The organism is Devosia sp. XGJD_8 (assembly GCF_046614475.1).
Classification (GTDB): Bacteria; Pseudomonadota; Alphaproteobacteria; order Rhizobiales; family Devosiaceae; genus Devosia.
The window spans coordinates 2,416,655-2,524,286 of the sequence record NZ_JBKJHF010000001.1 but is presented as its reverse complement, the minus strand read 5'-3'; the positions used below and the strand labels follow the sequence as shown (position 1 = coordinate 2,524,286).

Genomic DNA, 107,632 nt, shown 5'->3' with positions numbered 1-107,632 from the left:
AGGCCCTGACCAGTTGATTTCCAATGTGGCAAGCTGTTCGCCCGGCTGCTCTTCCTCCACCCTGCTGGATACGATCCTGGCCTTGAACGTACCAAAGTCGGAGAAAGGACTGATCTTTCCGGCCATATGAGCGGCGGTCGTCGGCGGGGTTGGTGATGAGGGCTCTCCAGCACTCTTGGTTCTCGGCTTACGCTCCTTAGCCTTGTAAGCGTTCGGCGGCTCGCACTCATATTCCTCCCGCTCAATCCACTTCTTCAGACTGAAGCGCGGGGCGTCCGGCTTGTTCTGCGCTGACCAGGCCACAAACCACGCTCCGGCCGATACGACCATCTGCTCAAGTAGTTCGGGACTTGGGGCGAGCTTGTCGAATGCGGCCCGCGCATCAGCCTTTCGCTGGCGATGGCTATAGGCTTTCCATAGTCGATCGAATCCGTCTCCTTGCGCCGTCCGCGCTGCTGTGGGCCCAAGGCCATCAGCAAGCGGCGCCGAAGGCGTGGCGCATTCAAGTCCATCTATCCCCGTCTCCGGGTCTTGTACCCGGATCGGGGTAGATGGGTCTTCGTTACCTACGGGGGTAACAGCAAGGGCCGTAGTGTTCACACCGGGGGTAACATCAGTGTTCACACCGGGGGTAACGCTAGGATCATTGTCGTTGGCGTTACCTACGGGGGTAACACTAGATTTGAGACGGGACCAATTCGGCACATAGCGGCTGGCTCGCTTACCGGATCCCAAGGTCTGCTCAAGATAGCCCCACGCCACCAAATCGGACAGAGCGCTATGCACGTGTGGCAGGCTCATGCCTTTGCCGGCAGGGTCGCGCTCCTTGATGGTGTCGACCACGTGACGAACGCTGGCCAGGGCGTCACCATACGTGGAGTGATACCAATCAAGGATAAAACCAAAGACCAGGCTGTGCTTGCGGCGCGCGCGCTCGTCGTAGGGAAGGAGGGCAAGTAGTTTGAATTTCTGCTCGAGCCCGTCGGGCTTAGGCTGCGACGTTGGTTTGTTCATGGGGGACATCGCCCTCCTTGTAAGTGGCTGCGGCGAGACGGCCGATTTCAGAAAAGGTGCGGGCCTCAACTTGCGCGCTCGACCGTCCGCTCCTCGGTGACGGAGGGAACACTCGCAAACCCTTCGGGGTGCTGCGTAGCTGCCAATCGAGCAGGGTAATTTCGGGCGTCGCCTCGAGGTCAAATATTGCGACAAGGCTGCCCGCGCCGCTGGTGCGGCGCAGGTTTAGAATGCGCATGGGCGCCTCCGGTGTTTAGCGATGTGGGGCAGGTGCCTAACGGGCGCTGGGGACGCGGGCCAACAAAATCAATGGCTTGTCAGTGAATGCGGAACTGTTCGATGGATTCATAGGCCATCTGGCTGCGGCAATAGTCGATGAGCTGGCTCCAGGAGCTGAGGATCGGCTTGTCGCTGTCGATGCGGTCGCGCCCGAAGCGGGCCGCTACGGCCTGGATCACCTTGATATGGGCCACCGAGGTGGCGCCCAGGCCATCGACCTTTTCCAGCCGTGCCTGGCTGGCATTGAACACGCCGGAAAACGAGCCGAATTCGCGCAGCAGTGTCTTGGCCAGGGCCTTGGTGTCGCGGCGGGGAATGGCCAGCTGCAGCGCCAGCTCCAGCAGTTCGTAATCCTCCAGCGCATCGCCGCCCACCTTGAGGAAGCGTTCGCGCACGCGCTGGCGGTGGCCGGCATGGTCATCGGCTTCCGAACGCATGGCCGGAATGGCGGCCTCGGCGAGTTCGTCGGGCCGCTCCGCCATCACGCCGCTTTCGCTGCCATGGGGTTGAACAGGCCTGCGGGGGAGAGCGTGAAGATCTCGCAGCCCGTCTCGGTGATGCCGATCGAGTGCTCGCACTGGCTCGACAGCGTGCGGTCCCGCGTCACCGCGGTCCAGCCATCGGAGAGGATCTTCACATGCGGGCGGCCCAGATTGATCATCGGCTCGATGGTGAAGATCATGCCCGGCTTGAGCGGTACGCCCATGCCCGGGGTGCCGAAATGCATGATATTGGGCTCGTCGTGGAACAGACGCCCCAGGCCATGGCCGACGAAATCGCGCACCACGCTCATGCGCTCGCCCTCGGCCACCGCCTGGATGGCGGCGCCGATATCGCCCGTGGTCTGGCCGGGCCTGGCCATGGCTATGCCGGCCTCGAGCCCGGCATAGGTGACCTCGATCAGCCGCTCCGCCTTGCGGGAGATTTCGCCCACCGAATACATGCGGCTGGAATCGCCATGCCAGCCATCGACGACCAGCGTCAGGTCGATATTGACGATATCGCCCTCGCGCAGCGGCCGCTCGTCGGGAATGCCGTGGCAGACCACATGGTTGATCGAGGTGCAGAGCGAGTGGCGGTAGCCCTTGTAGAAGATGGTGGCCGGCACCGCGCCATTGTCGCGGGCAAATTCATAGGCGATCTGGTCGATCTTGGCGGTCGGTACGCCCGGCTCGACGAAGTCGGTCAGGATATCCAGCGCCTGCGCCGTCAAGGCCCCGGCCTTGCGCATGCCGGCAAAGCCCTCTGGGCCATGCAGCGGAATGACGCCCGGCGTGCGGCGGGCTTTGGCTGGGGCGTCAACGAAGGTGATCATGCAGGACTCCGGGGAAGTACGGTTAAATTAGTCGCTTGCCCGCCCGATTGGAAGGGCAGCACGCTCGCTTGACGCCGATATCGCGCAGGGGCATTGCTGGCACACAGCACGCCCAAGGAATTCTCTCATGTCCGCAGATTCTATTACGGCCGGTCTCCTGGTGATCGGCGACGAAATCCTTTCGGGCCGCACCAAGGACGTCAATATCGGCGCCACCGCCGATTTCTGCACCGATCTGGGCATCGAGCTCAAGGAAGTGCGGGTGGTGAGCGACGAGACCGACGAGATCGTCGATGCCGTCAACGCCCTGCGCGCCCGCTACACCTATGTCTTCACCACCGGCGGCATCGGCCCGACGCATGACGACATCACCGCCGATGCGGTGGCCAAGGCCTTTGGCGTCGCCCTGCCGATCAATGCGCAGGCCCGCGAAATGCTCGAAAGCCGCTGGAAGCAGACCGGCACCGAGGTCAACGAGGCCCGGCTGCGCATGGCGCGCATTCCCGAAGGCGCCGATCTCATCGTCAATTCGGTCAGCGCCGCGCCCGGCTTCCGCATCGGCAATGTTCATGTCATGGCCGGCGTGCCGGTCATCATGCGCGCCATGCTCGAAGCCCTGGCCCCCACGCTCAAGGGCGGCAAGAAGGTCATGTCGGTCACCGTCAAGGCGGAGGTGGGCGAGGGCACTGTCGGCGGGCCGCTCGGCGCGCTGCAGGAGCAGTATCCCGACGTCAAGATGGGCAGCTATCCGCAGATGGGGCAGGACCGGGTGATGACCGAACTGGTCCTGCGCTCCTCCGACGCCGCCCGCCTCGAGGAAGCCGCCGCCAAGGTGCGCGCCATGGTCGCCGAGGCGCATGCCAAGGCGGGCATCGAAGCGCCTGAGGCCTATTGAGGCGCCGAAGATTTTCAGTCGACACCCTCCCCCTTGCGGGGAGGGATCAAGGGAGGGGGATGTTTAGCCCAAATATCCGGGCCAACCGCCACCCCCTCCCAGCCTCCCCCGTCAAGGGGGAGGTGCCGCCCGGTGCGTGGTCGACGCGCCGTCCCACCCTCCACACGTCACCCTCGGGCTTGACCCGAGGGCCCTGTACTGAGCCAACACTCCGCCAGCGCAGAGCCCTCGGCCCAAGCCCGCGGGTGACGATCCGTGCGAGAAGCGAGAACCGAACCTATCTCGGCCGCATGGCCGCAGACGCAACTGCTGGGCATAATTGCGCTTGGCGATTGGCGCAGCCGCCCGGTTTTGCTAAGCACACTGCCTTATTCACCCGGACGGTGCCGCGCCGGTGCAGGAGAAATGATTTGAGCAACCCCAACCAGAAGTCGTTTCCCGTCACCTGGGACCAGTTCCACCGCGACAGCCGCGCGCTGGCCTGGCGGCTGGCCGGCATGGGCACGTTCGACGCGGTGGTCGCCATTGCCCGCGGCGGCCTCGTCCCCGCCGCCATCGTGGCGCGCGAGCTCAATATCCGCACCGTCGAGACTGTGGCCGTCAAGAGCTACGATCACCAGAACCAGGGCGGCATCCAGGTGCTCAAGCCCATCAGCCAGCCCATCCTCGACATCGCCAGGAATGGCGGCAAGGTGCTGATCGTCGACGACCTCGTCGATACCGGCTCCACCGCCCGCGTCGTCCGCGAAATGCTCCCCGGCGCCCATTTTGCCACCGTCTACGCCAAGCCCAAGGGCCGCGACCTGGTCGATACCTTCATCACCGAAGTCAGCCAGGACACGTGGATTTTCTTCCCGTGGGATCTGGACGTGGCGTATGTGGCGCCGATCAGTGGCGGGACGGACTGAGGGGAGACGGAGAGAGGCTTGGTTGGGGGCCCTGATGCCTGCAAAGGCAGTCTTGGGCTGGAAGAGGAGACGGCGGGCTTCAAAGAGATTTCTTGCAGACGTTGTGGACGCGACAATGCCCGCAATGCTTCATCCCCATATGTTAGTTTTAGACATCATTTTGCGCCTGAATGAGATTCCGCCCCTGGTGGCAGCTTTCAGTTGTAATATTCCGTCGGGAAAACTAGCTTCTCGGCAGAAGCTGGGAGGCAAAAATGACCGTTGTGCTGTCGTGTGTGAACTTGAAAGGAGGCGTGGGGAAAACAGCCATAGCTGTCAATTTTGCTGCCTACTGTGGTGAGAACGGTTACAAGACGCTCTTGGTGGACTTGGACCCTCAGACAAACGCCACCTTTTCTTGCATATCGCCTGAGGCCTGGAGCAAGCACCGAAAGAAGCATGGCACAGTTGCGGACCTTTTTGGCGTTCGAAACAGCGAGAGCGCCGAGGGAAAATCTACCTCCGCATCAGACGTTATCTTGCGTAGCGTTTTCGCGAACGTTGATTTGGTGCCATCTGATTTAAGCCTTTTCACGATCGATCTCGACATCGGTGGGCGAAGCGCCAGAGAGACTCTTCTAAAAAAGGCGCTCAAAGACGTTATGGACGACTACGACATCATAGTCTGCGACTGTCCTCCAAACCTCACCTTGCCGACCCAGAATGCACTGGCTATCAGCACCCACTATGTTGTGCCGGTGTCGCCGGATTTTCTTTCAAGCCTCGGCATTGCTCTGCTGATGACTCGCGTTGAGAAATTCGGCGACGATATGGAGCATGCCATCGAGAACGCTGGTATCGTCCTGTCCAGGGTGGGGCGCCCGTCCGCCTTCCGAGATCAGACAACCGCCGACTTAAGGAAACAATTCGCGGGTCAAATGCTGAAAGCAGAGATCAAGGAGCGATCTGTAGTAACGGAGTCTACAGCGAAGAATAAGTCGGTGTTCCAAATGGGCGACCAACAGGCGAAACAGGAGTTTACCGCCTTTTCGAAAGAGCTCTTGAAGAAGTTAGGTGTCTAAAATGAAAACCCACGACCTAGGCCGGGCCCTAACCCAACTGGGAAAAGTTCTTCGGTCATTGCCCAACCAAGATGTGGATAGCTTAGGCGCCGAAACTTTTTCTTCGCAAAAGCCAGACGCAAACATTGGCATTAGTTTGTCTGCGCTTGCTGCGCTTTCGAAGTTCAGCAAGACTGACTGGGAGAAGGTCGTTAAAGACTTCGCTCTCCCGATTGAACTGCGTCAGCGGGATGCCGCTCGCGACATTATGGGGAAAATCCTTACCTACCTCGCAGACAATGAAGCTGAACGCCAGCGGATTGCCATGAGTTCACGGTCGACGAGCGATCGACCCTCTGAGCTTACCAGTGCGTTGGAGTTCCTGCTGAAAAATGGCTAAACTTGGTGAGGACCTGCAGCACAACTATTCTCAGTTCTCCAAGAATTTGCCATCTGCCATCGAAAAAAACGTCAAAGCGTTTCGTGGCAATGACAAGCTGCTTGATAGCTATGCCCGGATTGCCGCAATTAACGCGATGAAGCGAGATTTGGTGGAACACCATCTTCCCCAAGGAGCTGCCCATTTTTTCTATGAGGCCCACAACGACGCGTTGCTTTCACACGTGAATGCAAGTTTTGGAAGCTGGCGCCCTGCGCTTCAGTCGCTGCGTAGTTTCATGGAAAATACTATGTCGGCAATCTTTTACATGGATCATCCGGTGGAGTTGCAGAAGTGGGCAGAGGGACAATACTACATTGCGCCCCGAGATCTTCGCGAGTATGTAGCAGATCATCCCCAACTGAGAGGCTTGTCTCAAGAATTGGACTTGAAGGCGGGCCTGGATAATGAGTACGCAACGCTGTCTAAGGCAGTGCATGCGTCAAACAGCTTATTTCGGATGACATCCGAGGACGCAAAAACGAAATTCGCCGACGTAGACGTTGCCGAGCTGGGCAAGTGGGCGGCCCGCGAGAGGGCAGCCGTGAACATCTGCATGGTTGCTCTGACGGGGTTAATGAAGGAGCATCTTGACGGAGCAAAACAAGCAGCGCTCCGCTCCGCACTCTCTCATGCGCTTCTTGGAAGTAGTGTAAGTGCGCTGAAGAAGCACTGCGACGTTTCAATACCGACATGAAGTCATCTGAGCGCCCTATTTCCGATCGCTAACGTCCAGTTGCTGCCTTGTGGGTGATGCGTCCGATCAATACGAGATCGGTTTCTAAACAAGGACGAGGCTTTGCAAAATTTCCGCAGGCCCGATGACCTCTTTTGACACTTTGAGGCTTACGCTACACAGGGCCGGTGGTTGGGAAACGGACATTTACGCTTCTCATCAAAAACTTATCCCCGGCCCCCAAAACCTCCCGCATACTCTGCCCATCCCCGCCATTCACGCGGTGCCGACGAAGCATCGGGCGGGGGGACTGGCTGCATGGGGTCGCCCAGGCCGATGCGTGTATGCTGACCACCGGCCGGGCGGCGGGTGAGGGGGCTGGAGCCGACGACCGATGGCTCAGCCGCCGGAATCTGCACCGCCCAACCCGAAAGGGCGGCCGCTCGATGCGTGCGCAGGAATACCAGCTCGTGTGAAGCGGCTTTCGCCTCTTCAAACTAAACAAATTGGCGGCGCAAGCCGTCGGGGCGAAAGCCGCTTCATACCGTGAAACCGCGACGCCTCCGGGCCGGGCGGCGCGTTCTGCTGTCCGGAGCGGCAGCACCAGGCTTGCCAATCGCCGCCCATGGGACCAAGCTCGGCTCCAGCCGCGCCGCCCCGGGCGCAGTCGGCACGAGGAGGCAGGCGAGAATGGAGCATGCGATGAGCGCTACCGATGAGCAGGACAATGCGACCCCGTCGGGTCTGATCGGCCGCCGGTCTTTCCTTGCCGGCTCACTCGGCCTTGGCGCCATGGCGCTGGCCGGCTGCAGCTCCCTGGGGCCCGGCATGAGCATGGCCGAAGCCGAACGCGTCTATGGCCCGCTCCCCGACGAGCGCTTCCCGGTGCCCGCCGTCAATGTCAACAAGCTCAATCCCAAATATATGCGCCGCACCGTGCGCTATGACAGCAAGGAAGCGGCCGGCACGATCATCGTCGACCCGCGCAACTACTATGTCTATCGCATCGAGGGCGACGGCATGGCCACGCGCTATGGCGCCAATGTCGGCCGGGCCGGGTTCTTGTGGAATGGCGACGCCTATATCGGCCGCAAGGCCGAATGGCCGGTCTGGACCCCACCCCGCGAGATGATCCAGCGCCAGCCGGAAGTGGCCCAATATGCCGGCGGCATGCCCCCCGGCCTCGGCAATCCCCTCGGCGCCCGCACGCTCTACCTCTACCAGGACGGCAAATACACGCTTTACACGCTCTACAGCACGATCATGCCCGAGACGATCGGCAAGGGCGTCACGAGCGGCTGCGTGGGCCTGCTCACCCAGGATATGATGGACCTCTATGACAAGACGCCGGTGAATACCAAAGTGGTGGTGTTGAAGGCGTAGTCACCAGGGCAGGGGTACGCCGCTGTGATCGAGCAGCAGGCCCGTATCGGCCGGCCCAAGCCCGTCGATGACCCGGAGCAGACGCTCTGCGGCAAAGCCCGGCGCGACAGGCTCGTGACCGGAGGAGCGGAACGGCGCCGACAGCCCGGTTGCCACCGTGCCGGGATGCAGCGTGACGCAGATCGCCTCGGGCCGCGTCCGGCGCAGCTCGATGGCGGCCGTATGCATGAGCTGGTTGAGCGCGGCCTTGGCGGCGCGATAGCCATACCAGCCGCCCAGCTGGTTATCGCCGATGCTGCCGACCTTGGCCGAAACCGCGGCAAACACCGCCTTGCCCTCGCGCGGCAGCAAAGGCAGGAAGTGCTTGGCCACCAGCATCGGCCCCGTCGCATTGATGGCGAAGCTGCGGGCCAGATGCTGCGGATCAAGCTGGCGCCAGCTCTTTTCGGGCTGCATCGCCCCGTCATGCAGAAGACCCGTCGCCACCATGACGAGCCTGAGCGGCAGCCCCAGGGCCGCGACCGAACCCGCAGCCCGCATGATGGAGGCTTCGTCGGTCAAATCGAAGCCATCCGCACTGCGCGACAATCCGACAACCGTGTCGAAGCCGGCGGACTGGGACAGCGCCTGTTGCAGCGCAGCGCCAATGCCCCCGCTGGCGCCAATGACGACGGCAAGGCCAGCCGGGGGAAATGTACCGAGATCGTATGCCATGAGAGCCTCCGCAGAGGATACGCGGGGCGTCGGACGGCGGTTCACAAATCCGGCTTTACCGGTTGCAGCCTACAGCGCAGGCGCAACAAGCTCGACGGCGTGGAGGAATCCGGCGCCACCAATCATGGCGCTGTGCTGGGTGGCCTGGATTTTACGCCGCCAATCGCGTGCGACGATGGAGATCTCGCGAACCTTGCTGTCGCCGATCAGGCCCTTGGTCGCCTTCTTCACTGCTGCGCAGCTCTGCTGGACGCAGGCAGACAGGCGGGTCTGCCAACCCCGCGGTCCCACCAGGACTGTTCCCATGGCTATCTCGTCATTCCACAGGCCCTGGATGACATGTCCGTCAACCGTGGTCGCGGAATCCATCTCGCTGCATTCGCCGCCGCGGTAGAAAGCCTCGATGACGAAATACTCCAGCACCAGTCCGGGCGTGTATTTGCGGTAGCCCTCGTCATAGGCGCATTTGGGTGTGAACATGGTGTCGCCAGCCTGCAGATTGATGGAAATGGCGATGGGCTTGCCATTGAGCACCAGGCTGTCGACGGACGTCCGCGCGGCTCCGTCGCCGCAGAAGGCCCGCCGGGCGAACTCGGCATGGGCGGCATCGGCCAGGAATGACGTGCCGGCCTGGCCCTTCCAGCCGCCATGCTCTATCGCCAGGAAATCCTCGATACGCTGCGCAACGGCTTCCGGCGTTCCCTGCCGCTCGAACCGCAATTCCCCCAGTTCCCCCAGTCTGCGGATATTCCTGCGAATATCCTTGGTTCGGCTCCTCGACATCACAGACTCGAGGTGCGTTTCGAACCCTCCGGTCAGCCGGGTCAGGCGCGCGCGTGCATAGGGGTCGAACGGGATCAGCTCAGCGGCGCTCGATCCGTCAAGACTTTCGACATGGCGCAGGAAGCTACTGGACAGACCGATATTGCGGAACGTCCATCGGCGCGGAATTGCCCCCGTCTCGATGGCGTCGAGCCAGGCCGCGACAACGCCCCTGGCATGGTCGCGATGCACCAATGGCTGGCTGCTGAACTGATAGAGATTGCCGGCAGCCGTTGCCAGTTGCAGCGGCCAGCGCTTCAGCCGGAACGGAAATAACCCGACCAGCTGGCCACTCTCGCGGACCGCCACTGCGCTGATATTGGCATTGGTGTCGATGGTGCCCAGCCCGGCCAGCATATAGGTGCGGGCATAGAAGGGATTGTCGTCGAGCGCCTGGGCCGACAGGTCATCCCACTGCCTGGCTTCAAGATTGCGCAGTCCGTTCGTGTCCAGCAGCTCGATGGCGTATGAACGGGTCATGTCGGCAATTCCTTTGCTTTAAAAAGGTGCGTGCCCATTGCCGGCAGAATAATGCCGAGGCTGCGGTAGGCGAAAAAGGCAAGAAGCAATCCGCGGGCGGACAGGCCCAGAACGGTCGCTATGGCTGCGCCCATCGGTCCGAACAGGGGCACCATGACGATGGCCGCGCAGACATTCACAGCAAGCGCGAGTGCAAAACTTATCGAGCAGAGGCGTTCCTGGCCCAGCATGTTCAATACGTCCTCGCCCGGGCCAAGAAGGCACGCAACAACAATGCCGAGGCAGAGCACGGGAACAAGTTGGCGGGCCTGGTCGAAGTCGCTGCCGAACAGCGCAAGGAGCGGTCCGGCAAGCAGGGACAAAGCCAGGGCAGCCAGGCTGGTCAGGATGGTCGCCAGGAGAGCGGATCTGCCGATCATCGCCTGCAACTCGGCACGGCGACCGGACGCCCCGAGAGCCGCATATTTCTGCGCCGTTGCGGCGCTGACGCCATAGGGTACATAGGCCAATACTTGTGCAAGACGAGACGCTGCGAAGTAGAGTGCTACCTGTTCGGGAGGTACCATCAGCCCAAGGATGATCACGTCGACATTAAAAAACAGTACTTCGGCCAGATCTACAGCGGCCAGTGGCACGGCGGTGCGGAACCATTCGCCGAGCTTGAAGCAAGGCACAGTATTGCCAATGGCCGCTTTGAGGTGAGGGCGCAGGAGAATGTATTGTATGACGATGCTGGCGATCAGCCCGGCAATCGCCAGGGCCATAACCGTAAGGGCAGTCGCTGGCTGCCCCGCCAGGAGCAAGGCAAGCAGCCCCAGCATAATTGCCAGATGTCGAAGCAGGTAAGCCGGCGCAATCCCCGAGACGGGGCGATCGAGACCCCGGGCAACGGCCTCAAGAAAGTCCTGGAACGCGAGCAACGGGACTGCAAGCAGGGTCACGATGGCAAGCGGGACGAGCTCGGCATGCCATGCGAGAAACCCGAGCTGAATAACGCCGAACCCGATGAGGGCAATCAAGCCAGAGACGACAAGGGTTACGCCCATCGCGACCCGGACAAGGCCGGCAGCCAGTGCCCGCTGCCCGGTCTCGATGTAGACCGAAAGCAACCTGTACAGGAGCTGGGACGTGCCCGCTGTACCCAGGTGACCCAGCAGGAGCAACCATACAAAGACGAGTGCGAAGCGCCCGAATTCCTCCGTGCCGATGAACCGGGACGCGAAAACCTGAGCCAGCAGGCCAAGGCCGGCGCCGGCAATCCGAATTGCAATGATGCGAAACGTCTGGCTGGCGAACACGGACGATCCTGGAGTTGAATCGTCAGGTGTAATTGCGCCACTCACGGCGTCGTGCCCAATTCGGCTGTCACAGTCCCCTCCTGCTGAGAGGCACACTTACCGGCCCGATGCTGAATATTCACGGGCTTGTGGGCGATATAGTTACCAGTTGGTCTGAAGCAACGGCATGCCTGGCTGTTGGTTCAAAGGCGCTGATGCCGGCCGCGCGACCGCCGAGATAATGTTCGCCACCAATGCGCCTTCAGCCCACAAAAAAGCCGCCCGGTTGCCCGGGCGGCTTGATGGGGTAGATCAGCTACCGGAGATCAGTCGTTCCAGTCGCGGTGGCGCGGGCGGTTGCGGTCCCAGCCGCCGTTCCAGTTGCCGTCACGGTCGTTCCAGCCGCCACCGCTATGGCCATCCCAGCCGCCCTGGCTGGGGCGATGCGGGCGAGGCGGGGCAGGGGGCGTGCCGAAGCTGAACGAGAAGTTGATCGAGGGCTTGGCCGACTGGTGGTGGCGCCCGGCGGCTTGCAGGTACTGGGCCGAGACCCAGCCATCGGGGCCGCGCTTTTCGACATAGCACCAGCCGCCGCGGCAGCCGGTGACTTCCACTACCTCGTTGCGCCGCAGAGTATCGACCCGCTGATAGCTGGCCGACGGACCCGAGCGCACGTTGACATTGCCGGTGGCGACGGCCTGGGCGGCGAAGGCGGCTCCTGCTGTACCCAGCAGCACGGTGCTGGCGAGGGCGAGAGAGATAATCTTGTTATGAAGGCGCATAGCCATCTCCTGATGGTTTGAAGGTCTGAGGACCCTGAACTGTGCAGAAGGCGCCCCCGGCGGTGAACCGGACATGAACCGGGCGTTCATGCCGCTGCGGCGATCGAAAAGCCTCCGAGAAGAAGCATATCCCCCTACCTGCGGAGCCCACTATCAGGACCTCATCCCGCCATTCACGCGGCGCCGACGAACTTCGAACCGGCCCGTAGGGCAAAATCGCGCTAGTGAGCGACTCTAGAAGAGAAGACCATGAGGGCTATGCCCCAATGGCAGGCGCGGGGGGACTGGTTGGATGGGGTCGCCCCCGGGGCGAAAGCCGCTTCATACCGTGTTGCCGCGACTCCTCCGGGCCGGGCGGCGCTTTCTGTTGTCCAGCGGCCAACAGCGTTGGCAGAGGCCGGGTGGCATGCTACCTGCGAACCGACGCGGGCGTGGTGGAATGGTAGACACACCGGACTTAAAATTCGGAGGGGGTAGCCCCGTGCGGGTTCGAGTCCCGCCGCCCGCACCAGGAAAGTGACCAGCGATGATCGAGAAAATCGAGACCGGAATTGCGCCATCGTCGGCGCCGATCAGTGACGCGGTGCGGGCCGGCAAGCATGTCTGGCTGGTGGCCATTGCCGAAGATCCGGTGACGGGCGCCATCGTCGAGGGCGGCATCGAGGCGCAGGCGCGGCGCTGCCTGCAGAATCTCGAGATCGCGCTCAAGGCGGCCGGCGGCACGCTGGCCAATCTGGTCACGGTGCAGATATTCCTCATCGACAGCGCCGACGCGGCGGGGATGAACGCGGTCTATCGCGAATTCATCACGGTGCAGCCCTATCCGGTGCGCGCCACAGTGGTGGTCAAGGAATTGCTGGCCAGGGGCCTCAGGATCGAGATCACGGCACAGGCGGTGCTCGACTGATGCTGCTCAAGCTCGAACTGCTCGAAAAGATCAAGGCCGGTGAGGTCGACCTGGTGTTCCGCCGCTGGAGCCGGCCGTCGGTCAAAGCCGGCGGCACCCTCAAGACCAAGCTGGGCCTGCTGTCGATCGGGGCGATCACAGACATGGATCCGGCCGATGTCACCGAGGCGGAAGCTCGGCGCGCCGGCTTCAAGGACGTCGCCGATTTCCGCAAATGGCTGGACACGATGAAGCCGGGACATCTGTTCCAGCGCATCGACGTCGGATCTGCCGGCGAGGCCTAGAAGGGCGTGGGCGCCACGAAGGTGGTGAATTCGCCCGTCGTGGGATGGGTCAGGCCCAGTTCAGCAGCATGCAGCTGCAGCCGGTCGGCGGCGGCCAGCGTATCGGCGTCGCCATAAAACACATCACCCAGAATCACATGGCCGATAGCCTTCATGTGAACCCTGAGCTGATGGGTGCGGCCGGTTAGGGGGTGGAGCCGGACGCGCGTGGCGTTGGCCTCGCGCTCGATGACTGTCCATTCAGTCTGCGCCGGGCGGCCGTTTTCGTGGTCGACGCGCTGGCGGGGCTTGTTGTCCCAGTCGGTCATCAGCGGCAGGTCGATGAGACCGCTATCGGCCTCGATGATGCCGGCGACGCGGGCAATATAGGCCTTGGTGGTCTTGCGATGCTCGAACTGGCTGCCGATGCGGCCATGCGCCCGCTTGTTGAGCGCCAGCACCAGGACGCCTGATGTGTCCTTGTCGAGCCGGTGGCACATGCCGGCCGTGGGCCAGGTCTGGCGGGCGCGATGCTCGACGCAGTCCCATAGCGACGGGTCCTTCCCCGGCACGCTCAGCAACCCGCTCTGCTTGTCGACCACCAGGATGTCATCATCGACATGGAGGACATTGAGATAGGGGTCGAGCGGGGGGAAGTAATTGATCAGTGTGGGCATGGGACCGGGCATGGCCGCCGTTTAGCAGAGGATGACCGGTTTGACCAATGGTCACCCACTTGTGAGCGGACCAGGCCCGAATTACGCCGCCGTAACAGGGTTTTAACGGAACGTCCTGCGCCGCGGCCCGTTGTGCTTGCAACACAACATAGGAGGCTTTCATGCACAAAGATGAAATCGAAGGCGCTGGCAAGCAGGCCAAGGGTGCGGTCAAGGACGCTGTCGGCGGCCTCACCGGCAACGAGAAGCTGCAGGCTCAAGGCAAGCTCGACAAGGCCGCTGGCAAGGTCCAGCAGAAAGTCGGCGAAGCCAAGGACGCCACCCGCGACGCGCTCAAGAAATAGCGCCGACGCAGGATTGTGAAGAGCCGCCCGAAAGGGCGGCTTTTTTGCTGTTCAGGTGAAGCGATAGTGCAGGCGGGCGCAGACCGGATGCAGCATCTGCGCCGAGATCAGCTTGGGCGACGCGCGCAGGCCCGTGGCCGGAAACAGCGGAATGCCGCTGCCGATGATTTCGGACATGACATAGATCTCGATTTCGTCGAGTGCGCCACGTTCCATGAAAGCCATCTGCAGCCTGCCGCCGCCGAGCATCCAGACATCGCCATCCTCCAGCCGGCGCAGTTCGGCGATCAGCGCGCCGACATCGGCACGGATTTCGAGTGGTCCCTTGGGATTGTCGATGGGACGGGATGTCACCACGATCACCCGCTTGCCGTCATATTCCCAGGCGCCGGGATAGCGCTCGATCCAGTCATAGGTCGTGCGGCCCATGACTACGGTGCGAATGGATTTGATGAACTGGTGATAATCATGCTCACCCAAGTTCAGGTCGGGCTGCTGGGTGAGCCAGTCGAGATTTTCGTCGGGCGTGGCGATGAAGCCGTCGAGGCTGGTTGCGATGTATCCGACGATTTTGGCCATCCCGGCTCTCCTGCAATCTGGGGCACTCCCCAATAGGATCCGATAGTGACAGCAATTGTCAGCAGCCTTGGCCGGCGCACTGGCATCCAACCGGTTTCTGGGTCTAGGATCGCTGCATGGAAACGACGGTCTTCGACACAGCCCTGGGGACGTTCGGCATCGGCTGGACTGCCGATGGCGTTGCGCGACTGCAATTGCCGGGCCTCGATGCCGACGACATGGTCGAATGGATCAACAGCAAGGATGCCGTGCCGGGCGAGCCGACGCGTGCGGTAGAGGCGGTGATCAATCTGATCGAGGACTATGCCGAGGGCAATGTCGTGGAGTTCCGCGATGTCCGGCTTGATCTGCAGGGCGTGCCGGAGTTTCACCGGCGGGCATATGAACTGTTGCTCGACTATGGCTGGGGCCAGACCACGACCTATGGCGAACTGGCACGGGCGCTGGGCGACGTGACGCTGTCGCGTGCGGTGGGGCAGGCGATGGGCTCCAATCCGATCCCACTGATCATTCCATGCCATCGCGTTCTGGCCAGTAATGGCAAGACCGGCGGCTTATCGGCACCGGGTGGTGCGGAGTCCAAGCTGCGTATGCTGGCGCTTGAGGGCGTGGCGGTCGGCGCGCCGGCTGGCCAGATGACGTTTGGCTTCTGAGCATGGGCGTAGAGATTGAACGCAAGTTCCTGGTTGTGTCTGACGACTGGCGCGCTGCCGCGATCGGCAGCACCCTGCTGCGGCAGGGTTATCTCTCCTCCAATGCCAAGGCGACCGTCCGGGTGCGCAGCCGGGATGATGCGGAGGCGGTCCTGACACTGAAGGGGCAGGTCGAGGGCCTCACGCGGGCGGAATACGAATATGACATCCCGATCGAAGACGCCCGGGAGTTGCTCGCCATGGCCGAGCCGCATGTGATCGACAAGCGTCGCTACCTGGTGCCGTTCGGTGGCCTGATGTGGGAAATCGATGTGTTCGCCGGGCGCCATAAGGGGCTGGTGCTGGCCGAGGTCGAGTTGGACAGCGAAAGCCAGGGCGTGGCGCTGCCCGACTGGGTCGGCGAAGAGGTGAGCCGGGACGATCGCTACAACAATGCGAGCCTGTCGCGCGATGTCTCGTTTGCTCTCGAGCGCGATTGAACTCTGTGTTCGGCCGGCAAATTGATTCAGGTCATGGCGAAGGGGCGGCATTTCGCCCAGATGGGAGGGACAAACAAGGAGACCGAACATGGCCAAGGATTTTGACGGCAAGGTTGCTTTCGTTACCGGGGGTGCTTCCGGCATCGGCGAGGCGGTGGCCAGGCAGCTTGCCGAGCGGGGCGCCAAGGTTGTCGTTGCCGACCTCAAGCTCGACGCCGCGCAGAAGGCGGTCGACGCGATCAAGGCCGCCGGCGGCGAGGCCGCAGCGGTGGCCGTTGACGTGGGCAAGATGGACCAGGTGGAGAAGGCGGTAAAGTTCACCGTCGACACCTATGGTGCGCTGAACGTGGCCGTAAACAATGCCGGCATCGGTGGCACAGCGGCGCCGCTGGGCGACTACACATTCGAGGATTGGCACAAGGTCATCGACGTCAATCTCAATAGCGTCTTCTATTCCATGAAGTACGAAATTGCCGAGATGCTGAAGGCCGGCGGCGGGGCCATCGTCAACATGGCGTCCATCCTTGGCTCCGTCGCCTTCCCGAATGCGCCGGCCTATGTCACGGCCAAGCACGGCGTGGTGGGCATGACCAAGTCGGCCGCGCTCGACTATGCCAAGAAGGGTATTCGCGTCACCGCGGTCGGGCCCGGTTTCATTGACACGCCGCTGCTTGCCGCGCTGCCCAAGGACGCCCTTGAAGGGCTCAAGACCGTCCACCCGATCGGGCGCCTGGGCACGTCCGACGAGGTCGCAGCCCTGACGCTGTTCCTGCTCTCGGATGCAGCGTCCAACATAACAGGCAGCTACCATCTCGTGGATGGTGGCTACGTCTCGCAGTAGCTTACGGGCGGCGGCCTTCGGGCCGCCCTTTTCTTTCCGGGCCCGCGTGACAGGCCGTTTTGACCCGGCTAGAAGCGGGGCATGACCACTTCCCACCTGTCGACGCGCAGCGTCAATCCGACCGCCGCGCTCTGGCTGGCGACCGCCGCCCTCGTCATCATGGCGGCGATGAATGCCGCGATCCATGAAGCCGCCAAAGTGGCGCCGGTGGGACAACTGGTCTTCTGGCGAAGCATCGTCGCCCTGGGGCCGATCCTGCTCTACCTATGGGCCCGAGGCGAGCTGCGGACTGCGGTCCGGACCCGCTATCCGCACAAGCACCTCATTCGCGGTGTCCTGGGGGCCGCGGTGATGATGTTCAACTTCATCGCGCTGGCCTACCTTTCGGTCGGCCTGGCAACAGCGATCAGCTATCTCACACCGATTCTGTCGATCTGCGCCGCCATGGCCTTCCTGCGCGAACGGCCAGGGGCGGTAGTCATCGCCGGCGTTGCGCTGGGCCTTCTGGGCATTGTGCTGATGCTTTATCCCGCCCTGCTGGGCACAGAGATGCGACAGGGCACGCTGATCGGCGTGGCGGCGGGCATTGCCATGGCGGCTACCAATGCGCTGTCCCGCGTGCAGGTAAAGGACCTGACCCGAACCGATCCACCGGCGAGCATCGCGCTGTCCTTCGCCGTGGTGAGCAGCATTGTGGGGCTGGTGACGGCGCTGTTTGGGTGGGCCGAACTCGACAGCCAGACATTCGGGTTGCTCGTCGCCGCGGGGTTGCTGGGCGGGATGGGACATGTGCTGATGACCGAAGCGGTGGCGCGCGCCCCGGTGTCGCTGCTGGCCGGCTACGAATATACCGGCATCATCTGGGCCTTCCTGTTCGACTTTGCCCTGCTCGGCATCGTGCTCGATGCGTGGGCGATCTCGGGTGCGGTCGTGGTCGTATTGGCGGCGATCACCGTTGCGTATGGGCAGGGGCGCTTCGCGACAAGACCGGCCTGGACCGCGCCTGACCCGTCGACAAAGGGCTGACCCGGATCAGAACCCGTCATCATGCGTTGCCCTGCGAGGGAGGAGGCAACGCGAATGGAAGACCTGACGCCGGAGCTGTTGCATTGGATAACCTGCGCCATCGAGTGGTGCGGCATTGCCATCATCGTGGGCGGGCTGCTGTTCGGCACGGCACGTTTCGTGCCGACAGTGCTATCGCGGCAAACGACCGAACATGCCTTCCGCCGCTATCGGGCCGATGTGGGCCGCGGAATCCTGCTTGGCCTGGAATTTCTTGTCGCGGCGGACATCATCGCCACCGTCGCTATCGAGCCCAGCCTCGAGAGCCTGGCTATTCTGGCGGGCATAGTCGCCATCAGGACATTCCTCAGTCTCTCGCTCGAAGTCGAGGTGTCCGGACGATGGCCTTGGCAGCAGCCCAGTGCCGAAGTGCGAGAACGGCAGAGTAACAAGTGACGGCTATTGCCAGCGCTTGAATGTCTTGAGGTGATCGAGTGCCTTGACGACCGTTTGGGTGATCTTTTCGACGCTGTCGGTCACGGGAACAACGAGGACGTTTTCGGTCTTCGGATCAGGCACTTCCAGGGTCGCGAACTGGCTGTCGAGCAGGCTGGTCGGCATATATTCATGCTGGCGCCTGGCCATGCGTTCGGCGATGACCTCGCGGCTGCCTTCGAGATAGACGAACAGGACGGGTTCGCCCGCCTTGTCGGTCAGGTATTGTCGATAGGCCCGCTTGAGCGCCGAGCAGGCGCCCATGGCCGCCCCCTTTTTGTCGGCTGCTTCATGCAGCGCCCCGGCCAGGCGCTCGAGCCAGGGCCAGCGGTCGTCATCGGTCAGGGGAATGCCGGCGCGCATTTTCTCGACATTGGCTTCGGGATGATAGCCGTCGCCATCGAGGAATGGGACGTGCAGGCGGCGGGCGATGGACTGGCCGACGGTCGATTTGCCCGAGGAGCTGACGCCCATGACGATGATGATGCGGGACGGAATGAGTGACATTGCTAGACCGTGGCCGTGAAGGCGCCGTCGACATAGAGAATGTGCCCGTTGACGAAACGGGCGGCCTCGGAAGCGAGGAACACCACCGCACCGCCCAATTCCTCAGGCTGGCCCCAGCGACCCATGGGCGTTCGAGTCTCGATCCAGGCGTTGAACTTGTCGTCCTTGAGCAGGGCTTCATTGAGTTCGGTGGCGAAATAGCCCGGCGCGATGCCGTTGACGTTGAGGCCATGCCGGGCCCAGTCCACGGCCATGCCGCGCGTGATGTTGGCGACCGCCGCCTTGGTGGCTGCATAGGGCGCCACGGAGGGGCGGGACATTTCGGACAGCAGCGAGCAGATATTGATGATCTTGCCGGCGCCGCGCGCAATCATGTGGCGGGCCACGGGCTGGCTGACGTTGAAGACGGAGGTCAGGTTGGTGGCGATGACCTGATCGAACTTCTCGGGCGGAAAGGCCTCAAGGCTCGAACGGAACTGCATGCCGGCATTGTTGACCAGGATATCGATAGGGCCGATCTCGTCCTCGATATGGTTCACCGCCTCATTGATGCTGTCACGACTGGTGACGTCGAAGGCAACCGCGTTCACCGTGGCACCAGTGGCCGCCAGATCATGCGCCGCCGCGCCCAGGGCCACGCTGTCACGGGCATTGAGGATCACGGCAGCGCCCGCATCGGCAAGGGCGCGTGCCATGGCAAAGCCGAGGCCGCGGCTGGAGCCGGTGATCAGCGCGCGCTGGCCGGACAGGTCGAACGGATTGGGGGAAGCCAAGGGTATCTCCACTTTTGTGGAACCCTATGCAGGTGGGCTTGTCCCGGCAAGCCATTCTACCATACAAGACGCCATATTCGGCCAAAATTCCCCAAATACGACTTCCGTATCGGGCGGGTTTGTGGTCAGTTCCCGCCGCGAGCCATGCGCTGCAGGCATGGGCAAGACGAAGAGTTCTCGGAAGGACGTTTGTATGTCGACAGCGGATATCGGCCTGATTGGCCTGGCGGTGATGGGTTCCAACCTGGCGCTGAACATTGCTGAAAAAGGTTACACCATCGCTGTCCACAACAGGTCTGTGAGCAAGATCGACGACTTCGTCGTGACGGCGAAGGACCAGGGTCTGGACGGCAAGGTGATCCCCAAGGCGGATCTGGCCGACTTCGTGCAATCGGTTAAGCGCCCGCGCTCGATCATCATCATGGTCAAGGCCGGCAAGCCTGTCGACGAGATGATCGAACAGCTGCTTCCCCTTCTGGAGCAGGGCGATGCCATCATCGAATGCGGCAATTCGCTGTTCACCGACACGCAGCGCCGTTTCGACTATCTCAAGCCCAAGGGCATCGGCTATCTGGGCGTAGGCGTTTCCGGCGGTGAAGAAGGCGCGCGCCATGGTCCCTCGATCATGGTTGGTGGCTCCAAGGAGCAGTGGCACAATGCCGAGGCGGTGCTGACCGCCATCGCCGCCAAGTTCAATGGCGAGAGCTGCTGCGCCTATCTCGGCGAGGGCGGCGCGGGCCATTTCGTCAAGACGATCCACAACGGCATCGAATATGGCGACATGCAGATGATCGCCGAAGTCTATGGCGTGATGCGCGACGGCCTGGGGATGAATCCAGCCCAGTGTGCCGACGTCTTCAAGGAGTGGAACAAGGGTCCGCTCAATTCCTATCTCATCGAGATCACCGGCCATGTGCTGGCCGCGGTCGATGACCAAACCGGCAAACCGCTGGTCGAACTGATCCTCGACAAGGCCGGCCAGAAGGGCACCGGTGTCTGGTCCGCCATCGTCGCCCAGCAGATGGGCGTGCCGGCAACGGCGATCGAAGGCGCCGTCGCGGCCCGTTCGATCTCTTCGCGCAAGGAAGAGCGCGTGGCGGCCGAGGCCATCTATGGCAAGCCGAACCGTGGCAAGACCGACGTGACGCTGGCAGACCTCGAAAAGGCGCTGCTTGCGGGCAAGATCGTGTCCTATGCGCAGGGATTTGCGGTCATCGCCAAGGCATCGGAAGAAAACGGCTGGAGCCTGCCGTTGGCGACCATCGCCAAGATCTGGCGTGCCGGCTGCATTATCCGCTCGCGCTTCCTGGACCAGATGTCGGCGGCCTATGAAAAGGGTGGCAATGCCAACCTGCTCGTGGTGCCTGATTTCGTGTCGCTGATGAAGGATAGCCATCCCTCGCTGCGCAAGGTGGTGGCTGCTGCCGCCGTCGGCGAATTCCCGATGATCTGCCTCTCGGCTGCGCTCAGCTACTTCGACAGCTACCGCCAGGCACAGGGCACGGCAAACCTGACGCAGGGCCAGCGCGACTTCTTCGGTGCGCATGGTTTCGAGATTGTGGGCCGCGGCACAGACCTGCACGGCACCTGGCCGAGCACGCTGGGCAAGTAGTTCCGGCTAAACGAAAAAGGGGACTCCGCGTGAGCGGGGTCCCTTTGTATTTCGCAGAAGCCGAATAGGCTAGACGCTGGGGGGAGCCTCGGGCTCCGCTTCAGCCTCAGTGACCGAATAGGGCACGCGCGCCACGAGGACACGCCCTTCATCCTCGATCTCGAACACGCCCTCGGTGGGCTCTTCCGCCAAGGCAACGGCGCCCTGCGCGGCGAAGGTTGCTTCTTCCATGGCGGTGTTCAGCGAGGGCAGCTTGAGCCCATCAATGTCCACCTCGCGCTGGCCGTCCTTCGTGCGGTGATTGAAGAAATATCGTGGCATGGTCGACTCCATTATCGCCATGCAAACGGGGCGCCGAGGCATTCGGTTCCTGATGCCGCGATCACGCTTTTGGAGCAAGCCTCGCCTATAGCGCGCGGAACATGACGTAGCTGTCCACATAGCCGTGCACGGGGTGGTTGAACGCCAGGGGCAGGGTGCCGACGATCTGGAAACCGAGCGTCTGCCAGAGGGAGACGGCGCGCGTATTGGTGGACACCACATGATTGAACTGCATGGCGCGGAAGCCGCGTTCCCTGGCGCGGGCCAGCGAATGTTCGCACATGGCGCGGGCCACACCCTTGCCCTGGGCGGTCGAGGCAGTCATGTAGCCGCAATTGGCGACGTGGACGCCGCCACCGGCCTGGTTGGCCATCAGATAGTATGTGCCGACAGGCACGCCATCGATCTCGGCGATGAAGACTTCGTGGGAGGGAGCGAACCAATAGGCCTCGACCCCCGCCGAGTCCAAGTCGCGGGCAATGGCATATGTTTCACCCGCCGCCAAGACCGGGGCGACGATGGCAAGAACGGCCGGTCGATCGGCGTCAGTTGCGGCGCGGATGGTGATCGTCATCGTCATCATCGATGGGTGCGATCCTGACCTGGCCCGGCGCCGGCGTTTCCGGCACATGAGGGTGGTCGGCAAGGCTGGGGCGATGGCTGAGTTCGAAGCGCCATGCGGCCAGGCCGAACAGCACAAGGGAAATCACCACGGCAATGCCGCAAGCAATGAAGGGCGCACCAGGGAAATAGTGTCCCGATTCTGGTGCACTCGTGTAATAGGAAAAAATCTGCGTCGCGCCCAGCGGGCCGACAATCGTTGCCAGTGAGCTGGCAGCATTGACCGCTCCCTGCAACTCACCCTGGCTGTTGTCAGGGACCTGGCGTGACAGAACACCGTTAATGGCGGGTGGGGCGAGCCCGCTGACCGTGCCGACGGCGATGAACAAATAAAGCTGATAGACATCGCCCGAAAAGGCGATGCCGGCAAAGGCGATGGTGGCGGCAAGCAGTCCGACGATGCCGACGGCAGGCTCACCGATCCCCCGAGAGAGGGGTGCTGCCAATACGGCCTGGCTAAAGGCAAAACCGATGCCGAAGGCACCCAGCGTGCGCCCGATGGATGAGGAGCTGAAATTGAACACTTCCACCGTGAAGTAGCTGAATATGGTGGGCAGGGCCTGTGTTGCGAGCTGCAGAAAGAGCAGTACGGCCAGGAGCCATATTACCGCTGGATACTTGCGCAGGGCCACCACGGCGCCGAAGGGATTGGCGCGGCGAATGTCGAACTTGCGGCGGGACGCCTTTGGCAGGCTTTCCGGCAGCACAAACAGCCCGAAGAGGAAATTGGCGAACGCCAGGCCGGCCGCCGCATAAAAGGGCACGCGCGGCCCGAGCTCACCGAGCTCTCCGCCGATCACCGGGCCGATAATGAAGCCGAGTCCGAAGGCAGCGCCGATGAGACCGAAGCGATGGGTGCGCTTATGGGGTGGCGTGATGTCGGCCATATAGGCGGTGGCGGTGGCGAGGGCGGCGCCTGCGATACCGGCGATGATCCGGCCGATGAACAAATACCAGACCACCGGCGCAATCGACATCATCAAGTAGTCGAAGGTCAGGCCGAGAAGGGAGGCCAGCAGCACCGGACGGCGGCCGAATCGATCGGAGAGGTTTCCCAGCACCGGCGAAAACACAAACTGCATGAAGGCGTAGGTGAAGACCAGGTAGCCGCCGAGAACGGCCGCATTGGCGACGCTGCCGCCAGTCAGGTCTTCGAGCAGCTCCGGTAGCACGGGCACAATGATGCCAACGCCAATCATATCAAGCAGGATCGTCACCAGAATGCAGGTGAGAGCCAGGCGTGAGCGGGTCGCTGCTTGCATGCTGGGAGTGCTAACCTTTTGAAGTGCGGCCGGTTTGACTGTGTCGCGCAGTTGACACAGCAGAGCCTTTCAACGCAAGGCCGAAGGACCGTGCAAGGTTCCATGACGAGCGCTCACTTCGACGCTTTTCGTGCGGAAATAGGCGCCGCTTCGATTTGGCCTTCATAGCCGTAAAGCCACGCAAGGCGGCGCAGATGGCCGCGGCGGCCTTGCGCCGCAATGGCCAGATTGCGTGCGACGCTGAGCGGCCATCGCATGTGGAAGATGCGACCATTGGTGGCGGAGAGGGCGGCGACCCGGGCGACACGGGCGTGGCGCTGGCCGTAGTACTTTTGGAAGGCGGTCTCGGCGCTGGCCTCGGCAATGAGCAGTGGCGCGAGAGCCGCGGCATCCTCGATGCCCATGGCCGCGCCCTGGGCCTGAAACGGCACCATGGCATGTGCCGCATCGCCTATGAGGCCGATATTGCCGGAGTGCCACGTGTCGGTGCGGACCGTGTAGAGGGGCCACGGGGTCCATGTATCAGCGGCCGCCGACAACAGGACTTCAATGCGTGAACCCTGCGAGTCGGACCAGGGCGCCTGCGGCCGGGTACCGAGCTCGCCGGTGGTCTCGGCGCCCTTGGCAAAAAGCGCCAGATTGACCTGGCGGCGGTGCGGCAGGGGATAGCAGACCAGGTGAGAACCGGGCGCAAAGAGCACCGAGACGCGGTCGAGGGCGAGTTGCCCGGCCACCGAATCGAAGGGCAGGAGGGTGCGCCAGGCGACGCGCTGCCAATAGCGGGCCCTGGGTCCGCCGATGACCTCGATGCGCGTGCGGGAATGCACGCCGTCGGCACCGATAAAGGCGAGGCCCCGGCCGGTGCGGGTTTGGCCGTTAGCTTCATCGATCGAGACGGTTACGCCGCGCTCGTGCGACTCTACGCGCCAGGAGCGGACGCCGAAGAGGATGTCGATATTGGCGAAGCGCCGGCAGGCCCGGTAGAGCAGATCGGCAAGATCAGCCCGGTGCATGACCGCATAGGGGGCGCCGAACCGCTCGCGCATGATGGCGCCGAGTTCGAGCGTGACCAGCGGATCGGGTCGGAGATAGGGGTAGATATCGATGCCATCGGGTTCGAGGCTGTGGGAGCCGAGGACCTCGTCCAGACCGAGATTGTTGAGGATTTTCCGTGCGTTAGGGCTGATCTGCAGGCCGGCACCGAATTCGGAAATGGTGGGGCCGCGTTCGAGCACGACGACCTTGGCGCCGAATTTTGCCAAGGCAAGGGCCAGCGTCAGGCCGGATATGCCCGCGCCCGCGATATAGTATGTGCGGCCCGTGCCGGGCATGGCAGGGCTCAGGCGGCGTCGGCGTGGAAAATCGCGGAGAGCGGGTTGGACGTGCCGGCGGCCAGGCGTGAACTGAACACGTAATGTGTTGAACAATAAGGACAAACCGCTTCGTTGTCCTTGCCCATGTCGATGTAGATATGGGGGTGGTCAAACGGGGGCAGGGCGCCGACGCACTGGAATTCCTTGGAGCCGACCTCGATCTGGCGGAGCCCTTCGGTGTTATGGAAATGGGGCGTTGTGCCGTGTGCCATGACGATAAACCTGTTTGATTTGGCCGGACCATATGCCAAGGACGGGATGAAGGAAAGGGTGCACAACCCATTCAGGCAGACGGCAGATACGGCCAATTTGCTGGCATCATGCTGGCGGTTTGCTTGCCGTTTTCTCGATTTTTGCAGCAGGATTTCAGCCCGTGCCCAAATTCCAGTCCGATGGTTTGACGCTTGCCTACGAATCCGCGGGCGAGGGGCCGGCGGTGCTGTGCATTCATGGCTTCGCATCGAGCGGCAAGGTCAACTGGATTGACACCGGGTGGGTCGAGACACTGACCGGCGCCGGGTATCGGGCGATCACGCTGGACAATCGCGGGCATGGCGAGTCCGACAAGCCCTATGACCCCGAGCGCTATTATCCGAGCGACATGGCCCGGGATGCCGTGGCGCTGCTCGACCATCTCGGGATCGGCCGGGCAGCCGTGCTGGGCTACTCCATGGGGGCCAGGATTTCGGCCTTCATGGCCTTCGAGCATGAGGAACGGGTGGCCTGCGCGATCTTTGGCGGCATGGGGCTCAACCTCATCAATGGACTCAGCGACGGCAATGACATCATAGCCGGGCTGCGGGCGCCGGCGCTGGACGGGCTGACCCATCCGACTGCGCGGCAATTCCGCATCTTCGCCGACCATACCGGGGCCGACCGGGAAGCCCTGGCGGCCTGCATGGAGACGTCGCGCCAGCCGATGGCCCGGGCGGACGTGCGGCGGATCGCGGTGCCGGTGCTGGTGGCGGTGGGCGAGGCCGACGAGATGGCCGGCGCGCCGGGCCCGCTGGCCGAATTGATGCCGCATGCCGAAGCCTTCATCATTCCCAAGCGCGACCATATGCGGGCGACCGGAGACAAGGCATTCAAGGCGGCGGCCATCGATTTTCTGAGCAGGACATTTGCCCCGCACAGGCAATCGTGAACCAAATTGTGCGCGCGGGCTTTGTTTCGGAGCACCAGATAGCTTATATCGGTGTTTATCGATGAAGCGGAGACCCGCCATGTCAATCAGTGCCAAGAAGTCCGCCCAGATCAAAACTGTCGACCCGGTCTGGGAAGCGGTCATGGCCGGTGCGCGCCAGATCGTGGCGGCGGAACCCTCGCTGGCCAACATGGCCATCTCGTCGATTCTCAACCACGATACGTTCGAGCAGGCGCTGGCCCATCGCCTGGCGGCCCGGCTCGACCATGACGATGTCTCGGCTGATCTGATCCGGCAGGCCTTTGCCGAAACGCTGATCGATGCGCCGGAAATCGGCGAAAATGCACGGGTCGATCTCGCGGCGACGCTTGAGCGCGATCCGGCATGCCACAGGGCCATCGAGCCCCTGCTGTTCTTCAAGGGCTATCAGGCCATCCAGACGCATCGCTTTGCCCATGCCATGTTCAAGGCGGGGCGTCGCGACTTCGCGCTCTATCTGCAGAGCCGGTCCAGTCAGGTGTTCCAGGTGGACATCAACCCGGCAGCGCCGATCGGCAAGGGCATCATGCTCGACCACGGCACGGGATTTGTCGTCGGGGAGACGGCGGTTATCGGCGACAATGTCTCGCTGATGCAGAATGTGACGCTGGGCGGTACGGGCAAATCGGACCAGGATCGTCACCCCAAGATCGGCAATGGCGTGCTGATCGGGGCGGGCGCCAAGGTGCTTGGCAATATCAAGGTCGGCGACTGCTCCCGCGTCGGTGCCGGCTCGGTGGTTCTCAAGGAAGTGCCGCCGCGCGTCACCGTTGCCGGGGTGCCGGCCAAGGTGATCGGGGAGGCCGGCTGCGCGCAGCCAGCGCTGGTCATGGATCAGATGGTTTTGGTACACGACCTCAACGCCTGAGGCGGAACGACCAGCCTCAAGTCAACAGCGTTGCGGGCATTATGCTCCTTCTCAGGGGTTGTCTCCGGCATTTCAGCCACTAGATTGCCGCCTCAACGCAAATCAGCAGGACACCACCAGTGAACCATCCCGAGATCATCAAGCTGCAGAAGTTCCTGCAGCTGAAGTTCAACAACAAGAACATCGACGTGCGTCCGCGCCCCAAGCTCAACGATTCCGTCGAGGTGTTCATCGGCGATGAATCGATCGGGCTCATTCACGTGGACGACGAGGACGGCGACAAGTCCTACATCTTCAACATGTCGATCCTCGACATCGATCTGGACGAAGTCAGCTAGGCGCTACCGCCAGGCACCGATGGGAGCGAGCCAGCGCTCCATTTCGGCATCAAACTGGCGCCACGATTGCAGAATCGTGGCGTCGAAGGTGTAGACGGCGGCGATGCCGCTGGGCAGGTAGACGGTGCGCACACATTGCGCCGTGCCTTCCACCGAAACTGGCTCCAGACATTTGGCCACGAATGGATCTGGCGAGAGCGCGTCATACCAGACCGTCTCCCCGCCATAGCCGCTGCTGTCGCGCATCGGCTTGCCCACGAGGCCCGGCACGCCGCCTATGGCGGCATCTTCAAACTGATGCAGGTAGACGCGATCGAGCAGGCTGCTGCTTGCCCGTGCGCGGCTGCGTGGCAGCAGCGTCACGTCGACCGATTGCGACGGCTGGACCGCGTCCGGGGCAAAGCGGATGCGCAGGTCGATCTGGTCGGTGAAGCCATCGCGGATCTGCTCGCCGTAGCGAAACCAGGCCGAGGGGATCTTCAGCTCACGGCCTGAAATCGTCTGCACGATGGGGTCGGGATCGGCGAGGGTCGGCGCCGGCGTCTGCCGGGCGCGGCCCAGTTCGTCAATCAGGTAGGCCGCCCCGACGGCCAGAAGCAGCACGAGAACCGCGATGCCCGCCAGATTGTAGGCGAGCGAAGATTGCCCGGAATGGCGCTCGGCAGGGGCCGGTTGCGAACTTGTTTCCAGCATTAACCAGATTCGCCGAGGAGAGGTGACAGGTCATCAGGGGGTGAATATGCTTAATGAAGGGTTAACATTGTGCGGCGGGGATGGATTGGCATGGCGAAGGAACTGTTGCTTGCAGCCTTCCTGATTGGCGTGGGGCTCTGCATTGCAGGGGCAGGGACGCATCTCTACCAGTGGCTCGCCCGCCAGCAGGCCATGTTGCGCTATGACGGCAGCACCTTCATCCGCTCGCTGGGCAACCTGGCGATGAGCTTTGTCTGCGGTCCCTACATCATGTTGCAGATGGGCTGGCAGCACGAAGAGGACGGCACGATCTCAATGACTTCGGCGCTGGTTTCGGCCGTGGTTGCCTTCGGCTGGGCCTTCGTGACGGGCCTGCTGTTCATGGGCATCTACGTGGCCATACGGTTCTAGGCCGTTCGTCCATTCACAGACTGAAATACAATGAGGCCAGCCTTGCGGCTGGCCTCATTCTTCAGACCCCTATCAGGGATAGGTTTGGGGCGGGGTCCGGAACTCCGGAGCTCGGTATCCAGGGAATGCCGGTCTGCAAATACCGGCCTTCTGCGCTTCCGGTGCTCACGTACTGGTGTACGCTCCGCTCCGGTTCTCGAAGGCCGACTTTCGACTCGGCCTGCCCTGGATTCCTTCGTTCCTCTATAGGCGCTAGTTGATAGCAGCGGTGGCGACGACGATCTCGCGGGTGTCGATCATGTCGACCCACTTGCCGGCGTCGGCCTGGGACTGGCGCTTGATGAACTTGTAGGGCGTTGCGCTCCACAGATCGACCGAGCCGACCTGGTTGTCGAGCACGAGGTCGCCGCGATCGGTGCGCACCATGAGCACGGCATGGCCTTCGCCATTGGCCTGCTTGACCACCGCCATGAGCAGCGTGCTGGCCGGCCAGCCGGCATTGATCAGGTCACGGCGCTTGGCCAGGGCATAGTCTTCGCAATCGCCGTAGCCGTTGGGATAAGTCCAGAACTCGGCGACCTGGTAGAGCTGGTCATCGGTGACCGGAACAATGCTCTGGTTGACGCTGGCATTGACGCTCAGCAGCTGCTGCCAGAGATTTTCGGTGAGGGAAACGGCGCCGACGGGATTGGCATGGGGGCGGCATTCGTCAGGGCGGCTCTGGCAGAATTCGAGGTGACCGACCGGAATGCTGGTGGTCGCGCTGACGGTCTGCACGAAGGCAATGTTGGTGGTGTCGAGCGCCTGGGCCGGAATAACGGCAGCCGCGAAGGCGAAAATGGCTGCAAATAGTTGGGCTGGCAGGCCTTTTTTGTTCGATGCCATGGTGTGATCTCCCTGATGGAGACCACGTTAGGGGGGGCGGATTAGGCCGGTCCGAAAAGTGCCATGCAGTTTTTATGCATGTTTTATCGATGTCGTTCCGGCAAAATTAACCATGCGGGCCAGGGACTTGGGCGAAAGGGCTCAGGGCTGGATTCCGGCGAGGACCCGGGCATAGAGCGCGTCGTCCTGTCCGGCGCCGTCGCGGCACTGCTTGGAGCCGATATGGATCGTGTCCACTTTTCGCCGCAAGTCTGACCGGTGAATGAACGTCTGTTCGATCACCTGTCCGGGGGCGATCTGCCAGTTCTGGTGGTGGGCGATGACATTGTTGCCGTCGGCATCGACGGCCAGCGCAGTGACGCAGACATAGTCATAGTCATGCGGATCGTTGTCGGTGAGCCGCTGGGTCAGCCGCATTTCGCCCCGCGCCGTATCGAGCGTGATGGCGATGTCGACCCACTGGTTGCGCTTCCAATCCCATTTCTGGTGATAGGCCGGACATTGCAGCGTGGCGCCATCGGCCACGCATTCGGCGATCCTGATCTGTTGCCAGGCATAGTCGGACCAGTCGGCCCGCCCATCGGCAAAGGCGCCGCCGGGTGAAGCGAAGGACAGGAAGGTGGCGGCAAGGGTGGCGAGGGAGGAGGCGCGCAGCGTCGGTGTCATGAAAGCATCATAAATGCGCCGCCGGGCCGGCGCCATTCACAGAAGCGCGGGGCGCGACTGCCGTCAGTTCATGCGCAGATTCTGCTGGATGACGGTCAGCATTTCCTGGGCGGAGGCGAATTCGACCGCGACGCCATTCTGGAAGTGGCGGACGACGCGGGCGCGCATGCGACCCAGGGTGACCGGCGTGCCCATGGCGGGACGCACATCGAGCTCGATGGCGGCGCCGGAGAGGGAGATGTCGATGATCTTGCAATTGTAGCGGCGGCCATCGTCGAGCACGACGGTGGAATGGCGGATATCGGGGACGACGCGTTCGTGGCGGCGATCCTCGGGCAGGTTAAGGACATCCTTGTTGGCCAGCCAGGTCAGCTGCGCCGCCATCTTGTCACGCTTGCGCGGCGAGGCGGCGATATCCATGGTGAAGCCGCCCTCGGCGGGAGCCAGGATCGTGCCCTCGATGCGGCCGATATGATCGACATAGGCGATGACCTTTTCGCCGGGCATGCCGGGGACCGGCGCGATGACGACGGCATCGCCGGGGGACATTTCCAGGATCTGGCAGGGGAATTCGCGACGGTCAGCCAGCATGTAGCGACCCAGCACGGAAACGCGCACGCGCTGGAACCGGTTTGATTCCGCGCGGGTCCGATTTGGGGCGATAAACTGCGGGGAGGGAAGGTCGTCGCTCAGCATTCGCCGGACCGCTCAAGCTATGAATGGCGGTAACACTATCCGGTCTTAGTTAACGCAATATGTTTTCGAAGTTTGATTTGCGCAGCCAAAAACCGCGCAAACTGTTGCTTGGAAAGCGATAAATGCCTATTGGCGGCCGCCGTCGATAACGGCGAGATGGGCATAGCGGCGGGCGGTGCGGCCATAGACGACTGCGGGCATTGCCGCCGGGCCGACGGAGTTGCTGAAGCCGCCATTGTTGGCGACGTTGGTCGCCACATCGCGAACCGTATCCTCGAGGGCTACGTCGTCAGGCCAGATCAGCCGCAGGCCGGTGATGCGCTGCTCAAGGATCGGCTGCACGCCGAGCCAGTAGGGCTCATCGAGCGCCGTCATGGCGCCGAGCAGGCGGGTATGGGTCGAGCCATTGTGCCGGAGCGGCATCAGGATGGTCTCGAAGCTGACCTTGGTGTGCAGGGCGGTGGTGCCCTGGAAGGTGACCAAGGCGACGGCGTGATCTTCCGTCACGGCGCGCATCAGCGTTTCCATGGCGTCGTGATCGCGCTCATGCCAGAGGGTGGAGAAGGAGCGGCCCTTGAGCTCGCGGCAATAGCTGGTGCAGAGGTGCGAACCGGCAAGGCGGAAGGAGAACTTGTCGCTCTCGTCGAGCTCGAGAATGAAGGTATTGGCCAGCGCTTCGCGGATGCGCGTCGGGTCAATGTCCTTCCGGTCGGGCGCACTGCGTGCACCGCGAATGGAATTCCAGTAATCGTAGAGCGTCCTGGTGCTCGTCTTCTGCATATCGTGACCCGCCAAGTATCGGCGAGCGCTCTCCCGTGGACCGCATTCGCCGCCTCGCGACATTGGCAAAAGTGGGGGGCAAAATCGCTCTTAAAGAAGAGTTAAGGTTAACGCGGGCGGGCCTATGTGGAAAAGAATGGCGTAAGGCAGAGTGGGCCAGCGAGTCGGAGTGAAGTGATGAGTGAACAAGGCCAATTGCCGCCGGATGCCCAGCCAGCGGGGCGGGAGCCGGTCTTCCTGCTGCCCGGCTCGGTCACGGCGCTGATCGGCGTGCTGGTGGCCATTCACCTTGCATCAACCGTCGTTCTTAACCAGGACGGGCTTTTGCAGATGGTGTTCTGGTTTGCGTTCCAGCCGCTGCGCATCGTGGCTGCGGGGGCCGATCCGGCGCTGGCGGTGCCGTTGATCTGGACGCCGTTCAGCCACGCCTTGCTGCATGGCGGCTGGGAGCACCTGCTGGTCAATGTCGCCTGGTTCGCGATTTTCGCCACGCCGGTGGCCCGCCGCTATGGGGCAGGGCCGATGCTGGCCATCTTCTTCATTTCGGCCGCAGCGGGGGCGGCGCTATTTGCAGCGACGACGCTCTATTCAGGGTCGTATCTGATCGGCGCGTCTGGCGGCGTCGCCGGCCTCACCGGGGCGGCCGTACGGTTCATCTTCCAGCCCATCATCGTGACTCGGCATCCCGAGACGGGCGAGCAGGTGGTGATCGGGCGGCGGCTGGCCGGGCTGGGCGAGCTGTGGCGCGATAACCGGGCGCGGTTCTTCATCCTGATCTGGGTGGTGCTCAATGCGGCGGTGCCGCTTTTGCCGCTGGTGACGGGCATGCAGATGTCGGTGGCCTGGCAGGCCCATCTCGGCGGCTTCTTTGCCGGCCTGCTGATGGTAGGGCTGTTCGAGCGCCGGAGCTAGACGGCAGGCCGGGCGCGGCTGAGTTCGGCCGTCCGCGTCAGGACCCAGGCGAGGGCGAGGAGGGCGAGGATGCCACCGCCCAGGATCAGGCCATCGAAGAGCGGATCGGGCTGGCGCGGGGTCTTGACCACCTGCAGCAGCAGGCTCAGCACGGTGCCGACCGAAAACACCGCCAGGCCCTGACGGCCGAGCAGGCGGAAGGGGGCAGCGATGGCGGAACCGGCCAGGCTGCGCATGATGGGCAAGTGGCCGAAAAAGTAGAACAGCGCCAGGGCATGCAGCAGGCGCGGCAGGGCCAGGAAGGTCTTGTCGAAATTGGTGATGTAGAAGGGCGCGCCCGCGTTGGCGAGGCCGGCGAGCATGGCGCGGCCGGCTTCGCCGAGCTGGGGAATGCGCAGCCAGAGCAGGGACAGAACCAGGAAGGCGGCCGCCGCGGCGAAGATGGCCGGCCGATAGGGAATGAAGCGCTGGCCCACCTTCATGGCGGCGCCTGACAGCAGGCCGATGACGAAGAGCAGCTGCCAGGAGAATGGATTGAAGAACCAGCCGCCCGGATTGGGGAAGTTGGGCAGATTGAAGCGGAACTGGGCGGCCGCGGCCCAGAGGGCGATGGAGAGGCCCAGCATGAGCCAGGGCTTGCGCAGGCCGACGAGCAGGAAGAGCGGCGTGGCAAGCAGCAGCGTCATGTAGAGCGGCAGGATGTTGAGGTAGCCCAGCTGATGAGTCAGCAGGGGGATGCCGACCAGCGTGCTCAGCGGCTGCTGGAACAGCGCGGAAATGTTGTTCTTGGTCAACAATTCGGGCAGGCCGAACCACTTGGCCGCGGCGGCGAAGATGGCCAGGCACAGCATGGTGATGGCGATGTGCACGAAATAGAGCTGGCGGGCGCGGGCCCAGACCTTGGCAATTGCGGCCCAGAGGCTGCCGGTGCGGAAGCGGTTGGAATAGGCCAGGCCGGCCGCCATGCCGGACATGAAAACGAAGGCCTCGGCGGCATCGGAGAAGCCGAAATTGCGGCTGGTGACGCTCTCGTAGATGGTGCCGGGCACGTGGTTGATGAAAATCATCACCAGGGCAATGCCGCGGAACATGTCGAGCCGCGCGTCGCGCCCGCCGGGCGTGACGATGGCGCCACTGGTGGCGGGCGACCACAGGGTGCGGATCCAGCTTGGACCCAGCAGGCCGGCGGCGCGATAGGTCGCGGTCTCAGGCTGTGACATGGCGCGGGGCCCTGATGGAAACCGGAGCGGCGTCGATCGTGGTTTCACTGGTGGACCATTCCGCCATGACGGCGCGCTGCTCAAGGATCACCGCGCCGGGCGCCAGTTCGGACTCGGTGGCGAACAGCACGGGCACGGTCTGCCGACGGGTCGGGCGGGAGGTCAGCGAGATGAGCAGCGGCGCGAAGATGGCCGGCAGCATGGCCGGGGCCACCCAGACGGCATTGGCCGGGGCATAGACGAGGGTGCCGCCCAGGGTGACGGCCGCGATGGCGACGATCCACCAGCTGGACTGGAAGGCATCCCCCACCGAAACCCAGTTCTGGCCGCGGCGCGTGGCGGGCCAGCCGCCATCGATGCCGAGCACGACCTGGGCGACGGCCCGGCTCTGCAACAGCAGCAGCGTGGGCGCGAGCAGGGTGGACAGCACGATCTCGCCCAAGACCGAGGCCAGGGCGCGCAGGTTGCCGCCAAACTGGCGGTTGTGACCGTCGAAGGCGCCACGCAGCAGGATCAGTACCTTGGGCAGGATCAGCACCGCGCTGACCGCAATGACCAGCGTCCAGCCGCTGATGAAGGGGTCCGCGTCGCCGGCGAACATGGCCGGCTGATCGGGGAACATGGCAGCGGCGAGGCTGGCAGCCAGCAAAGCCAGCCAGAGCGGGGAGGCCAGATAGGCCATGATGCCCTGAATGAAGGTGAAGCGGCTCCAGAGCTTGAGCCCCGGCGCGCCGAGCAGGCGGATATGCTGCAGGTTGCCCTGGCACCAGCGCCGGTCGCGCTTGGCATATTCGATGAGATTTTCCGGCCCCTCCTCGTAGGAACCGGGCAGGGTGGGGTCCATCCTGACCTTCCAGCCGGCGCGGGACAGGAGCGCGGCCTCGACATAGTCGTGGCTCAGGATGTGGCCACCAAAGGGCGGCTTGCCGGAGAGTTCGGGCAGGCCGCAGCTGGCGGCGAAGGCGCGGACGCGGACAATGGCATTGTGGCCCCAATAGGGTCCTTCATGCCCCTGCATCAGTGCCGCGCCGCGGGCAAAGGTGGGGGAGAGATAGGCGGCAGCAAACTGTAATGCCCGCCCGAAGGGGGTGCGGGCATGGATGATGCGGGGAACGGTCTGGAACAGGCCCAGATCCGGATCGTCATCCATCCGGCGGGCCATTTCGCCAATCGTCGCGCCTTCCATGAGGCTGTCGGCATCAAGGGTCAGCGCATAGTCGTAGGCGGCGCCGGAGCTGGCGATGAAATCTTCGATATTGCCAGCCTTGCGGCCGACATTGCGCTCGCGACGCCGGTAGAAGATGCGGCCGTTGCTCATCGGTTCGTCGAGCAGGCGCCTGAACCACACCGCTTCCTGCGCGGCATTATGCATTTCCTGGGTGTCGGACAGGATGACGAAGTGGAAGCGCTCGGCAATGCCCAAGGCCACGAGGCTGCGGTTCATGGCCGCGATGCGCGCAAAGGTGGCGAGCGGATCCTCGTTGTAGATCGGGACGAGGATGGCCGTCATGCCGCGTGGCAGGGCATGGGGATCGGTCATGTCGAGGCGGCGGGGCGTGAAGACACCCAGGGCGGCCGGAATGCTGCCCCAGATGAGCCAGAAGCCGCTGATGACGACCAGCAGGGTGCGCAGCAGATCGAGGGCCGTGAGTCCGCCTACGCCGGTCAGGCGCACGAAGAGGTAACCGCCGACGACAGTCAGCAGTGCCGCGGTAGTCAGGGCGGCAAGACGAAAGAACATTGACCGGCGCATGAGGATCCCAGGGTGCGTTAGCGCCCGGTAATTGCCGAAAGAGTAAGGCGCAAGGTTGTCAGGAAGCTGCCGCGACGCTCCAATTGCTGCTTGGGCATATAGAGCGGTGCATCGGGCAGGGCCTTGTCGAAGGGAAATTCTCCGCTGTGCTTCATGCTGTGGGCCTCCACTGATAGAGCCAGGTTTCGGTGAGCTTCCTGCCCAGGCCAACCAGATAGGCCTTCAATTCGAGGGGGGCAGTGCCGGTGGTCTCGATGTCGAGCACAAGGCGCCAGGCGCCGTTGGCCTCGACTCGCGACAGCACGGAATTGACGACGGCGCCCCCAGCGGCCGTGGCCAGCACGTCGATCGGCGTCTCCGGGGGCAGGCTGTCGAGCTCGCCACCCTTGAAGTCGACAACGAATTTGCGAAGATTTGCAGCATTCTCGACGCCCGATACGCCACCGGCGCCGGCGCGCGTTTCCGCGACATAGGCCATGGCGGGATTGGTCTCGGGATCGAGATTGCCCCAGATCATGCGGTAGCTGAATTCGCGCGCCGTGCCGGCCAGAGCGGGCTCGGCGGGAATCCAGAAGGCGACGATATTGTCGTCAGCCTCAAGACGGGCGGGAATCTCGATCAGCCGGACCATGCCCTGACCCCACTCGCCCTGCGGCTCGATACGGAGGGACGGGCGGCGTTCGTAATGGGCGCCGGCATCCTGGTAGCTGTCGAAGTCGCGGCCGCGCTGATAGAGGCCGAAGGCCCTGGGATTGTTCTCCCAGAGATAGGAATTGCCCAGGCTGTCGGTGTTGTTGAGGGCACGCCACATGATCTCGCCGCTCTCGCGCTCGAGCAGCAGGCCGTTGCTGTCATGCACCTGGGGGCGGTAATCGTCAAAGCCGCCGCGATTGGCCTCGGCATAGAGGAACATGGAGGTGAGCGGGGCGACGCCCAGTTCCTTGACGTCGGTGCGGAAATAGAGCCGCGCCGTGACGTCAATCGTGGTTTCCTGCGCGGCATCGCCGGCCGGCGTGATGACGAAACGATAGGCGCCGGTAACGCTCTGGCTGTCGAGGGCGGCGTAGATGGTCAGCGGGCCCTGGCCCTGCGGCTTTTCGAGGTAGAATTCGGAAAAGCGCGGGAATTCCTCGGGCAGGTCGACCCAGGAATTGAGCACGAGGCCGCGGGCGCTGAGGCCATAGATATTGTCGCGACCCAAGGCCCGGAAATAGCTGGCGCCCAGGAATGATATCAGTTCGTCATATGAATCTGGTTTGTTCAGCGGGTAGTTGAGGCGGAAGCCGGCAACGCCCGGAAATTCCTGGGCACGCGCCGATTCGGCCACTGCCGTGTCGTGGTAGGTGAAGTCGTCCGGCGTGAAGGCCAGGGGACGCGCCGTGCCGGCATCGAGTTCGAAGACCTTGACCGGCTCGGTATAGAGCCAGCCGAGGTGGAAGGCCTGGACCCGGTAGCCGGACGGTGAATCGATCCACTTTGCGGCCTCGGGGCGGAACTGGATCAGCCGATAGGCGTCATAGTCGAAGTTCTGGAAGCTTTCCGGGACCGAGACGGCCAGCGGCTCAAACGGTGCGGCGGCCATGGCCTGCATCCGGGCGCTGAAGGACTCGAAGTCGAAGGCGAACTCGCTGCGCTCCTCCACCTGGGCAAAGGCCGGCAGGGTGAGGGCAGTGGTGGCGAGGAGGGAAAGGGTGGCGATGCCCTGGAGCACCTGACGCCGATTATGCAGGGATTTGGTGTGACGCTTCAACTGGCTGCCCTATGCGGTCATGGTGAGCCGTGTTCTTTGGCAAACCTCGAACGCCGCCTAGAGCAAATAGTTGTCGCATAGTTCCCATTCCGAAAAAGCATGGCTCGGACAGGGCCGCTGGTCAGCTCCCATAGACGTCGTCCGGTTTGAACAGGCGCGGCAGGCCGAGGTCCTCCAGCACGGTGCCCTCGGGGCCGCGGATGGCGCGGCGGTAGAAGCAGCTCTTGCGGCCGGTGTGGCAGGCGGCGCCGCGGCCGGTCTGGCGGACGGTGAGCACGATGGCGTCCTGGTCGCAATCGGTGCGCAGTTCGACTACTTCCTGCAGTTCGCCCGAGGTCTCGCCCTTTTTCCAGAGCTTGCCGCGTGAGCGGGACCAGTAATGGGCGATGCCGGTCTCCAAGGTGAGCGACAGCGCCTCGGCATTCATGTGGGCCAGCATCAGCACGTCATTGGTGCCGGCCTCGATGGTGACGACGGTGAGCAGGCCATGGGCATCGAAACGCGGGGCGAAGGTGGTGCCTTCTTCCAGCTCAGCGTGTGACAGGGTCCTGGGGTCCGGGAAGGTGTGTGTCATGATGCGCCCTGATTAGCGCGCATCATTACGGGATGCCAGTGGATCAGTGCTTGAGGCCGAACCAGATCTCGATATCGCCGCTGCCGCTGCGGGCGTCGAAGGCGGGGCCGTAATATTCGAGGAAGCTGTAGGCGGCCTCGCTGGGCTCATGGCCGTGCTCGCTCAGCCAGCGCTCGGCGGCGCCGATGGTCTGGCGGATGGTGGAGAGGTCTCCGCCATGGGTGAAGCGGGCCCATTTGAGCGGCGGGACCGCGACGCGCTCGAGATCGGCGGGTGGCTCGGCGCCGGGGCGCATCTGCATGGCGACGACATATTCAAAGCGGTTGTCGGCGATCTCGCCGACAATGCCGTAGGCGGTGCCGGCAATGGCGCCGTCGATATGGCCGATATGGGGCTGGAAGCGCTGCCACTGGGCGGGCAGGCCGGCCGGATTGCTCATCTGGTGCTGCTCGGCAAGGCCGGCAAAGACCATGGCGGGACGGTTCTCGAACCGGGGTGGTTCGATGGAAACGGGGGCTGAAATATCCATTCTGAGAGGCTCCACAAGGGTAATCCCATTGAGATGGCGCCGCCGGCGGATCATTTGCGGCGTGACGCCGAACTGATCGCGGAAAGCGCGGGTGAATGCCTCATGCGAGCCGTAGCCGGCTTCGAGCGCGACCGACAGGATATCGGGCGCGCCGTCGGCAAGCTGGCGGGCCGCATCGCTCAGTCGCCGTGCCCGGAGATAGGCGGTGACCGAATAGCCGGTCACCAGGGGAAAGACGCGCGAGAGATAGCTTCTGGACCGCCCTGTCACCGCCGCGAGTTCGTCCAGGCCGAGCGGTTCACGCGACCGGCTTTCCAGAACCCACAACATCTTGGCGACAACTGACATGGCACAGACCCGTTTGAGACGGACAGTCTATGCCATGATTGGCGCAAGCGCATTTGATCGCGCTTGCCCTTTTGCGGGCGCGGCGTTCAGCGCCGGGTGACCATGGCGAAGAAGCGGTCCTGCTCGACGCGATCCTCGGCGAAGACGCCGGTGAAGCGATGGGTAATGGTGGCGGCACCATGGGCGCGGACGCCGCGCATCGACATGCACATGTGTTCCGCCTCGAGCATGACGGCGACGCCGCGCGGACCAAGATGCTCGTTGATGGCATCGACGATCTGCGCGGTGAGATTTTCCTGGGTCTGCAGGCGGCGGGAGAAGACGTCGACCAGCCGCGCCAGCTTGGACAGGCCCACCACGCCCTCCTGGGGGAGATAGGCGATGTGGGCCTTGCCGACGAAGGGCACCATGTGGTGCTCGCAATGGGAGCTGAAGGGAATATCGCGCACCAGCACGATGTCGTCGTAACCGCCGACTTCCTTGAAGGTCTTGTTCAGGATCTCGCCGGCATCCTGCTCGTAGCCGGCAAAGAATTCGCCAAAGGCGCGGGTCACGCGGGCCGGGGTTTCCAGCAGCCCTTCGCGCAGCGGATTGTCGCCGGCCCAGGCGATCAGCGTGCGCACGGCAGCTTCCGCTTCTTCTGAGGTAGGGCGTGGAAAGGGTGCGGTTGCAGTCAGCGGGGTGGCGCCGACAGGCTTGGTGCGGGCATCCATCGTGGTCAGCTCCTTGCGCTTGGCCATTCTACGAGACCAGAGCGATTTTGGACCAGTGGGGTACGACAGCCCTGACAGTCCGCTTGCCAGACCCTATATAGAAGCCAGTGACGACAGTCACAAGAAACAGAATTGTGCGTTTTATGGAACTCAGCGATCTCTATTCCCAAAAGATACTCGACCTTGCGGGAAATGCGCGCCAGCCCGGCAGACTGGCCCAGCCGGGCGCCAGTTCGCGCAAGGTGAGCCGGGTCTGCGGATCGGTGATCGAGGTCGACCTGATCGTGCGCGACGGGGTGATCGTGGACTATGGCCACGAGATTTCGGCCTGCGCGCTGGGGCAGACTTCTGCAGCGGTCGTGGCGCGCGAGATTGTGGGGACACCGGTCGGCGAATTCCGCCAGGTGCGCGAGCAGATGCACGCCATGCTCAAGAGTGACGGCACGCCGCCTGAAGGCAAGTGGAGCGACCTGGGCTATCTCGAACCGGTGCGTGAGTACCGGGCGCGGCACATGTCGACGCTGCTGGTGTTCGATGCGGTGGTGGATGCGATCGAAAAGATCGAGTCCGCAGAATCGGTTGCGGCTGCCGGCTGATGGAAAGAGTCATGGGCTTCATCTGGCGGGTGATCGACCTGCCGTTCAAGTTCGCCGCCGTGCTGCTGATCACCATCTATCGCTATACGCTCTCGGCCTTTGTGGGGCGGAGCTGCCGGCATCTGCCGACCTGCTCGGAATATACCAGCGACGCGATCTGGAAATTCGGCTTCTGGCCGGGCGGCTGGATGGGTCTGGCGCGGTTCACGCGGTGCCGGCCGGGGGGCACGCATGGCTATGATCCGGTGCCAGAGACGGTGCCGGATGGGGCGCGGTGGTATCTGCCGTGGCGCTACGGGACCTGGAGGGGAGCGGGGCATGAGCACAAGCATTAGCGGGTCGTGTCTGTGCGGCGCGGTCAGATATTCCGTGCCGGACGAATTTCACGCAGCCTTCAACTGCCATTGCTCGCTGTGCCGGCGCGCCACGGGCGCGGCATTCAAGCCGATGGCGGCAATCCGCTTCGACAAGATCACCCTGACGCATGGGCAGGCCGATGTTCTGATCTATGGCGACCGGGACGGCACGCATGATGTTCATTGCCGGCATTGCGGCTCGTTTCTCTATTCGCACATCGCCGCAAACGGCAACGGCCATGTGGCGATGGGTACGCTGATCGACACGCCCAGCATCAAGCCGCAATTCCACATGTTCGTGGGGTCCAAGGCGCCGTGGCATGAGATCACCGACGACCTGCCGCAGTTCGAGGGTCTGCCGGTATAGGGCGGGGCGCCTGGGGCATACGCCGGCCTCCCGGATCGGGGGTTGGGCGGGATCCCTGGCGGTTGGACTATCTCGGGATGGATCCCGGCCTTCGCCGGGATGACATCGCGTTTTTGGTACGCTCTGCGGCTGGCATAGGCGGAAAACCGTGCTAGACAGGCGCCCTTGCAGCGATTTCCGCTGCATCCAATCCATTTCTGGAGACCTAAAATGACGATCAAGGTGACGTTCCCCGACGGTGCAGCTCGCGACTATGCGCGTGGCACCACCGGGACCACCGTGGTCGAAGGCATCTCCAAGAGCCTGGCCAAGAAGACGGTCGCCATGCGCTGGAACGGCGTGCTCAGCGATCTCAGCGATCCGCTGGAGGCTGATGGCAAGATCGAGTTCGTGACGCGCGACAGCGGGTCCAAGGATGTGCTGGAGCTGATCCGGCACGATGCGGCGCATGTGCTGGCGGAAGCCGTGCAGGAGCTGTGGCCCGGCACGCAGGTGACGATCGGTCCGGTGATCGAGAACGGCTTCTATTACGACTTCAAGCGAGACGAGCCCTTCTCGGAAGAGGATTTTCCGGCCATCGAGAAGAAGATGGCCGAGATCATCGATCGGGGCGCGGCCTTCTCCAAGGAAATCTGGACGCGCGACCAGGCCAAGGACTTCTTCCGCACCAAGGGCGAGGAGTTCAAGGTGGAACTGGTCGATGCCATTCCGGCCGACCAGTCGCTGAAGATGTACAAGCAGGGCCAGTGGATCGACCTGTGCCGCGGGCCGCATATGCGGACCGTGAAGGATGTCGGCATGGCGTTCAAGCTGACCAAGGTGGCCGGCGCCTATTGGCGTGGCGACAGCAACAATCCGGTGCTGAGCCGCATCTATGGGACCGCCTTCGCCACCAAGGAAGAGCTCGAGGCCTATCTCCACATGGTGGAAGAGGCCGAGAAGCGCGACCACCGCAAGATCGGCCAGGAAATGGACCTCTACCACTTCCAGCCGGAAGCGCAGGGGTCGGTGTTCTGGCACCCGAAAGGCTATGTGCTCTACAACCAGATGGAGGCCTATATCCGCCGCCGTCTGAACTCGTCGGGCTATGTCGAGGTCAAGACGCCGCAACTGATGAGCTCCAAATTCTGGGAGCAGTCGGGCCATTGGGGCAAGTACCGCGAAAACATGTTCGTGGTGCCCGACGAAGTGCCCGGCACGGAAGAAGAGGGGCCAGTCCTCAGCGGCAAGGGCGACCTGATGGCGCTCAAGCCGATGAACTGCCCGGCACACGTTCAGATCTTCAACCAGGGCATCAAGAGCTACCGCGATCTGCCTCTGCGCATGGCGGAATTTGGCTGCTGCCACCGCAACGAGGCACATGGTGCGCTGCACGGGCTGATGCGCGTGCGGCAGATGACGCAGGACGATGCGCACATCTTCTGCCGCGAGGACCAGATCCAGAGCGAGACCGAGCATTTCGTGCATCTGCTCTATTCGGTCTATGGCCATATGGGCTTCGACAACGTCGTCATCAAACTGGCGACGCGGCCGGAAAAGTTCGGCGGCACCATCGAGCGCTGGGATGCGGCCGAGAGGGCGCTGGGCGATGCCCTGCGCGCGACCGGCTATGATTTCGAGATCGCCGAGGGCGAGGGCGCCTTCTATGCGCCCAAGCTCGAATTCCACCTCAAGGACGCCATCGGGCGGAGCTGGCAGGTGGGCACGCTGCAGCTCGACTATGTGCTGCCCGAACGGCTGGACGCGACCTATGTCGCCGAAGACGGTTCGCGCCAGTATGCGGTGATGCTGCACCGGGCGATCCTGGGCTCGCTGGAGCGCTTCATCGGCATGATGATCGAGAACTATGCCGGCAGGATGCCGATGTGGCTGGCGCCGACCCAGGTTGTCGTCGCGACCATCGTGTCGGAAGCCGACGGCTATGCCGAAGGGCTGGTGCGCCAGCTCAAGGCGGCCGGCATTCGTGCCGAGCTCGACACCCGCAACGAGAAGATCAACTACAAGGTGCGCGAGCATTCGGTCGGCAAGGTGCCGCTGATGTTCGTGGTGGGCAAGCGCGAGGCCGAGGAGGGGACCGTTTCGGTCCGCCGCCTGGGCACCGAGGGCCAGAAGGTGGAGCCGTTCATGGACGCGCTGGTCGCGCTCATGGCGGAAGCGACCGCACCTGATCTCAAGGCAGCAAAGGCCGCCTGATGCCGCAGCGTCCGTCCAACCGCGAGATCAAGGCCCTGACGCATCTCGGTGAAGAGAATGCGTTGGGGCCGGGCGACTTCAAGGATATCGGCGAAAAGGTTTTCGCCGGTATGCTCAAGAAGGGCTGGGTGGTCGAGGCCGAGGGCATGCCGGGCAAGTACCGGGCGACCATCAAGGGGCTGACCATCCACGAGGGTGAGATCATCTTCGCGGGGCGGTACAGGAACTAGTTCGGCTAGAGCTATGGCTCTAGCCCTCACCTAACCTCCCCCTGAAGGGGGAGGGACCGTCTTGTGGATTTGGCTCGATCGCGCCAAAAACTCGATCTGTTCCTCCCCTTTCAGGGGGAGGTTAGGAGGGGACTATTTCATGCCAGACCTGATCCCCATCACCCGCTCCATTTCCATCGATCCGTCGGAGATCGAGGAGACATTCGTGCGGGCGTCGGGGCCGGGCGGTCAGAATGTCAACAAGGTGTCGAGCGCGGTGCAGCTGCGCTTTGACCTGGCCAATTCGCCCTCCATTCCCGAGCCGATGAAGCGGCGCGTGGCTGTACTGGCGGGCAAGCGGCTGACCAAGCAGGGCGTCATCGTCATCACCGCCAATTCGCATCGCGACCAGCCGATGAACCGGGCTGACGCGCTGGAGCGGCTGGTGGGGCTGCTGGTGGCGGGCGCGCATGTGCCCAAGGCCCGCATTGCCACGCGGCCGACCCTTGGATCCAAGCAAAGGCGGCTGGAGGCGAAATCGGTGCGCTCCGAGGTCAAGCGGATGCGCAGCAATCCATCGGACGGACAGTGATTGCCATTGCCGCGCGGCAAGTTGGCTAGCGACAGCGGAAGACGGGCCAACTATTCTTGCGGTCGTGGTCCAGAGGGGTGCTCGCCATGAAGATTGCCATTGCCGGCGCCGGTTATGTTGGATTGGTCACCGGCGTATGCCTGGCCGATTTTGGCCATGACGTGGTCTGCATCGACAAGGACCAGAGCAGGATAGACGCGCTGGAGCGCGGCGAAATTCCGATCTACGAGCCGGGGCTGGCCGAACTCGTCGCCAGCAATGTTGGCGCGGGGCGCCTGTCCTTCACCACGGACCTGGCGAGCGCAGTGGGCGCGGCCGAGGTGGTGTTCATCGCGGTTGGGACGCCATCGCGGCGCGGCGATGGGCACGCGGACCTCAGCTATGTGCACGAGGCGGCGCGGGAGATCGCCGCCAGTGTCGCGGGCTTCACGGTGGTGGTGACCAAATCAACCGTGCCGGTGGGAACAGGCGACGCGGTCGCGGGAATCATTGCAGCTGCCCGGCCGGATGCCGACGTGGCGGTGGTCTCCAACCCCGAATTCCTGCGTGAAGGCGCGGCCATCGACGATTTCAAGCGGCCTGACCGGATCGTGGTCGGGCTGGAGGATGAGCGGGCCAGGGCAGTGATGGCGGAGGTCTATCGGCCGCTTTACCTCAACCAGGCGCCGCTGATGTTCACCAACCGGCGCACGGCCGAGCTGATCAAATATGCGGCCAATGCCTTCCTGGCGATGAAGATCACCTTCATCAACGAGATGGCCGATCTCTGTGAGGCGGCGGGCGCCGATGTGCAGCAGGTGGCGCGGGGCATGGGGCTCGACAATCGCATCGGGGGGAAATTCCTGCATGCGGGGCCGGGCTATGGCGGGTCGTGCTTTCCCAAGGATACGCAGGCGCTGATCCGGATCGGTCAGGATTTCGACAGCCCGATGCGGCTGGTCGAGACCACGGTCGCTGTCAACAGTGCGCGCCGGCAGGCCATGGCGGGTCGGGTGATTGCCGCCTGCGGCGGCGATGTGCGCGGCAAGACCATTGGCGTCCTGGGCCTGACGTTCAAGCCCAATACCGACGACATGCGCGAGGCGGCGTCGATCGACATCATCGAGGGGCTGCTGGCGGCCGGCGCGCGCGTTGCCGCCTATGACCCGCAGGGCATGCGGGCGGCGCGGAAGCTGCTCGCGGGCGTGGACTTCGGCAGCAGCGCCTATGATGTGGCCGAGGGGGCCGATGCGCTGGTGCTCGTCACCGAATGGAACGAGTTCCGCTCGCTGGACCTGGCGCGGCTGCATGGGCTGATGCGCACGCCCGTGCTGGTCGACCTGCGCAATGTCTATCGCCACGACGAGGTGGCGCGGCACGGCTTTGACTATAGCAGCATCGGCCGTCCGGCCGGGCTGAGCGCGCAAGGCGGCGCGGCGGAGGCGGCGGAGTGAGGATTTTCATCACCGGGGCGGCCGGCTTCATCGGCTTTCACCTGGCGCAGCGGCTGCTGGCCGACGGACACACCGTGACGGGCTATGACGGGATGACCAACTATTACGACCCGGCGCTCAAGCGCGCGCGGCTGGCCATGCTCGCCGGGCATGCGCGGTTCGTGCTGATCGAGGGCATGCTGGAGGATGCGGCGCGGCTGCGCGAGGGGCTGGCGCAGAGTGGGGCCGAGGTGGTGCTGCACCTGGCCGCGCAGGCGGGGGTGCGCTACAGCCTCGAGCAACCGCAGAGCTATATCCAGTCCAATGTGGTGGGCACGGCCAACCTGCTCGAAGCGCTGCGGGCGCTGCCGCCCAAGCACCTGATCTTTGCCTCGACCAGCTCGATCTATGGCGGCAATTCCAAGGTGCCCTTTGCCGAGACGGACCGGGCGGACGGGCCGGTGTCGCTTTATGCGGCGACCAAGAAATCGGGCGAGGCGATGGTGCATGCCTATGCGCATCTGTTCGGTATCCCCGCGACCTGCGTGCGGTTCTTCACGGTCTATGGGCCGTGGAGCCGGCCGGACATGGCGCCGCTCAAATTTGCCACGGCGATGATGGAGGGGCGGCCGATCGACGTCTATGGCTTTGGCCGGATGCGGCGGGATTTCACCTTTGTCGACGATCTGGTGGATGCCATTGCCCGGCTGATGGAGCGGGCGCCGGAAACGGGCAAGGGCGTCGCGCATGACAGCCTGTCGGAGGTTGCGCCATTTCGCATCGTCAATATCGGCGGTGGGCGGCCGACCGAGCTCATGGACTTCATAAGCGCGCTGGAGCGGGCGCTGGGCGTCAAGGCGCAGCTCAACCTGCTGCCGATGCAGCCGGGCGATGTGGTGGCGACGGAGGCCGACACGGACCTGCTGCAGGCGCTCATAGGTGCAATGCCGCAAACCCCGGTGGACGTCGGGGTGGCCCGCTTCGTAGCATGGTTCAAGAGCTATAACGGCTACGCGTGAGAGCAGGAGAGACGGGATTGGCAACGAGCAGCCTCAAATTCGGCACCAGCGGTCTGCGCGGCCTGGCATTGGACCTCGAGGGGCAGGCGGCGCGGCGCTATACTGCGGCGTTCTTGCGGCATGTCGCAGCGCTGGGCGAGAGCGGCGGCGGGCGGGTATTCCTTGGGCGCGATTTTCGTCCGTCGAGCCCTGCGATCGCGGCTGACTGCGCGGCTGCCATTGCCGAGGCCGGGATGGAGCCAGTGGATTGCGGGGCCATTCCGACGCCGGCGCTGGCCTGCCATGCGATGGCGGCGGGGTGCGCTGCAATCATGATCACGGGCAGCCATATTCCAGCGGACAGGAACGGGCTGAAGTTCTACCTGCCGAGCGGAGAAATCAGCAAGGCGGACGAGGCTGGCATTCTGTCGGCGCTGAGCGATGCGTCAGTGGGCGATTTGGGCGTTGCGATTGCCGACGAGTCAGCGTTGGCCAGCGCGCGGTATTTCGAGCGTTTTGCCGGGCTGCTGGCGGCCGGGGCATTGACGGGCTGGAGGATCGGGGTCTTCGAGCATTCCAGCGTTGCGCGCGATGTGCTGACGGCAATCCTTCGGCATTTCGGCGCCGAGACCGTCAGTTTGGGGCGGACAGAGCAATTTGTCGCGGTGGATACGGAGGCCTTCGGCGACACGGTTTTCGCACCCCTGCCGGGCTGGGTGTCCGAGCATCGGCTGGATGCGATCGTGTCGGCCGACGGCGATGGCGACCGGCCACTGCTGATGGATGGCATGGGGCAATTCGTGCGCGGCGATGTGCTGGGGCTCATTTCGGCGCGCTATCTCGGTGCGCAGACGGTGGTCACCCCCGTCACCTCGAACTCCGGCATCGAGCGGACGGGCGCCTTTTCGCGCGTGGTCCGGACGCGCGTGGGATCACCCTATGTGATTGAGGCCATGACAGGTGCGCAAGGCTCGGTGATCGGGTTCGAGGCCAATGGCGGGACCTTCGTGGGCGACGGCGTGCATGCGGCCGGCGTGGCCCTGCCAGCGCTGCCGACGCGCGACGCGGTTTTACCCCTGTTGTGCGTGCTGGGCCTCGCGGCAGGGAAGGGGCGGCCGGTTGCTGAGATCGTGGCGGACTTGCCGCTCCAGCATGCGCTGGCGGATCGGCTGCAGGAGGTGCCCAGCGAGCGCAGCGGGGCTTTCCTGTCGCGTCTGGCCGGCGACGACGCCTATGCCCGGGCGCTGTTCGCGCCGCATGGCATTACGGGCCTGTCCCAGATCGATGGATTGCAGTTTCGGACCGCGGCGGGGGACATGGTGCATTTCCGAGCGTCGGGCAATGCGCCCGAACTGCGCTGCTATGTCGAGGGCAGTACGCCCGAGGTTGCAGAAGCCCTGCTGGCCTGGGGCATGGGTGTCGCAGCGCGCGAAGTCGCCTGAAAGAAGAAGGGCCGCTGTTGGCGGCCCTTTTTGTTTTATTTCGCGGTGGCGTCGATGGTGACTTTGCCGATGAGGGTGGTGGGGTCGGTTTCGGCGGCGATGAAGTCCAGCATGCCGAGGCCGGGGGCTTCCTTGGCGGTCATCTCGATGGTGAGATACTTGGCCTTGCCGCTGACGAAGGCGTTGAGCGCTGCCCCGACCTTCTGGGCTTCGGCGGCGCCGGCCAGGAGGCCCACGACGGTGCCTTCGGCGAGCCCGGCGAAGACCGGGCGCATGGTGGCCGGGTCGGAGCCCTGATCGGCTGCTACGCGGGCGAGGATGATATCGGCGAGACCGGCATCGGTGACGTCGAGCTTGAGGTGGCTGATGGCCACGGCCATAGCCGCGGCAAGCGCCTGATCCTCGTCGACGCTGAACAGCGCGTCGGTGGCATTGGTGATGGTGCCGGCCAGGGCAACGGTGGCGAGGTTGGCGCCGGTGATCGAGACTTCGTCGACCGCGATGGTGTTGTCCGCCTCGTTCCACGATGCATCGATGGCAAAGCCGGCGTCGATATTGGTGACGCCGAGGTCGATCAGCTGCTTGACCTGCTCATCGCCGGAATTCTCCGGCAGGTCGATGACGATATTGCTGGCCGTGGTCAGAAGGTCGGTGGGGATGCCGTTGTAATAGGCGCCCAGCGTCAGATCAAAGGCGCCGATGCTGGCGGAGATGCGTTCGCCATCGCTTTCCGGATCGGGGACGTCGACCAGCACATCGCTGAAGGAGAAGCCGGTAAAGGCGGGGATCAGCGAGCGGGCATTGTCGGTGAACCAGGCTTCGTCGATCGCCTCGGGCGCAGCCTCTATGGCGGCGATTGGGCCGCTGAAATCCATTTCCTTGATCGTGATATTGCCGACCTGAACCGTGCCGTCGCCTTCCACGGTGACATCGAGGCCATCCATGGCGATGGAGGGGTAGATGCCGGGGCTCATGGCGCCCATCGACATGCCCGCGACGGTGAAGCTGAGGGGACGATCCTCGTCATCGACGCCGGAGCACTCGAAACCCTCGAACTCGGCTGGCGAGGTCTCGAAGGCGGTGAAGAGGTCCACATACATGCGCAAAGCTGCACCCACCGTCTCGGGCGACGGGTCATCTTCCTGCGCCTCGAGGCTCTCGGCCAGCGCCATGATCTCGGCGAAGGAGTAGTTGAGCGGGCGAGCCTTGAACTCGGCGGCGGTCATGGCACCCATGGTGCAGCTGACATCGGGCGCCTCAAAGGTGCCGCCATCGAAGCGGAAGTCGGTGTAGATGGTTTCAAGCTCGGTCTGGCCGCCGCCATCAACCAGGCCATAGAGGCCCAGAACGCCACCGATGTTGAAGTTGGCGGCCGACAGCACGCCAAAATCAGCCGAGCCGTCATCGCCGGCATCGACGGTCATGCCCGACAGGGTCACCGAAGCGGCAATGCCGTCGGTGATGTCGGTAAGTTCGAGATCGGCGAAGATGATGGTGGCTTCACTCGTTTTGCCATCAACCGTCGTGGTGGTCTCCAGCATGATTTCCGGAATGGTGATGCTGGTGGCGGTCAGGCCGGCAAGGGCGTCGGCATTTTCGGCCAGGGCGCCGCTGAAGATGGCGCGGAGCGTCTCGTCATCGACATTGGAGTCGAGGGCGTCGATGCTGGGAATTTCGACATTGAAGCTGGACGCCACCGCCGTGGTTTCCGCAGCAGGCTGGGACTTGGTCTTGGTCTTTTGCGCCCATGCCGCGCCCGCCGGCAGGGCGACGCTCAAGAGGGCTGCAGTGGCAAGAATGCCCAGACGCTGCCGGACCGTGGTGCTGAACAGCATGATAATTCTCTCCCGCTTTGGTTGGCGGCAATTTGGGCCATTGGCCGCGCCGCTTCAATAGGCAAACCGCCGGTGGCCGATCAGTAGACCTGGGTCAGCACTTCGATTTCGCGGACCGAACCGGCCTGAACCTGGAACTCGCGGTTGAAGACCTGCTCGCCCTGCTTGGCGAGAACGAGATAATCCCCCTCAGCCAGCACGGTGGAAGGGAAGGCGCCCAGTTCGGAGAACACGGTGGCGCCATCGGCGGTCTTGACGGTCCAATCCACATCCGCGATGGCCTCGCCACCTTCCTCTGAGACCAGCTTGAAGGAGACTTCGCTGGCGTGATGATAGAGCGTCGCATCGGTCAACTGGCCAGGCTCAACCCGCAGATCGGCGCGGACCACGGCGTTCACCGTGCCGAAATAGGAGACGATGTGATAGGTGCCGGCATTGAGGGTGACGATGTCGTTGGGCAGCAGGCCCTCGGCGACGAGCGTGCGATCGCCCTCATCGCCGGCAGTGAAGATATCGAATTTCAGCAGGCCCGAGGGAATGGCGATATCGCCGGTGACCGCCGAATTGAGGCGGAGGGCGCCGGCTTCCAGAATGAAGTCCTTGGCATTGGTGCCGGTCGTGACCGACAGCGGCTCGCTGGTCTGGGCCCGGCCATAGGCGACATGCACGACATATTCGCCAGGCGGCAGCTCGACCGTGGGCGCGCCCAGGTCGGACTTGGCGACGAGGGCCAGTTCGCCGCTGGCGTCGGGCTGGGTATCGAAGATGCGCCAGACCAGGCCGTCGGGGATGGGCGTGCCATCCTGGGTGATGCGGGCGCTGAGCGTCACCGGCTGCGGCACCGAGGTGAGAGCCTCGATGGCTTGCGTGGCAGGCGTTGCCGGTTCGCCCGGGCGTGGCGCGGGGCGTGGGGGCAGGCTGTCGGGATCAGGCCGGGGGCGCGGCATGGGGGGCATTTCCGCCGCGTCTTCCTGCGCGCTCGCGACGGTGGCGATCAATGGGATGACGGGCGCCGCGACAGCCAGCATGAGCAGCAGGGCTAATATGGGTCGCAGGCGCATCGGGTCTCCCTGGCCGGGCTGGATGAATCGGTTTGGCCGTCTTAGGCGGCGATTGGGGAAAAGCTGTGTCACAGACCTGCCAGGATGAAAACACCGCAATGCGGTCGCGCGCCGAATTTGCCCCAGCTTCTGGCATCGCGGCGAGGATGGGGCTATTGCTCGCGCAGAATGGAGCCTGACAATGCCTGCCAATCCCATGCTGCGTGACTATCTGCTGACCCGCCGTTCGGTGGGCATGGCCTTTCTCAAGGAGCCGGGCCCGAATGCCGAGGAGCTCGAGCAAATCCTGACCATCGGGACGCGGGTGCCCGACCATGGCAAGATCACGCCCTGGCGGCTGGTGGTGATCGCGGGGGATGCGCGCGCACAGGCGGGTGAGAAGCTGGCCGAAATCTTCGCGCGCAACAATCCGGGCATGGATGAAGCCAGCATCGAGATCGAGCGGCAGCGCTTTCTGCCGGCGCCGCTGACGATTGGTGTCATCTCGTCGCCCAAGCCGCATCCCAAGGTGCCGGAATTCGAGCAGCTGCTGTCGGCGGGCAATGTGGCGTTCAACCTGCTGCATGCCGCCTTTGCGCTGGGTTTTGCTGCCTCGTGGATAACGCGCTGGTACACGTTCGACGCGGAAGCCGCTTCCATGCTGGGGGCCGGGGAGGGGGAGCGCTTCGTGGGCTTTGTGCATATCGGTACGCCGACCGCGGTGATCGAGGACCGGCCGCGGCCGGCCCTGGCCGATATCGTCAGCCACTGGAGTGCCGATCAAGACTAGCGCGACAGGCAATGGTTAACAGGCAGTTAACCATTGCCGTGCCCTTATGGGGCGATCAGCGATTCTGCGGGACGAGCCTTGCGATGGGCGTACAGCCAATATCCGTGCCACAAAGCCTGGCCTATGTGCTGACGGCCGCCGGCGACCGGAATGGCGTGGATTTCGATTATCTGCTGCAGACCGCCATGCGCGAAAGCAGCCTCAACCCGCAAGCCAAGGCGCAGACCTCCTCCGCCGTCGGGCTGTTTCAGTTCCTTGAGGGCACCTGGCTGCAGGTGATGAAGGAAGAGGGCCCGCGCCTGGGCTATGGCGAGATAGCCAGCAATATCACGCGCACCAGCGGCGGCGACTATACGGTCAGCGACCCGGCGCTCAAGGCGGAGATCCTCAAACTCCGCGAGGACCCGCAGATCGCGTCGGACCTGGCTGCGGCCTTCACCAAATCCAATGGGGACTATCTGCGCGGCCGGTTCGGGCGGATGCCCAGCGCTGGCGAGCTCTATATCGCCCATTTCCTGGGGGCGCAGGGGGCGGAGCGAATGTTCACGGCAGGACTGCAGGACCCCGACCAGATTGCCGCGAACCTGTTTCCCCGGCAGGCGGCCGCCAACAAGACGATCTTTTATTCCGAGGGGCAGCCGCGCACCATTCGCGATGTCTATCGCGTCCTGGTCTCCAAGCACGAGGCGGGCGGCACCAATGCGCCCTTTGCGGCCCAGCAGATGGCGAGCGAGCCCGCCGTGCCCGAAGTGCCGGTCATCCCTTCACGGTTTTCTCCGGCCAATATGTCGTTTACCGGCCTGTTCAAGACCGAGGCGGAGGACCTGCCGGCCACCGGAACAGAAGACGGCGGCGGGTTCTTTACCCAGCTTTACGCGCGCTAGCGGGCGCCGCGCGGCTTCGAGCGCGTTTACGCACTGGTAGGCATGGCGGGAACTAGAGGGGTTTCGGGCGATTTAGTTCAAATGCCACGAGGCCTCGTAGACAGAGCGTTAAGAGAGACATCGTGTAATCGGGGACGTTGAGCGGGCTCTGCCTGCCGATCGCCAGGAGGCCGAATATGCGCCGGACAAGTGTTGCACATGCTGGATCTGCCCTGCACCTCTCGCGGGGATGGCTGGTACTGGGTGCCATGCTGGCGAGCTGGATGTTCGTAGCCGGTCTGTGGACGGGCGGCAGCCAGCTGTTTTCCTTCGTCGCCACAGCGATCTAGCTTCTTCCGCGCGCGCGGCAAGCAGCAGCGCATTATGGTGAACCGTTCCTTAAATCTTCCCGCCTAGGGTAGCTCTGCCGATGTGCGGAGAGTGGAATGGTTGCGTATCAAGAGTTCGTCTCGCTGTCTCGTTCACCCGACAGCGAAGAGCGCGGCAGCGCAGCGCATCTCTCGGCCCTCGCCTATCTCAATCATGTCGGACCCGCTGACGAGCAGGCGGCGCTCTATGCCGCGCTGATCGGCTTTCTCGACGATCCGTCCGTCAAGGTGCGCGCTGCGCTGGCCTATGGCCTGCTGCATTCGAGCGAAGCGCCGCGCCCGATCATGCTGGCGCTGCTGCATGACAGCGCCATCATTTCTCGGGCGGTGATGCAATATTCGCCCGTGCTGATCGACGCCGATCTGATCGGCCTGATCAAGACACTCGATCTGTCCATGCTGATCGCCATCAGCCAGAGGACCAGGCTCAGCCCCCGGCTGGCAGCGGCTATCGTGGCGCGCGGGCATAACAGCGTGACGCTGCGACTGCTGCGCCGCATGGATGTCGCGCTGGGCGATGCGCTGCTGTCCGAACTGGCGGTGTCCCTGGCAGACCAGGCGGAGATGCGTGGCGCGCTGCTGGCGCGGCGGGACCTGCCGGCCGCCGCAAGGCTGCTGCTGGTGCAGAAGGTGACCGAGGCGCTGCGCGGCGCCCGTATCGTCAAGGGTGCGCTGCCGGCCGACCGGCTGGCGCGCGTCCTGCGCGACAGCAGCGACACGGCGCTCACCGCCATAGGCGAACGCGAGGCGGGGCGCGAGGGCGGCTATGTCGCCGCGCTGATCGGGACCGACAAGGTCAATACCAGGATATTGCTGCATGCCGTGGTGACCGGGCATGTGATGTTCTTTGCCGAATGCCTGGCCGAACTGGCGCAGACGCCGCGGTCCAAGGTGTTTACCCTGCTCGAGAGTGGCAGCCGCGTGGCGCTCAATGCGCTGTTCTCGCGCTGCGGGCTGGGGGAAGGGGTGCGCAACCTGATGGTGCGGCTGGTGCTGCATGCGCGTGCCACCGACCTGGCGGACGATGCGGGCGCGCGCCACTATGTGGTGACGGCGCTGACCGAGGAACTGATCGCCGAGCATGGCGGCGCCATTCCCGAGGAGCTGGAAGAGGCATTTGCCTATCTCAGCGAGCAGAATATCCTTCTGGCGCGCAAGGCGGCGCGCGGCGTGATGGCGGCCTTTGCGCAGGATGCCGCGGGGCCCATGGCGCTGCCAGCCGGGATGGCCGAGCAGCAGCTGGCACTACCCGCCGCCTAATAACGGAACTGTTCGCTCAGCACGCGTTCTTCGAGGCTCGTGCCCGGATCGAACAGGAGGGTCACGCCATGGGTGCGATCTTCCCGCACCGTGACTTCCAGGACATTCTGAAACTCGACATTGTCGGCCACGGCACTGACCGGCCGCTTTGCCGCTTCGCGCGTGATGAAGCGGACTTCGGCACGATTGGACAGGATGGCGCCCCGCCAGCGGCGCGGGCGGAAGGGCGAGATCGGGGTCAGCGCCAGAAGCTCGGCCTCGATCGGCAGGATGGGGCCATGCGCGGAGAGATTGTAGGCAGTGGAGCCGGCGGGGGTGGCCAGCAGCACGCCATCGCAGATCAGCTCTTCGAGCCGGGTCTCGCCATCGACGATGATCTGGATCTTGGCGGCCTGATAGGTGGAGCGGAAGAGGGAGACCTCATTGAGCGCCAGGGCGGACTGGGTCTGGCCCGAAGTATCGAGGACCTGCATGGAGAGGGGGAAGATGCGCGTGCGCTGGACGGCCGCGAGGCGCTGCTCGAGGCTATCTTCGGAAAAGGTATTCATCATGAAGCCGACCGAGCCGAAATTCATGCCATAGACCGGCACGCCCATGCGCATGACCCGGTGCAGGGTCTGCAGCATGAGGCCATCGCCGCCCAGGGCGACGACGACATCGGCTACGTCCATGGCATAGTCGCCATAGCGGGCCTTGAGCCGCGCGGCGGCGGCATCGGCTTCCGGCGTGCCATTGGTGACGAATCAGGTGCTCTACCAACTGAGCTATACCGGCGACGGGACGCATCTAGCATCACGCGCGTTTGCCTGCAACCGCTCCATCTCATCACCAGGCCACGGCCTTTGTCGCGCCCCGCGGCCATGCCCGCCAGTGGCCGGATCCAGTGCGCCGGTTGCAGAGCGATGCAGGCCAATGCCATGCTGGACCCAGCACGTCGAACCGCAGGTGTAGTGCATGGACTTCATGAAGCTGCTCAAGTCGATAGAGGAACTGCTCTACGAGTTGATCACCTGGTTCGTGTTTTACGCGCTGACCTTCTGGCGGATCGTCACCCGGCCCATCACGATGCTGGCCTATGCGCAGAAGGAGCTGACCGAGAAGGACGAGCAGCAGTTTGACGATGCGGTCAGCCCACCCATCCTGCTCCTGCTGACGCTGGTTCTGCTGCATGTGCTCGAAGGTGCATTGGCCAGTGGCACAGCCTCCGTCCTGCCTCGCCTGCTCCAGGACGACCGGAACCTGCTGGTGTTTCGGGCTCTCGCCTTCAGCCTGTTCCCGCTGCTCTATGCGACGATCAGGCTTCGATCCAGCGGCGCCCGCGTGACCCGGACGACCCTCAGGCCGGCCTTCTACAGCCAGAGCTACGCCACTGTTCCCTTTGTCATGTCGATCAGCCTTGGCATGCAGTTGGCGTCACACCACCAGGCGTTGCCGGGCGGGAACGTTTGGGGTGTCGGGCTCATGCTTATCGGCACGGTGTGGTACATCGCGGTAGAGACCGTTTGGTTATCCAGGGACGGTCAGTCGTCCCGCCTGCGCGCATTCATCGTCACGCTGGGCATCTTCCTGATCGCCGTAGTCGCGCTGGTCATCATTGCCGTCCTGGTCGCTCTGGTCGGACACCAGATGGATCAGCAGGTGCTGCCGGCGGCTTAGCCACCGATTCCGATCGGCCCATGTCCAAGTCCAAAGGCGATGAAGAACAGCGTCCAGTCATTGATGATGTGGGCGATGGAGGACACCCACACATTGCGTGTCAGCAGGTAGGCCATGGTCAGGACGATGCGCGCCGTGCCGATGGTGAGAAGGCACTGCAGGATGTTCCAGTTGTAGGTGGGCAGGTGCAGGGCGGCGAACCAGACTGTCGATACAGCGACGGCGACGATGATGGCCGCCCGCCGGCTCATTCCGAAGCGGTTCACACAGAGCCACAGCACCGCCAGGAGGGGGAGGATGGTGACCAGCTCTTCGCCCACCAGTTGCACCAGTGTGGGCGAGAGGAACATCACCAGCTCAAGCGGCGTCGCGCTGGCCATGCTGACGGCGACTTCATTTTGCGTCATCTGGATGAAGCGCGACAAGGTCAGGCCCACGCCGAAGGAGCAGACCAGCGTCAGCAATCCGAAGCCGACCGCGAGGCCTAAATCCCGCAAGCCCAAACGCCGAAAGATGGCTGGCGGATGCCATCCGCTGGCGACCATCAGTGCAAGCAGAGGGATGAGGGTGAACAGGCCGGCGGAAACCAGACTGAGCGGAAAGGTGGGAAACGGCCAGAAGGTGAGGACCAGAAAGCCCAGGGCGCAGCCTGCAACGACCAGGCCCCAGCCGCCGGGGCTGATCGCTACCGGCATGCCATTATAGTAGGGATAATCTGGCCTTGCCGCTGCTTTGTCGCTCAACGTCTGCCCCCACAGTACAGCCACCCGGCCCGAGCGCCGGATCGCCAAAGGCATTAAGTCACATACTGAAAACTGCCGTCCAGAGCGAAGTAACACCTGAAGAATTGCGTGCGTCCGTCGTCCTTGGCGTGGCGGCCTTGCACGTGGCGCGACGGGCCGCAATGCCGAACGACAGGAACTTTTTTTCCGCGCTCGCTCCCCGTCCCGCATGATTTGACCGCCATGGGGCAGGGGGTCTGGTGTGCTGTATCCGCGCGGGCGGCAATGGCAGACAAATATACCCAAAGCCTTTTGCCAGAAGGGTTTCCGGCGTTTTTGGACTTGATGGAGGGCGTGTTCCGGCCGTACCAACGGGCTTGGATTGCGCTCCTCTTGGCAGGGGCGGTTTGGAGTATGGACCAGAGTGACCAGCGGTTCCCTGACGCATCTGCAAAGCCTTGAAGCCGAGAGCATCGAGATCCTGCGCGAGGTGGCGGCCAGTTTCGAGCGGCCGGTGATGATGTATTCCATCGGCAAGGATTCCAGCGTCCTGCTGCATCTGGCGCGCAAGGCCTTCTTTCCCAGCAAGATCCCGTTTCCGCTGCTGCATGTGGATACGACCTGGAAGTTCCGCGAGATGATCGCCTTCCGCGACCGGATGGCGGAGCAGTTCGGGTTCGATCTCATCACCCACACCAATGCCGATGGCGTGCGCGACAATATCAATCCATTCGACCATGGCTCGTCGCGCTATACCGACATCATGAAGACCGCCGCCCTGCGCCAGGCGCTCAATGCCGGTCGCTATGACGCGGCGATTGGCGGGGCGCGGCGCGACGAAGAGAAGTCGCGCGCCAAGGAGCGCATCTTCTCGCATCGCAATGAGAGCCACGCCTGGGACCCAAAGAACCAGCGCCCTGAACTGTGGCGGGTGTTCAATACCCGGCTCAATCCCGGCGAGAGCATGCGGGTGTTCCCGATCTCGAACTGGACCGAGCTGGATGTGTGGACCTATATCTACGCCGAAGGCATCGAGCTGCCTTCGCTCTACTATGCCAAGAAGCGCCCGGTGGTGGAGCGCTCGGGCACGCTGATCATGGTCGACGATGACCGCATGCCGCTGGCCAAGGGCGAGGTGCCGCGCGAGGAGCTGGTGCGGTTCCGCACGCTGGGCTGCTATCCGCTGACCGGGGCGATGCGCTCCAGCGCCGCCAGCCTGCCCGAAATCATCATGGAAATGCAGGCCAGCCGCACCTCGGAACGCGAGGGGCGCCTGATCGACAGCGACTCCGTGGGGTCGATGGAAAAGAAGAAGCAGGAAGGGTATTTCTGATGAGCCTTTCCCTGGCCACCCCTGACACCGACATCGCGCTCTGGCTCAACCAGCAGACCGAAAAGTCGCTGCTGCGCTTTCTCACCTGCGGCAGTGTTGATGACGGCAAATCCACCCTGATCGGCCGGCTGCTTTATGACAGCCAGCTCATTCTCGATGACCAGCTGGCGAGCCTGCGCAATGAAAGCCGCAACCGCACGACGGGCGACGAGGGGATCGACTTCTCGCTGCTGGTGGATGGCCTCGCCGCCGAGCGCGAGCAGGGCATCACCATCGACGTCGCCTATCGGTTCTTTTCCACCGACAAGCGCAAGTTCATCGTCGCCGATACGCCGGGCCACGAGCAGTATACCCGCAACATGGCGACCGGTGCTTCCAATGCCGACTTGGCACTGGTGCTGATCGACGCGCGCAAGGGCGTTCTCACCCAGACGCGGCGGCACAGTTTCATCCTGTCGCTGATCGGGGTGAAGCATGTCGTGCTGGTGGTCAACAAGATCGACCTCGTCGACTATGACGAGGCGGTGTTCGACCGCATCGTCGCCGAGTATCGCGCCTTTGCCGAACCGCTGGGGTTCAAGACGCTTGCCGCCGTCCCCGTTTCGGCGCTGCGCGGCGACAATATCCTGGCGAAAAGTGAGCGGACGCCTTGGTTCGATGGCACACCGCTGGTGCCCTATCTCGAAGCCGTGGACGTGGCCGAGGACCGCAGCGCAGGCAAGCTGCGCTTTCCGGTGCAATGGGTGAACCGGCCCAATCTGGACTTCCGCGGCTTTTCGGGCACGGTTGCCTCGGGCGCGGTGGCGGTCGGCGACGATGTGCTGATCGCCTCCTCGCGCAAGCCGGCGGTGGTCAGCCGCATTGTCACCATGGATGGTGACCTGCAGCGCGCCGTGGCCGGGCAGGCGGTGACGCTGGTGCTGGACCGCGAGGTGGATATCTCGCGTGGCGACATGCTGAGCCATCCCGGCGAGACACCGGAATTCTCCAACCAGTTCCAGGCGCGCCTGGTCTGGATGAGCGAAGAGCCGGCCTATCCGGGGCGCTCCTATCTGCTCAAGCTCGGCACCCAGCTGGTGCCGGCGACGATCACCGACCTCAAGTTCCGCACCAATGTGAACACGCTGGAGCATACGGCGGCGACCAGGGTCGACCTCAACGAGGTCGCCACGGTCACCATCGCCACCGACAAGCCGATCGCCTTCGATGCCTATGCCAGCAATGCGCTGACCGGCGGCTTCATCCTGGTCGACCGCATTTCCAATGCGACGCTGGGGGCGGGCACGATCGAATTCGGCCTGCGCCGGGCGCAGAACCTGACCTACCAGTCCTTCGACGTGAACCGCGACGTGCGCGCCCAGATGAAGGGGCAGACGCCGCGGATCATCTGGTTCACGGGCCTATCGGGCTCAGGCAAGTCCTCCATTGCCAACCTCCTGGAAAAGCGGCTGACCGCCGAGGGCCGCCACGCCTATATCCTCGATGGCGACAATGTGCGGCATGGCCTCAACCGCGATCTCGGCTTCACCGAGGCGGCGCGCGTGGAAAACATCCGCCGCGTGGCCGAAGTGGCCAAGCTGATGGCCGATGCGGGGCTGATCGTGCTGGTCTCGTTCATCTCGCCCTTCGAGAACGAACGCCGCCTGGCGCGCGAGATTGCCGGCGATATCGACTTCGTCGAAGTCTATGTCGATACGCCGATCGAGGTTTGCGAGGCCCGCGACCCCAAGGGCCTCTACAAGCGGGCCCGCGCCGGCGAGATCAAGAACTTCACCGGCATCGACAGCCCGTTCGAGGCACCGAGCAATGCTGAACTGGTGCTGCATGGCGCCGAGGCCGAGCCGCTCGTCCTGGCCGACCAGCTGCACGCCTGGCTGGAGCGGTAAAAGAAAGGGCGCCCTGAGGCGCCCTTTTTACTTTCCAGGCACCTCGAGGGCGCCATCGAGGTCCAGCTTGCGCAGCTCCTGGAGGAAGCCGTCGCGGATGTCGTCGCGGTCGAGCGCATAGACGACATTGGCGGTGAGAAAGCCGATCTTGGAGCCGCAGTCGAAGCTCTGGCCGCGATATTTGACGCCAGTGAAGGACTGGGACTTCATCAGCGTCTGCATGGCATCGGTCAGCTGGATTTCCCCGCCCGCGCCCTTGGGCTGGTCGGCCAGGAGATTGAAGATTTCCGGCTGCAGGATATAGCGACCCGAAATGATCAGGTTGGACGGCGCATCCTCGCGCTTGGGCTTTTCGACCATACCGGTTACCTGGAAGCCGCCGTCCGGGCCGTCGCCGCGTGCGATCACGCCATAGGACGAGACTTCCTTTTCCGGCACTTCCTCGACGGCGATGACATTACCGCCGGTCTCTTCATAGGCGTCCATCATCTGCTTGAGCACGCCCGGCTCGCCCTTGAACAGCATGTCGGGCAGCAGCAGCGCAAAGGGCTCGCTGCCCACGATATGGCGGGCGCACCAAACGGCATGGCCCAGGCCAAGCGGCTCCTGCTGGCGGGTGAAGCTGGTGCGGCCTGCCGAAGGCAGGTCCTTGCGCAGCTCGTCCAGCGCGGCGGTCTTGCCTCGGCTCTCGAGCGTGGTTTCGAGCTCGAACTGGCGGTCGAAATGGTCTTCGATCACGCCCTTGTTGCGGCCGGTGACGAAGACGAAGTGCTCGATACCGGCTTCGCGCGCTTCATCGACCGCGTACTGGATCAGCGGCCGATCGACCACGGTCAGCATCTCCTTGGGCAGGGCCTTGGTTGCCGGCAGAAACCGGGTGCCCAGACCCGCCACGGGAAATACCGCGGTCCTGACGCGTTTGCTCGAAGCCATGACTTTCCTCTCACTACTTAACTGGTGGGCGGGATGGTCGAAGCGCCTATGCGCGTCCGAACTCGTCCTCGATACGAATGATGTCGTCCTCGCCCAGATAGGAACCGGTCTGCACTTCAATCAGTTCCAGATCGATTTTGCCAGGGTTTGCCAAGCGGTGGGTACACCCCAGCGGCAGATAGATCGACTGGTTTTCGCTCAGCACGGTTATCGTTCCGTCGACAGTCACCTCCGCCGTGCCACGCACCACCACCCAGTGTTCGGCGCGGTGATGGTGCTTTTGCAGGCTGAGTTTCTTGCCTGGTTTGACAAACAGGCGTTTGACCTGGAAGCGCTCACCATTGAGCACAGACGAGTAGCCGCCCCAAGGCCGATAGGCCGTGCGATGGATTTCCGTCAGCCCGACAGTGCTCTTGTCAGCGCGCAGAGTCTTGACCATGGCGCCGACCTTCTGAGCCTCGGACAGGCGGCCGACATAGACGGCGTCGTTGGTGGCAATGACGGCGATATCGTCAAGGCTGTCCACGGCTACATGGGCGTGGTCGGTGACCACCAATGAATTGCTGACCCCCGAGAGCGTTACTGAACCCTGAGTGAGGTTCTGCGCCGAGTCGCGCGTGGCGTTTTTCCACACGGCATCCCAGCTGCCCAGATCGCTCCAGCCGAAATTGACGGCCACCACTGCCGCCTTGTCCGTCTTTTCGAAGATGGCATAGTCCACGGAGATATTGGGCGCGGTGGCAAAGGTCGCCTCGTCGAGGCGGATGAAGTCGAGGTCGGCCTTTGCCTTGCCTACGGCACCACGTGCAGCCGTGAGCGTGTCTCGTGAGAGGGTGGCGCATTCGCGCAGGAAGGCGTCTGATCCGATCATGAACATGCCGGAATTCCAGAAATAGCCACCTTCCGCCAGCATTTGGGCGGCTCGTTCAGCGTTCGGCTTTTCGATGAAGCGCTCGACCGGGCGAATGCCTGCGCCGATCTTGGCGTCTGCCTTTATATAGCCAAATCCAGTCTCGGGATGGGTGGGCATAATGCCGAAGGTCACCAGCTGACCTGTCCCGGCGGCCTTTACTGCCTGATGCACCGCCAGATTATAACCATCGTCGACCGCGATGTCGTGGTCGGAAGGCAGTACATGCAGCATCACGCCGATGCCAAAATGCTCCTCTGCATAGGCGGCCGCAGCTGCGATCGCGACTGCAGTGTTCCGGGCGACGGGTTCCAGCAGTATTGCGGTTAGCGTTGCGCCTGACTCAAGGGCCTGCTCAGCCACGATGAAACGATAGTCAGAATTAGTGATGACGATCGCCGGAGCATAGAGGGACCTGTCACCGACGCGTTCCAACGTCTTCTGGAACAGGCTCTGCGGTCCCAGCAGGGGGAGGAACTGCTTTGGTCGAGCAGCCCGCGACAGCGGCCATAGCCGCGTTCCTTGTCCACCAGCCAGGATGACAGGCACGATCAGTTTGGTCATGGTGGAAAGCCCTACTTTGCTGGGGAAATACACATTGATGCCGGCGCTCTGGATACTATGTCTGGCAAATTTTGGCAGTAGTTATCTCTGCGTGCTCAGCAACGCCAAGCCTGATTCAATACGCGAATACAATCGATTGGCTATGGCGGCCAGCGTCTGGCTGCCATGCAGTCAGGCGAGCGTTGCGAAATCGGTCTGATCTATTTCGTTGAGTGTCTTCATGAGGAGGCCCTTGAAGACTGGCTCCCGCTCATCGCGGTAGGCAACGACCTGCGGCAGGCCGTTGACCCGGCAGATCAGCGCGCTGGCCAGAGCCGCGTTGATCTCGGCCTGCATGAGGCCGAAGGCGCGCGCGCCGGGGCCGACAATCAGGATATGCGAGGGATCGAATACAGCCATCATGCGGCTGAGGCCGAAGCCGACGGCGCGGCCAGCGACATTGAAGGCGTGGGTGGCATTGCGGTCGCCGGCTTCGGCCCGGGCGATCAGGCCTTCATATTGCTGTGCCGGCACGGCCGGGGCAGGGGGCGCCGTTTCGGGGACTGAATAGGCGGTGCGCAGCACGCCGTAGTCCGAGGCATAGGCTTCGATACAGCCGCGCATGCCGCAGCGGCACAGGGCGCCGTTCGGCAGGTGGTTCATGTGCCCGAACTCGGTGGCGCCTTCATCGCCGCGCCCCAGGATCTGGCCGCGGAACGTCATTCCCATGGCCACCGTCGAGCCGACGAATACCGTCGCGACACTGGCATCGTGCAGCGCCGGGTCCAGCCAGCGCGCGCCTTCGGCAAGCAGTCGGCCACGCTTGTGCAGCGCCACGGGCAGGGCGAATGCCTCTGCCAGCTCGGTGGCAAAGGGCTTGTTGGCCAGGTGGGCGATGGGCGACCACCGAAGGCTCTGGCCTTCCCGGTCGAGGATGCCCTGTACCGAGATGGCCACGCGCCGCAGGACGGAAGCTTCGACCGGGTTGCGCGACTGGAGTTGCCGCAGACGGTCGGCCAGAAACGCCGTGGGGGTCGATTCAGCGAAGGTCGTCGGTGTGATGGGGGTCTCGATGCGGTCCACCAGGATGCCGCCATAGTCCACCAGTGACAGACGGGCGCGGTTGACGTCGAGTTCGAACAGAGCCGCCGCGCTCACGTGGCGGTTAAAGCCAACCAGCGTCGCCGGACGGCCCCGGCCGCGGGCGTCCTGCCGCTCGGCCGGCTCCAGTTCGGCAATGACATGCTGCTCGATCAGATCATGGGTGATTGCGGTGATGCTGGCATGGCTGAGGCCCGTGCCTGCAGCCAGCGCGGTGCGCGATAGCGGACCCTGCACGCGCAGGGCGCCAAGCACCAGGCCCCGGTTCTGTCGCCGGACGCTGTCGCTATCGCTGACGTTCCGCGCCAAGCAGCTTACTCCTCACCCAGACGCAACACACCATTCCTCCGCGCTTACCGCAATCGTATTTATTTCGAGTTTCGAAATTGAAGTTGACTCGTTTGCGGCAGGTATGCGAATTCTTTTTTCGAGCAGTGAAATTAATGCTCAGGGCGCCGGTGGAGCGGGCCCGCTGGGGTAACACCACCGGCACATATGTGGGCAGGAGGACTGGCCCACACGGGAGGACAAACATGAACAAGTTTCTAGCGGTCTTGCTTTGCACGACTGTCATCGCCGGCACGGCCGGCACTACCCATGCGCAGGACGGGATCGTCGTCGGCGTGTCCTGGAACAACTTCCAGGAAGAGCGTTGGAAGACCGACGAAGCGGCGATGAAGGCCGTGCTCGATGCCGCCGGCGCCACCTATATCTCGGCTGACGCGCAGTCGTCCGCTTCCAAGCAGCTGACGGATATCGAAAGCCTGATTTCGCAGGGTGCCGATGCCATCATCGTGCTGGCGCAGGACAGCGAAGCGGTCGGTCCGGCTGTTGCCGCTGCTGTTGCCGAAGGCATTCCGGTGGTGGGCTATGACCGCCTGATCGAGAACCCGGATGCGTTCTACCTCACCTTCGACAACAAGGAAGTGGGTCGCCTGCAGGCCGCCGGCGTCGCCGCCGTGCAGCCCGAAGGCAACTATGTCTTCATCAAGGGCAACAGTGCCGATCCCAATGCCGACTTCCTGTTCGAGGGCCAGATGGAAGTGCTGCAGGCCGGCATCGACTCCGGCGCCATCAAGAATGTCGGCGAAGCGTATACCGACAACTGGAACCCGGAAGTCGCCCAGGCGAACATGGAGCAGTTCCTGACCGCTAATAACAATGAAGTCGACGCTGTCGTCGCCTCCAATGACGGCACGGCCGGCGGCGCGATTGCTGCCCTCGCGGCCCAGGGCCTCGCCGGCTCCGTGCCGGTATCCGGCCAGGACGGCGACCATGCCGCCCTCAACCGCATCGCCCTCGGCACCCAGACCGTTTCGGTCTGGAAGGACGCGCGTGAACTGGGCAAGAAGGCTGCTGAAGTGGCCCTCGAGCTGGCTGGCGGCACTGCGCTCGACGCCGTGACCGGCGTCGTGCCCTTCTCGGGCGGCCCCAAGGGCGTCGCAATGAACGCGTTCTTCATTGCCCCCGTCGCCGTGACCAAGGACAACCTCAACGTCGTCATCGACGCCGGCTGGGTGTCCAAGGACGTGGTCTGCGCCGGCGTTGCTGCTGGTTCGGTTGCTGCGTGTAACTAGGACGCAGACAGAATAGTCTGGCATTGAGACAGTGCCGCGGCGTTCGCGCTGCGGCACTGTCGTGACGGGACCGCGCTGCCGGGCAGGCAGCGCAGCCCAGCGGGGAGACTGAACGTGGCAGAACAGCAAGCCATTCCGACCAATATCCATCCGAGCCGGTTCATACAGAATCCGCTGCAGCGCCTTCTGGTTGCCACCGAACTCGATACCCGCCTTCTGGGCATGATCGGCGCGCTGGCCATCATCTGGGTCGGCTTCAACATCTTTTCAGGCGGCCTGTTCCTGACGCCCCGCAACCTGTGGAACCTCTCGGTCCAGACCGCTTCGGTGGCCGTCATGGTCACGGGCATGGTCCTGGTCATCGTCACGCGCAATATCGACCTGTCGGTTGGCTCCATATTGGGCTTGGTCGGCATGGTGATGGGCGTGATGCAGACCGACATCCTCCCCAACCAGCTTGGCCTGGGCCTCGGCCATCCCCTGATCTGGGCGCTGTCGCTGGCGGCGGGATTGATTGTCGGCGTTGGTATCGGCGGGCTGCAGGGCACGATCATTGCCTATCTGCGCGTGCCGGCCTTCATCGTCACGCTGGGCGGCTATCTGGTCTGGCGCGGTGCGGCCTGGTGGGTGACGATGGGCCGAACGGTGGCGCCGATGGACCCGACCTTCCAGCTCATGGGCGGCGGGCCGACAGGCTCGGTCGGCGCTTTCTGGAGCTGGGTTGTGGCTCTCGTGGCCTGTGCTGCCATTCTTGTCGGCCTCTATTGGGGTCGCCGGCAGCGGCGCCGGTTCAGTTTTCCTCTGCGTCCGCTTTGGGCGGAAGCAACGCTTGGTGCCATTGGCTGCGCGCTGACCATTGGCGCCGTGCTGGTGGCCAATGCCTATCCCTGGCCGCGCCGCATCGCCGAAAACTACGCTGCCGCCAATAACCTGACCGTGCCGGAGACAGGCCTCTTCATCTCGCATGGCATTGCCATTCCCGTGCTGATCGCGCTGGGCGTGGGCGTGGTCATGACCTTCATCGCCACCCGCACGCGCTTCGGCCGCTACGTCTTCGCCATGGGCGGTAATCCCGAAGCGGCGGAGCTGGCCGGCATCAATACCCGCTGGGTCACCGTCAAGATCTTCATGCTGATGGGTGCGCTCTGCGCCATTGCCGCCGCGATCTCCACGGCACGCCTCAATGCGGCGACCAATGCCCTGGGCACGCTGGACGAGCTCTATGTCATCGCCGCGGCGGTGATCGGGGGCACCTCGCTGGCCGGCGGCGTCGGCAGCATTGCGGGGGCGCTCCTGGGCGCGCTGGTCATGCAGTCGCTGCAATCGGGCATGGTGCTGATGGGCATGGACAGCCCGCTGCAGTCCATCGTCGTCGGTGCGGTCCTTGTCTTCGCGGTGTGGCTCGACACGCTCTACCGCCGCAATAAAAACTAGGAGTCCTTGTCATGCTGGACACCAGAACGCCTCTCGTCGAAATGAACGACATTTCGATTTCTTTCGGCGGCATCCGTGCCGTGGACCACGCTTCGATCGACCTCTATCCGGGGGAGGTGGTGGGCCTGCTTGGGCACAATGGTGCCGGCAAGTCGACGCTGATCAAGATACTGTCGGGCGCCTACAAGCGCGACACCGGGTCGATCCGCATCGACGGCCAGGACGCCACGATCAACAATCCGCGCGATGCCAAGAGTTATGGCATCGAGACGATCTATCAGCAGCTTGCCGTGGCCGACAATGTCGACGCCGCCGCCAACCTGTTCCTGGGCCGCGAGATCACCACGCCCATCGGCACGCTCGATGATGCCGCCATGGAGTCCAAGGCGCGCGAGGTCATGGGGCGGCTCAACCCCAACTTCCGCCGCTTCAAGGAGCCGGTGAAGGCGCTTTCGGGCGGCCAGCGCCAGTCGGTGGCCATTGCCCGGGCGATCCTCTTTAACGCGCGCATCCTGATCATGGACGAGCCTACGGCGGCGCTTGGTCCGCAGGAGACGGCGCAGGTGGGGGACCTGATCAAGCAGCTCAAGGCCGATGGCATCGGCATCTTCCTCATCAGCCACGATATCCATGACGTGTTCGACCTCGCCGATCGGGTCGTGGTGATGAAGAATGGCCAAGTGGTGGGCAGCGCCCGCACCAGCGACGTCAGCAAGGATGAAGTGCTCGGCATGATCATCCTGGGCAAGGTGCCGCCCGGCGCCACGCCGGGTCCGGGAGCCATTGCCGGCTGACCGCGTTGTGACGCTGCGTATGCAGCGTCACCGTGGTCCCATGCCCGCAACCAAGAAACGTCCGCCTTCCCCGCCAGCGTCGGTGCTTGACCGGCTCATGCCGCGCCATGCGCCGTTCTACTTCGGCCTGGCCGCCGGCGTCGTCGCCCTGGTCATCTCGCTCATCCTGCTGCCCAAATTCGCGGTGTCGATCGGGGCCAATACGCTGTTCGTGGTCTATCTGGCGCTGGCGGCCATCAAGCTGCCGCGGCTCAGTGCCGACTATCTGCATGCCCATGCCAAGGATGAGGATACGCCGGTGGGCGGCATCTTCCTGGTCGTATTCATCGTGGTGCTGGCGTCGGTCGTCTCGTTGTTTCTGGCGCTCAATGGCGAACAACCCGATCCCGCCGAAGTCGTCCTGAGCCTGGCATCGGTGCTGCTGGGCTGGTTCACCGTCCAGGCGGTTGGCGCCTTCCACTATGCCTATGAATACTACCAGGCGCCCGAGGCGAGCGGGACGGGCAAGCGGCAGATCGTGGGCGGGCTGGACTTTCCGGGCGAGGAAGAGCCGGACGGCACGGCCTTTGTGTACTTTTCCTTTACCGTCGGCACGTCGGTTGCGACGTCGGACACCAAGCTGACCTCGAACGCCATGCGCCGCCGGGTGACGGTGCACCTAGTCTTCTCCCACCTCTACAACACCATCATCCTGGCCGCCGCCGTGAATGTGATGATGACGGTGGGCGGGGGAGGTTAGCGCCGGGTTGCCGCTGGGCGGCGTGCATGGCACACCATGGCAAAAGACAGGCCAAGGAGAATCCCGTCATGAAGACCCGCGCCGCCGTTGCCTTCCAGGCTGGCAAGCCGCTTGAAATCGTCGAGGTCGATCTCGACGGCCCCAAGGCCGGCGAGGTGATGATCGAGATCAAGGCCACCGGCATCTGCCATACCGATGACTTCACCCTGTCGGGCGCCGATCCGGAAGGGCTGTTCCCGGCTATTCTGGGCCATGAGGGCGCCGGCGTCGTGGTCGATGTCGGGCCGGGCGTCACCAGCCTCAAAAAGGGTGACCACGTCATCCCGCTCTACACGCCCGAGTGCCGCGAATGCTATTCGTGCCGCTCGGGCAAGACCAATCTCTGCACCGCCATCCGCGGCACGCAGGGGCAGGGGCTGATGCCCGACGGCACCTCGCGCTTCTCCTTCGAGGGCAAGCCGATCCACCACTATATGGGCTGCTCCACCTTCTCGAACTTCACCGTGCTGCCCGAGATCGCCGTGGCGAAAATCGACGCCTCGGCGGCCTTCGACAAGGTCTGCTATGTCGGCTGCGGCGTCACCACCGGCATTGGCGCCGTCATCAACACCGCCAAGGTCGAAATCGGCGCTACCGCCGTGGTCTTCGGCCTCGGCGGCATCGGCCTCAACGTGATCCAGGGCCTGCGCCTGGCCGGCGCCGACATGATCATCGGCGTCGATCTCAACAATGACAAGAAGGCGTGGGGCGAGCGCTTCGGCATGACCCACTTCGTCAATCCCAAGGAAATCGAGGGCGATATCGTCCCCTATCTGGTCAACCTCACCAAGCGCCGGGGCGACCTCATCGGCGGGGCCGACTACACATTCGACTGCACCGGTAACACCACGGTTATGCGTCAAGCGCTCGAATGCAGCCATCGCGGCTGGGGCAAGTCGGTGGTGATCGGGGTGGCCGGAGCGGGCCAGGAAATCTCTACCCGCCCATTCCAGCTGGTCACCGGCCGCACCTGGATGGGCACCGCCTTTGGCGGCGCCAAGGGCCGCACCGATGTGCCGAAAATCGTCGACTGGTATCTCGACGGCAAGATCGAGATCGATCCGATGATCACCCATACGCTGCGGCTGGAAGACATCAACAAGGGGTTCGAGATGATGCATTCCGGTGAAAGCATCCGCAGCGTGGTCGTCTACTAGAGGCCACCGCAACCCAGCCGGACGCAGCAATGGTCCTACCTTCCGACCATCTCTTTGTCGTCACCGGCGCTCCAGGCGCCGGCAAGACGACCTTGCTGGAGGCCGCCGCGGCCCAGGGTGTGCCCGTGGGCCGGGAGGCGGCGCGGGGTGTCATCCAGGCGCAGAGCGCCATCGACGGGCCGGCCCTGCAATGGCGCGACAGTGCCCGCTTTGCCGACCTGATGCTGGACCGGGATATCCAGAGCCATGCGGCGCTGCTGTCCGGCGCCCGGCCCGCCCTGTGCGATCGGGGCATCCCGGACCTTATCGCCTATGGCCGCATCATGGGGTTGGCCGAAACTGGTCATTTCGAGCGCGCGGCTAGGCTCTATCGCTACAACAGGATCGTGTTCTTCGCGCCGCCCTGGCGCGAGATTTTTGTCACCGATGCCGAGCGGATCGAGGGCTGGGAGCATGCCCAGCGCATATACGAACCGATGCGTGACGCCTATGTCGAGATGGGCTATCGCATCGTGGAACTGCCCAAGGCGCCCGTCGCCGAGCGGCTTGCCTTCGTGCTGGAAACCATCGCCCATGCCTGAGCCGACCATTTTCGTCGATGCCGATGCCTGCCCGGTCAATGACGAAGCCATGCGCGTGGCCGAGCGGCTAGGACTGGTCGTCACCTTTGTCAGCAATGGCGGCATTCGCCCGTCGCGCGATCCGATGGTGCAGGTCGTCGTGGTGCCGGCCGGGGCCGATGCGGCGGACGACTGGATCGTCGAGCATGCCGCGGCCAATGACATCGTGCTCACGGCTGACATTCCGCTGGCCAGCCGGGCCATCGACAAGGGCTGCCATGTGCTGGGCTTTACCGGCAAGCCCTTTACGCCCGCTTCCATCGGCATGGCCCTGGCCATGCGCGACCTCAACCAGCACCTGCGCGAAACCGGCGAAAGCAAGGGCTACAATGCCAGCTTCCGCCCGGCCGATTGCTCGGCCTTCCTCAGCGCACTCGATACGCTGGGGCGGAAGGCGAAGCGGGGCGCCTGACGGTCGCGTTGGCCAGTATTCCTCTGTCGCCAACTGATGCAATCAAATAAAATTGGACTCCTCTCTGAATCTGAGCAAGTAATGCTTGTGTTCAGTGGGGAGGCTTGCATGAGGAAACTTGCATTCTTGTTGATGCTGTCGCTGTCGGCCTGCGTCAAGCCGCCGGTGCACGAGCAGGCTGCTGTGCCTTCGAGGGAGGATGCTGTGCAGGTGGCACAAGCTGGCTCGCCAAGCAGCTGCAACGGCCAAGTCACATCGGCGGGGGAGCAATCGGGTCTCCGCCTTGCCGATGGGAGTTTCGCAGTCTGGAGCAACCTCAACATCAATATTGATGGTTCGGCGAGAGCCTATCATCCGCTCAACCGATCGGGTGGAGCGCTCCTTCATTTGTGCGTCGGCGGGCGGGTCTATCTCCCGGACGGATCGACCTATAATGCGTCTGCGAGCAACACAGTGTGCACCGGTCGTTTCATGGACGACTATGAGAGAATTCGGGCGGCGGGTTGGACTGATACCAGTGTTGGCGTGATCGATTGGTTCGGCGTCTATGCCACGGGATCGGTGAGGATCGGTGGGCGCACGGTCGACAATGTGGTCCCTGTGGAACAGCCGGACGGCTCAGGGTTCTACGTTTCTGCTACCGCGCTTTACGATGCCAGCTACCCCGAGGCCGACCAGCGACGATACGTGGAGCCTCTGACGGTGCCCGCTTCGGTTGTCTCACGGGACTTGGCGCGACAGGGGGTGGTGCAGGGTTCTGCTGGCGTGGCGATCCGAGCGGACAAGAAGATTGCGGTCCCCTTCATCGTGGGAGACATTGGTCCACGGATCGGTGAAGGAACGCCTGCCTTGGCCCGTCAGCTTGCTGGCTTGCCCATCGATACTAGGATTACATATGAGCAGCGCTATGCCGGCATAGTTGGTGAGTCCGACGTGCTCTATGTGTTCTTTGGGGGGCGGAAACTCTCTCCGCCCTATGACATGAGCACAGTTGCTGCGACCACTCAGCGAGCCTATTCAGCATGGGGCGGGCAAGATCGCTTGCTGTCATGTCTGGATCAGCCGGCCATACCCCGGAGCTGACGCAGCCTATTCTTCGTCGTCCTCGACATCGGTCAGATAGACCGAGATCTCGATGTCGATGCCGTAGCCGCCAATGGCTGCGGCGACATGGGCGGGGAGGCGGGCGGACATGGCTTCGCCCTGTTCGGGATAGTCGAAGGCGATGTCCAGCACCGCCTTGCCGATGCGGCGGTCATCGAGCATGGCGGCGATGGCCGGGCCGGAGCGCTCGGCCAGTTCCAGCAGGGCGCGTACCGGATTGGCAACGGGAATATCGACCTGGGCGTAGAAGCTGTCCTGCGCGTCTTCCGGCTCGAAGCGGCTGGTCAACTGCTTGAGCGCGCTATCGAGCGCCAGCTGTTGCTGGGCGGCGCCGGACAGGCGGCCGGTGGCGTCAGCATCAAGCTGCGCCAGCGTCACGCCGGATAGTCGCAGGGCTATGGCGAAGGGCGAAAACTGGCTCATCAGACCCGTCCGGCAGTGGCCGCAAAGAGCGCGATGGCGGCGGCGTTGGAAACGTTGAGCGACTTGATCGGGCCGGGCATGTCCAGCTTGACCATCTCGTCGCAGAGCTCGCGGGTGCGCTGGCGCAGGCCCTTGCCCTCGGCACCCATGACGATGGCCATGGGCTGATCACCGGTGCGCGGCTTGAGCTGATGTTCTGATTCAGAATCAAAGCCCAGCACCAACATGCCTCGGGCCTTGAGCTTTTCCAGTGCGTCGCCCAGGTTGCGGACCTCGATCATCGGCACGAGGTCGAGTGCGCCCGAGGCCGATTTGGCCATGACGCCGGTCTCACGCGGCGAATGGCGCGCCGTGGTGATGACGGCATCGGCGCCAAAGGCGCAGGCCGTGCGCAGGATGGCGCCGACATTGTGCGGATCGGTGATCTGGTCGAGGACAACTACCAATTTGAGCGGGTGGATATCGTCCAGCCCGAAGCGGCTCACCGGATCGACCTCGAGCGCGGCGCCCTGGTGCACGGCGTCGTCGCCCAACAGCTTGTCGAGCTCCTTGGGCGTGGTCTCCTTGACCGGCACCTTGCCGATCTCGCCGGTCTCCTTGAGACGCATCAGCGCATTGGGCGTGGCCAGCAGCACCTTCTTGATGCGGTTCTTGTTGTCCAGCGCGGCGCGCACAGTGTGCAGGCCATAAAGATAGACCGGACCGTCATCGGGATTGTAGCGCGGCTTGGGCGGAAATTTATTGAAGCTCATGGCGCCAGCCGTAGCGCCTTTGTGGCGGGGCAGCAAGCGGCTCGCCTGCGCTGTCGCGCCGGTGCCAGCAGTTTTGCATCATGGGGAAGGGCGATGGTGGAGGGGACTGGATTCGAACCAGTGTACGCTAAGCGGTCAGATTTACAGTCTGATGGATTTAACCACTCTCCCACCCCTCCACTACAACGTCGCTTGGGTAGGAAACGAAGCGCCGGGGCGTTTCGTCCGGGCGGTTTATGGTGGTCTCATGACAGAGTGTCAACACCCCTTCCACAATGGCTCCCAAAAAAGCCTGCGGCGCGGCATGTCCCGCGCCAATGCGGCTGGAGACACCCCCACCCGGTTTTGCCGCCCGGGCTTGTCGGGCAGGGGCCGAATAGTTGCGAAAAGGGATATGGCAGAGGCGCTGCAAGGGGTTGCCAGCCGGCGGCGTGACGGGCTATTGCCTAGTTCGTCGGTCACCGACCGGGCGGGTATAGCTCAGTGGTAGAGCAGCAGCCTTCCAAGCTGAATATGCGGGTTCGATTCCCGCTACCCGCTCCAAAATCCCACAAGTTCAGCATCGAATGACCGGGCCCGGTACCGCAAATGCGACCGGAGCCGGTCGGCATGCTCATGCGGATTCTGCATCGCTGAGAGGGTGGGAGCCCACCACTCCCGCGGAACTTCGATTCTACAGCCAGCCGGACAGCACGCCGGCACCGCCCAGGGCAAAAAGGCCGCCGGCGAGCTGGGCCACGAGCTTGCCGTGGCGGCCGATGATTCTGGCGATGCCCGCGGTCGCTGCGAGGCCGGAGAGGTGGAGCAGGGCGGTCGCGGCAAGGAAGCCGGCGGCATAGGTGAGGCCGCTATTGTCGGCCGGCATTTCGGCGCCATGCGCGTGACCGTGGAAGACGGCGAAGGCGCCGACCAGGCCCATGGCCAGGGCAACCGGCATGGGCCGGCCCATGGCCGCCACGGCGCCGATGACGATGCTGGAGAGCGCAATGCCCAGCTCGACGAAGGGCAGGTCGACCTGCAGAAGGCCGAGGCCGAAGCCGGCCAGCATCATGCCGACAAAGCTCAGCGGCACCAGCCATAGCGCCCGCCCGCCCAGCACATAGGCAAAGACGCCGACCGCGATCATGGCCAGCACATGGTCGAGCCCGCCGATGGGATGCTCGAAGCCATGCATGAAGCCGACGGCATGGCCGGCGCCGGTATGGGCCATGGCCAGGGTGGGCGTGAGGGCCAGAACGGCCAGTGCGAGCATAAAACGCATCGTCATCCTTCCGGGACCAGTCGTCCCTGAGTGATCATTGTCGGCACCCGCCGAAGCTTCCACAAACTCGCGCTCCATTTATTGGCCACGGAGACTGCCGTTGTAAATGGTGATCGTTCCGCAGCTCCCATGCGTTAGGGAGAGAAGCCCTCGTTCATTTCGACGAGGGAGTTGCAGAGGTTTGTCGTGCTTGTTTTGATTTTTCTCGTGCTGTTGCTGCTGCTGGTGCAGGTTTCGCTGCCGGGGCGTCTGTTGACTGAGCAGGTCGGTGTCGATGCTCAGGTCGGCCCGCGGGACGATCTGCCCGAGCCCAGCCGGGATCTGGCGCGCTCCCGCCGGGCCCTGGGCAATCTGCAGGAAACGCTGCCAGTCTTTCTGACGCTGGCGATCCTCTCGATCGTGCTTGATGAGCAGGGCTGGCTGTCGCTGGCCGGGGCAGGGCTGTTTCTGGTGGCGCGGGTGGCGCATGCCTATTGCTATATGAGGGGTCTGTCGCCCTGGCGGTCGATCAGCTTCCTGGCCGCCCTTGTGGGGATGCTGCTGATGGTGATTCCCCTGGTGCCGCATATCTGGCGCTAGGCTGCAAAGGGGTCTTGCGAAACGCGGTCTTTGCCACTAAACACACCCTCGCCTGAAGGGGTTTAGCTCAGTTGGTAGAGCATCGGTCTCCAAAACCGAGGGTCGTGGGTTCGAGTCCCCCAGCCCCTGCCAGGCATTTTCCAGACATCGCGATGTTTACCCGGCCGTGATCGCGGCCGGTGGCGTGACGCCAGTGGCCACGCGTCCGTGGGCATCGCCCCTTTTCCCATCCGTATTCACCCGCCTTACCGGCCAAAGCAGCCGGCTGCATAAATTTCCCATCGCGATGCCATCGATGGGGGAATGGCCCAATGCAGACGCTGCAGATCCAGAAAGCCCTGAAGCAGAATGGGTTCGATCCCGGTCCGCTTGATGGCGTGCGGGGTGCGTCCACTGTGGCCGCCATCATGGCCTATCAGCGCGCCAACGGATTGGTGGTCGATGGCGTGGTGGGGCCGGCGACAGCCGCCAGGCTGTTTGACAGCAAGCCGCCGGCGGACGTGTCGTCCCTGCCGGGGCAGGCCCTTCCCTGGATGATCGGGGCCGAGGACCTGCTGGGGGTCAAGGAGGACACGTCCGACGCCGACAATCCGCTGATCATGGGCTGGGCCAAGACGCTCAAGATCAGCTATGCCAATGACGAGACGGCGTGGTGCGGCCTGTTCGTCGCGCATTGCATCGGCACCAACCTGCCCAATGAACCGCGCCCAAACAGTCCGCTGAGCGCCCGGGCCTGGCTGAAGTTCGGCAAGGCGACTTCCGCCCAGTTCGGGGCAGTTATCGTCTTCTGGCGCGGCTCGCCCGGCGGCTGGCAGGGCCATGTCGGCTTCTATGTGGGCGAGGATGACAAGGCCTATCACGTCCTGGGCGGCAACCAGAGCAACCGCGTCAGCGTGGCCCGCATGCCCAAGGGGCGGTTTCTGGGCGCCCGCTGGCCGTCGCAGGTGGCCGACCCCAAGGCTGGTCCCCGCTGGCTTGACGCGCAGGGTGCGCTATCTCACAACGAGGCCTGAAGCGGCATTCTTGCTGCGCGCTGTTGCATTTGTGCGGGACTTTCTCTAGATAGCGCATTCCAGCCGTGCGGGACTCCTGCGCGGCCTTTGGTTTTGCACCAAAACACCAAAGAGTAGATTCGCTGATGGCCCGTACGAACCCGATCCAGTTCCTGCAGCAAGTCCGGCAGGAAACCGCCAAGGTCACCTGGCCGGGCCGCAACGAGATCCTGATCTCCACGATCATGGTCCTCGTGCTGGTCGCGCTGGCGAGCCTGTTCTTCCTTTTGGCCGACCAGGTCATTTCGTTTCTGGTCGGACTGATGCTTTCGATCCGCTGAGCGGGTCCCGAACACTATTATACTAGGAGCGGCGACGCTTAATGGCCAAGCGCTGGTACATCGTTCAGGCTTACAGCAATTTCGAGCGCAAGGTGGCGGAGGATATCCGCCAGAAGGTTGCGCAGAAAAAGCTCGAGCATCTGTTTGAGGACGTGATCGTTCCGACCGAAAAGGTCGTCGAGATCCGTCGCGGCCGCAAGGTGGATGCCGAGCGCAAGTTTTTCCCGGGCTATGTCCTGGTCAAGATGGACATGACCGACGAGGCGTTCCACCTGATCAAGAACACGCCCAAGGTCACCGGTTTCCTCGGCTCGGACAACAAGCCGATGCCGATCTCGGAAAAGGAAGCTATGGCCATCCTGCAGCAGGTGCAGGAAGGCGTGGAGCATCCCAAGCCGTCCGTCTCGTTCGAAGTGGGCGAGAATGTGCGCGTGTCCGATGGCCCCTTCGCCAGCTTCAATGGCGTGGTGGAAGAAGTCGACGAAGAGCGCGCCCGCCTCAAGGTGGAAGTGTCGATCTTCGGTCGCCCCACTCCGGTGGAACTCGAATACGGTCAGGTCGAAAAGGTCTGACCATCCTCCTTCCGGCAAGTCGCCGGAAAACTGCCAGCATGCTGGCAGCAAATCTGTGGGAGAGGGCGGTTGCTGCCAAGCATCCGGACAAGCCTCAGACCACAGCGTCAAACGGTCCGCGTGACAGCGGGCGAATTTAGGGTGGCGCTGCGCAAGCACGCCAACTTCACTTAAGGACGATTATGGCAAAGAAAATCGTTGGCTACGTAAAGCTGCAGGTGCCCGCGGGCTCCGCGACGCCGTCCCCGCCGATCGGGCCGGCTCTCGGTCAGCGCGGCCTGAACATCATGGAATTCTGCAAGGCGTTCAATGCCGCCACGCAGGAACTGGAAAAGGGTTCGCCCATTCCGGTCGTGATCACCGCCTATGCCGACAAGAGCTTCACTTTCGAGATGAAGCAGCCGCCGGTCACCTACTTCATCAAGAAGGCCGTCAACCTGAAGTCGGGCAGCAAGCTGCCGGGCAAGGAATCGGCTGGCACGATCACCACGGCTCAGCTCCGTGATATCGCCGCCAAGAAGATGAAGGATCTCAACGCCGACAATATCGACGCTGCCGTGTCGATGATTGCAGGCTCTGCCCGTTCCATGGGCATTCAGGTCGAGGGCTGATAAATGGCTGGCAAGAAGATCACCAAGGCCCGCGAGGGCATCGACCGCAACAAGCTCTACAAGCTCGACGAAGCCATCAAGATGGTGAAGTCGCGCGCTTCCGCCAAGTTCGATGAAACCATCGAAATCGCGATCAACCTCGGCGTTGATCCGCGCCACGCCGACCAGATGGTCCGTGGTGTGGTGACCCTGCCCAACGGCACCGGCAAGACCGTGCGCGTGGCCGTGTTCGCCAAGGATGCCAAGGCTGACGAGGCCCGCAAGGCCGGTGCAGACATCGTTGGTGCCGAAGACCTGATGGAACAGATCCAGGCTGGCAAGATCGATTTCGATCGCTGCATTGCCACCCCGGACATGATGCCGCTGGTCGGTCGCCTGGGTAAGATCCTGGGCCCGCGCAACCTGATGCCGAACCCCAAGGTCGGCACGGTTACTCCCGATGTCGCCGGCGCCGTCAAGGCTGCCAAGGGTGGCGCCGTCGAGTATCGCGTCGAAAAGGCCGGTATCCTGCATGCTGGTGTTGGCAAGGTCTCCTTCTCGGAAGAAGCCCTGCTGCAGAACATCAAGGCGTTCACCGACGCCGTGCAGAAGTCCAAGCCTGCCGGCGCCAAGGGCACCTATGTGAAGCGCGTTGCCGTGTCTTCGACCATGGGTCCTGGCGTTCACGTCGAGCCCGCTTCGGCGATGTAATTCAGATTCCGGGCGGCTTCGGTCGCCCGGTCTTGTTCCTCGCAAGGGGGACATAAGTCCTGTCCGAGACTGCCGGTGCCAGCCGATTTGGGTTGGCTTAATGTCGCAAGATGCCAGCATAGATGGGGTGAAGACCGAAGTTTCCTGTCCGCAAGGGCAGGGTGATAGCGGTTCGAACCAGGCCAGTTGCCCTTGCGGGCAGCACGGTTGACAGGCGTTTAACCGTTGCTCCTCTCCTCCTTCTGGAGATCGGAGGGCAGCAATTGGCAATGGCCCGACTGACTTTCGTCGGGCTCAATGTGGAGACTAGCAGTGGAAAGAGCGGAAAAGCGTGAGCTTGTCGCATCGCTTCAGTCAGCCCTTACGGGCGCTGGATCGATCGTCCTCGCGCAAAATGCCGGTCTGACCGTGGCCAATCTGGAAGCCCTTCGCCGCGAGGTGAAGGCTGCCGGTGGTCACGTGAAGGTCGCGAAGAACCGTCTTGCCAAGCTTGCTCTTAAAGAAACCGACAATGCGGACATGTCGGCCCTGTTTACCGGGCCGATCGTCATCGCTTATGCGGCCGACCCCATGACTGCGCCCAAGATTGCGGCAAAGTTTGCTGAAAAGAACGCGAAATACGTCGTTCTTGGTGGCGCCATGGGCAAGACCGCGCTTGACGCGAACAACGTCAAGGCGCTGGCGACCATGCCTTCGCTCAACGAGCTGCGTGCAACGCTGGCCGGGATGCTCAAGCAGCCCGCTACGCGTATCGCGTCGGTCATCGTGGCGCCGGCAGGTGGCATCGCTCGTGTGTTGGCCGCTCATGCGGAAAAGAGCAACGAAGCAGCGTAACCCCCATCGGTCCTTCACAGGACCAATTCTGGTTTGAACTGAACACCTAAAAAGAGAGATTTATCAAATGGCCGATCTCGCCAAGATTGTAGACGACCTGTCTGCCCTGACCGTTCTGGAAGCTTCCGAACTGTCGAAGATGCTGGAAGAAAAGTGGGGCGTTTCCGCCGCCGCTCCGGTTGCTGTTGCCGCTGCTGGCGGTGGCGCTGCTGCTCCGGCTGCTGAAGAAAAGACCGAATTTGACGTGATCCTTGCCTCGTTCGGCGAGAACAAGATCAACGTCATCAAGGAAGTCCGCGCCATCACCGGCCTGGGTCTCGGCGAAGCCAAGGCTCTGGTTGAGGCTGCCCCCAAGGCCGTCAAGGAAGGTGTCAACAAGGCTGAAGCCGAAGACATCAAGAAGAAGCTGGAAGACGCCGGCGCCAAGGTCGAATTCAAGTAATTTCGATCCCTGCCTTGAAATTTGCGAAATGGCGCGCTATGTGCCATTTCGCTACTTCGTCTCTACGAGATGATTCGCCGGACCGATTGGATGGGTCCAGGCGCCAATTTGCGGAAATAATGACGATCTGGATGTCTCAGGCTTGCTGACGCCTCTTTGACCTCGGGCGCCCTTTGGGCGCCGTGGGGCTTTTTGCGTTGCTGCCATTTGCCGATATCCGCTTCCCTGCGACAGGCTTGGGGAAGTGGCGAGACATGCAGGAGCCTGCAAAGAATTGACTACCGGGCATATATCCCGAGACCCGACGGCTGATAGTCGGATCTTTGGATATCTGCCTCCGAGACAAATCGCAAAGAAACAGGAGCTTTCATGGCTACCACGTTCAACGGCCGCCGCAAGGTTCGCAAGTCCTTCGGTTCCATTCGCGAAGTCACGGAGATGCCAAACCTGATCGAGGTCCAGAAGGCCTCCTATGATCAGTTCCTCCTCGTTGACGAGCCCAAAGGTGGCCGTCCCGATGAGGGGCTTCAGTCCGTGTTTCGTTCGGTCTTCCCGATCACCGACTTTTCGAACACTGCATCTCTCGAATTTGTGAAGTACGAATTCGAGCAGCCGAAATACGACATCGATGAGTGCCGTGCGCGCGACATCACATTCGCTGCCCCGCTCAAGGTGACGCTGCGCCTGATCGTGTTCGAGGTGGACGAGGAAACCGGCGCCCGTTCGGTCAAGGACATCAAGGAGCAGGACGTCTATATGGGCGACATGCCCTTCATGACGTCGAACGGCACCTTCATCGTCAACGGTACCGAGCGCGTTATCGTCAGCCAGATGCACCGTTCACCTGGCGTGTTCTTCGATCACGACAAGGGCAAGACCCATTCGTCGGGCAAGCTGCTGTTTGCCGGCCGCATCATTCCCTATCGCGGCTCCTGGCTCGATATCGAATTCGATGCCAAGGACGTGGTGTTCGCGCGTATCGATCGCCGCCGCAAGATCCCGGTGACCAGCCTGCTCAAGGCTCTGGGCATGGATACCGAAGAGATCCTGCGCACCTATTACAATACCCTGCAGTACGAAAAGACCGACAAGGGCTGGCGCGTTCCCTACGACGCCGAGAAGTGGAAGGGTGCCAAGCCGTCCCACGACCTGATCGACGCCAAGACGGGCGACGTGGTGCATGAAGCCGGCAAGAAGCTCTCGGCCCGCCAGGCCAAGAAGCTTGCCGAAGGCGGCCTGACGCACCTGCTCGCGGTCAACGAAGACCTCTATGGCATGTATGTCGCCGAGGACCTGATCAACATGAAGACCGGCGAGGTCTACATGGAGGCAGGTGACGAGCTCGACGAGAAGACCCTGACCAAGATGATGGATCTGGGCTTTGACGAGCTGCCGATCCTCGATATCGACCACATCACCATCGGCGCCTATATCCGCAACACGCTGGCCGTGGACAAGAACGAGTCGCGTGAAGACGCGCTGTTCGACATCTACCGCGTCATGCGTCCCGGCGAGCCGCCGACCGTCGATACCGCCGAAGCCATGTTCCAGTCGCTGTTCTTCGACAGCGAGCGCTATGACCTGTCGGCCGTCGGCCGCGTCAAGATGAACATGCGCCTCGAACTCGACGCCCCGGACACCATGCGCACGCTGCGCAAGGAAGACATCGTCGAAGTCGTCCGCACCCTGGTCGACCTGCGCGATGGCCGTGGCGAAATCGACGACATCGACAATCTCGGCAACCGCCGCGTTCGCTCCGTCGGCGAACTCATGGAAAACTCCTATCGCCTTGGCCTGCTCCGCATGGAACGCGCCATCAAGGAGCGCATGAGCTCGGTCGAAATCGACACGGTGATGCCGCAGGACCTGATCAACGCCAAGCCGGCTGCCGCCGCCGTGCGTGAATTCTTCGGCTCCTCGCAGTTGTCGCAGTTCATGGATCAGACCAATCCGCTCTCGGAAATCACCCACAAGCGTCGCCTGTCGGCGCTTGGGCCGGGTGGTCTCACCCGCGAGCGTGCGGGCTTTGAAGTCCGCGACGTGCATCCGACCCACTATGGCCGTATCTGCCCGATCGAGACGCCGGAAGGCCCGAATATCGGTCTGATCAACTCGCTGTCGACCTTCGCCCGCGTCAACAAGTACGGTTTCATCGAGACCCCGTACCGCAAGATCGTGGACGGCGTGCTGACCGAGGACGTGGTCTATCTCTCCGCCATGGAAGAGGCCAAGCACTACGTCGCCCAGGCCAACGTGCAGTTCAACAAGGACGGCACGCTGCAGGACGATCTGGTCGTGGCGCGCCATGCCGGCGACAACGGCCTGACGCCCAAGGAAAACGTCGACCTTATGGACGTTTCCCCCAAGCAGATGGTTTCGGTCGCTGCCTCGCTGATCCCGTTCCTCGAGAACGACGACGCCAACCGTGCTCTGATGGGGTCGAACATGCAGCGTCAGGCTGTGCCGCTGCTGCGTGCCGAGGCTCCTTTCGTGGGCACCGGCATGGAAGCGGTCGTGGCCCGTGACTCCGGCGCCGCCATCGTGGCCAAGCGCAAGGGCATTGTCGATCAGGTGGACGCCACCCGTATCGTCGTGCGCGCCACCGAAGAGACCGATGCCTCGCGTTCAGGCGTGGACATCTACAACCTGATGAAGTTCCAGCGGTCGAACCAGTCGACCTGCATCAACCAGCGCCCGCTGGTTGTGGTTGGCGATCACGTCAACCAGGGCGACATCATTGCCGATGGTCCGTCGACCGAGCTGGGCGATCTGGCTCTGGGCCGCAACGTGCTCGTCGCGTTCATGCCCTGGAATGGCTACAACTTCGAAGACTCCATCCTGCTCAGCGAGAAGATCGCCATGCAGGACGTCTTCACCTCGATCCATATCGAGGAATATGAAGTGATGGCCCGCGACACCAAGCTTGGTCCTGAGGAAATCACCCGCGACATTCCGAACGTTTCGGAAGAAGCGCTGAAGAACCTCGACGAAGCCGGTATCGTGCACATTGGTGCCGAGGTTGCCCCTGGTGACATCCTCGTCGGCAAGATCACCCCCAAGGGTGAATCGCCGATGACCCCGGAAGAGAAGCTGCTTCGCGCCATTTTCGGCGAGAAGGCATCTGACGTCCGTGACACCTCCCTGCGCGTGCCGCCGGGCGATGCTGGTACTGTTGTTGAAGTGCGCGTGTTCAATCGCCACGGCATCGACAAGGACGAGCGCGCCATGGCCATCGAGCGCGAGGAAATCGAGCGTCTCGCCAAGGACCGTGACGACGAGCAGTCGATCCTCGACCGCAACGTCTATGCGCGTCTCAAGGAAATGCTGTTCGGCAAGTCGGCTACGGCCGGCCCGAAGGGCTATGTCGTGGGCACCAAGCTCAACGACCAGATGTTCGAGGCCCAGCCGCGGTCGAAGTGGTGGCAGTTCGCGGTCGATGACGACAAGGTCATGACCGAGATGGAAGCCCTGCACGCCCAGTACGAGGAAAGCCGTCGTTTGCTCGAGCAGCGCTTCATCGACAAGGTGGACAAGCTGCAGCGCGGTGACGAACTTCCGCCGGGCGTGATGAAGATGGTCAAGGTCTTCATCGCCACCAAGCGCAAGATCCAGCCGGGCGACAAGATGGCCGGCCGTCACGGCAACAAGGGCGTGGTTTCGCGCATCGTTCCCGTGGAAGACATGCCGTACCTCGAAGACGGTACGTCGGTCGACATCGTGCTCAACCCGCTCGGCGTGCCTTCGCGCATGAATGTGGGCCAGATTCTCGAGACTCACCTGGGCTGGGCTTGTGCCGGCATGGGCAAGAAGATCGACGAGATGGTCCGCATCTACCAGCAGAAGGGAGACCTCAAGCCGCTCCGCAAGGAAGTGGGCGAGCTGTTTGCCGGTGACGAGTCGATTACCGATCTGGACGATGACGGCCTGGTCCGCCTCGGCGAACACCTCTCCAAGGGCGTGTCGATCGCGACCCCGGTGTTCGACGGCGCCAAGGAAGCCGACATCGTCGAGATGCTGGAACGCGCGGGTCTCAAGGGCTCTGGCCAGTCGACCGTCTATGACGGCCGTTCGGGCGAGCAGTTCGATCGTCAGGTGACGGTTGGGTATATCTATATGCTCAAGCTCGACCACCTGGTGGACAACAAGATCCACGCCCGTTCGATCGGCCCGTACTCGCTGGTTACCCAGCAGCCGCTGGGCGGCAAGGCCCAGTTCGGCGGCCAGCGCTTCGGCGAGATGGAAGTGTGGGCTCTGGAAGCCTATGGCGCGGCGTATACGCTCCAGGAAATGCTCACCATCAAGTCGGACGACGTTGCTGGTCGTACCAAGGTCTACGAAGCCATCGTTCGCGGCGACGACACGTTCGAAGCGGGCATCCCCGAGAGCTTCAACGTTCTGGTCAAGGAAATCCGTTCGCTCGGTCTCAATGTCGAACTCGACATGCGCGAGATCGAATCCGACGGCAGCCAGGCCGAAGCGGAGCTCGCACCTCCTCAGGAAGCGGCGGAGTAATCCGGCACTTCCTACCCCCATTCATTTTCCGTTCAGGCTCGTGACGAAATCACGGCCTGGGCGGATAGAGGAGAGAATTGATGAATCATCATTCCCACGTCATGGACCCGTTTAACCCGGCCGTTCCGGTGCAGACCTTCGACCAGATGAAGATCTCCATCGCCAGCCCGGAGAAGATCCTGAGCTGGTCCTACGGCGAGATCAAGAAGCCCGAGACCATCAACTATCGTACGTTCAAGCCTGAACGCGATGGTCTGTTCTGCGCGCGCATCTTTGGCCCCGTGAAGGACTATGAATGCTTGTGCGGCAAGTACAAGCGCATGAAGTTCAAGGGCGTCATCTGCGAGAAGTGCGGTGTCGAAGTCACCCTGAGCCGCGTCCGCCGCGAGCGCATGGGCCACATCGAACTCGCCGCCCCCGTCGCCCACATCTGGTTCCTGAAGTCCCTGCCGTCCCGTATCGCGCTGCTGCTCGATATGACGCTCAAGGACATCGAGCGCATCCTGTATTTCGAGAACTACGTCGTTCTCGATGCTGGCCTCACGCCCTTCACCCAGCACGAGCTGCTGACCGAAGAGCAGTTCCTCGACGCCCAGGACGAGTATGGTGCCGACAGCTTCACCGCCAAGATCGGCGCCGAAGCCATTCGTGACATCCTGCTCGCGCTCGATCTCGAGAAGATCGCGGCAGACCTGCGCGTGGAAATTGCTGAGTCCACGACTGAACTTAAGCCCAAGAAGCTCGCCAAGCGCTTGAAGATCGTCGAGCAGTTCATCGTCTCGGGCAACAAGCCCGAGTGGATGATCATGACCGTCATTCCGGTCATTCCGCCCGAGCTGCGTCCGCTGGTGCCGCTGGATGGTGGCCGCTTCGCCACGTCCGATCTGAACGACCTCTATCGTCGCGTCATCAACCGCAACAACCGGTTGAAGCGCCTGATCGAGCTCCGTGCGCCTGACATCATCATCCGCAACGAAAAGCGCATGCTGCAGGAAGCTGTGGACGCGCTGTTCGACAACGGTCGTCGTGGCCGCACTATTACCGGTGCCAACAAGCGTCCGCTGAAGTCGCTGTCCGACATGCTCAAGGGCAAGCAGGGCCGCTTCCGCCAGAACCTGCTCGGCAAGCGCGTCGACTATTCGGGCCGTTCGGTCATCACCGTGGGTCCGAACCTCAAGCTGCACCAGTGCGGCCTGCCCAAGAAGATGGCGCTCGAGCTGTTCAAGCCGTTCATCTACAGCCGCCTTGAGGCGAAGGGTTTCTCTTCGACCGTCAAGCAGGCCAAGAAGCTGGTCGAGAAGGAAAAGCCCGAGGTCTGGGATATCCTGGACGAAGTGATCCGCGAGCATCCCGTTCTGCTGAACCGCGCTCCGACGCTTCACCGTCTTGGCATCCAGGCGTTCGAGCCCATTCTGATCGAAGGCAAGGCCATCCGTCTGCACCCGCTCGTCTGCTCGGCCTTCAACGCCGACTTCGACGGTGACCAGATGGCCGTGCACGTCCCGCTGTCGCTCGAAGCGCAGCTGGAAGCACGTGTGCTGATGATGTCGACCAACAACATCCTGCACCCTGCCAACGGCCAGCCGATCATCGTGCCGAGCCAGGACATCGTGCTGGGCCTCTACTACCTCTCGCTCATGAACGAGAAGGAGCCCGGCGAGGGCATGGCGTTCGGTTCCTATGCGGAACTCGAGCACGCGCTCGACAACAAGATCGTGACGCTCCACACCAAGATCAAAGGCCGTGTCGTCTCGTTCGATGAGAACGGCAAGGAAACTACCGAGATCGTGGAAACGACCCCGGGCCGCATGCTCATCGGGCAGATTTTGCCCAAGCATCCGGCAGTGCCGTTCTCGACGGCCAACCAGCTGATGACCAAGAAGATGATCTCCAAGATGATCGACACGGTTTACCGTGGCTGCGGTCAGAAGGAGACGGTCATTTTCTGTGACCGCGTCATGCAGCTCGGCTTCAAGAATGCTTGCGATGCCGGCATCTCGTTCGGTAAGGACGACATGGTTATCCCGGCCTCCAAGTACACGATCGTGGAAGCCGCGCGTAAGCAGGTCGAAGAGTTCGAGCAGCAGTACAATGACGGCCTGATCACTCAGGGCGAGAAGTACAACAAGGTCGTCGACGCCTGGGCCAAGTGTGGTGACAAGGTTGCCGAAGAGATGATGGACGCGATCCGCAAGGTGCAGATCGACGAGGAGACCGGTCGTCAGAAGCCGATCAACTCGGTCTATATGATGTCTCACTCGGGTGCCCGCGGTTCGCCGGCCCAGATGAAGCAGCTTGCTGGCATGCGCGGCCTGATGGCTCGTCCCGACGGCTCGATCATCGAGACCCCGATCACGGCCAACTTCAAGGAAGGCCTCAACGTTCTCGAGTACTTCAACTCCACCCACGGTGCCCGTAAGGGTCTGGCGGATACGGCGTTGAAGACCGCGAACTCGGGTTACCTGACCCGTCGTCTGGTCGACGTGGCGCAGGACGCGATCATCGTGTCGACCGATTGCGGCACCGAGCGTGGCCTGACCATGGAGCCGATCGTCGATGCCGGCCAGATCGTGGCCTCGATCGGCCAGCGCGTTCTGGGCCGCACGGCTGCGGATGATATCTTCCATCCGCTGACCGGCGACCTGATCGCCCCCAAGGGCACTCTGCTGGAAGAAAAGCATATCGACATCATCGAGGAAGCCCGGATCCAGTCGATCCGCATCCGCTCCCCGCTGACCTGCGACATGCGCCAGGGCACCTGCGCGGCCTGCTATGGTCGTGACCTTGCTCGCGGTACTCCCGTGAACATGGGTGAGGCTGTGGGCGTCATCGCCGCACAGTCGATCGGTGAACCCGGTACCCAGCTCACCATGCGTACGTTCCACATCGGTGGCACGGCGCAGGTGGTCGACAGCTCGTTCCTCGAGTCCGGCGCGGAAGGCACGATTGCCATCCGCAATCCGAACGTCGTCAAGGTCGAGGGCGGCAAGCTGGTCGTCATGGCCCGTAACGTGTCGCTCGCCATTCTCGATGCCGAGGGCAAGGAACGCGCCACCCACAAGGTGACCTATGGTTCCAAGCTTCTGGTCAAGGAAGGCGACGCGGTTCGTCGCGGTCAGCGTCTGGCTGAATGGGACCCCTACACCCGTCCGGTTTTGGCCGAAGTCGAGGGCGAGGTCGTGTTCGAGGACCTGGTCGATGGTGCTTCTGTTGCGGAAAACACCGACGAGGCGACCGGCTTCACCAAGCGCGTCGTCATCGACTGGCGCACCAACCAGCGTGGCGAGGGCCTGAAGCCGGCCCTGGCGATCGCGCGTGGCGGTGCGGTGCAGAAGGTGGATCGTGGTGGCGAAGCCCGCTACCTGCTCTCCGTCGACGCGGTCATCGCGGTCGAGCCGGGCGAGAAGGTATCGCCGGGTGACGTGCTGGCGCGTATTCCGCTGGAAAGCGCCAAGACCAAGGACATCACGGGCGGTCTGCCGCGCGTGGCGGAACTGTTCGAAGCCCGTCGTCCCAAGGATCACGCCATTATTGCCGAAATCGACGGCACGATCCGCTTCGGTCGCGACTACAAGAACAAGCGTCGCGTGATTATCGAGCCGCATGAAGAAGGTGCAGATCCGGTCGAGTATCTGATCCCCAAGGGCAAGCCATTCCACCTGCAGGAAGGCGATGCCATTGAAAAGGGTGAGTATATCCTCGACGGCAACCCGGCGCCGCATGACATTCTGGCCATCAAGGGCGTGGAAGAGCTTGCTCGTTACCTCGTCAATGAAATCCAGGAGGTCTATCGTCTGCAGGGCGTGCTGATCAACGACAAGCACATCGAGGTGATTGTTCGCCAGATGCTGCAGAAGGTCGAGATCGTGGATCCAGGTGATACCGGGCTGCTCAAGGATGAGCAGCTGGACAAGCTGGACTTTGACGAGCTCAACGATGCCCTGGTTGCTGACGGCAAGAAGCCGGCGACGGCCAATCCGGTGCTGCTCGGCATCACCAAGGCGTCGCTGCAGACCCGGTCGTTCATCTCGGCTGCCTCGTTCCAGGAAACCACCCGCGTCCTTACGGAAGCGGCAGTGTCCGGCAAGGCTGATCTGCTTGAAGGCCTTAAGGAAAACGTCATCGTCGGCCGCCTGATCCCGGCGGGTACCGGTGCCGGTATCTCCTCGGCCAAGCTGATCGCGACCAAGCGCGACGACCTGATCCTGGACGAACGCCGCCGTCAGGCGTCGACCGTCAAGATCGCGGCGCCGGCTGCCGAATAGGCGACGGCATCAGCAATAGAATGGGGAAGGGGCCTTCGGGCCCCTTTCTTTTTGCCGCGGGCAGGGGGCAGCCTGCCGCCAGAATTCGGGCAATTCGCTTGCAGCATGCTGGCGGTTTTCTTGCGTTTTCGGCGTGACTGGCGTCCGGACGTGAAAAGGGGCCCGAACGGGCCCCTGATCCAATCCAAAAAATCCGGCAGCGTCACTTATAGCCGACATGCTCGGAAAACTGCCCGACCACCATGTTCCAGAGGCCGAACTGGGAATCGAGGTACTCGGCGGTGACGCCCTGGACCAGGTCGACGTCCATCTCGATGCAGGCGTCGTCATCGGGGTCGAGATAGGCGCGGCTGAAGCGCTTGTTGTAGTTCCAGTCGTTGATCAGCTCGAGCGAGGGCTTGAGATCGAGAAAGCCGAGATAGAAGTTGAGGTCCTCGCAATCGGTGTTGTCGGTGCAGTTGCGGAAATAGACCTGGTAGGTGATGCCCTCGATCTTGCCGGTGATCTGCGGATCGCCGTTGCTCTGGGTGGTGAGCGTCGCCGAACCGTAGCCGCGCGCCGCATTGAGGATTTCATCGGTGTCGGCACCGGTCAGCAGCGTCTGGGCCTGGGCCGACATGGTGGCCGCGAGCGCGAGCGCTCCGGCGGCAATTACTGACATGAGCTTCAATCGGATTCTCCCTTGACCGGTACACATCCATCCGGTTGTGCCCCAATTGGTGACTGCCGGGAGGACGGTCGTTCGCAATTTGGTGGCGCAAAGACGCATCGGCGCCTTGACCGGGGCAAGAGAGGGCAGGGGAATGATCGGCCGATTTTGCGCCCGAGACTGCAAGAGCATTGCAAGCCCCTGCATGGCTCCATCGCGGTTTTTTCACGAAAGAATCCTTGACGCGCGGGAGAGTCGGCTCTAAACAGCGCCTACCTAAGCGGTCGGTCGTGATTGTCACACCGGGTTCCTGCCATCTTGTGCGGGCATCCAGGACACTCAAACACACTGTCGGGTAACTAGACGAAGCAAATCCTTGTGCGCATGACTGCCCATTTCTTGGGTGGTCCGCTGCAATAAAGGCGCCGCCGTACTCCTTAGGGAGGTCGGATGAGCGCCGTTTTGGTTTGCTTTTCTAGACCGCAATGAATTTTGGACGATGGAAAGAGCGCAATGCCCACCATTAATCAGCTGATCCGCAAACCACGCGCCAGCAAGCCAAAGCGGAACAAGGTTCCGGCCATGGAAGCAAACCCGCAGAAGCGCGGCGTTTGCTCTCGCGTCTATACGACGACCCCGAAGAAGCCGAACTCGGCTCTGCGCAAGGTCGCCAAGGTTCGCCTGACCAATCAGCGCGAAGTCATTTCGTATATTCCGGGTGAAGGCCACAACCTGCAGGAGCACTCCGTGGTCCTGATCCGTGGCGGCCGCGTTCGCGACCTTCCGGGCGTTCGCTATCACGTGCTCCGCGGTGTCCTCGACACGCAGAGCGTCAAGGACCGCAAACAGCGCCGGTCCAAGTACGGCGCGAAGCGTCCGAAGTAAGGAGATCGAGATATGTCCCGTCGTCACCGCGCAGAAAAGCGCGACGTCATTCCGGACGCCAAGTTCGGCGATCTGGTCCTTACCAAGTTCATGAACTCGCTCATGAAGGACGGCAAGAAGTCGGCTGCCGAAAGCATCGTCTATGGTGCCTTCGAGATCGTCGAAGCCAAGAGCAAGCAGGACCCGATCACGGTGTTCCACACGGCTCTGGACAACATCCGTCCGTCCGTCGAAGTCCGGTCGCGCCGCGTTGGTGGTGCAACCTACCAGGTTCCGGTCGAAGTCCGTACCGATCGTCAGCAGGCCCTGGCCATTCGCTGGCTCATCGAGTCCGCCCGCAAGCGCGGTGAGAACACCATGCGTGAACGCCTGTCCGGCGAGCTCATGGATGCCCTCAATGGTCGCGGCCAGGCCGTCAAGAAGCGCGAAGATACGCACCGTATGGCTGATGCCAACCGTGCCTTCTCGCACTACCGCTGGTAGTAGGAGCGCCCAATGGCACGCGAATACCCAATTCCGCTGTATCGTAACTTCGGCATCATGGCTCACATCGATGCTGGCAAGACGACCACGACCGAACGCATTCTCTACTACACCGGCAAGTCCCATAAGATCGGCGAAGTCCACGACGGCGCTGCGACCATGGACTGGATGGAGCAGGAGCAGGAACGCGGCATCACCATCACGTCCGCCGCGACCACCACGTTCTGGAAAGACCGCAACGGCGTCCAGCACCGCTTCAACATCATCGACACCCCCGGCCACGTGGACTTCACCATTGAAGTCGAGCGTTCGCTGCGTGTGCTCGACGGTGCCGTGGCCCTGCTCGATGCCAATGCCGGCGTTGAGCCGCAGACGGAAACCGTCTGGCGCCAGGCCGACAAGTACCATGTTCCACGTCTCATCTTCGTCAACAAGATGGACAAGATCGGCGCCGATTTCTATCGCTGCGTCGAGATGATCGGCACGCGCCTCGGCGCCAAGGCCGTTCCTGTCCAGCTGCCGATCGGCGCCGAGAACGAGTTCAAGGGCGTCGTCGACCTGATCGAGATGAACGCACTCGTCTGGCGCAATGAAGAGCTGGGCGCCCAGTGGGACGTCGTAGAGATCCCGGACGACCTCAAGGTAGCTGCAGCGAAGTATCGCGAGCAGATGATCGAGGCCGCCGTCGAACTCGACGACGACGCCATGGAAGCCTATCTGAACGGCGATCTGCCGAACAACGACACCATCCGTCGCCTGCTGCGTCGCGGCACGATCGATGCGAAGTTCTTCCTGATCTTTGCCGGCTCGGCATTCAAGAACAAGGGTGTGCAGCCCCTGCTCGACGGCGTTATCGACTTCCTGCCGGCTCCGAACGACGTTCCGGCCATCCAGGGCATCGACGCCAAGACCGAACAGCCGATCGAGCGCCATGCCGATGACAGCGAGCCGCTGTCGATGCTGGCCTTCAAGATCGCCAACGACCCGCATATGGGCTCGCTGACCTTCTGCCGCATCTACTCGGGTCACATCGAGCAGGGCGCCATGCTGGAAAACACGGTCAAGGAAAAGCGCGAACGCGTTGGCCGCATGTTCCAGATGCACGCCAACAGCCGCGAGCAGATCTCGGAAGCCTTTGCTGGTGACATCGTCGCCATCGTCGGCCTCAAGGACACCACCACGGGTGACACGCTTTGTGCGCAGAACTCGCAGGTCATCCTTGAACGCATGATCTTCCCAGAGCCGGTTATCGACATCTCGGTGGAACCCAAGTCCAAGGCCGACCAGGAAAAGATGGGCCTCGCGCTCAACCGCCTGGCTGCCGAAGACCCGTCCTTCCGCGTCAAGACCGACGAAGAATCCGGCCAGACCATCATTTCGGGCATGGGCGAACTTCACCTCGACATCCTCGTCGACCGCATGCGTCGCGAGTTCAAGGTCGAGGCCAATATCGGCCAGCCGCAGGTGGCTTACCGCGAAACCATCACCAAGTCGGCCAATGTGGACTATACCCACAAGAAGCAGTCGGGTGGTTCGGGCCAGTTTGCTCGCGTCAAGCTCAGCGTTGAGCCGGGCGAAGTCGGCAAGGGCCTGGAATTCGTGAACGCCGTCGTCGGCGGTTCGGTGCCCAAGGAATACATCCCGGGCGTCGAAAAGGGCGTGAAGTCGGTGATGGCTTCCGGTCCGTTGATCGGGTTCCCGATCGTGGACGTCAAGGTGACGCTCACCGAAGGCGCCTATCACGACGTGGACTCCTCGGTCCTGGCCTTCGAAATCGCCGGTCGTGCGGGCTTCAACGAAGCCCTGCGCAAGGCGTCGCCGAAGATCCTCGAGCCGATCATGAAGGTTGAAGTTGTCACGCCAGAAGACTACATGGGCGACGTCATCGGCGACCTGAACTCCCGTCGTGGTCAGATCCACGGCACGGAAGGCCGTGGTGTCCTCCAGGTCGTGAATGCCTACGTGCCGCTCGCGAACATGTTCGGTTATGTGAACTCGCTGCGCTCCATGAGCCAGGGTCGTGCACAGTACTCGATGACGTTCGACCACTACGAGCAGGTCCCGCAGGCAGTCGCCGACGAAGTCCAGGCCAAATACGCCTAAGGCCGATAAAGCCTAAACAAGAAACTGAAACTCAAGGTTGGCCGCAGGGCTAACGAATACGGAGAGAAGCGATGGGCAAGGAAAAGTTTTCCCGCAATAAGCCTCACTGCAACATCGGCACCATCGGTCACGTCGACCATGGCAAGACCTCGCTGACTGCAGCGATCACCAAGGTCCTGGCTGAGACCGGCGGCGCAACCTTCAAGGCGTACGATCAGATTGACGCTGCCCCTGAAGAGAAGGCACGCGGCATCACCATCAACACCGCCCACGTCGAGTACGAGACGACCAACCGTCACTACGCTCACGTCGATTGCCCCGGCCACGCCGACTATGTGAAGAACATGATCACCGGCGCTGCCCAGATGGACGGCGCGATCCTGGTCGTGTCGGCTGCCGACGGCCCGATGCCCCAGACCCGCGAGCACATCCTGCTCGCCCGTCAGGTTGGCGTGCCGGCCCTGGTCGTGTTCCTGAACAAGTGCGACATGGTCGACGATCCGGAACTGCTCGAACTCGTTGAGCTCGAAGTCCGCGAACTGCTGTCGTCCTACGAATTCCCGGGCGACGACGTTCCGATCATCAAGGGCTCGGCTCTGGCCGCCCTCGAAGACAGCGACAAGAAGCTCGGCCACGACGCCGTTCTCGAGCTGATGGCTGCCGTCGACTCCTATATCCCGCAGCCGGAACGTCCGGTTGACCAGCCGTTCCTGCTCCCGATCGAAGACGTGTTCTCGATCTCGGGCCGCGGCACCGTGGTCACCGGCCGTGTCGAACGCGGTATCGTCAAGGTTGGCGAAGAAGTCGAAATCGTCGGCATCAAGGCAACCCAGAAGACCACCGTTACCGGTGTCGAAATGTTCCGCAAGCTGCTCGACTCGGGCCAGGCTGGCGACAACATCGGCGCGCTGATCCGTGGTATCGACCGCACTCAGGTTGAGCGCGGCCAGGTCCTCTGCAAGCCCGGCTCGGTTACCCCGCACACCGACTTCACCGCCGAGGTCTATATCCTGACCAAGGAAGAGGGCGGTCGTCACACTCCGTTCTTCGGCAACTACCGTCCCCAGTTCTACTTCCGTACGACTGACGTGACGGGCATCGTGACCCTGCCTGAAGGCACGGAAATGGTGATGCCGGGCGACAACCTGAACATCAACGTTCAGCTCATCGTTCCGATCGCCATGGAAGAGAAGCTCCGCTTCGCTATCCGTGAAGGTGGCCGTACCGTCGGCTCCGGCGTCGTCGCGACGATCCTGAAGTAAGCCTCTAGAGACATTCGCGGCGCGCGGATGAACGCGCGCCGCGATCCATTTTCGTCAGGATTTACAAGATGACCGGTCAGAATATTCGCATCCGCCTCAAGGCGTTTGACCATCGCGTTCTCGATGCTTCGACGCGCGAGATCGTGTCGACGGCCAAGCGTACGGGCGCGCAGGTTCGCGGCCCGATCCCGCTGCCGACGCGAATCGACAAGTTTACCGTGAACCGCTCGCCGCACATCGACAAGAAGTCGCGCGAGCAGTTCGAGATCCGGACCCACAAGCGTCTGCTGGACATTGTGGACCCGACTCCCCAGACGGTCGATGCACTGATGAAGCTCGATCTCGCCGCCGGCGTCGACGTCGAAATCAAGCTCTGAAGTAACGAGTTTCCGCGCGTACCGAACAAAGGGTCCTCTGAAACCATGACCCGGTACAGCGCCAAATGAGAAGGTAATAACCGATGCGTTCTGGATTGATCGCACAGAAGCTGGGCATGACCCGCATTTTCGCTGAGGACGGCTCGCACGTTCCTGTGACGGTGCTGGGCCTGCAGAACTGCCAGGTGGTGGGCCAGCGGACCGCGGATAAGGACGGCTATGTCGCGCTGCAGCTTGGCGCTGGCCAGGCCAAGGCCAAGAACACGACCAAGGCAGAGCGCGGCCAGTTCGCCGTTGCCAAGGTCGAGCCCAAGCGTCACGTCGCGGAATTCCGCGTTGACGAAGCCAACCTCATCGAGGTCGGCGCGCAGCTGCAGGCTGACCATTTCGTCGAAGGCCAGCTGGTGGACGTCACCGGCACTTCGATCGGCAAGGGTTTTGCCGGCGGTATGAAGCGCTGGAACTTCGGCGGCCTGCGTGCAACGCACGGCGTGTCGGTTTCGCACCGCTCGATCGGTTCTACCGGTGGTCGTCAGGACCCGGGTAAGACCTTCAAGAACAAGAAGATGCCGGGCCATATGGGCGATCGTCGCATCACCACGCAGAACGTCAAGGTCGTCAAGACCGACGTCGAGCGCGGTTTGATCATGATCCAGGGTTCGGTTCCGGGCGCCAAGGGCGCTTGGATCATGATCAAGGACGCGGTGAAGAAGCCGGCCCCCAAGGGCGCTGCCTTCCCGGGCTCGTTCAAGGCCGCCGCTGAAGTCGCGGGGGAAGGTAACTAAATGGAACTCAAGGTCACAACCCTCGACGGCAAGGCCGCTGGTAGCATCCAGCTCGCCGACGACGTCTTCGGTCTGGAAGTCCGCCAGGACATCCTGCACCGCATGGTCCGTTATCAGCAGCTCAAGGCGATGGCTGGCACGCACGATGTGAAGCATCGTTCGGAAGGCGTCCGCACGGGCAAGAAGTTCGTGAAGCAGAAGGGCTCGGGCGGCGCTCGCCATGGCGATCGCAAGGCTCCGCAGTTCCGTGGCGGCGGCCGTGCATTCGGTCCGACCCCGCGCAGCCATGCCATCGATCTTCCCAAGAAGGTCCGCGCCCTGGCGCTGAAGCATGCCTTGTCGTCCAAGGCCAAGTCCGGCTCGCTGATCGTCGTCGACAGCATTGCCCAGAAGGAAACCAAGACCGCTGGTCTGCTGGCAACCTTCGGCAAGCTGGAATGGACCAACGCGCTGATCATCGATGGTGCAGCAGTGGACCAGCACTTCGCGCTGTCCGCCCGCAACATCCCGCATATCGACGTGCTGCCGGTGCAGGGGATCAACGTTGTGTCGATCCTCAAGCGCGACAAGCTCGTCCTGACCAAGGCAGCGCTCGAAGCGCTGGAAGCGAGGTTCGCATGAACAAGCTCAGCGCTTACGACATCGTTCGTAACCCCGTCGTGACTGAAAAGTCGACGATGGCTTCGGAAAACAACCAGGTCGTTTTCGACGTGGCGATCGATGCCAACAAGACCGATATCAAGGCTGCCGTCGAGCAGCTGTTCTCGGTCAAGGTCAAGGCAGTGAACACCCTGGTCCGCAAGGGCAAGGTGAAGCGCTTCCGTGGCAAGATTGGCACGCGCAACGACGTCAAGAAGGCGATCGTGACCCTCGTCGACGGCCAGTCGATCGATATTTCGACCGGCCTCTAAGGGATAAGAGACAAAAATGGCTCTGAAAACTTACAACCCCACCTCCGAAGGCCGTCGTCAGCTCGTGACGACCGATCGTTCGGAACTCTGGAAGGGCGCTCCGGTCAAGACCTTGACCCAGGGTCTGTCCAAGTCCGGTGGCCGCAACAACCGCGGCCGCATCACCTCGTTCCATCGTGGTGGTGGTCACAAGCGCACCTATCGCATGATCGACTTCAAGCGGGTCAAGTTCGACCAGGTTGGGACGATCGAGCGCCTGGAATATGATCCGAACCGCACGGCCTGGATCGCTCTGGTGAAGTACGAAGACGGCGAACTCGCCTATATCGTGGCACCGCAGCGCCTGTCGGCTGGCGACAAGGTCATCTCGTCGATGAACACTGTCGACGTGAAGCCGGGCAATGCCATGCCGCTCGAGCGCATGCCGGTCGGTACGATCGTGCACAATATCGAGCTCAAGCCCCGCAAGGGTGGCCAGGTCGCCCGTTCGGCCGGTGCCTATGCGCAGTATGTCGGTCGTGACCAGGGTTGGGCGATCCTTCGCCTGAACTCGGGCGAACAGCGCCGCGTGCATGGCACCTGCCTTGCAACCGTCGGCGCCGTGTCGAACCAGGATCACTCCAACACCTCGCTCGGCAAGGCCGGTCGTTCGCGTTGGCTGGGCCGCAAGCCCGTCAACCGCGGCGTGACCATGAACCCGATCGATCACCCGCATGGTGGTGGTGAAGGCCGTACCTCTGGTGGCCGTCACCCGGTTACCCCGTGGGGCAAGCCGACCAAGGGTAAGAAGACCCGCAGCAACAAGGCAACGGACAAGTTCATCGTTCGCAGCCGTCACGTGAAGAAGGGCAGGTAAGCCATGACCCGTTCAATCTGGAAGGGGCCGTTTGTCGACGGCTACATGCTCAAGAAGGCCGAGAAGGCCCTCGCGTCCGGCCGCAACGACGTGGTCAAGATCTGGAGCCGCCGTTCGACCATCCTGCCGCAGTTCGTTGGCATCACCTTTGGTGTGCACAATGGCCAGAAGCACGTACCGGTCAGCGTCACTGAAGACATGATCGGCCACAAGTTCGGCGAATTCGCACCGACCCGTACCTATTACGGTCATGCCGCCGACAAGAAGGCCAAGAGGAAGTAAGATGGGCAAGCCAAAAACCCAGCGCGCGCTCAAGGACAACGAGGCCAAGGCTGTGCTGCGCATGCTGCGCATCAGCCCCCAGAAGCTCAATCTTCTGGCCCAGTTGATCCGTGGCAAGAAGGTCGAGAAGGCTCTGGCCGAACTCGAATTCAGCCACAAGCGCATCTCCGGCCAGGTCAAGAAGGTGCTCGAGAGCGCCATTGCCAATGCCGAGAACAACCACGGTCTCGATACCGACGCCCTCGTCGTTGCCGAAGCCTATGTGGGCAACTCGCTCGTCATGAAGCGCTTTACCGCCCGTGGCCGTGGTCGTTCGTCGCAGATCCAGAAGCCGTTCGCGCATCTGACGATCATCGTCCGGCAAGTTGAGGAGGCCGCATAATGGGCCAGAAGATCAATCCAATCGGCTTCCGCCTCGGTATCAACCGTACGTGGGACAGCCGCTGGTTCGCCAACAAGGGCGAATACGGCACGCTGCTTCAGGAAGACCTGAAGATCCGTACGATGCTGCTGGAAGACCTCAAGGCCGCCGCGGTTTCGAAGATCGTCATCGAGCGTCCGCACCGCAAGTGCCGCGTGTCGATCCACACTGCCCGTCCGGGCATCGTGATCGGCAAGAAGGGCGCTGACATCGACAAGATCCGCGCCAAGGTGAAGAAGTTCACCGACAGCGAAGTGCACATCAACATCGTTGAAGTGCGCAAGCCGGAAACCGATGCGACGCTGGTTGCCCAGGGCATTGCCCAGCAGCTGGAACGCCGCGTGGCTTTCCGTCGCGCCATGAAGCGCGCCGTGCAGACGGCGATCCGCATGGGCGCCGGCGGCATCCGCGTGAATGTTGGTGGCCGTCTCGGTGGTGCCGATATCGCTCGTACCGAATGGTACCGCGAAGGTCGCGTTCCGCTGCACACGCTGCGCGCCGACATCGACTACGGCACTGCTGAAGCCAAGACCACCTATGGCATCATCGGTATCAAGGTCTGGGTGTTCAAGGGCGAAGTGCTCGAGCATGACCCCACTGCACACGAGCGTCGTGCAACCGAAGGCAACGACGGTGGCCAGCGCCAGGAACGCAGTGAACGTGGTCCCCGTCCTGATCGCGGTGACCGCGATCGCGAACGCGCATAAGAAGGTTAGTTCATTATGCTGCAACCTAAGAAGACCAAGTTCCGCAAGGCTCACAAGGGCCGCATCCATGGCGTTGCCAAGGGCGGCACCGACCTGGCTTTCGGCCAGTATGCCTTGAAGGCGACCGAACCCGAGCGCGTTACCGCTCGCCAGATCGAAGCGGCCCGCCGCGCGATCACCCGCGAGATGAAGCGCCAGGGCCGTGTATGGATCCGGATTTTCCCGGACGTGCCGGTTTCCAAGAAGCCGACTGAAGTTCGTATGGGTAAGGGCAAGGGTTCTGTTGAATTCTGGGCCGCCCGCGTGAAGCCCGGTCGTATCGTATTCGAGATCGACGGCGTCCCCGAGGACGTCGCCAAGGAAGCTCTGCGCCTCGGCGCCATGAAGCTCCCGATCATGACGCGGGTTGTTACCCGCATTGCCGACTAAGGACGATGAGCATGAAAGCCAGTGATGTGCGGAGCAAGACCGCAGACGAACTGAAGGACCAGCTCGTCGACCTGAAGAAAGAACAGTTCAACCTGCGTTTCCAGCGCGCTACCCAGCAGCTGGAAAAGCCGGCCCAGGTGAAGTCCGTCCGCCGCGACATCGCGCGGATCAAGACGATCCTGGCCGAAAAGAACGCAGCGAAGTAAGGAGCCGCGACCATGCCAAAGCGCGTATTGCAGGGGACTGTGGTCTCCGACGCCAATGATAAGACGGTCGTGGTGCGCGTCGAGCGCCGTTTCACGCATCCGGTAATGAAGAAGACCGTTCGCCGGTCCAAGAAGTATCATGCTCATGACGAGGCCAACCTGGCCAAGGTCGGGCAGATCGTCTGGATCGAAGAATGTGCGCCGATCTCCAAGAACAAGCGCTGGACGCTGGTTGTTGGCGCGGCACAGCAGGAAGGCGCCACGCCATGATCCAGATGCAGTCCAATCTCGATGTCGCCGACAATTCCGGCGCCAAGCGGGTCATGTGCATCAAGGTGCTGGGCGGTTCGCACCGCAAGTACGCTTCGGTCGGCGACATCATCGTCGTGTCGGTCAAGGATGCCATTCCTCGTGGTCGCGTGAAGAAGGGCCAGGTCATGAAGGCCGTGGTCGTTCGCACCGCGTTCGACATCCGTCGCCCCGATGGCACCGTGATCCGTTTCGACAAGAACGCCGCGGTTCTGATCAACAATCAGAAAGAGCCGATCGGCACCCGTATCTTCGGGCCGGTTCCGCGCGAGCTCCGTGCCAAGAACCACATGAAGATCATTTCGCTCGCACCCGAGGTGCTGTAATGGCTGCCAAGATCAAGAAGGGCGATAAGGTCGTCGTCCTGACTGGCAAGGACAAAGGCAAGACTGGCCAGGTCCTGTCGGTTATCCCGACCGAAACGAAGGCGCTTGTCCAGGGTATCAACCTGGTCCGTCGCCACACCAAGCAGACCGCGTCGACCGATGCCGGCATCTTCACCAAGGAAGCGCCGATCCACCTGTCGAACCTCGCGATCGCCGATAAGGATGGCAAGCCTTCCCGCGTCGGTTTCCAGATCAAGGACGGCGTGAAGACGCGCGTCGCCAAGTCGACCGGAGATTCGATCGATGGCTGAGACAGCTTACGTTCCGCGCCTTCGTACCGAGTACGAAGGCAATATCCGCAAGGCGTTGCAGGAGCAGTTCTCCTATACCAACGTCATGCAGATGCCCAAGCTCGAGAAGATCGTGCTGAACATCGGCGTTGGCGAAGCCGTCAACGACACCAAGAAGGTCAAGTCGGCTGCAGCCGAGCTGGAAAAGATCGCTGGCCAGAAGCCGGTCATCACCTACGCTCGCAAGTCGATCGCTGGCTTCAAGGTGCGTGAAAACATGCCGCTCGGCGTCAAGGTGACGCTGCGCAGCACCCGCATGTATGAGTTCCTGGACCGCCTGGTGAACATCGCGCTGCCGCGCGTTCGTGACTTCCGCGGGCTGAACCCGAAGTCCTTCGATGGTCGTGGCAACTATGCCATGGGCCTGAAGGAACACATCGTTTTCCCCGAAATCAACTACGATCAGATCGATCAGGTTTGGGGCATGGATATCGTGATCACGACGACCGCGAAGTCCGATGATGAAGCTCGTGCGCTGCTCAAGGCGTTCAACTTCCCCTTCCGCCAGTAAGCGGACAGGGAAGGGATAAAGGATTAGGATATGGCAAAGACCAGCTCCATCGTGAAGAACAACAAGCGCGCTGCGCTCGCCAAGCAGTATGCTGCCAAGCGCGCCGCTCTCAAGGCAAAGACCAAGGACCAGTCGGTCCCCATGGATGAGCGTTTCGCCGCCCAGCTGAAGCTGGCCGAGCTGCCGCGCAATTCCGCCAAGGTCCGCGTCCGCAACCGCTGCGAAGTCTCGGGTCGTCCCCGCGGCTTCTACCGCAAGCTGAAGATGAGCCGTATCGCTCTGCGTCAGCTGGGTAACCTGGGCCAGATCCCGGGTCTCGTGAAGTCGAGCTGGTAAGGAGAAACATCAGATGAGCTTTTCCGATCCCATCGGCGACATGCTGACCCGTATCCGCAACGCCCAGATGCGTCGCAAGAATTCCGTTTCGACTCCGGCATCGACCCTGCGTGGTCGCGTGCTGGATGTTCTCCAGTCCGAGGGTTTCATCCGCGGCTATTCGGAGACCAAGTTCGAGAATGGTGCTTCCGAGTACGAAATCGAACTCAAGTACTCGGACAACGAGGCGGTCATCCGCACGATCGAACGCGTTTCGCGTCCCGGCCGTCGCGTCTACGCCTCCGTGAAGAATATTCCGCAGGTTGCCAATGGCCTGGGTGTCTCGATCCTCTCCACCCCCAAGGGTGTGATGGCCGACCACGAAGCCAAGGCTGCCAACGTTGGTGGCGAGGTACTCTGCCGCGTGTTCTAAGGCCAAATGGCCTTAGGATCCGCGGTAAGACGATTACTCAAGGATTGAAATAGAATGTCACGTACTGGCAAAAAACCGGTTGCACCGGTAAGCGGCGTCACGGTCACCATCAATGGTCGCACCGTATCCGCCAAGGGCCCGAAGGGCGAATTGAGCATCGAGCTCATGGATGTCGTGAACGTGGAGCAGGGGGACGACGGCGTCTCCATCACTCCGGCGAACGATACCAAGTTTGCTCGTGCCGCCTGGGGCACTACCCGTGCACTGATCCAGAACATGGTCACCGGTGTTTCGACCGGCTTCGAAAAGAAGCTGGCGATCCAGGGCGTTGGCTATCGCGCCGCGATGCAGGGCAAGGATATCAAGCTCTCGCTTGGTTTCAGCCACGAAGTGATCTACGAAGCCCCCAAGGGTATTACGCTGGCTGTCCCGGCTCCGACGGAAATCGTCATTACCGGTATCGACAAGCAGCAGGTTGGCCAAGTTGCGGCGAACATTCGCGCGTGGCGCAAGCCTGAGCCCTACAAGGGCAAGGGTGTGCGGTACCTGGGCGAACAGGTCTTCCGCAAAGAAGGCAAGAAGAAGTAAGGAGCGCCTGCAATGGCTATCAGTGCAAAAGGTGCGGACCGCCGCAAGGCTCGTGTCCGCAAGGCGCTCAAGGCTCGTGCCTTCGGTCGTCCGCGTCTGTCGGTTTTCCGTTCGGACAAGAACATCTACGCCCAGATCATCGACGACAGCACGGGTCGTACCCTGGCTGCCGCTTCGACGCTCGACAAGGACGTCAAGGCCAAGGTCAAGAACGGCGCTACCGCCGAGGCCGCTGCGGCGATCGGCAAGTTGATTGCCGAGCGCGGCTCCAAGGCCGGCGTTGCCGAGGTCGTGTTCGATCGTGGTGCCTATATCTATCATGGCCGTGTGAAGGCCCTTGCAGACGCTGCCCGTGAGGGCGGCCTGCAGTTCTAGAACACGGCGAGGAAAGAGAATTATGAGCAGAGACGTTCAAGAGCGCGAAAGCGAATTCGTCGATCGCCTGGTCCACATCAACCGCGTGGCCAAGGTGGTCAAGGGTGGCCGTCGTTTCGGCTTCGCCGCACTCGTCGTTGTCGGCGACCAGAAGGGCCGCGTTGGCTTTGGTCACGGCAAGGCCCGTGAAGTTCCAGAAGCGATCCGCAAGGCAACCGAGCAGGCCAAGCGCCAGATGATCCGTGTTCCGCTGCGCGACGCGCGTACGCTGCACCACGACGTCGCTGGCCGCCACGGCGCCGGCAAGGTCATCCTGCGTGCCGCCGTTCCGGGTACCGGCATCATCGCCGGCGGTCCGATGCGCGCCGTGTTCGAAACGCTTGGCATCAACGACATCGTTGCCAAGTCGCAGGGCACTGCAAACCCATACAACATGGTGCGGGCCACCTTCGATGCGCTCAAGCGCGTCGACAGCCCTCGCTCGGTTGCTTCCCGCCGCGGCCTCAAGGTTTCGGAACTGCAGGCTCGCCGCGGCGAGACTGCGGTCGAAGCTTGATCGCCGGTCAGGAGATAAATCATGGCTGAGAAAAAGACCCTTATTGTCAAGCAGATCGGTTCGCCGATCCGCCGTGACAAGGTGCAGCGCGCGACCCTGATCGGTCTCGGGCTGAACAAGATGAACAAAGAGCGCGAGCTGATCGATACGCCCGAAGTCCGCGGCATGATCAACAAGCTTCCGCACCTCGTCCGCGTTATTGGCGAGTAAGGAGCAATCATGACCCGTTTGAACGAACTTCGCGACAATCCCGGCGCCAACAAGGTCCGCATCCGTGTCGGCCGTGGCATCGGTTCCGGCAAGGGCAAGACCGGTGGTCGCGGCGGCAAGGGCCAGACCGCACGCTCGGGCGTTGCGATCAACGGCTTCGAAGGCGGCCAGATGCCCCTTCACATGCGTATGCCAAAGCGCGGCTTCAACGCTTTCAATCCCAAGGATTGGAACGAAGTCCGCGTTGACCGCATCCAGGCCTATATCGACGCCGGCAAGCTCGACGCCAAGGGCGTGATCGATGCCGACGCGCTCATCGCTGCCCGCGTGATCCGTCGCGCCAAGGACGGCGTCCGCCTGATCGGCGCTGCCGGCTTCACCTCCAAGAAGGTCACCTTCAAGGTCAATTACGCGACCAAGGGTGCTCTGGCGGCCGTGGAAGCAGGTGGTGGCAAGGTTGATCTCATCCCGGCCAAAGAGCCCTGGAAGAAGACCCCTTACGCCGGTTAATTCCGACACTATTGCGCATCCGGCCGCGGGCCGGGTGCGCTTTTTGGTTTGTTGCGTTAGGGACGTAGATGCATATGCTCCCGAAGCGCTCCGAGCGCACCTGGCCTTGAAGCCATAGGGAGCGATACATGGCGTCCGCAGCCGAACAGCTGGCACGTAATCTCAATTTTTCGACCTTTTCCAAGGCGAAGGCTCTGCAGCAGCGCATCTGGTTCACACTGGGCGCGCTGCTCGTCTATCGTCTGGGCACGTTCATTCCCGTCCCGGGCATCGATCCCGATGCGTTCCGCGCGACGTTCGAACAGAGCCAGCAGGGCATTATCGGCATGTTCAACATGTTCGCCGGCGGTGCCGTCGAGCGCATGGCGATCTTTGCCCTGAACCTTATTCCCTACATCACCGCATCCATCGTGGTGCAGGTGGTCTCGACCGCGTCGCCTCGGCTCGAGGCCCTCAAGAAGGAGGGTGGCGAAGCCGGTCGTCGCAAGATGAACCAGTATACCCGCTACCTAGCCGTGGTGTTCTGCGCCGTGCAGGCCTATGGCATTGCCGTCGGGCTCGAGGCGAGCCAGGGCGTCGTGCTCAATCCGGGCTGGTTCTTCCGCATCTCGACCGTGATTACCCTGGTCGGCGGCACCATGTTCCTGATGTGGCTGGGTGAGCAGATCACCGCCCGCGGCGTCGGCAACGGTATTTCGCTGATCATCTTTGCCGGCATCGTGGCCAATCTGCCCACGACCATTGCCCAGACGCTCGAGCTGAGCCGTACGGGGGCCATTCCGGGCATTGCCGGCGTGGGCATGCTGGTGCTGGCCCTGGTAGTCATCGCGGTCATCGTGTTCTTCGAACGCGCCCAGCGCCGCCTGTTGATCCAGTATCCAAAGCGCCAGGTCGGGAACAAGATGTTCCAGGGCGACAGCTCGCATCTGCCGCTCAAGCTGAACACGTCGGGTGTTATCCCGGTGATCTTCGGCTCGTCGCTGCTGCTGCTGCCGGCAACCATTGCGTCCTTCGCGGCGCAGGGGAATGCGCCGCAGTGGCTGCAGGTGGTGACGGCGCTGCTGGGCCGCGGCCAGCCGCTCTATCTGGCGCTGTTCGCCTTCTTCATCATCTTCTTCGCCTTCTTCTATACGGCGATCGTGTTCAATCCGACCGAGACGGCCGATAACCTCAAGCGTTCCGGCGGCTTCATTCCGGGCATCCGCCCGGGTGAGCGGACGGCGCAGCACATAGATTACGTGCTGACTCGCATTACGGTCATCGGTGCGCTCTATCTGACCGTGGTGGCGCTGATTCCCGAAGTGCTGTTCAGCCAGCTGGCCATCAGCCAGTTCATCGGCGGCACGTCGCTGCTGATCATGGTGACGGTGACCCTCGATACGGTCAGCCAGATCCAGAGCCACCTGATCGCCCAGCAGTATGAGGGGCTGGTCAAGAAGTCCCGTCTTGGAGGAGGCAAGCGTCGATGAGGTTGATACTGCTCGGACCGCCGGGAGCGGGGAAGGGGACCCAGGCCAAGATTCTGGTGGAGGCCTATGGCATCCCCCAGCTGTCCACGGGTGACATCCTGCGCTCTGCCATTGCCGCCAAGACCCCGCTGGGTCTGGAGGCCAAGGCGATCGTGGATCGCGGCGACCTGGTGTCAGATGCCATCGTCAATGGCATCGTGTCGGAGCGCCTCGACGCCGAGGACTGCAAGCCCGGCTTCATCCTCGACGGCTTCCCGCGCACCATCGCGCAGGCCGAAGCGCTCGACCAGATGCTGATCGACAAGGGCGTCAAGCTCAACGCGGTCATCGAGATCAAGGCCGATGCCGACGAATTGGTGCGCCGGGTTGTCCAGCGCGCCAAGGAATCCGGCGGGGCCCGCGCCGACGACAATGAGGAAGTGCTGCGCAAGCGCCTCGGCGTCTACCAGGAGCAGACCGCTCCGCTGGTCGCCTACTATTCCGAAGAGGGCCTGCTCAAGGCCGTCGACGGCATGGAACCGGTCGACCAGGTGACCGCTGCCATCAAGGCTGCGATCGCACACTGAATACGGGTTTGGTTTGGCAGTTGACTCTGCGGAATCGAGCCCTTAAAGAACCGCGTCAGTCTCATGGATTATTGGGCTGGATTCGGTTCTCCACTTGTTGGGGGTCGAATTCGGTCCCTTGTTGTTATAAGGGCGCCAGCCGTGATGGTTCGCGCTGAATGAAGGAGAGCAGACGTGGCTCGTATTGCTGGCGTCAATATCCCGACCAATAAGCGTGTTGTCATCGCGCTTCAGTATATCCACGGGATCGGCGACAAGTTCGCCCTGGATATCTGCACCAAGGTCGGCATTCCGGTCGAGCGCCGTGTGAACGAGCTCACCGATGCCGAAGTCATCCAGATCCGTGAGGCCATCGACCGCGACTACGTCGTCGAGGGTGATCTTCGCCGCAACGTGGCGATGAACATCAAGCGGCTGATGGACCTGGGCAACTACCGTGGCCTGCGTCATCGTCGTGGCCTTCCGGTCCGCGGCCAGCGCACCCATACCAATGCCCGCACCCGCAAGGGCCCGGCAAAGGCAATCGCCGGCAAGAAGAAGTAAGAACCCGACCCTCGGGTTCTTCGATGTAGCTGCTGGGGCATTCTGCTAACGGCAGCGCTGATATCGTTCAGAGGAATTACATGGCTAAGACTGAAACCACGCGCGTCAAGCGCAAGGAACGCAAGAACATCACTTCGGGCGTTGCCCACGTGAATGCTTCGTTCAACAACACCATGATCACCATCGCTGACATGCAGGGCAACACGATTTCGTGGTCCTCCTCGGGTGTCATGGGTTTCAAGGGTTCGCGCAAGTCGACCCCGTATGCGGCCCAGGTTGCTGCTGAAGATGCTGCCAAGAAGGCGCAGGAACACGGCATGAAGACCCTCGAGGTCGAAGTGCGCGGTCCTGGTTCGGGGCGTGAGTCCGCTCTCCGCGCGCTGCAGGCTGCCGGCTTCAACGTCACCTCGATCCGTGACGTGACCTCGATCCCGCACAATGGCTGCCGCCCGCGCAAGCGGCGCCGCGTCTAATCTAGACCGATTGAAGTGCTCCCGGCCGATTGAATGGGCCGGGAGTCTTATTGCGTTTGCGGCGGTGCGGCTCGGGCTGGGGCCGCGATTTTGAAAGGACATAACCGTGACGATCCAGAGGAACTGGCAAGAACTGATCAAGCCGACCAAGCTGGAGATTGTTTCGGGCAGCGACAACGCGCGCGTGGCCTCGGTAGTTGCCGAGCCGCTTGAGCGCGGTTACGGGCTTACCTTGGGTAATGCTCTTCGTCGCGTGCTGCTGTCGTCGCTTCAGGGCGCGGCAGTTACCGCAATCCAGATTGACGGCATCCTGCATGAATTCTCCTCGCTTCCGGGCGTGCGGGAAGACATCACCGATCTCGTCCTCAACGTGAAGGAAATCGCGTTGAAGATGGGCGGCGAGGGCCCCAAGCGTCTGGCACTCTCCAAGCAGGGACCCGGTGCGGTCACCGCTGGCGACATCAAGGTCACCGGCGATATCGAAGTGTTGAACCCCGAGCTGGTGATCTGCCATCTCGACGACGGCGCCGAGATCAACATCGAGTTCACCGTCGACACCGGCAAGGGCTATGTTGCCGCCGACAAGAACCGTCCCGAAGACGCCCCGATCGGCTATATCCCGGTCGATGCGCTGTTTTCGCCGGTCCGTCGCGTCAGCTACAAGGTCGATGCCACCCGCGCGGGTGAAAGCCTCGACAAGGACAAGCTGACCCTGCAGATCGAGACCAATGGCGCCGTGTCGCCGGATGATGCCGTGGCCTATGCCGCGCGCATTCTCCAGGACCAGCTGTCGGTATTCGTTAACTTCGAAGAGCCCAGCAAGGAAAAGGCCCAGGATTCGGTTCCCGAACTGGCCTTCAACCCGGCGCTGCTCAAGAAGGTCGACGAACTCGAGCTGTCGGTTCGTTCGGCGAACTGCCTGAAGAACGACAACATCGTCTATATCGGCGACCTGATCCAGAAGACGGAAGCCGAGATGCTGCGGACGCCGAATTTCGGCCGCAAGTCGCTCAACGAAATCAAGGAAGTCCTGGCACAGATGGGGCTTCATCTCGGAATGGACGTTGCCAACTGGCCACCCGAGAATATCGATGACCTCGCCAAGCGCTACGAAGATCACTATTGATCGCGCGCTGCCAAGCCCTTTAGGAGACAACCATGCGCCACGGTAATTCAGGCCGCAAACTCAACCGGACTGCCAGCCACCGCAAGGCAATGTTCGCCAATATGTCCGCCGCGCTGATCAAGCACGAGCAGATCGTCACGACCCTGCCCAAGGCGAAGGACCTGCGTCCGATCGTCGAAAAGCTGATCACGCTGGGCAAGCGCGGCGACCTGCATGCTCGCCGCCAGGCGATCGCCCAGATCCGCGACGAAGGCCAGGTCGCCAAGCTCTTTGCCGTGCTTGGCCCGCGCTACAAGGAACGCCAGGGCGGTTACATCCGCATCATGAAGGCTGGCTTCCGCTATGGCGATAACGCCCCGATGGCCGTGATCGAGTTCGTCGATCGCGACGTCAATGCCAAGGGCCTCGACAGCGGCCCCGTGCAGGTGCGCGACGACGAGGACGAATACGAAGCCGCGTAAGCGTCTGTCGTTCGAGAATTGAAAACGGCCACGGTTCATTCCGTGGCCGTTTTGCTTTGGGTGCCGGCCGGTCGGGAACCTCGGCTGGCACACAAATACTGCGCTGACGCAGTCAGCCCCTGCGCTCCAGACCCCAAGCGTCATAGAGGGTTTTCAGTTCGGCCATGGACTGGCAGTAGGCCCGGGGCAGGTCGGTGCCATCCACCATGCTGCGATAGCGGGCGCCATTGTGCCGGGATGCCACGGCCACCCAATGAATCATCGACCATTTGATGCTGTCGCGGCTGCCCTCCAGCGCCCCCGGCCGGTGACGCTCGAACAGCGTGCGTCGAAAATAGCGCAGCAGCCGCAGCCAGTGGTTTTCATCGAGCACGATGGCGCCGGTCGCGCGTGCCAATCGCTCCGCTGTGAGGGCGCTGTAATTGCCATCCATGATCCAGGCGGGCTCGGCAATTGCCGCGCGCTGTAGGGTATGGAACTCGTCCTTTGGACGCGGCACCCAGTCGCTATGGGGTTGATGGTGCAACTGGTCGAGATGCACCGCCGGGATGGCCAGCCTGGACGAGAGGGCTGCCGCCAGGGTCGATTTGCCCGAATTGGATGGGCCGAAGATGACAATGCGGCGGCCGAGATCGGCCAAAGGCGGGATGGGGTGCATTTTCAGTTCCGATATAGGTGGATCGGGGTGGAAAAGGCTCAGACAAAAATCCCCGCCGAAGCGGGGATCAGATTTTGTGTTGCGGCCGATTATTCCGGCTGCTGATCCTTGCCGGTATAGACGTCCTCGACCCAGTACTGGTCGCGGCGGTCAAAGCCGTTGAAGGGGGTCAGCGACGCCTGGGTATAGGCGCCCATCAGGCCGAACTCGATCCAGTCGTCCTCGTCGATATCGGCGGGCAGGGTGAAGACCTGGGGGAGCACGTCATAGCTGTCGCAGGTGGGGCCCCAGATGGTGAACTCGGAGAATTCGGCATCATTGTCATGCACGCGCGGCCCGCGCCACACCCGCACCGGCGGGGTGAAGTGCATGAACTTGACTTCCATCAGGCTGCCATAGGCGCCGTCATTGACATAGACCGACTGGCCGCCGCGCTGATGCTTCACGCGCAGCAGCAGCGAGGTGGATGAGGTCACCAGCGCGCGGCCGGGCTCGATGATGAGTTCCGGCTTGCGCTTTTCGCCGAAATGATCGGACACGGCCGTGGCAATGGTCTCGAAGTAGTAGTCCATCGGCGGCGCTTCGCTGGTCGGGTAGGGGGCCGGGTAGCCACCACCGATATTGAGGCGCTTGAGCTCGATGCCAGCCTCGTCGACGATGCGCGCGGCCGCTGCGATATGGCGCTCATAGGCGTAGGCATCTTCGCACTGGCTGCCGACATGGAAGCAGAGGCTGGGCGTATAGCCCATCTTCTCGACAGCGGTGACGATTTCGGCCGCGCCCTGTTCCATGACGCCGAACTTGATGCCGAAGTCATAGGACTTGAGCGCCTTTCCGGCCTTGAAGCGGGTGGTGACTTCGACGTC

Annotated in this window: 126 protein-coding genes, 4 tRNA genes and 1 pseudogene (2 of these 131 cut by a window edge); 88 read left to right on the top strand and 43 right to left on the bottom strand. The window is 62.7% G+C overall.

Annotated elements, in window-relative coordinates:
- From ACLI1C_RS12050 to map, 4 genes are all read right to left on the bottom strand, one after another.
- Window positions 1–1,014 carry the 5' portion of a hypothetical protein gene (locus ACLI1C_RS12050; protein WP_411397127.1) on the bottom strand. It extends 246 nt beyond the left edge of the window, so 1,014 of the gene's 1,260 nt are visible here — the first part of the coding sequence; it begins with the start codon at window positions 1,012–1,014; the stop codon falls past the left edge of the window.
- Window positions 989–1,252 (bottom strand): hypothetical protein, encoded by a 264-nt coding sequence (locus ACLI1C_RS12045; RefSeq protein ID WP_411397125.1) that lies wholly within the window; start codon window positions 1,250–1,252, stop codon window positions 989–991. Before ACLI1C_RS12045 ends, ACLI1C_RS12050 begins: the two co-directional genes overlap by 26 nt.
- Before the next feature lie 79 nt (window positions 1,253–1,331).
- On the bottom strand, window positions 1,332–1,775 hold the full coding sequence (locus tag ACLI1C_RS12040; RefSeq protein WP_411397123.1) for a UPF0758 domain-containing protein: 444 nt from the start codon (window positions 1,773–1,775) through the stop codon (window positions 1,332–1,334).
- The gene (gene map, locus ACLI1C_RS12035; protein WP_411398315.1) at window positions 1,775–2,605 is read right to left on the bottom strand and encodes a type I methionyl aminopeptidase; all 831 of its coding nucleotides are present in this window, start codon (window positions 2,603–2,605) and stop codon (window positions 1,775–1,777) included. The genes ACLI1C_RS12040 and map overlap by 1 nt, the downstream gene beginning before the upstream one ends.
- A gap of 130 nt (window positions 2,606–2,735) precedes the next feature.
- Between map and ACLI1C_RS12030 the strand changes: the two genes are divergently transcribed.
- From ACLI1C_RS12030 to ACLI1C_RS12005, 6 genes are all read left to right on the top strand, one after another.
- Window positions 2,736–3,503, top strand: a complete 768-nt coding sequence (locus ACLI1C_RS12030; protein WP_411397121.1) for a competence/damage-inducible protein A — start codon at window positions 2,736–2,738, stop codon at window positions 3,501–3,503.
- Between the two features lie 410 nt (window positions 3,504–3,913).
- Window positions 3,914–4,411 carry a xanthine phosphoribosyltransferase gene (gene gpt, locus ACLI1C_RS12025; protein WP_411397120.1) on the top strand — a complete coding sequence of 166 codons (498 nt, stop codon included), beginning with the start codon at window positions 3,914–3,916 and terminating at the stop codon, window positions 4,409–4,411.
- A 254-nt stretch (window positions 4,412–4,665) separates the two neighbouring features.
- Window positions 4,666–5,472 (top strand): ParA family protein, encoded by an 807-nt coding sequence (locus ACLI1C_RS12020; RefSeq protein ID WP_411397118.1) that lies wholly within the window; start codon window positions 4,666–4,668, stop codon window positions 5,470–5,472.
- 1 nt (window position 5,473) lies between these two features.
- Entirely contained in the window at window positions 5,474–5,851 is a 378-nt protein-coding gene (locus ACLI1C_RS12015) for a hypothetical protein (protein WP_411397117.1), read from the top strand.
- Window positions 5,844–6,587 (top strand): hypothetical protein, encoded by a 744-nt coding sequence (locus ACLI1C_RS12010; RefSeq protein ID WP_411397115.1) that lies wholly within the window; start codon window positions 5,844–5,846, stop codon window positions 6,585–6,587. The genes ACLI1C_RS12015 and ACLI1C_RS12010 overlap by 8 nt, the downstream gene beginning before the upstream one ends.
- Before the next feature lie 681 nt (window positions 6,588–7,268).
- Window positions 7,269–7,949, top strand: coding sequence for a L,D-transpeptidase (locus ACLI1C_RS12005; protein WP_411397114.1), 681 nt, complete (start codon window positions 7,269–7,271; stop codon window positions 7,947–7,949).
- On the opposite strand, the gene ACLI1C_RS12000 is transcribed toward ACLI1C_RS12005, so the two are convergent.
- The 4 genes from ACLI1C_RS12000 to ACLI1C_RS11985 all read right to left on the bottom strand — a co-directional run bounded on the left by ACLI1C_RS12000 (window position 7,950) and on the right by ACLI1C_RS11985 (window position 12,024).
- Entirely contained in the window at window positions 7,950–8,663 is a 714-nt protein-coding gene (locus ACLI1C_RS12000; protein ID WP_411397112.1) for an SDR family NAD(P)-dependent oxidoreductase, read from the bottom strand. It lies immediately after the preceding gene.
- A 69-nt stretch (window positions 8,664–8,732) separates the two neighbouring features.
- A complete protein-coding gene (locus ACLI1C_RS11995; RefSeq protein WP_411397111.1) occupies window positions 8,733–9,965 on the bottom strand; it encodes a GNAT family N-acetyltransferase in 1,233 nt (410 codons plus the stop codon).
- On the bottom strand, window positions 9,962–11,263 hold the full coding sequence (locus ACLI1C_RS11990) for a lipopolysaccharide biosynthesis protein (RefSeq protein WP_411397109.1): 1,302 nt from the start codon (window positions 11,261–11,263) through the stop codon (window positions 9,962–9,964). The genes ACLI1C_RS11995 and ACLI1C_RS11990 overlap by 4 nt, the downstream gene beginning before the upstream one ends.
- A gap of 305 nt (window positions 11,264–11,568) precedes the next feature.
- The gene (locus tag ACLI1C_RS11985; RefSeq protein WP_411397107.1) at window positions 11,569–12,024 is read right to left on the bottom strand and encodes an SH3 domain-containing protein; all 456 of its coding nucleotides are present in this window, start codon (window positions 12,022–12,024) and stop codon (window positions 11,569–11,571) included.
- Window positions 12,025–12,449: 425 nt separating this feature from the next.
- On the opposite strand from ACLI1C_RS11985, the gene ACLI1C_RS11980 reads away from it, so the two are divergent.
- From ACLI1C_RS11980 to ACLI1C_RS11970, 3 genes are all read left to right on the top strand, one after another.
- Window positions 12,450–12,535, top strand: a tRNA-Leu gene (locus ACLI1C_RS11980).
- A 15-nt stretch (window positions 12,536–12,550) separates the two neighbouring features.
- Complete coding sequence (locus ACLI1C_RS11975) at window positions 12,551–12,931, top strand: RidA family protein (RefSeq protein WP_411397105.1); 381 nt, start codon at window positions 12,551–12,553, stop codon at window positions 12,929–12,931.
- Window positions 12,931–13,215 carry a hypothetical protein gene (locus ACLI1C_RS11970; RefSeq protein WP_411397103.1) on the top strand — a complete coding sequence of 95 codons (285 nt, stop codon included), beginning with the start codon at window positions 12,931–12,933 and terminating at the stop codon, window positions 13,213–13,215. The genes ACLI1C_RS11975 and ACLI1C_RS11970 overlap by 1 nt, the downstream gene beginning before the upstream one ends.
- Here ACLI1C_RS11970 and ACLI1C_RS11965 read toward each other — a convergent pair.
- On the bottom strand, window positions 13,212–13,871 hold the full coding sequence (locus tag ACLI1C_RS11965; RefSeq protein ID WP_411397102.1) for an RluA family pseudouridine synthase: 660 nt from the start codon (window positions 13,869–13,871) through the stop codon (window positions 13,212–13,214). The two genes, ACLI1C_RS11970 and ACLI1C_RS11965, sit on opposite strands and share 4 nt — an antisense overlap.
- 161 nt (window positions 13,872–14,032) lie before the next feature.
- Between ACLI1C_RS11965 and ACLI1C_RS11960 the strand changes: the two genes are divergently transcribed.
- The gene (locus tag ACLI1C_RS11960) at window positions 14,033–14,215 is read left to right on the top strand and encodes a CsbD family protein (RefSeq protein WP_411397101.1); all 183 of its coding nucleotides are present in this window, start codon (window positions 14,033–14,035) and stop codon (window positions 14,213–14,215) included.
- 51 nt (window positions 14,216–14,266) lie between these two features.
- Here the strand turns inward: ACLI1C_RS11960 and ACLI1C_RS11955 are convergent, their stop codons facing one another.
- On the bottom strand, window positions 14,267–14,794 hold the full coding sequence (locus ACLI1C_RS11955) for a dihydrofolate reductase family protein (protein WP_411397099.1): 528 nt from the start codon (window positions 14,792–14,794) through the stop codon (window positions 14,267–14,269).
- 116 nt (window positions 14,795–14,910) lie between these two features.
- On the opposite strand from ACLI1C_RS11955, the gene ACLI1C_RS11950 reads away from it, so the two are divergent.
- The 5 genes from ACLI1C_RS11950 to ACLI1C_RS11930 all read left to right on the top strand — a co-directional run bounded on the left by ACLI1C_RS11950 (window position 14,911) and on the right by ACLI1C_RS11930 (window position 18,228).
- Entirely contained in the window at window positions 14,911–15,447 is a 537-nt protein-coding gene (locus tag ACLI1C_RS11950; protein ID WP_411397097.1) for a methylated-DNA--[protein]-cysteine S-methyltransferase, read from the top strand.
- A 2-nt stretch (window positions 15,448–15,449) separates the two neighbouring features.
- Window positions 15,450–15,926, top strand: coding sequence for a CYTH domain-containing protein (locus ACLI1C_RS11945; protein ID WP_411397095.1), 477 nt, complete (start codon window positions 15,450–15,452; stop codon window positions 15,924–15,926).
- Between the two features lie 88 nt (window positions 15,927–16,014).
- Window positions 16,015–16,767, top strand: coding sequence for an SDR family NAD(P)-dependent oxidoreductase (locus ACLI1C_RS11940; protein ID WP_411397093.1), 753 nt, complete (start codon window positions 16,015–16,017; stop codon window positions 16,765–16,767).
- A gap of 81 nt (window positions 16,768–16,848) precedes the next feature.
- Window positions 16,849–17,793: a DMT family transporter gene (locus ACLI1C_RS11935; RefSeq protein WP_411397091.1), complete on the top strand. Its 945-nt coding sequence runs from the start codon at window positions 16,849–16,851 to the stop codon at window positions 17,791–17,793.
- Between the two features lie 54 nt (window positions 17,794–17,847).
- Window positions 17,848–18,228 (top strand): DUF1622 domain-containing protein, encoded by a 381-nt coding sequence (locus ACLI1C_RS11930; RefSeq protein WP_411397089.1) that lies wholly within the window; start codon window positions 17,848–17,850, stop codon window positions 18,226–18,228.
- A 3-nt stretch (window positions 18,229–18,231) separates the two neighbouring features.
- Here ACLI1C_RS11930 and ACLI1C_RS11925 read toward each other — a convergent pair whose 3' ends face one another.
- The gene (locus tag ACLI1C_RS11925; RefSeq protein WP_411397087.1) at window positions 18,232–18,774 is read right to left on the bottom strand and encodes a gluconokinase; all 543 of its coding nucleotides are present in this window, start codon (window positions 18,772–18,774) and stop codon (window positions 18,232–18,234) included.
- A 2-nt stretch (window positions 18,775–18,776) separates the two neighbouring features.
- Window positions 18,777–19,547, bottom strand: coding sequence for an SDR family oxidoreductase (locus tag ACLI1C_RS11920; protein ID WP_411397086.1), 771 nt, complete (start codon window positions 19,545–19,547; stop codon window positions 18,777–18,779).
- A 193-nt stretch (window positions 19,548–19,740) separates the two neighbouring features.
- Between ACLI1C_RS11920 and gndA the strand changes: the two genes are divergently transcribed.
- The gene (gndA, locus tag ACLI1C_RS11915; protein WP_411397085.1) at window positions 19,741–21,159 is read left to right on the top strand and encodes an NADP-dependent phosphogluconate dehydrogenase; all 1,419 of its coding nucleotides are present in this window, start codon (window positions 19,741–19,743) and stop codon (window positions 21,157–21,159) included.
- Window positions 21,160–21,228: 69 nt separating this feature from the next.
- Here gndA and ACLI1C_RS11910 read toward each other — a convergent pair whose 3' ends face one another.
- The 5 genes from ACLI1C_RS11910 to ACLI1C_RS11890 form a co-directional block, all read right to left on the bottom strand.
- Complete coding sequence (locus ACLI1C_RS11910; protein ID WP_411397084.1) at window positions 21,229–21,480, bottom strand: DUF6894 family protein; 252 nt, start codon at window positions 21,478–21,480, stop codon at window positions 21,229–21,231.
- Window positions 21,481–21,565: 85 nt separating this feature from the next.
- On the bottom strand, window positions 21,566–22,048 hold the full coding sequence (locus ACLI1C_RS11905) for an N-acetyltransferase family protein (protein WP_411398314.1): 483 nt from the start codon (window positions 22,046–22,048) through the stop codon (window positions 21,566–21,568).
- Window positions 22,026–23,363, bottom strand: a complete 1,338-nt coding sequence (locus ACLI1C_RS11900) for a TCR/Tet family MFS transporter (protein WP_411397082.1) — start codon at window positions 23,361–23,363, stop codon at window positions 22,026–22,028. The genes ACLI1C_RS11905 and ACLI1C_RS11900 overlap by 23 nt, the downstream gene beginning before the upstream one ends.
- Before the next feature lie 113 nt (window positions 23,364–23,476).
- A complete protein-coding gene (locus ACLI1C_RS11895; RefSeq protein WP_411397081.1) occupies window positions 23,477–24,694 on the bottom strand; it encodes an FAD-dependent monooxygenase in 1,218 nt (405 codons plus the stop codon).
- Between the two features lie 8 nt (window positions 24,695–24,702).
- Window positions 24,703–25,044 (bottom strand): zinc-finger domain-containing protein, encoded by a 342-nt coding sequence (locus tag ACLI1C_RS11890; RefSeq protein ID WP_411397079.1) that lies wholly within the window; start codon window positions 25,042–25,044, stop codon window positions 24,703–24,705.
- 65 nt (window positions 25,045–25,109) lie between these two features.
- Here ACLI1C_RS11890 and ACLI1C_RS11885 point away from each other — a divergent pair, with 65 nt between their 5' ends.
- From ACLI1C_RS11885 to ACLI1C_RS11875, 3 genes are all read left to right on the top strand, one after another.
- Window positions 25,110–25,880: an alpha/beta fold hydrolase gene (locus tag ACLI1C_RS11885; RefSeq protein WP_411397077.1), complete on the top strand. Its 771-nt coding sequence runs from the start codon at window positions 25,110–25,112 to the stop codon at window positions 25,878–25,880.
- A 79-nt stretch (window positions 25,881–25,959) separates the two neighbouring features.
- A complete protein-coding gene (gene cysE / locus ACLI1C_RS11880) occupies window positions 25,960–26,787 on the top strand; it encodes a serine O-acetyltransferase (protein ID WP_411397076.1) in 828 nt (275 codons plus the stop codon).
- Window positions 26,788–26,906: 119 nt separating this feature from the next.
- Window positions 26,907–27,125, top strand: coding sequence for a DUF3126 family protein (locus tag ACLI1C_RS11875; protein ID WP_411397075.1), 219 nt, complete (start codon window positions 26,907–26,909; stop codon window positions 27,123–27,125).
- Between the two features lie 3 nt (window positions 27,126–27,128).
- On the opposite strand, the gene ACLI1C_RS11870 is transcribed toward ACLI1C_RS11875, so the two are convergent.
- Window positions 27,129–27,818, bottom strand: a complete 690-nt coding sequence (locus tag ACLI1C_RS11870; RefSeq protein WP_411397073.1) for a hypothetical protein — start codon at window positions 27,816–27,818, stop codon at window positions 27,129–27,131.
- A 90-nt stretch (window positions 27,819–27,908) separates the two neighbouring features.
- Here ACLI1C_RS11870 and ACLI1C_RS11865 point away from each other — a divergent pair, with 90 nt between their 5' ends.
- The gene (locus tag ACLI1C_RS11865; RefSeq protein WP_411397072.1) at window positions 27,909–28,229 is read left to right on the top strand and encodes a DUF6949 family protein; all 321 of its coding nucleotides are present in this window, start codon (window positions 27,909–27,911) and stop codon (window positions 28,227–28,229) included.
- 252 nt (window positions 28,230–28,481) lie between these two features.
- On the opposite strand, the gene ACLI1C_RS11860 is transcribed toward ACLI1C_RS11865, so the two are convergent.
- From ACLI1C_RS11860 to ACLI1C_RS11845, 4 genes are all read right to left on the bottom strand, one after another.
- Window positions 28,482–29,114: a transglutaminase-like cysteine peptidase gene (locus ACLI1C_RS11860; RefSeq protein ID WP_411397071.1), complete on the bottom strand. Its 633-nt coding sequence runs from the start codon at window positions 29,112–29,114 to the stop codon at window positions 28,482–28,484.
- Between the two features lie 141 nt (window positions 29,115–29,255).
- The gene (locus tag ACLI1C_RS11855; RefSeq protein WP_411397070.1) at window positions 29,256–29,780 is read right to left on the bottom strand and encodes a hypothetical protein; all 525 of its coding nucleotides are present in this window, start codon (window positions 29,778–29,780) and stop codon (window positions 29,256–29,258) included.
- 63 nt (window positions 29,781–29,843) lie between these two features.
- Entirely contained in the window at window positions 29,844–30,476 is a 633-nt protein-coding gene (locus ACLI1C_RS11850) for a PilZ domain-containing protein (protein WP_411397068.1), read from the bottom strand.
- Window positions 30,477–30,602: 126 nt separating this feature from the next.
- Window positions 30,603–31,256 carry a PAS domain-containing protein gene (locus ACLI1C_RS11845; RefSeq protein ID WP_411397066.1) on the bottom strand — a complete coding sequence of 218 codons (654 nt, stop codon included), beginning with the start codon at window positions 31,254–31,256 and terminating at the stop codon, window positions 30,603–30,605.
- 177 nt (window positions 31,257–31,433) lie between these two features.
- Here ACLI1C_RS11845 and ACLI1C_RS11840 point away from each other — a divergent pair, with 177 nt between their 5' ends.
- Window positions 31,434–32,168: a rhomboid family intramembrane serine protease gene (locus ACLI1C_RS11840; protein ID WP_411397065.1), complete on the top strand. Its 735-nt coding sequence runs from the start codon at window positions 31,434–31,436 to the stop codon at window positions 32,166–32,168.
- Here ACLI1C_RS11840 and ACLI1C_RS11835 read toward each other — a convergent pair.
- The 7 genes from ACLI1C_RS11835 to folE form a co-directional block, all read right to left on the bottom strand.
- A complete protein-coding gene (locus tag ACLI1C_RS11835) occupies window positions 32,165–33,388 on the bottom strand; it encodes an OpgC family protein (protein ID WP_411397063.1) in 1,224 nt (407 codons plus the stop codon). The two genes, ACLI1C_RS11840 and ACLI1C_RS11835, sit on opposite strands and share 4 nt — an antisense overlap.
- Entirely contained in the window at window positions 33,375–35,141 is a 1,767-nt protein-coding gene (mdoH, locus tag ACLI1C_RS11830; protein WP_411397061.1) for a glucans biosynthesis glucosyltransferase MdoH, read from the bottom strand. Before mdoH ends, ACLI1C_RS11835 begins: the two co-directional genes overlap by 14 nt.
- A gap of 17 nt (window positions 35,142–35,158) precedes the next feature.
- On the bottom strand, window positions 35,159–35,296 hold the full coding sequence (locus ACLI1C_RS11825; RefSeq protein WP_411397060.1) for a hypothetical protein: 138 nt from the start codon (window positions 35,294–35,296) through the stop codon (window positions 35,159–35,161).
- Complete coding sequence (locus tag ACLI1C_RS11820) at window positions 35,293–36,891, bottom strand: glucan biosynthesis protein (protein WP_411397058.1); 1,599 nt, start codon at window positions 36,889–36,891, stop codon at window positions 35,293–35,295. Before ACLI1C_RS11820 ends, ACLI1C_RS11825 begins: the two co-directional genes overlap by 4 nt.
- 121 nt (window positions 36,892–37,012) lie before the next feature.
- Entirely contained in the window at window positions 37,013–37,465 is a 453-nt protein-coding gene (hisI, locus tag ACLI1C_RS11815) for a phosphoribosyl-AMP cyclohydrolase (protein WP_411397056.1), read from the bottom strand.
- A gap of 43 nt (window positions 37,466–37,508) precedes the next feature.
- Window positions 37,509–38,342: a helix-turn-helix domain-containing protein gene (locus tag ACLI1C_RS11810; RefSeq protein ID WP_411397055.1), complete on the bottom strand. Its 834-nt coding sequence runs from the start codon at window positions 38,340–38,342 to the stop codon at window positions 37,509–37,511.
- 86 nt (window positions 38,343–38,428) lie between these two features.
- The gene (folE, locus tag ACLI1C_RS11805) at window positions 38,429–39,055 is read right to left on the bottom strand and encodes a GTP cyclohydrolase I FolE (RefSeq protein WP_411398312.1); all 627 of its coding nucleotides are present in this window, start codon (window positions 39,053–39,055) and stop codon (window positions 38,429–38,431) included.
- 143 nt (window positions 39,056–39,198) lie between these two features.
- On the opposite strand from folE, the gene ACLI1C_RS11800 reads away from it, so the two are divergent.
- The 9 genes from ACLI1C_RS11800 to ACLI1C_RS11760 all read left to right on the top strand — a co-directional run bounded on the left by ACLI1C_RS11800 (window position 39,199) and on the right by ACLI1C_RS11760 (window position 47,220).
- Window positions 39,199–39,651, top strand: coding sequence for an iron-sulfur cluster assembly scaffold protein (locus ACLI1C_RS11800; protein WP_411397054.1), 453 nt, complete (start codon window positions 39,199–39,201; stop codon window positions 39,649–39,651).
- An 11-nt stretch (window positions 39,652–39,662) separates the two neighbouring features.
- The gene (gene yidD / locus ACLI1C_RS11795; RefSeq protein ID WP_411397052.1) at window positions 39,663–39,986 is read left to right on the top strand and encodes a membrane protein insertion efficiency factor YidD; all 324 of its coding nucleotides are present in this window, start codon (window positions 39,663–39,665) and stop codon (window positions 39,984–39,986) included.
- Window positions 39,970–40,374 (top strand): GFA family protein, encoded by a 405-nt coding sequence (locus ACLI1C_RS11790; RefSeq protein WP_411397050.1) that lies wholly within the window; start codon window positions 39,970–39,972, stop codon window positions 40,372–40,374. Before yidD ends, ACLI1C_RS11790 begins: the two co-directional genes overlap by 17 nt.
- A 210-nt stretch (window positions 40,375–40,584) precedes the next feature.
- The gene (thrS, locus tag ACLI1C_RS11785) at window positions 40,585–42,567 is read left to right on the top strand and encodes a threonine--tRNA ligase (RefSeq protein WP_411397048.1); all 1,983 of its coding nucleotides are present in this window, start codon (window positions 40,585–40,587) and stop codon (window positions 42,565–42,567) included.
- Window positions 42,567–42,797 (top strand): hypothetical protein, encoded by a 231-nt coding sequence (locus ACLI1C_RS11780; protein WP_411397047.1) that lies wholly within the window; start codon window positions 42,567–42,569, stop codon window positions 42,795–42,797. The genes thrS and ACLI1C_RS11780 overlap by 1 nt, the downstream gene beginning before the upstream one ends.
- A gap of 139 nt (window positions 42,798–42,936) precedes the next feature.
- Window positions 42,937–43,368 carry an alternative ribosome rescue aminoacyl-tRNA hydrolase ArfB gene (arfB, locus tag ACLI1C_RS11775; protein ID WP_411397045.1) on the top strand — a complete coding sequence of 144 codons (432 nt, stop codon included), beginning with the start codon at window positions 42,937–42,939 and terminating at the stop codon, window positions 43,366–43,368.
- Between the two features lie 86 nt (window positions 43,369–43,454).
- On the top strand, window positions 43,455–44,801 hold the full coding sequence (locus ACLI1C_RS11770) for a UDP-glucose dehydrogenase family protein (protein ID WP_411397044.1): 1,347 nt from the start codon (window positions 43,455–43,457) through the stop codon (window positions 44,799–44,801).
- Window positions 44,798–45,799: an NAD-dependent epimerase/dehydratase family protein gene (locus ACLI1C_RS11765; RefSeq protein WP_411397043.1), complete on the top strand. Its 1,002-nt coding sequence runs from the start codon at window positions 44,798–44,800 to the stop codon at window positions 45,797–45,799. The genes ACLI1C_RS11770 and ACLI1C_RS11765 overlap by 4 nt, the downstream gene beginning before the upstream one ends.
- Window positions 45,800–45,816: 17 nt before the next feature.
- Complete coding sequence (locus ACLI1C_RS11760) at window positions 45,817–47,220, top strand: phosphomannomutase (protein WP_411397041.1); 1,404 nt, start codon at window positions 45,817–45,819, stop codon at window positions 47,218–47,220.
- A gap of 35 nt (window positions 47,221–47,255) precedes the next feature.
- Here ACLI1C_RS11760 and ACLI1C_RS11755 read toward each other — a convergent pair whose 3' ends face one another.
- Complete coding sequence (locus ACLI1C_RS11755; RefSeq protein ID WP_411397039.1) at window positions 47,256–49,055, bottom strand: hypothetical protein; 1,800 nt, start codon at window positions 49,053–49,055, stop codon at window positions 47,256–47,258.
- 80 nt (window positions 49,056–49,135) lie between these two features.
- Window positions 49,136–50,116, bottom strand: a complete 981-nt coding sequence (locus ACLI1C_RS11750; RefSeq protein WP_411397037.1) for a hypothetical protein — start codon at window positions 50,114–50,116, stop codon at window positions 49,136–49,138.
- Between the two features lie 181 nt (window positions 50,117–50,297).
- On the opposite strand from ACLI1C_RS11750, the gene ACLI1C_RS11745 reads away from it, so the two are divergent.
- The 4 genes from ACLI1C_RS11745 (at window position 50,298) to ACLI1C_RS11730 (ending at window position 53,397) form a co-directional block, all read left to right on the top strand.
- A complete protein-coding gene (locus tag ACLI1C_RS11745; RefSeq protein ID WP_411397035.1) occupies window positions 50,298–50,885 on the top strand; it encodes a nitroreductase in 588 nt (195 codons plus the stop codon).
- A gap of 83 nt (window positions 50,886–50,968) precedes the next feature.
- Window positions 50,969–51,769, top strand: a complete 801-nt coding sequence (locus ACLI1C_RS11740) for a transglycosylase SLT domain-containing protein (RefSeq protein ID WP_411397033.1) — start codon at window positions 50,969–50,971, stop codon at window positions 51,767–51,769.
- A gap of 176 nt (window positions 51,770–51,945) precedes the next feature.
- Window positions 51,946–52,098 (top strand): hypothetical protein, encoded by a 153-nt coding sequence (locus ACLI1C_RS11735; RefSeq protein ID WP_411397031.1) that lies wholly within the window; start codon window positions 51,946–51,948, stop codon window positions 52,096–52,098.
- A 96-nt stretch (window positions 52,099–52,194) separates the two neighbouring features.
- On the top strand, window positions 52,195–53,397 hold the full coding sequence (locus ACLI1C_RS11730; RefSeq protein ID WP_411397030.1) for a DUF2336 domain-containing protein: 1,203 nt from the start codon (window positions 52,195–52,197) through the stop codon (window positions 53,395–53,397).
- Here ACLI1C_RS11730 and ACLI1C_RS11725 read toward each other — a convergent pair.
- Window positions 53,394–54,128 (bottom strand): annotated as a pseudogene (locus tag ACLI1C_RS11725) (NAD kinase); the annotation flags it as partial. The gene ACLI1C_RS11730 and the pseudogene ACLI1C_RS11725 overlap by 4 nt on opposite strands.
- Before the next feature lie 223 nt (window positions 54,129–54,351).
- Between ACLI1C_RS11725 and ACLI1C_RS11720 the strand changes: the two are divergent.
- The gene (locus tag ACLI1C_RS11720; protein WP_411397029.1) at window positions 54,352–55,053 is read left to right on the top strand and encodes a permease; all 702 of its coding nucleotides are present in this window, start codon (window positions 54,352–54,354) and stop codon (window positions 55,051–55,053) included.
- Here ACLI1C_RS11720 and ACLI1C_RS11715 read toward each other — a convergent pair.
- Window positions 55,050–55,796 carry a CPBP family intramembrane glutamic endopeptidase gene (locus tag ACLI1C_RS11715; RefSeq protein ID WP_411397027.1) on the bottom strand — a complete coding sequence of 249 codons (747 nt, stop codon included), beginning with the start codon at window positions 55,794–55,796 and terminating at the stop codon, window positions 55,050–55,052. The two genes, ACLI1C_RS11720 and ACLI1C_RS11715, sit on opposite strands and share 4 nt — an antisense overlap.
- Window positions 55,797–56,199: 403 nt before the next feature.
- On the opposite strand from ACLI1C_RS11715, the gene cysD reads away from it, so the two are divergent.
- Complete coding sequence (gene cysD, locus ACLI1C_RS11710) at window positions 56,200–57,108, top strand: sulfate adenylyltransferase subunit CysD (RefSeq protein ID WP_411397025.1); 909 nt, start codon at window positions 56,200–56,202, stop codon at window positions 57,106–57,108.
- The gene (gene cysN, locus ACLI1C_RS11705) at window positions 57,108–58,994 is read left to right on the top strand and encodes a sulfate adenylyltransferase subunit CysN (RefSeq protein ID WP_411397024.1); all 1,887 of its coding nucleotides are present in this window, start codon (window positions 57,108–57,110) and stop codon (window positions 58,992–58,994) included. Before cysD ends, cysN begins: the two co-directional genes overlap by 1 nt.
- 27 nt (window positions 58,995–59,021) lie before the next feature.
- Here cysN and galU read toward each other — a convergent pair whose 3' ends face one another.
- The 3 genes from galU to ACLI1C_RS11690 all read right to left on the bottom strand — a co-directional run bounded on the left by galU (window position 59,022) and on the right by ACLI1C_RS11690 (window position 62,790).
- Entirely contained in the window at window positions 59,022–59,927 is a 906-nt protein-coding gene (gene galU / locus ACLI1C_RS11700) for a UTP--glucose-1-phosphate uridylyltransferase GalU (RefSeq protein WP_411397022.1), read from the bottom strand.
- A 46-nt stretch (window positions 59,928–59,973) separates the two neighbouring features.
- Window positions 59,974–61,401, bottom strand: a complete 1,428-nt coding sequence (locus ACLI1C_RS11695; protein WP_411397020.1) for a mannose-1-phosphate guanylyltransferase/mannose-6-phosphate isomerase — start codon at window positions 61,399–61,401, stop codon at window positions 59,974–59,976.
- 171 nt (window positions 61,402–61,572) lie between these two features.
- Window positions 61,573–62,790 (bottom strand): ROK family protein, encoded by a 1,218-nt coding sequence (locus ACLI1C_RS11690; RefSeq protein ID WP_411397019.1) that lies wholly within the window; start codon window positions 62,788–62,790, stop codon window positions 61,573–61,575.
- Window positions 62,791–63,014: 224 nt separating this feature from the next.
- Here ACLI1C_RS11690 and xylF point away from each other — a divergent pair, with 224 nt between their 5' ends.
- The 8 genes from xylF (at window position 63,015) to ACLI1C_RS11650 (ending at window position 70,336) form a co-directional block, all read left to right on the top strand.
- A complete protein-coding gene (xylF, locus tag ACLI1C_RS11685; protein WP_411397018.1) occupies window positions 63,015–64,058 on the top strand; it encodes a D-xylose ABC transporter substrate-binding protein in 1,044 nt (347 codons plus the stop codon).
- Between the two features lie 132 nt (window positions 64,059–64,190).
- Window positions 64,191–65,492 carry a sugar ABC transporter permease gene (locus ACLI1C_RS11680; RefSeq protein ID WP_411398310.1) on the top strand — a complete coding sequence of 434 codons (1,302 nt, stop codon included), beginning with the start codon at window positions 64,191–64,193 and terminating at the stop codon, window positions 65,490–65,492.
- Window positions 65,493–65,503: 11 nt separating this feature from the next.
- Window positions 65,504–66,286 carry an ATP-binding cassette domain-containing protein gene (locus tag ACLI1C_RS11675; RefSeq protein ID WP_411397017.1) on the top strand — a complete coding sequence of 261 codons (783 nt, stop codon included), beginning with the start codon at window positions 65,504–65,506 and terminating at the stop codon, window positions 66,284–66,286.
- A gap of 97 nt (window positions 66,287–66,383) precedes the next feature.
- Window positions 66,384–67,025: a DUF1345 domain-containing protein gene (locus ACLI1C_RS11670; protein WP_411397015.1), complete on the top strand. Its 642-nt coding sequence runs from the start codon at window positions 66,384–66,386 to the stop codon at window positions 67,023–67,025.
- A gap of 68 nt (window positions 67,026–67,093) precedes the next feature.
- Window positions 67,094–68,221 (top strand): S-(hydroxymethyl)glutathione dehydrogenase/class III alcohol dehydrogenase, encoded by a 1,128-nt coding sequence (locus ACLI1C_RS11665; protein WP_411397013.1) that lies wholly within the window; start codon window positions 67,094–67,096, stop codon window positions 68,219–68,221.
- 29 nt (window positions 68,222–68,250) lie between these two features.
- Window positions 68,251–68,802: an AAA family ATPase gene (locus tag ACLI1C_RS11660; RefSeq protein WP_411397012.1), complete on the top strand. Its 552-nt coding sequence runs from the start codon at window positions 68,251–68,253 to the stop codon at window positions 68,800–68,802.
- A complete protein-coding gene (locus tag ACLI1C_RS11655; RefSeq protein WP_411397010.1) occupies window positions 68,795–69,253 on the top strand; it encodes a YaiI/YqxD family protein in 459 nt (152 codons plus the stop codon). The genes ACLI1C_RS11660 and ACLI1C_RS11655 overlap by 8 nt, the downstream gene beginning before the upstream one ends.
- Window positions 69,254–69,361: 108 nt before the next feature.
- Entirely contained in the window at window positions 69,362–70,336 is a 975-nt protein-coding gene (locus ACLI1C_RS11650) for a hypothetical protein (RefSeq protein WP_411397008.1), read from the top strand.
- Between the two features lie 6 nt (window positions 70,337–70,342).
- Here ACLI1C_RS11650 and ACLI1C_RS11645 read toward each other — a convergent pair whose 3' ends face one another.
- The 3 genes from ACLI1C_RS11645 to ACLI1C_RS11635 form a co-directional block, all read right to left on the bottom strand.
- Window positions 70,343–70,780 carry a hypothetical protein gene (locus tag ACLI1C_RS11645; protein ID WP_411397006.1) on the bottom strand — a complete coding sequence of 146 codons (438 nt, stop codon included), beginning with the start codon at window positions 70,778–70,780 and terminating at the stop codon, window positions 70,343–70,345.
- On the bottom strand, window positions 70,780–71,532 hold the full coding sequence (gene rlmB / locus ACLI1C_RS11640; RefSeq protein WP_411397005.1) for a 23S rRNA (guanosine(2251)-2'-O)-methyltransferase RlmB: 753 nt from the start codon (window positions 71,530–71,532) through the stop codon (window positions 70,780–70,782). The genes ACLI1C_RS11645 and rlmB overlap by 1 nt, the downstream gene beginning before the upstream one ends.
- A 94-nt stretch (window positions 71,533–71,626) precedes the next feature.
- Window positions 71,627–71,711, bottom strand: a tRNA-Tyr gene (locus tag ACLI1C_RS11635).
- Between the two features lie 290 nt (window positions 71,712–72,001).
- Here ACLI1C_RS11635 and ACLI1C_RS11630 point away from each other — a divergent pair.
- Window positions 72,002–72,075 (top strand) — tRNA-Gly (locus ACLI1C_RS11630).
- Window positions 72,076–72,205: 130 nt separating this feature from the next.
- Here the strand turns inward: ACLI1C_RS11630 and ACLI1C_RS11625 are convergent.
- A complete protein-coding gene (locus ACLI1C_RS11625) occupies window positions 72,206–72,793 on the bottom strand; it encodes a HupE/UreJ family protein (RefSeq protein ID WP_411397003.1) in 588 nt (195 codons plus the stop codon).
- Between the two features lie 186 nt (window positions 72,794–72,979).
- Between ACLI1C_RS11625 and ACLI1C_RS11620 the strand changes: the two genes are divergently transcribed.
- From ACLI1C_RS11620 to rpoC, 11 genes are all read left to right on the top strand, one after another.
- Window positions 72,980–73,372, top strand: a complete 393-nt coding sequence (locus tag ACLI1C_RS11620) for an MAPEG family protein (protein WP_411397002.1) — start codon at window positions 72,980–72,982, stop codon at window positions 73,370–73,372.
- 56 nt (window positions 73,373–73,428) lie between these two features.
- Window positions 73,429–73,504, top strand: a tRNA-Trp gene (locus ACLI1C_RS11615).
- 179 nt (window positions 73,505–73,683) lie between these two features.
- On the top strand, window positions 73,684–74,385 hold the full coding sequence (locus tag ACLI1C_RS11610; RefSeq protein WP_411397001.1) for a TIGR02594 family protein: 702 nt from the start codon (window positions 73,684–73,686) through the stop codon (window positions 74,383–74,385).
- A gap of 125 nt (window positions 74,386–74,510) precedes the next feature.
- The gene (gene secE / locus ACLI1C_RS11605; RefSeq protein WP_332699158.1) at window positions 74,511–74,705 is read left to right on the top strand and encodes a preprotein translocase subunit SecE; all 195 of its coding nucleotides are present in this window, start codon (window positions 74,511–74,513) and stop codon (window positions 74,703–74,705) included.
- Between the two features lie 41 nt (window positions 74,706–74,746).
- Window positions 74,747–75,277, top strand: a complete 531-nt coding sequence (gene nusG, locus ACLI1C_RS11600; RefSeq protein ID WP_108459080.1) for a transcription termination/antitermination protein NusG — start codon at window positions 74,747–74,749, stop codon at window positions 75,275–75,277.
- A 182-nt stretch (window positions 75,278–75,459) separates the two neighbouring features.
- Window positions 75,460–75,888, top strand: a complete 429-nt coding sequence (gene rplK / locus ACLI1C_RS11595) for a 50S ribosomal protein L11 (protein ID WP_291361663.1) — start codon at window positions 75,460–75,462, stop codon at window positions 75,886–75,888.
- A gap of 3 nt (window positions 75,889–75,891) precedes the next feature.
- Window positions 75,892–76,578: a 50S ribosomal protein L1 gene (gene rplA / locus ACLI1C_RS11590; protein WP_411396999.1), complete on the top strand. Its 687-nt coding sequence runs from the start codon at window positions 75,892–75,894 to the stop codon at window positions 76,576–76,578.
- Window positions 76,579–76,890: 312 nt separating this feature from the next.
- A complete protein-coding gene (gene rplJ, locus ACLI1C_RS11585) occupies window positions 76,891–77,412 on the top strand; it encodes a 50S ribosomal protein L10 (protein WP_411396997.1) in 522 nt (173 codons plus the stop codon).
- 67 nt (window positions 77,413–77,479) lie between these two features.
- A complete protein-coding gene (gene rplL, locus ACLI1C_RS11580) occupies window positions 77,480–77,854 on the top strand; it encodes a 50S ribosomal protein L7/L12 (RefSeq protein WP_332699174.1) in 375 nt (124 codons plus the stop codon).
- Between the two features lie 369 nt (window positions 77,855–78,223).
- On the top strand, window positions 78,224–82,366 hold the full coding sequence (gene rpoB, locus ACLI1C_RS11575; protein ID WP_411396995.1) for a DNA-directed RNA polymerase subunit beta: 4,143 nt from the start codon (window positions 78,224–78,226) through the stop codon (window positions 82,364–82,366).
- 80 nt (window positions 82,367–82,446) lie between these two features.
- The gene (gene rpoC, locus ACLI1C_RS11570; protein ID WP_411396993.1) at window positions 82,447–86,631 is read left to right on the top strand and encodes a DNA-directed RNA polymerase subunit beta'; all 4,185 of its coding nucleotides are present in this window, start codon (window positions 82,447–82,449) and stop codon (window positions 86,629–86,631) included.
- 202 nt (window positions 86,632–86,833) lie between these two features.
- On the opposite strand, the gene ACLI1C_RS11565 is transcribed toward rpoC, so the two are convergent.
- Window positions 86,834–87,292 carry a YbjN domain-containing protein gene (locus ACLI1C_RS11565; RefSeq protein ID WP_411398308.1) on the bottom strand — a complete coding sequence of 153 codons (459 nt, stop codon included), beginning with the start codon at window positions 87,290–87,292 and terminating at the stop codon, window positions 86,834–86,836.
- Between the two features lie 501 nt (window positions 87,293–87,793).
- On the opposite strand from ACLI1C_RS11565, the gene rpsL reads away from it, so the two are divergent.
- The 31 genes from rpsL to rplQ all read left to right on the top strand — a co-directional run bounded on the left by rpsL (window position 87,794) and on the right by rplQ (window position 106,108).
- Window positions 87,794–88,165: a 30S ribosomal protein S12 gene (gene rpsL / locus ACLI1C_RS11560; RefSeq protein ID WP_035080811.1), complete on the top strand. Its 372-nt coding sequence runs from the start codon at window positions 87,794–87,796 to the stop codon at window positions 88,163–88,165.
- A 12-nt stretch (window positions 88,166–88,177) separates the two neighbouring features.
- On the top strand, window positions 88,178–88,648 hold the full coding sequence (rpsG, locus tag ACLI1C_RS11555; RefSeq protein WP_411396990.1) for a 30S ribosomal protein S7: 471 nt from the start codon (window positions 88,178–88,180) through the stop codon (window positions 88,646–88,648).
- A gap of 12 nt (window positions 88,649–88,660) precedes the next feature.
- Window positions 88,661–90,751 carry an elongation factor G gene (fusA, locus tag ACLI1C_RS11550; RefSeq protein ID WP_411396988.1) on the top strand — a complete coding sequence of 697 codons (2,091 nt, stop codon included), beginning with the start codon at window positions 88,661–88,663 and terminating at the stop codon, window positions 90,749–90,751.
- 71 nt (window positions 90,752–90,822) lie between these two features.
- Window positions 90,823–92,013 (top strand): elongation factor Tu, encoded by a 1,191-nt coding sequence (gene tuf / locus ACLI1C_RS11545; RefSeq protein WP_316354692.1) that lies wholly within the window; start codon window positions 90,823–90,825, stop codon window positions 92,011–92,013.
- A gap of 68 nt (window positions 92,014–92,081) precedes the next feature.
- Entirely contained in the window at window positions 92,082–92,390 is a 309-nt protein-coding gene (rpsJ, locus tag ACLI1C_RS11540; RefSeq protein WP_411396986.1) for a 30S ribosomal protein S10, read from the top strand.
- Window positions 92,391–92,473: 83 nt separating this feature from the next.
- Window positions 92,474–93,175, top strand: coding sequence for a 50S ribosomal protein L3 (gene rplC, locus ACLI1C_RS11535; protein WP_240229339.1), 702 nt, complete (start codon window positions 92,474–92,476; stop codon window positions 93,173–93,175).
- Entirely contained in the window at window positions 93,176–93,796 is a 621-nt protein-coding gene (gene rplD, locus ACLI1C_RS11530) for a 50S ribosomal protein L4 (protein ID WP_411396984.1), read from the top strand.
- Window positions 93,793–94,086 carry a 50S ribosomal protein L23 gene (locus tag ACLI1C_RS11525; protein ID WP_092184726.1) on the top strand — a complete coding sequence of 98 codons (294 nt, stop codon included), beginning with the start codon at window positions 93,793–93,795 and terminating at the stop codon, window positions 94,084–94,086. Before rplD ends, ACLI1C_RS11525 begins: the two co-directional genes overlap by 4 nt.
- Before the next feature lie 16 nt (window positions 94,087–94,102).
- Window positions 94,103–94,942, top strand: coding sequence for a 50S ribosomal protein L2 (gene rplB, locus ACLI1C_RS11520; protein ID WP_411396983.1), 840 nt, complete (start codon window positions 94,103–94,105; stop codon window positions 94,940–94,942).
- Window positions 94,943–94,945: 3 nt separating this feature from the next.
- Window positions 94,946–95,224, top strand: coding sequence for a 30S ribosomal protein S19 (gene rpsS, locus ACLI1C_RS11515; protein ID WP_240229335.1), 279 nt, complete (start codon window positions 94,946–94,948; stop codon window positions 95,222–95,224).
- A 1-nt stretch (window position 95,225) separates the two neighbouring features.
- Complete coding sequence (rplV, locus tag ACLI1C_RS11510) at window positions 95,226–95,606, top strand: 50S ribosomal protein L22 (protein ID WP_411396981.1); 381 nt, start codon at window positions 95,226–95,228, stop codon at window positions 95,604–95,606.
- Window positions 95,606–96,352, top strand: coding sequence for a 30S ribosomal protein S3 (gene rpsC / locus ACLI1C_RS11505; RefSeq protein ID WP_411396980.1), 747 nt, complete (start codon window positions 95,606–95,608; stop codon window positions 96,350–96,352). Before rplV ends, rpsC begins: the two co-directional genes overlap by 1 nt.
- Window positions 96,353–96,367: 15 nt before the next feature.
- Window positions 96,368–96,781: a 50S ribosomal protein L16 gene (gene rplP, locus ACLI1C_RS11500; protein WP_035102630.1), complete on the top strand. Its 414-nt coding sequence runs from the start codon at window positions 96,368–96,370 to the stop codon at window positions 96,779–96,781.
- 11 nt (window positions 96,782–96,792) lie between these two features.
- Complete coding sequence (gene rpmC / locus ACLI1C_RS11495; RefSeq protein WP_411396979.1) at window positions 96,793–96,987, top strand: 50S ribosomal protein L29; 195 nt, start codon at window positions 96,793–96,795, stop codon at window positions 96,985–96,987.
- Between the two features lie 12 nt (window positions 96,988–96,999).
- Complete coding sequence (rpsQ, locus tag ACLI1C_RS11490) at window positions 97,000–97,257, top strand: 30S ribosomal protein S17 (RefSeq protein WP_411396978.1); 258 nt, start codon at window positions 97,000–97,002, stop codon at window positions 97,255–97,257.
- Window positions 97,254–97,622, top strand: coding sequence for a 50S ribosomal protein L14 (gene rplN, locus ACLI1C_RS11485; protein WP_046138380.1), 369 nt, complete (start codon window positions 97,254–97,256; stop codon window positions 97,620–97,622). The genes rpsQ and rplN overlap by 4 nt, the downstream gene beginning before the upstream one ends.
- Window positions 97,622–97,933, top strand: a complete 312-nt coding sequence (gene rplX, locus ACLI1C_RS11480; RefSeq protein WP_212657692.1) for a 50S ribosomal protein L24 — start codon at window positions 97,622–97,624, stop codon at window positions 97,931–97,933. The genes rplN and rplX overlap by 1 nt, the downstream gene beginning before the upstream one ends.
- Window positions 97,926–98,483, top strand: a complete 558-nt coding sequence (gene rplE / locus ACLI1C_RS11475; protein WP_411396976.1) for a 50S ribosomal protein L5 — start codon at window positions 97,926–97,928, stop codon at window positions 98,481–98,483. Before rplX ends, rplE begins: the two co-directional genes overlap by 8 nt.
- A 30-nt stretch (window positions 98,484–98,513) precedes the next feature.
- Window positions 98,514–98,819, top strand: coding sequence for a 30S ribosomal protein S14 (rpsN, locus tag ACLI1C_RS11470; RefSeq protein ID WP_411396975.1), 306 nt, complete (start codon window positions 98,514–98,516; stop codon window positions 98,817–98,819).
- A gap of 13 nt (window positions 98,820–98,832) precedes the next feature.
- Window positions 98,833–99,231 carry a 30S ribosomal protein S8 gene (rpsH, locus tag ACLI1C_RS11465; RefSeq protein ID WP_046172880.1) on the top strand — a complete coding sequence of 133 codons (399 nt, stop codon included), beginning with the start codon at window positions 98,833–98,835 and terminating at the stop codon, window positions 99,229–99,231.
- Window positions 99,232–99,285: 54 nt separating this feature from the next.
- Window positions 99,286–99,819 carry a 50S ribosomal protein L6 gene (rplF, locus tag ACLI1C_RS11460; RefSeq protein ID WP_411396974.1) on the top strand — a complete coding sequence of 178 codons (534 nt, stop codon included), beginning with the start codon at window positions 99,286–99,288 and terminating at the stop codon, window positions 99,817–99,819.
- 12 nt (window positions 99,820–99,831) lie between these two features.
- Entirely contained in the window at window positions 99,832–100,194 is a 363-nt protein-coding gene (rplR, locus tag ACLI1C_RS11455; protein WP_411396973.1) for a 50S ribosomal protein L18, read from the top strand.
- A 22-nt stretch (window positions 100,195–100,216) separates the two neighbouring features.
- Window positions 100,217–100,750 (top strand): 30S ribosomal protein S5, encoded by a 534-nt coding sequence (gene rpsE / locus ACLI1C_RS11450; protein WP_240229327.1) that lies wholly within the window; start codon window positions 100,217–100,219, stop codon window positions 100,748–100,750.
- A gap of 21 nt (window positions 100,751–100,771) precedes the next feature.
- Window positions 100,772–100,960, top strand: a complete 189-nt coding sequence (rpmD, locus tag ACLI1C_RS11445; protein ID WP_046172884.1) for a 50S ribosomal protein L30 — start codon at window positions 100,772–100,774, stop codon at window positions 100,958–100,960.
- A gap of 9 nt (window positions 100,961–100,969) precedes the next feature.
- Window positions 100,970–101,470 carry a 50S ribosomal protein L15 gene (rplO, locus tag ACLI1C_RS11440; RefSeq protein WP_411396972.1) on the top strand — a complete coding sequence of 167 codons (501 nt, stop codon included), beginning with the start codon at window positions 100,970–100,972 and terminating at the stop codon, window positions 101,468–101,470.
- Window positions 101,471–101,598: 128 nt separating this feature from the next.
- On the top strand, window positions 101,599–102,939 hold the full coding sequence (gene secY, locus ACLI1C_RS11435; protein WP_411396971.1) for a preprotein translocase subunit SecY: 1,341 nt from the start codon (window positions 101,599–101,601) through the stop codon (window positions 102,937–102,939).
- The gene (locus ACLI1C_RS11430) at window positions 102,936–103,505 is read left to right on the top strand and encodes an adenylate kinase (RefSeq protein WP_411396970.1); all 570 of its coding nucleotides are present in this window, start codon (window positions 102,936–102,938) and stop codon (window positions 103,503–103,505) included. The genes secY and ACLI1C_RS11430 overlap by 4 nt, the downstream gene beginning before the upstream one ends.
- Before the next feature lie 174 nt (window positions 103,506–103,679).
- Window positions 103,680–104,048: a 30S ribosomal protein S13 gene (gene rpsM, locus ACLI1C_RS11425; RefSeq protein ID WP_305579684.1), complete on the top strand. Its 369-nt coding sequence runs from the start codon at window positions 103,680–103,682 to the stop codon at window positions 104,046–104,048.
- Window positions 104,049–104,128: 80 nt separating this feature from the next.
- Complete coding sequence (gene rpsK, locus ACLI1C_RS11420; RefSeq protein WP_035102656.1) at window positions 104,129–104,521, top strand: 30S ribosomal protein S11; 393 nt, start codon at window positions 104,129–104,131, stop codon at window positions 104,519–104,521.
- A 100-nt stretch (window positions 104,522–104,621) separates the two neighbouring features.
- On the top strand, window positions 104,622–105,647 hold the full coding sequence (locus ACLI1C_RS11415; protein WP_332686223.1) for a DNA-directed RNA polymerase subunit alpha: 1,026 nt from the start codon (window positions 104,622–104,624) through the stop codon (window positions 105,645–105,647).
- A gap of 32 nt (window positions 105,648–105,679) precedes the next feature.
- The gene (rplQ, locus tag ACLI1C_RS11410) at window positions 105,680–106,108 is read left to right on the top strand and encodes a 50S ribosomal protein L17 (RefSeq protein WP_411396969.1); all 429 of its coding nucleotides are present in this window, start codon (window positions 105,680–105,682) and stop codon (window positions 106,106–106,108) included.
- A 112-nt stretch (window positions 106,109–106,220) separates the two neighbouring features.
- On the opposite strand, the gene ACLI1C_RS11405 is transcribed toward rplQ, so the two are convergent.
- The gene (locus ACLI1C_RS11405) at window positions 106,221–106,766 is read right to left on the bottom strand and encodes an AAA family ATPase (protein WP_411396968.1); all 546 of its coding nucleotides are present in this window, start codon (window positions 106,764–106,766) and stop codon (window positions 106,221–106,223) included.
- A gap of 89 nt (window positions 106,767–106,855) precedes the next feature.
- A protein-coding gene (locus ACLI1C_RS11400) for a hypothetical protein (protein WP_411396967.1) crosses the window boundary here: on the bottom strand, window positions 106,856–107,632 show its 3' portion. The gene runs 405 nt beyond the window's last position; 777 of the gene's 1,182 nt are visible here — the last part of the coding sequence; its start codon lies off the right edge, out of view; the stop codon is at window positions 106,856–106,858.

What these genes read in the sequence shown, in the direction of transcription:
- ACLI1C_RS12045 (WP_411397125.1), bottom strand. Translation starts at nt 1,252, where the DNA reads ATGCGCATTCTAAACCTGCGCCGCACCAGCGGCGCGGGCAGCCTTGTC.
- ACLI1C_RS12040 (WP_411397123.1), bottom strand. Translation starts at nt 1,775, where the DNA reads ATGGCGGAGCGGCCCGACGAACTCGCCGAGGCCGCCATTCCGGCCATG.
- ACLI1C_RS12030 (WP_411397121.1), top strand. Translation starts at nt 2,736, where the DNA reads ATGTCCGCAGATTCTATTACGGCCGGTCTCCTGGTGATCGGCGACGAA.
- ACLI1C_RS12020 (WP_411397118.1), top strand. Translation starts at nt 4,666, where the DNA reads ATGACCGTTGTGCTGTCGTGTGTGAACTTGAAAGGAGGCGTGGGGAAA.
- ACLI1C_RS12015 (WP_411397117.1), top strand. Translation starts at nt 5,474, where the DNA reads ATGAAAACCCACGACCTAGGCCGGGCCCTAACCCAACTGGGAAAAGTT.
- ACLI1C_RS12010 (WP_411397115.1), top strand. Translation starts at nt 5,844, where the DNA reads ATGGCTAAACTTGGTGAGGACCTGCAGCACAACTATTCTCAGTTCTCC.
- ACLI1C_RS12005 (WP_411397114.1), top strand. Translation starts at nt 7,269, where the DNA reads ATGAGCGCTACCGATGAGCAGGACAATGCGACCCCGTCGGGTCTGATC.
- ACLI1C_RS12000 (WP_411397112.1), bottom strand. Translation starts at nt 8,663, where the DNA reads ATGGCATACGATCTCGGTACATTTCCCCCGGCTGGCCTTGCCGTCGTC.
- ACLI1C_RS11995 (WP_411397111.1), bottom strand. Translation starts at nt 9,965, where the DNA reads ATGACCCGTTCATACGCCATCGAGCTGCTGGACACGAACGGACTGCGC.
- ACLI1C_RS11985 (WP_411397107.1), bottom strand. Translation starts at nt 12,024, where the DNA reads ATGCGCCTTCATAACAAGATTATCTCTCTCGCCCTCGCCAGCACCGTG.
- ACLI1C_RS11975 (WP_411397105.1), top strand. Translation starts at nt 12,551, where the DNA reads ATGATCGAGAAAATCGAGACCGGAATTGCGCCATCGTCGGCGCCGATC.
- ACLI1C_RS11970 (WP_411397103.1), top strand. Translation starts at nt 12,931, where the DNA reads ATGCTGCTCAAGCTCGAACTGCTCGAAAAGATCAAGGCCGGTGAGGTC.
- ACLI1C_RS11965 (WP_411397102.1), bottom strand. Translation starts at nt 13,871, where the DNA reads ATGCCCACACTGATCAATTACTTCCCCCCGCTCGACCCCTATCTCAAT.
- ACLI1C_RS11960 (WP_411397101.1), top strand. Translation starts at nt 14,033, where the DNA reads ATGCACAAAGATGAAATCGAAGGCGCTGGCAAGCAGGCCAAGGGTGCG.
- ACLI1C_RS11955 (WP_411397099.1), bottom strand. Translation starts at nt 14,794, where the DNA reads ATGGCCAAAATCGTCGGATACATCGCAACCAGCCTCGACGGCTTCATC.
- ACLI1C_RS11950 (WP_411397097.1), top strand. Translation starts at nt 14,911, where the DNA reads ATGGAAACGACGGTCTTCGACACAGCCCTGGGGACGTTCGGCATCGGC.
- ACLI1C_RS11945 (WP_411397095.1), top strand. Translation starts at nt 15,450, where the DNA reads ATGGGCGTAGAGATTGAACGCAAGTTCCTGGTTGTGTCTGACGACTGG.
- ACLI1C_RS11940 (WP_411397093.1), top strand. Translation starts at nt 16,015, where the DNA reads ATGGCCAAGGATTTTGACGGCAAGGTTGCTTTCGTTACCGGGGGTGCT.
- ACLI1C_RS11935 (WP_411397091.1), top strand. Translation starts at nt 16,849, where the DNA reads ATGACCACTTCCCACCTGTCGACGCGCAGCGTCAATCCGACCGCCGCG.
- ACLI1C_RS11930 (WP_411397089.1), top strand. Translation starts at nt 17,848, where the DNA reads ATGGAAGACCTGACGCCGGAGCTGTTGCATTGGATAACCTGCGCCATC.
- ACLI1C_RS11925 (WP_411397087.1), bottom strand. Translation starts at nt 18,774, where the DNA reads ATGTCACTCATTCCGTCCCGCATCATCATCGTCATGGGCGTCAGCTCC.
- gndA (WP_411397085.1), top strand. Translation starts at nt 19,741, where the DNA reads ATGTCGACAGCGGATATCGGCCTGATTGGCCTGGCGGTGATGGGTTCC.
- ACLI1C_RS11910 (WP_411397084.1), bottom strand. Translation starts at nt 21,480, where the DNA reads ATGCCACGATATTTCTTCAATCACCGCACGAAGGACGGCCAGCGCGAG.
- ACLI1C_RS11900 (WP_411397082.1), bottom strand. Translation starts at nt 23,363, where the DNA reads ATGCAAGCAGCGACCCGCTCACGCCTGGCTCTCACCTGCATTCTGGTG.
- ACLI1C_RS11895 (WP_411397081.1), bottom strand. Translation starts at nt 24,694, where the DNA reads ATGCCCGGCACGGGCCGCACATACTATATCGCGGGCGCGGGCATATCC.
- cysE (WP_411397076.1), top strand. Translation starts at nt 25,960, where the DNA reads ATGTCAATCAGTGCCAAGAAGTCCGCCCAGATCAAAACTGTCGACCCG.
- ACLI1C_RS11870 (WP_411397073.1), bottom strand. Translation starts at nt 27,818, where the DNA reads ATGCTGGAAACAAGTTCGCAACCGGCCCCTGCCGAGCGCCATTCCGGG.
- ACLI1C_RS11865 (WP_411397072.1), top strand. Translation starts at nt 27,909, where the DNA reads ATGGCGAAGGAACTGTTGCTTGCAGCCTTCCTGATTGGCGTGGGGCTC.
- ACLI1C_RS11860 (WP_411397071.1), bottom strand. Translation starts at nt 29,114, where the DNA reads ATGGCATCGAACAAAAAAGGCCTGCCAGCCCAACTATTTGCAGCCATT.
- ACLI1C_RS11855 (WP_411397070.1), bottom strand. Translation starts at nt 29,780, where the DNA reads ATGACACCGACGCTGCGCGCCTCCTCCCTCGCCACCCTTGCCGCCACC.
- ACLI1C_RS11850 (WP_411397068.1), bottom strand. Translation starts at nt 30,476, where the DNA reads ATGCTGAGCGACGACCTTCCCTCCCCGCAGTTTATCGCCCCAAATCGG.
- ACLI1C_RS11845 (WP_411397066.1), bottom strand. Translation starts at nt 31,256, where the DNA reads ATGCAGAAGACGAGCACCAGGACGCTCTACGATTACTGGAATTCCATT.
- ACLI1C_RS11840 (WP_411397065.1), top strand. Translation starts at nt 31,434, where the DNA reads ATGAGTGAACAAGGCCAATTGCCGCCGGATGCCCAGCCAGCGGGGCGG.
- ACLI1C_RS11835 (WP_411397063.1), bottom strand. Translation starts at nt 33,388, where the DNA reads ATGTCACAGCCTGAGACCGCGACCTATCGCGCCGCCGGCCTGCTGGGT.
- mdoH (WP_411397061.1), bottom strand. Translation starts at nt 35,141, where the DNA reads ATGCGCCGGTCAATGTTCTTTCGTCTTGCCGCCCTGACTACCGCGGCA.
- ACLI1C_RS11825 (WP_411397060.1), bottom strand. Translation starts at nt 35,296, where the DNA reads ATGAAGCACAGCGGAGAATTTCCCTTCGACAAGGCCCTGCCCGATGCA.
- hisI (WP_411397056.1), bottom strand. Translation starts at nt 37,465, where the DNA reads ATGACACACACCTTCCCGGACCCCAGGACCCTGTCACACGCTGAGCTG.
- ACLI1C_RS11810 (WP_411397055.1), bottom strand. Translation starts at nt 38,342, where the DNA reads ATGTCAGTTGTCGCCAAGATGTTGTGGGTTCTGGAAAGCCGGTCGCGT.
- folE (WP_411398312.1), bottom strand. Translation starts at nt 39,055, where the DNA reads ATGGATGCCCGCACCAAGCCTGTCGGCGCCACCCCGCTGACTGCAACC.
- ACLI1C_RS11800 (WP_411397054.1), top strand. Translation starts at nt 39,199, where the DNA reads ATGGAACTCAGCGATCTCTATTCCCAAAAGATACTCGACCTTGCGGGA.
- yidD (WP_411397052.1), top strand. Translation starts at nt 39,663, where the DNA reads ATGGGCTTCATCTGGCGGGTGATCGACCTGCCGTTCAAGTTCGCCGCC.
- ACLI1C_RS11790 (WP_411397050.1), top strand. Translation starts at nt 39,970, where the DNA reads ATGAGCACAAGCATTAGCGGGTCGTGTCTGTGCGGCGCGGTCAGATAT.
- thrS (WP_411397048.1), top strand. Translation starts at nt 40,585, where the DNA reads ATGACGATCAAGGTGACGTTCCCCGACGGTGCAGCTCGCGACTATGCG.
- ACLI1C_RS11780 (WP_411397047.1), top strand. Translation starts at nt 42,567, where the DNA reads ATGCCGCAGCGTCCGTCCAACCGCGAGATCAAGGCCCTGACGCATCTC.
- arfB (WP_411397045.1), top strand. Translation starts at nt 42,937, where the DNA reads ATGCCAGACCTGATCCCCATCACCCGCTCCATTTCCATCGATCCGTCG.
- ACLI1C_RS11770 (WP_411397044.1), top strand. Translation starts at nt 43,455, where the DNA reads ATGAAGATTGCCATTGCCGGCGCCGGTTATGTTGGATTGGTCACCGGC.
- ACLI1C_RS11755 (WP_411397039.1), bottom strand. Translation starts at nt 49,055, where the DNA reads ATGCTGTTCAGCACCACGGTCCGGCAGCGTCTGGGCATTCTTGCCACT.
- ACLI1C_RS11750 (WP_411397037.1), bottom strand. Translation starts at nt 50,116, where the DNA reads ATGCGCCTGCGACCCATATTAGCCCTGCTGCTCATGCTGGCTGTCGCG.
- ACLI1C_RS11745 (WP_411397035.1), top strand. Translation starts at nt 50,298, where the DNA reads ATGCCTGCCAATCCCATGCTGCGTGACTATCTGCTGACCCGCCGTTCG.
- ACLI1C_RS11740 (WP_411397033.1), top strand. Translation starts at nt 50,969, where the DNA reads ATGGGCGTACAGCCAATATCCGTGCCACAAAGCCTGGCCTATGTGCTG.
- ACLI1C_RS11735 (WP_411397031.1), top strand. Translation starts at nt 51,946, where the DNA reads ATGCGCCGGACAAGTGTTGCACATGCTGGATCTGCCCTGCACCTCTCG.
- ACLI1C_RS11730 (WP_411397030.1), top strand. Translation starts at nt 52,195, where the DNA reads ATGGTTGCGTATCAAGAGTTCGTCTCGCTGTCTCGTTCACCCGACAGC.
- ACLI1C_RS11720 (WP_411397029.1), top strand. Translation starts at nt 54,352, where the DNA reads ATGGACTTCATGAAGCTGCTCAAGTCGATAGAGGAACTGCTCTACGAG.
- cysN (WP_411397024.1), top strand. Translation starts at nt 57,108, where the DNA reads ATGAGCCTTTCCCTGGCCACCCCTGACACCGACATCGCGCTCTGGCTC.
- galU (WP_411397022.1), bottom strand. Translation starts at nt 59,927, where the DNA reads ATGGCTTCGAGCAAACGCGTCAGGACCGCGGTATTTCCCGTGGCGGGT.
- ACLI1C_RS11695 (WP_411397020.1), bottom strand. Translation starts at nt 61,401, where the DNA reads ATGACCAAACTGATCGTGCCTGTCATCCTGGCTGGTGGACAAGGAACG.
- xylF (WP_411397018.1), top strand. Translation starts at nt 63,015, where the DNA reads ATGAACAAGTTTCTAGCGGTCTTGCTTTGCACGACTGTCATCGCCGGC.
- ACLI1C_RS11675 (WP_411397017.1), top strand. Translation starts at nt 65,504, where the DNA reads ATGCTGGACACCAGAACGCCTCTCGTCGAAATGAACGACATTTCGATT.
- ACLI1C_RS11670 (WP_411397015.1), top strand. Translation starts at nt 66,384, where the DNA reads ATGCCGCGCCATGCGCCGTTCTACTTCGGCCTGGCCGCCGGCGTCGTC.
- ACLI1C_RS11665 (WP_411397013.1), top strand. Translation starts at nt 67,094, where the DNA reads ATGAAGACCCGCGCCGCCGTTGCCTTCCAGGCTGGCAAGCCGCTTGAA.
- ACLI1C_RS11660 (WP_411397012.1), top strand. Translation starts at nt 68,251, where the DNA reads ATGGTCCTACCTTCCGACCATCTCTTTGTCGTCACCGGCGCTCCAGGC.
- ACLI1C_RS11655 (WP_411397010.1), top strand. Translation starts at nt 68,795, where the DNA reads ATGCCTGAGCCGACCATTTTCGTCGATGCCGATGCCTGCCCGGTCAAT.
- ACLI1C_RS11650 (WP_411397008.1), top strand. Translation starts at nt 69,362, where the DNA reads ATGAGGAAACTTGCATTCTTGTTGATGCTGTCGCTGTCGGCCTGCGTC.
- ACLI1C_RS11645 (WP_411397006.1), bottom strand. Translation starts at nt 70,780, where the DNA reads ATGAGCCAGTTTTCGCCCTTCGCCATAGCCCTGCGACTATCCGGCGTG.
- rlmB (WP_411397005.1), bottom strand. Translation starts at nt 71,532, where the DNA reads ATGAGCTTCAATAAATTTCCGCCCAAGCCGCGCTACAATCCCGATGAC.
- ACLI1C_RS11625 (WP_411397003.1), bottom strand. Translation starts at nt 72,793, where the DNA reads ATGCGTTTTATGCTCGCACTGGCCGTTCTGGCCCTCACGCCCACCCTG.
- ACLI1C_RS11610 (WP_411397001.1), top strand. Translation starts at nt 73,684, where the DNA reads ATGCAGACGCTGCAGATCCAGAAAGCCCTGAAGCAGAATGGGTTCGAT.
- secE (WP_332699158.1), top strand. Translation starts at nt 74,511, where the DNA reads ATGGCCCGTACGAACCCGATCCAGTTCCTGCAGCAAGTCCGGCAGGAA.
- nusG (WP_108459080.1), top strand. Translation starts at nt 74,747, where the DNA reads ATGGCCAAGCGCTGGTACATCGTTCAGGCTTACAGCAATTTCGAGCGC.
- rplK (WP_291361663.1), top strand. Translation starts at nt 75,460, where the DNA reads ATGGCAAAGAAAATCGTTGGCTACGTAAAGCTGCAGGTGCCCGCGGGC.
- rplA (WP_411396999.1), top strand. Translation starts at nt 75,892, where the DNA reads ATGGCTGGCAAGAAGATCACCAAGGCCCGCGAGGGCATCGACCGCAAC.
- rplL (WP_332699174.1), top strand. Translation starts at nt 77,480, where the DNA reads ATGGCCGATCTCGCCAAGATTGTAGACGACCTGTCTGCCCTGACCGTT.
- rpoB (WP_411396995.1), top strand. Translation starts at nt 78,224, where the DNA reads ATGGCTACCACGTTCAACGGCCGCCGCAAGGTTCGCAAGTCCTTCGGT.
- rpoC (WP_411396993.1), top strand. Translation starts at nt 82,447, where the DNA reads ATGAATCATCATTCCCACGTCATGGACCCGTTTAACCCGGCCGTTCCG.
- ACLI1C_RS11565 (WP_411398308.1), bottom strand. Translation starts at nt 87,292, where the DNA reads ATGTCAGTAATTGCCGCCGGAGCGCTCGCGCTCGCGGCCACCATGTCG.
- rpsL (WP_035080811.1), top strand. Translation starts at nt 87,794, where the DNA reads ATGCCCACCATTAATCAGCTGATCCGCAAACCACGCGCCAGCAAGCCA.
- rpsG (WP_411396990.1), top strand. Translation starts at nt 88,178, where the DNA reads ATGTCCCGTCGTCACCGCGCAGAAAAGCGCGACGTCATTCCGGACGCC.
- fusA (WP_411396988.1), top strand. Translation starts at nt 88,661, where the DNA reads ATGGCACGCGAATACCCAATTCCGCTGTATCGTAACTTCGGCATCATG.
- tuf (WP_316354692.1), top strand. Translation starts at nt 90,823, where the DNA reads ATGGGCAAGGAAAAGTTTTCCCGCAATAAGCCTCACTGCAACATCGGC.
- rpsJ (WP_411396986.1), top strand. Translation starts at nt 92,082, where the DNA reads ATGACCGGTCAGAATATTCGCATCCGCCTCAAGGCGTTTGACCATCGC.
- rplC (WP_240229339.1), top strand. Translation starts at nt 92,474, where the DNA reads ATGCGTTCTGGATTGATCGCACAGAAGCTGGGCATGACCCGCATTTTC.
- rplD (WP_411396984.1), top strand. Translation starts at nt 93,176, where the DNA reads ATGGAACTCAAGGTCACAACCCTCGACGGCAAGGCCGCTGGTAGCATC.
- ACLI1C_RS11525 (WP_092184726.1), top strand. Translation starts at nt 93,793, where the DNA reads ATGAACAAGCTCAGCGCTTACGACATCGTTCGTAACCCCGTCGTGACT.
- rplB (WP_411396983.1), top strand. Translation starts at nt 94,103, where the DNA reads ATGGCTCTGAAAACTTACAACCCCACCTCCGAAGGCCGTCGTCAGCTC.
- rpsS (WP_240229335.1), top strand. Translation starts at nt 94,946, where the DNA reads ATGACCCGTTCAATCTGGAAGGGGCCGTTTGTCGACGGCTACATGCTC.
- rplV (WP_411396981.1), top strand. Translation starts at nt 95,226, where the DNA reads ATGGGCAAGCCAAAAACCCAGCGCGCGCTCAAGGACAACGAGGCCAAG.
- rpsC (WP_411396980.1), top strand. Translation starts at nt 95,606, where the DNA reads ATGGGCCAGAAGATCAATCCAATCGGCTTCCGCCTCGGTATCAACCGT.
- rplP (WP_035102630.1), top strand. Translation starts at nt 96,368, where the DNA reads ATGCTGCAACCTAAGAAGACCAAGTTCCGCAAGGCTCACAAGGGCCGC.
- rpmC (WP_411396979.1), top strand. Translation starts at nt 96,793, where the DNA reads ATGAAAGCCAGTGATGTGCGGAGCAAGACCGCAGACGAACTGAAGGAC.
- rpsQ (WP_411396978.1), top strand. Translation starts at nt 97,000, where the DNA reads ATGCCAAAGCGCGTATTGCAGGGGACTGTGGTCTCCGACGCCAATGAT.
- rplN (WP_046138380.1), top strand. Translation starts at nt 97,254, where the DNA reads ATGATCCAGATGCAGTCCAATCTCGATGTCGCCGACAATTCCGGCGCC.
- rplX (WP_212657692.1), top strand. Translation starts at nt 97,622, where the DNA reads ATGGCTGCCAAGATCAAGAAGGGCGATAAGGTCGTCGTCCTGACTGGC.
- rplE (WP_411396976.1), top strand. Translation starts at nt 97,926, where the DNA reads ATGGCTGAGACAGCTTACGTTCCGCGCCTTCGTACCGAGTACGAAGGC.
- rpsN (WP_411396975.1), top strand. Translation starts at nt 98,514, where the DNA reads ATGGCAAAGACCAGCTCCATCGTGAAGAACAACAAGCGCGCTGCGCTC.
- rpsH (WP_046172880.1), top strand. Translation starts at nt 98,833, where the DNA reads ATGAGCTTTTCCGATCCCATCGGCGACATGCTGACCCGTATCCGCAAC.
- rplF (WP_411396974.1), top strand. Translation starts at nt 99,286, where the DNA reads ATGTCACGTACTGGCAAAAAACCGGTTGCACCGGTAAGCGGCGTCACG.
- rplR (WP_411396973.1), top strand. Translation starts at nt 99,832, where the DNA reads ATGGCTATCAGTGCAAAAGGTGCGGACCGCCGCAAGGCTCGTGTCCGC.
- rpsE (WP_240229327.1), top strand. Translation starts at nt 100,217, where the DNA reads ATGAGCAGAGACGTTCAAGAGCGCGAAAGCGAATTCGTCGATCGCCTG.
- rpmD (WP_046172884.1), top strand. Translation starts at nt 100,772, where the DNA reads ATGGCTGAGAAAAAGACCCTTATTGTCAAGCAGATCGGTTCGCCGATC.
- rplO (WP_411396972.1), top strand. Translation starts at nt 100,970, where the DNA reads ATGACCCGTTTGAACGAACTTCGCGACAATCCCGGCGCCAACAAGGTC.
- secY (WP_411396971.1), top strand. Translation starts at nt 101,599, where the DNA reads ATGGCGTCCGCAGCCGAACAGCTGGCACGTAATCTCAATTTTTCGACC.
- ACLI1C_RS11430 (WP_411396970.1), top strand. Translation starts at nt 102,936, where the DNA reads ATGAGGTTGATACTGCTCGGACCGCCGGGAGCGGGGAAGGGGACCCAG.
- rpsK (WP_035102656.1), top strand. Translation starts at nt 104,129, where the DNA reads ATGGCTAAGACTGAAACCACGCGCGTCAAGCGCAAGGAACGCAAGAAC.
- rplQ (WP_411396969.1), top strand. Translation starts at nt 105,680, where the DNA reads ATGCGCCACGGTAATTCAGGCCGCAAACTCAACCGGACTGCCAGCCAC.
- ACLI1C_RS11405 (WP_411396968.1), bottom strand. Translation starts at nt 106,766, where the DNA reads ATGCACCCCATCCCGCCTTTGGCCGATCTCGGCCGCCGCATTGTCATC.